Source organism: Mesorhizobium sp. P2_F8, from assembly GCF_056403655.1.
This window is the reverse complement of record NZ_JBFUFB010000012.1, coordinates 1-112,598: the sequence shown is the minus strand read 5'-3', so window position 1 is coordinate 112,598 and position 112,598 is coordinate 1. Positions and strand designations below refer to the sequence as shown.

Sequence of the window (112,598 nt, the reverse complement as noted above, 5' to 3'; positions counted from 1 at the left end):
TGCCGATGTGACGCCTTATGTCACCGTCGGTGATGATGCCGGCCAGCGCGCCGTCGGCGTCGGTGATCGCCACGCAGCCAAATCCCTTGCGCGACAGTTCCAGGATCGCGTCCTGCATGCCGGTGCCCGTGACCACCAGCGGCAGCCTGTCGCCGACATGCATGATCTCGCGGATCTGCGTCAGGTTGGCGCCGAGCTGGCCACCAGGATGGAAAGTACGGAAATGGTCCGGCGTGAAGCCGCGTGCTTCGAGCAGGGCGATCGCCAGCGCATCGCCCATCACCAGTTGCAGCAGCGTCGACGTCGTCGGCGCCAGGCCGTGTGGACAGGCCTCAGGCGCGCGGGGCAGCAGCAGCACGACGTCGGCGGCCCGCGCGAGCGCCGATGTCTCTCCGGCGGTGATGGCGATAAGCGGAATGGAGAAGCGTCTGGAATAGGCGACAATGCCCATCAGTTCCCTGCTCTCACCCGACCACGACATGGCGATGATGGCATCGTCCCTGGCAATCATACCGAGATCGCCGTGATTGGCTTCGGCGGGATGGACGAAAAAGGCCGGTGTGCCGGTCGAGGCCAGCGTCGCCGCGATCTTCGAACCAATATGGCCGCTTTTGCCGACGCCGGTGACGATCAGCCGACCCTCGATCTTCGAGATCATCTCGACGGCCTGGGCGAAAGGCTCAGCCAGTCCGTTCTCGAGTGCCTCGGCAAGGGCCGCGACACCAGCCTGCTCCGTTGCCACCGTTCTCAGTGCCGAAGCGATCGAGGCTTGCCTGTCCAAAGGCTTCTTATTCAGGGATCCCGCATGCATGGCTGATGCGATTAGCGCGTTGCCGCCCGCCTGTCCAACAGAAATGGCCCCACGATGGCTAGGGACAACGACAAGCAGGCAATTAAAAGGCCTAACGCACGCCGCATGAAACCCTTTGGAAATCGGCACTTGAGGCCGCTGACGACCTCCAGCCTCAACCCTCCGTTAACCATCCCCATTTACGGTTCGGTAAGTATGGCGCGCGTGCGCCGCGCAAGCAGTGGTGACGATGTCCGGGGGCCAGCCAGAAAAATCAGGAGGACGAAAGGGCAAGGCTGCCTGCGCCTTGCTACTGGCGACCAGCATGCTTGCCTTGCTGCGCCCGACGGCGCTCCATGCCCAGGAAACGGAGCTGCGCGGCGAGGTTTCCGAAACGGCAATCCTGTCCGACCAGCAGCGCAAGGCGAGACAGCTGGCTCTGGCAGCCCAAGGCCAGCAGGCGCCGGTCAACGCGGCGCACGATAATGCGCCGGCACGAACCTACCTGCCGGCCAGCGCCGGCGCGGTGCCTGATGACACGGACGCCGGCGCCGCGACCGCGATCGGCAGCGTGTTCGATCCGCCTTCGGCCACCGACGATGCCTCCGCCGATACCGCGGCACCGCCAAAACCTCGTCGCCGGCCATCGACTGCCAGACAAAGTGCGGCGGATCAGGCCAAGGACAAGGCGGCCGGCAAGTCGAGGAAGAAAAAGTCGACGACCGCGGCCACGGACGCCGCGACCACGGGTGCCATCACCTCTACGACGGATGATACCGACACCAATGACACGGATCAGGAGGCGGCCAACCGCCGCGCCCTCACCATCGACAGCGTCGACAGTCAGAAGCTTGACCGCGGCGCCGAACGCACCGCCTCCATCGAAGGCCAGGACAAGAAGGCCGAGGACGATCCGTTTGCCGCCACCGGCGTCAAATGGGGCTCTTTCGTCATTCGGCCGACGATCGAACAGGGCCTGACCGCCACCTCGAACGGCGATGCGAGCAGTGCCGGCACGTCGGCGCTTCTGTCCGAGACGGCGCTGCGCTTTTCCGCCGCCTCCGACTGGCGTGAGAACTCGGCGACGATCGACGGCTATGGCCTTTTCCGCGAAACCGTGTCGGGCTATTCGGTTCACGATGAGCAGGGCCGCATAGAAGGCCAGCTCAACGTCGACCTCGACAACGAGCTGCGCGCCATCGCCAAGCTCGGCTACGAGGCGGTGCCGGAATCAGCCTCCTCGCCGGACGCCATTGCTGGCGTCAACACGCAGCCGCTGCGGCAGACCGTGGACGGCAGCCTCGGCATCGAGAAGGACGTCGGCAAGATGCGCTATGCGTTGACCGGTGCGGTGACGCACGATTTCTTTGGCGACGCCGAGCTTTCGGACGGCACCTCGTTGTCGCAGAAGGACCGCGACTCCACGCTCTATACGGCAACCCTGCGCACCGGCTACGAGATTTCTCCGGCACTCACCCCCTTCACCGAAATCGAGGTCGGTCGCCGGACCTATGATCAACGCATCGACACCGATGGCTTCGAGCGCTCCTCGACGCGCCTCGGAGGCCGCGCCGGCCTTGAGCTCGACATGGGCGAGAAGCTGTCGGGCGAATTCTCGGCCGGCTGGCTGCGGGAGGCGATCGACGACGATCGGCTCGAAGCGATTTCGGGGGCGACCGTCAACGCCGACCTCAAATGGTCGCCGGAACGCGGCACCACGATCGGCCTGACCGGCCTGACCACCGTCGAGCCCACGACCATCGCCGGGCAAAGCGGTGATATCCTTTATTCAGGCCGCTTGACGGGCGAGCGGCAGATCCGCGCCAACCTCACCGGAAATGCGGCTCTGGGCCTTGATTGGCGCGATTATGTCGGCGTCGACGGCCATGACAGGACCCTGAGCGCCGAGGCCGGCCTGACATGGTGGCTGAACCGCTATGCCGGCCTCACCACCCGGGTGAGGACCGAAAAGCTGACCAGCAACCTGCCGGGCCGCGACTACACCGCCAACAGCATCTTCCTGGGCGTGAAGGTGCAGCGCTAAGCACTGCGCCAAGAGCGATGGGGCCCGATAACCGGAGCGGAGCGTGCGTTTGGGAACGTGAGCACCGGAAGCGCAGGAACCGTCGCTCGCAGGCCGGCCTCACCTGAATATCGACATAGCCCTAGAAGGCAGCGCCGCGACGCTCTGATGGTTTCAGCTCGTCGAGAAGCGTGCGGATGACACCGGCCATGTTCTCGTTCATGTCGCTGCGCCACAGCGCGAAGGCGACATTGGCCTCGACGAAGCCTTCCGGCGATCCGCAATCAAAGGTACGGCCCTGATAGTGGTAGCCATAGAAGGGCTGCTGCTTTTCCAGCTTCAGCATCGCGTCGGTGAGCTGGATCTCGTTGCCGGCGCCCTTTTCCTGGCCTTCCAGGATCTTGAAGATCTCGGGTTGCAGGATATAGCGGCCGTTGATGTAGAGATTGGACGGCGCCGTGCCGGTCTTCGGCTTTTCCACCATCTCGGTGATGCGGAAGCCGTGATGCGTATCCTCGCCGCGGCCAACGATGCCATATTTATGGGCTTCGGCCGGGTCGCATTCCTGCACCGCGATGATGTTGTTGCCGGTTTCCTGGTAGAGCTCGACCATGTCCTTCATGCAGCTCTGTTCTGACTGCATGATCATGTCGGGCAACAAAAGGGCGAACGGTTCGTCGCCGACCAGCTCGCGCGCGCACCAGACGGCATGGCCAAGGCCCAGCGGCACCTGCTGGCGGGTGAAGCTGGTCTGCCCCGGCGCCGGCTGCAGGCGCTGCAGACGGGCGAGCTGGTCGTCCTTGCCGCGCTGGGCCAGCGTGTCGTAGAGCTCGAACTGGACGTCGAAATGGTCCTCGATGACGGCCTTGTTGCGACCGGTGACGAAGATGAAATGCTCGATACCGGCCTCGCGCGCCTCATCCACCACATATTGAATCACTGGCCGGTCGACGACGGTCAGCATTTCCTTGGGGATGGCCTTGGTGGCCGGGAGAAACCGTGTGCCGAGACCGGCGACCGGGAAGACTGCCTTGCGAACTCTCTTCATGCTGTCAATTATCCATTTGATGGCCTGCTCCGCAATCCCCGTTTCAAGACATTTTCACGCCGGAATTGAGGACTACCGAGCAACTGAGGGGAACATTCCCCGGTAAAGCTTTGAGGCGTCTTTTCGTTCCCGGCAGCACCTATGGTAAACTAATTCCTAACCTGGTTCGGCGATGAATGGTCTTTCCTGAGACAGAGAAAGGGGAAAAGATGTCCGTTCGCAATGCCGCAAAGCGTTTTACCAGCGTCATCGCGGCAGCCAGCCTCTCGCTCGCCCTGCTGATGCCCGGCCCGGCTTTCGCCGATGCCGGTTTCCGGCAGTGGGTCGCCGGCTTCCGCGCCACAGCCGTGCAGAGCGGCGTTTCCGGTGCCCTCTACGACCAGGCCTTCAGGGACATCAGGGATATCGACCCGGTAGTGCTGGAAAAGGCGCGTACGCAGCCTGAATTCACCGCGCCTGCCTGGGACTATTTCGACAACCGCGTCCATGACCAGTCTGTCGCCGTCGGCCAGCAAATGGCCAAGAAGTGGAAGCCATGGCTGGACAGGATCGAGGCCAAATTCGGCGTCGACCGCTACATCCTGCTCGCCATCTGGTCGATGGAATCGAACTATGGCGAAATCCTCAAGCGCGACGACATCATGCGCAACGTCGTGCGCTCGCTGGCGACCCTGGCCTATGCCGATCCGAAGCGGGCAAAATTCGCCCGCACCCAGTTGATCGCCGCGCTGAAGATCCTGCAGACCGGCGATATCGACGAAAGCCATCTGAGCGGATCCTGGGCCGGCGCCATGGGCCACACCCAGTTCATCCCGACCAGCTATCTGCACTATGCCGTCGACATGGACGGCAACGGCAAGCGCGACATCTGGAATTCGATCCCCGATGCGCTGGCGACAGCGGCCAACCTGTTGAAGAAGAATGGCTGGCAGGCCGGCAAGACCTGGGGCTATGAGGTCACCTTGCCGGCCGGCAAGCTTCCTGGCGGCTCGAAGACGCTGTCGCAATGGCAGGCGCTCGGCGTTGCCAGGGCCAACGGCAAGCCGTTCAAGAACGGCTCCGACAAGGCGACGCTGAAAGTGCCGGACGGCCGCGGCGGGCCAGCCTTCCTGATGGTCAAGAATTTCTCGGTCATCAAGGCCTACAACAATGCCGACAAATATGCGCTTGCCGTCGGTCTTCTCGCCGACGAAATCGCCGGCTCCAGCGGTCTCGTGCAGGACTGGAAGCGGCCTTTCACCAAGCTCACTTTCGAGGAAAGGCAGGAGCTGCAGAAGCGACTTTCCCAGCACGGCCTCTACGACGGCAAATTCGATGGCAAGATCGGCGACGGCTCGAAAACCGCCATCATGGCCTTCCAGGCCAAGGCCGGATTGGCCCAGGACGGCTATCCGAGCATGGAAGTGCTGAAGTGGCTCAGGCAGAAATAGGGCCACCTGCGGTGCCGCGCGGCCTTTCGGACGCGCAAAGGACACTGTAGCAATCTGTATGGTGCAATGACCTTCGAAAGTCGACGCGACTCTTCAAGGCAGTGCGCCACGGGATGGAGGAAACGATTGGCTTCGGCTGCGCGCATCGCAGGGCTTGTTCGTCGCATGCCGGTGCTGATTCTGGCCGTCGTCGTTCTCGCCGTCGGCTTGGCTGGCGCCTTCCATGCGCCGGCCATCGCGCAGGAGCAGCAATACCGCGGCTGGTCGTTGCGCGACTCGTTGCGCGACCTTTTGTTCCCACGCCGCAGCGAGCGGATCGAGCCGCCGCTGAACATCCAGAAGGCGAAGCCAAAGCCGCGCAAACCCCGCGTCCCGCGTGCGCCGGCCGAGCCGCAAATGCCGATCGCCGAGAAAGTCCCGGATGCCCGTACCGTCCTGGTGGTCGGCGATTTCATGGCGTCCGGGCTTGCCGAAGGCCTCGACACCGCCTTTGCCGAAAACACCGGCATCAGGATCGTGGCTCGCAGCAATGGCTCGTCCGGCTTCGTGCGCGATGATTTCTACAACTGGCCCGAACAGATCAAGGCGCTGATCGAGACCGAAAAACCGGCCGCCGTCGTCGTCATGCTGGGTTCCAACGACCGTCAGCAGATGAAGGTGGGGGATGTGCGCGAGCAGCCCCGGTCAGAGAACTGGACCAAGGAATACGAGCGCCGCACCGATGCATTCGGCAAGGCCATCGCCGACGCCAAGGTGCCCTTCCTGTGGGTTGGCATGCCGGCTTTCGGGGTGCCGAAGATGACCTCCGACATGCTGGCGTTCAACGACATCTACCATCAGGTCGCCGAAAGCCATGGCGGCGAATTCGTCGACGTCTGGGACGGCTTTGTCGACGAGAACGGCGCCTTCGTCACCAGCGGGCCGGACATGAACGGCCAGCCCGTGCGGCTGCGTGCCGATGACGGCATCAACGTCTCGAAGGCCGGCAAGCGCAAGCTCGCCTTCTATACCGAAAAGCCGCTGATGAAGATCCTCGGCCTCGCCGCCCCCGGAAGCGTAACCCCGGCGACCGCACCGGCGGGCGCGCCCGTCGAGGCGCCTGGGCCGGCCGCCGCGCCAATCGTCATCGACCGCACCGCGCCTATGCTGCTCAGCGATCCAGCACTCGACGGCGGCTCCGAACTTCTGGGCGCGGCGCCGCAGCCAAAGCCCAATCAGGATCTGCCCGGTGAAAAACTGGTGGTCGAGGGCAAGGCGCCGCAAGCCTCGCCCGGCCGCGCCGACGATTTCTCCTGGCCACCCCGGCCGCAGCCTGCGGCGGCTGTGGCCGCACCCGGCACGACGACGGCGATAAACCCTTAGAAGCTCCCTGAGCCCGTTTCGAAATTCGCTCCCGCGAGCACCGGAAGCGCAGAAAACGCCTCCAGATGGCTGCGGGAGTAGAATTTCCAACGGGCTCAGCTGGGCAGTACGGTGGACCCCATCAAGGCCTCGTCGATCGAGCGCGCCGCCTGGCGACCCTCGCGGATCGCCCAGACGACCAGCGACTGGCCGCGACGCACGTCGCCCGCCGCATAGAGCCTGTCGACGCTGGTCCTATAGTCGCGATCATTGGCTTCGACGTTCCTGGAACGGCGGCTGTCGGTGACGATCTTCATCTGGCCGTCCAATTCCGACACCAGGCCGGCGATGGTCGGGCCGGCAAAGCCAATGGCGATGAAGGCGAGATCTGCTCGGATGACGAATTCGGTGCCGGCGATCGGCTTGCGCTTCTCGTCGACCTCGCAGCACTTGACGCCGGTCAGCTGGCCTTCCTCGCCGATGAACTCGAGCGTCGCCACCTGGAATTCGCGCTCCGCCCCTTCGGCCTGCGAGGACGAGGTGCGCATCTTGGTCGCCCAGTAGGGCCAGACCGACAGCTTGTCTTCCTTCTCAGGCGGCTGCGGGCGGATGTCGAGCTGGGTAACGCGCACGGCGCCCTGGCGGAAGGCGGTGCCGACGCAGTCGGACGCGGTATCGCCGCCGCCGACGACGACGACATGCTGGCCGCCGGCGATGATCGGGTGCGACGGCCAGGCCACCGACTGGATCGGCTCGCCGCCGACCCGCCTGTTCTGCTGCACCAGATAGGGCATCGCATCATGCACGCCACCGAGATCGTCGCCCGGGATGCCGGCCGCGCGCGGCGTTTCGGAACCGCCGCAATAGAGCACGGCATCGTGTTCGGCGAGCAGCTCGGCAACCGGCTTGTCGACACCGACATTGACGCCGCAATGGAAGGTCACGCCCTCGCCCTGCATCTGCTCGATGCGCCGGTCGATATAGTGCTTCTCGATCTTGAAGTCGGGAATGCCGTAGCGCATCAGCCCGCCCGGCCGGCTTTCGCGCTCATAGACATGGACGTCGTGGCCGGCGCGGCCAAGCTGCTGGGCAGCCGCCATGCCGGCCGGGCCGGAACCGATGACGGCGACGCGCTTTCCCGTCTTTTTCTCCGGCGGATAGGGCCTGATATGACCGGTCTCATAGGCCTTGTCGGCGATCGCCTGCTCGACCGTCTTGATGGCGACGGGAATGTCCTCGAGGTTCAGCGTGCAGGCTTCCTCGCAGGGCGCGGGGCAGATGCGACCGGTGAACTCCGGGAAGTTGTTGGTCGAATGCAGGTTGCGGATCGCGTTGTCCCAGTCGCCATTGTAGACGAGGTCGTTCCAGTCCGGGATCTGGTTGTGGATCGGGCAGCCCGTCGGTCCATGGCAGAACGGAATGCCGCAATCCATGCAGCGCGCGGCCTGTTTCTCGACCTCCTTGTCCGACATCGGCAGCGTGAATTCGCGGAAATGCCGGATGCGGTCGGAGGCCGGCTGGTACTTGTGCACCTGCCGGTCGATTTCGAGAAAGCCTGTTACCTTGCCCATAGTCCAGTTCCTGCTGTCCAGATGGTACGGTTTTCGCCGCACCCGTTAACCTCTTGAGGCAGCCATGGCAACCTTGCCTTCGAGGTCAAACTTTCGATGAAAGTGGGCCGGGAAACCTGGGCCTCCCGGCAACTGCCAAGTCTATTCCGCCGCCACGCCCATGCGCATGCGTTCCATCTCGATCAGTGCGCGGCGGTATTCGACCGGCATGATCTTGCGGAATTTCGGCCGGAAGGTCGTCCAGTCGTCGAGGATTTCGCGACCGCGCACCGAACCGGTGTAGTGCACATGGTTCGAGATCAGCTGGTAGAGCCGCTCCTCGTCATGGCTGGTCATGTCGCCGGACACGTCGACGCGACCCTTGTGGTCAAGGTCGCCGCCATGGTGCAGCAGCCTTTCCATCAGGTCGTCTTCTTCCGGAACCGGTTCCAGCTCGACCATCGCCATGTTGCAGCGCTCGGCGAAATCGCCCGCCTCGTCAAGAACATAGGCGACGCCGCCCGACATGCCGGCGGCGAAGTTGCGGCCGGTCTTGCCGATGACGACGACAATGCCGCCGGTCATGTACTCGCAGCCATGGTCGCCAACGCCTTCGACAACGGCGGCCACGCCTGAATTGCGCACGGCGAAACGCTCGCCGGCGACGCCGGCGAAATAGGCCTCGCCCTCGGTCGCGCCATAGAGCACCGTGTTGCCGACGATGATGGACTCCGCCGCGACGATCTTGGCCTCTTCCGGTGGCCGGATGACGATACGGCCGCCCGACAGGCCTTTGCCGACATAGTCGTTGCCGGCGCCGATGAGATCGAACGAGATACCGCGCGCCAGGAAGGCGCCGAAGGACTGGCCGGCAGTGCCGGTCAGCTTCACCGAGATCGTATCCTCGCGCAGGCCCTTGTGCTTGAAGCGCTTGGCCACTTCGCCCGACAGCATCGCGCCGGTCGAGCGGTCGACATTGCGGATGTCGACCTCGATCTTGACCGGCTGCTTGCTTTCGAGCGCGGGCTTCGCCAGTTCGATCAGCTTGCGGTCGAGCACATCGTCGATCGGGTGCTTCTGCCGCTCGGTCCAATGCACCGCTTCATGCGGCGCGTCCGGCTTGAAGAACATCTTCGAGAAATCGAGCCCGCGCGCTTTCCAGTGGACGATCAGGTCGCGCTTTTCCAGCAGGTCGGCGTCGCCGATGATCTGGTCGATATGGGTGTAGCCCATCTCGGCGAGCAGCGCCCTCACCTCTTCCGCCACGTAGAAGAAGAAGTTGATGACATGCTCGGGTGTGCCCTTGAAGCGCTTGCGCAGCACCGGGTCCTGCGTCGCCACGCCGACCGGACAGGTGTTGAGGTGGCACTTACGCATCATGATGCAGCCGGCCGCGATCAGCGGCGCGGTCGAGAAGCCGAACTCGTCGGCACCGAGCAGCGCGCCGACGATGACGTCGCGGCCGGTGCGCAAGCCGCCATCGACCTGCAGCGCCACGCGTGAGCGCAAACCGTTCAGCACCAGCGTCTGGTGCGTCTCGGCAAGGCCCATTTCCCACGGGCTGCCGGCATGCTTGAGCGACGTCAGCGGCGAGGCACCGGTGCCGCCATCATAGCCCGAGATGGTAATGTGGTCGGCGCGCGCCTTGGCAACGCCTGCCGCAACCGTGCCGACGCCGACTTCCGAGACCAGCTTGACCGACACGTCGGCCGCCGGGTTGACGTTCTTCAGATCGTAGATCAGCTGCGCCAGATCCTCGATCGAATAGATGTCGTGATGCGGCGGCGGCGAGATCAGGCCGACGCCCGGCGTCGAGTGCCGGACCTTGGCGATGGTCGCGTCGACCTTGTGGCCGGGCAACTGGCCGCCCTCGCCCGGCTTGGCACCCTGCGCCACCTTGATCTGCATCATGTCGGAATTGACAAGATATTCGGCCGTCACGCCGAAACGGCCCGAGGCGATCTGCTTGATCGCCGAGCGTTCCGGGTTCTTGCCGCCGCCGGGCAGCGGCAGATAGCGGTCCGCCTCTTCGCCGCCCTCGCCAGTGTTGGACTTGCCGCCAATGGCGTTCATGGCGCGCGCCAGCGTGGTGTGCGCCTCGCGCGAGATCGAGCCGAAGGACATCGCCCCGGTCGAGAACCGCTTGACGATGTCGGCCGCCGACATGACGTCGTCGAGCGCGACCTTCTTGCGGCCGGTTTCTTCGGCCAGCTTGATCCTGAACAGGCCACGAATGGTCTGGGCCCTGGCCGTCTCGCTGTCGATCTGCGCGGAATAGTCCTTGAACGTCTCCCACGAGCCCTGGCGCACGGCGTGCTGCAAGGTGGCGACCGCGTCGGGCGACCACATATGCGCCTCGCCGCGCATGCGGAACATGTATTCGCCGCCGACTTCGAGGCTGTTGCGCAGCACCGGATCGTTGCCGAAGCCGTCATTGTGGCGGCTGAGCGTCTCGGTCGCGATCTCGTCCAGCCCGACGCCTTCGATCAGCGTCGCGGTGCCGGTGAAATACTGCTGCACGAAATCGGTCTTCAGCCCGATGGCGTCGAAAATCTGCGCGCCGCAATAGGACTGGTAGGTCGAGATGCCCATCTTGGACATCACCTTGAGGATGCCCTTGCCGATCGACTTGATGTAGCGCGTGACGACTTCGTAGGCGTCGACCTCCTTCGGCAGTTCGCCGCGCTTGTGCATATCGAGCAGCGTGTCGAAGGCGAGGTAAGGGTTGATCGCCTCGGCGCCATAGCCGGCAAGGCAGCAGAAATGATGCACTTCGCGCGGCTCACCGGATTCGACGACGAGGCCGACCGAGGTGCGCAGCCCCTTGCGGATCAGGTGGTGATGCACCGCGGCCGTCGCCAGCAGCGCCGGGATGGCTATTCGGTCCGGCCCGACCTGGCGGTCGGACAGGATGATGATGTTGTAGCCGCCGGCGACCGCCGCCTCGGCCCGCTCGCACAGGCGGTCGATGGCGCCCTGCATGCCCGCGGCTCCTTCATTCGAGCCGTAGGTGATGTCGATCGTCTTGGTGTCGAAGCGGTCCTCGGTGTGCCCGATGGAGCGGATCTTCTCCAGATCGCCATTGGTCAGGATCGGCTGGCGCACCTCGAGCCGCTTGCGGCGCGAATTGCCGACGAGGTCGAAGATGTTCGGCCGCGGCCCGATGAAGGACACCAGGCTCATCACCAGCTCCTCGCGGATCGGGTCGATCGGCGGGTTGGTGACCTGGGCGAAGTTCTGCTTGAAATAGGTGTAGAGCAGCTTCGACTTGTCCGACATCGCCGAGATCGGCGTATCGGTGCCCATCGATCCCACGGCTTCCTGGCCCGTCGTCGCCATCGGCGACATCAACAGCTTGGTGTCTTCCTGGGAGTAGCCGAACGCCTGCTGGCGATCGAGCAGGCTGACATCCTTGCGCAGCGCGCGCGGTTCGACCGGCTTCAGGTCTTCGAGGATCAGCTGCGTGTTGGCGAGCCAGGTCTTGTAGGGATGCTTGGTCGCGATCTCCGACTTGAGCTCCTCGTCGGAGACGATGCGCCCCTTCTCCAGGTCGATCAGCAGCATGCGGCCGGGCTGCAGCCGCCACTTCTTGACGATCTTCTCTTCCGGCACCGGCAGCACGCCGGCTTCCGAAGCCATGATGACGCGGTCATCGTCGGTGACGATGTAGCGCGCCGGGCGCAATCCGTTGCGGTCGAGCGTGGCGCCGATCTGGCGGCCATCGGTGAAGACCACCGCCGCCGGTCCGTCCCACGGCTCCATCAGCGCGGCATGGTATTCGTAGAAGGCCTTGCGATCGGCATCCATGAGCTTGTTACCGGCCCAGGCTTCCGGGATCAGCATCATCATGGCGTGGCTGAGGCTGTACCCGCCCTGGAACAGGAACTCGAGCGCATTGTCGAAACAGGCAGTGTCGGACTGGCCCTCATAGGAAATCGGCCACAGCTTCGAGATGTTGTTGCCAAACAGTTCGGAATCGACCGACGCTTGGCGCGCCGCCATCCAGTTGTTGTTGCCGCGCACAGTGTTGATCTCGCCATTGTGGGCGACCATGCGGTAAGGATGCGCCAGCTTCCACGACGGGAACGTGTTGGTCGAGAAGCGCTGGTGGACGAGGATCAGCGCGGTCTCGAAGCGTGGATCGGTCAGGTCCTTGTAATAGGCACCGACCTGATAGGCCAGGAACATGCCCTTGTAGACGATGGTGCGCGCCGACAGCGACACGCAGTAGGAGCCGATGTCCTTGTTGTCGTTCTCGGCGTAGATGCGGCCCGATATGACCTTGCGCAGCAGATAGAGCCTGGCCTCGTACTCCTCGTCATCGGGAATGTCTGATGTGCGGCCGATGAAGACCTGCCGATGGAACGGCTCAGACGCGACGATATCAGGCGCCTTCGACAGCGACGAATTGTCTACGGGCACGTCGCGGAAACCGATGAGCGGAAGCCCCTCGGACTGCGCCGATTCGGCGATGATGTCCTCGATATGGGCGCGAAGTGCCGCGTCCTGCGGCATGAACCAGTGTCCGACGCCGTACTGACCTACCGGCGGCAGTTCGATGCCCTGGGCTGCCATCTCCTCGCGGAAGAAACGGTCGGGAAGCTGCACCAGCACGCCGGCGCCATCGCCGACCAACGGATCGGCGCCGACAGCGCCGCGATGCGTCAGGTTTTCGAGCACGGCAAGGCCGTCCTCGACGATCTGATGCGACTTCACGCCCTTCATGTTGACGATGAAGCCGACACCGCAGGCATCATGCTCGTTGCGCGGATCGTATAGGCCCTGGGCGGAAAAGCCGTTGTCGGTTCGGCTTATGTTGGTTCGGGACGCGGTTTTGACGGTTGCCGCTTTCGTCTGCGCGGCCTGGCCGTTCGTCGCAGAGTGCGTCATGTCCGTCATCTCTTGGTCCTCCATTCCCAGCCCTTCGGGCGCTGGTCTGCCCCGGCAAGCGCCTGGCTCACCCTGATCCTTGCGGCACGTCTTGCGAAATCCTTGCCGAACCAGGCGGCTTTCCGCATGGTTCGTATTCGTACAGGCCAGCGTCTGGCTGTCCAACCTGTCGCCCGCAGCAACAGCCGGAGAGGCCCAAATGATACGCCAATCCAGCTCGTTTTGTGCGACAAAATAAGACAGCACTACTGTCCTAAATTTTTATGACAGAAATCCGGGACGCACACAAGACCGATTCACAAAAAACTTGGGCCGCCGGCGACATAAAATTACGTGAAGCGACCGCAAGACGTAAGCTTCGATCACAGCCGCTTTTCGGCTCTGGCTGGCTTTACCGCTTTTCCGACACGTGGCCCTTGCGCGTGAAACCCCAAAGCAGCCAAGGTCGCGCAGTTTTCAACCGAAGCAGGATTCCTGATGTTTTTTGCATCCGACAACTGGGCGGGCGTCCATCCCGACATCTCGGCCAATTTATCCCGGCATGCCGCGGGCATCGCCACCGCTTATGGCGACGGCGAGCTCGACCGCGCCGTCTACCGGCGCTTCAGCGAGATTTTCGAACGGGATGTCGCGGTGTTCTTCGTCGCGACCGGCACGGCGGCCAACGCGCTGTCCATGGCGGCGTGCAATCGCATCGGCGGCGTCGCCTTCTGCCATTCCGAAGCGCACATGAATGTCGATGAATTCGGCGCCGCGGGCTTCTACACCGGTGGAGCGCGCATGTCGCCGGTTCCGGGGCCACTGGGGCGCATCAATCCGCAGGCCCTCGACCGGGCCATCACGCGCTACTCGCAAGACCTCGCCCCCGCCGGCCAGCCGATGGCGGTGACGATCACCCAGGCGACCGAGGTCGGCACCGTCTACACCGTCGACGATGTCAAGGCGATCGCCGAAGTCAGCCGCCGTCACGGCCTGCCTCTGCACATGGACGGAGCGCGGTTCGCCAACGCGATTGCGGCGACGGACATCAGTCCCGCAGAAATGACCTGGAAGAGCGGCGTCGATATCATCTCCTTCGGAGGCACCAAGAACGGCTGCTGGATGGCCGATGCTGTGGTGGTCCTGAACCCCGACGTGGCGCGCGACCTGCGCCTGCTTCGCCAGCGCGCCGGGCAGACCTTTTCCAAGGCGCGCTTCATCTCGGCTCAGTTCGAAGCCTATTTCACCGACGATCTCTGGCTGAGGATGGCGCACCACGCCAATGCCATGGCCGCGCGGCTGGCCGCGACGATCGAGGATGCACCGGCAGGCCGGCTGGCCTGGCTGCCGCAGGCCAATGAAGTGTTCGCGATCCTCGACCGCGCCAAAGCCGAAAAGCTGCAAGCGGCCGGGGCAAAATTCTACGAATGGGGTCTGCCGCAGGGCTTCGACAGCCACCTCGGCGACAATGAAGTGATCTACCGTTTCGTCGCCAGCTTCGCGACCACGACCGAAGAGATCGACCACCTTGGCCACCTGATCGCTTGAGCTTTTCCTATGACCATGTCACCGCTCGGCTCGACTATGCGGCTGATCCGCCCCGCTCCAAACGTGCTCGGCTTTTATGACGGCCGGATAGAGGGCGTTCGCGGCTGGTCGGATCAGCCCAATTGGCTCGATGACGGCGCCTATGCCCTTGGCATTTGCACCTATGCAATTGTCGATGGCTCGGAAGCGCTTGTCTATGACACGCATATTTCGCTTCAGCACGCCCGGATCATCCGGCAAACGCTAGAGGGTATGGGCGTCACCTCGATGCGGGTGGTCCTCAGTCATTAGCATGATGATCATGTCGCCGGCAACGAGGTGTTCCGGGATTGCGAAATCATCGCCAACAACCTCACAGCCTCTGCTCTCGCAGAGAACCGGACCAAACTGGAAAATGAGAACCCGCCGATCAGACCCCTTATCCTTCCGAATCGGACATTCGACGGCAATCTCGACCTCATGGTCGGGTCGATAGCGGTCGACCTTCGGCACGTCGAAATCCACAGTCACGACGGTACCGTGTTGGTCATGCCCAGCGCCGGTCTGCTCTTTGCGGGCGATACGCTTGAAGATCCGATCACTTATGTCGGCGAACCGGAACGGCTGACTAAACATCTGGACGATCTCGAACGCATGGCCGGCTGGACCTTTGACCGCATCCTACCCAATCACGGTTCGTTGCAGATGATCCAATCCGGTGGGTACGGTCGCGAGTTCATTGCCGCTACCCGATCCTATGTCGAAAAGCTGCTTCGCTGCCGACACGAGCCCGATCTGGTGAGGCAAGATTTGAGAGCCTTCGCTGCCGAAGTGTTCGCCTCCGGTGCCGTCGGTTATTTCGCGCCATACGAGGCCGTTCACCGACAAAACGTTGAGGCCGTGGTGGCTTCGGGGACTACCAGCTAAACATAGAAAGGCGGCGCCCTTCGGCGCCGCCTTTGCCTTGGGAGGCTATCGGTTTAGTTGGCGGTCTTTAGTTGGCGGTCTTGGCCTCGATCTGCTTGGCCTTGGCCGGAGCCGAGGTGATCGCGATCTTGCGCGGCTTCAACTCCTCGGGAATGTTGCGCTTGAGGTCGACGAAGAGCAGGCCGTTCTTCAGCGCGGCGCCGACGACTTCAACATGGTCGGCAAGCTGGAAGCGGCGCTCGAAAGCCCTCGAGGCGATGCCGCGATAGAGCAGTTCGGAACCTTCGCCCGTGCCCTCGTCCTTGCGCTCACCTTTTACCGTCAGCACGTTGCGATGGGCTTCGATCGAGATTTCCTCGTCCGAGAAGCCGGCAACAGCCATCGAGATCCTGTAGGAATCCTCGCCGGTGCGCTCGATGTTGTAAGGCGGATAAGTCTGCGCGCCATCGGGCTGCGCAAGCGAATCGAGCATGGTGAAGAGGCGGTCGAAGCCGACGGTCGAGCGATAAAGCGGGGAAAAGTCAACGTGACGCATGAGGTGTTCTCCTGTTGAGCAACATGGTTTGCGTATGGCCGGTGCGAAACCCTTGAGCGGCGTTTCGGCTGGACCAGCGGCCCCGATATTGGCGACCGCATCCGACATTTGGGGAGCGCTCGAAGGCATTTCAAGATTTCTCCTGCCGGCAAAAACCGTGCGGCTGTTCGTTGATGAACGGCAGATGAACCAAAGCTTCGGCGCGCGTTCAGACAGCCGGCGCTAGAGTAGGCCCAAGATCAAGGATTGGCGGCGCGCCGGACGATGAACCGTTCTTGAGACGCCGCAACGAGGCCGACCGGGGTGTAACGTCCCTTCCTCCCGGATCGACAGAGGCCGGAAGCACGCTTTCAAGCGGCTTCCGGCCTTCCCCATTGTGGGTCTCGCGTCACCGGGAATTCCTTTGCTTTTGGCGCATGGGCGTCTATCACCTTAGCGGAGCCAGCCAGCACGGGCGGGCACGAGCACGAAGCGCCGAATGACGGATCTTGTCCCAGACATCCCCCTTCTTCACGAAATCGAGGGCAATCCACGACCGGAAAACGCCAGCGGCGGCTTCTTCACCACCCGCGACCGCAAGAAAATCCGCTACGGCCTGTTCGGCGCGGTCACTCGCCCGTTGAAGGGCACCGTGGTCGTGCTCACCGGCCGCAACGAGTGCATCGAGAAATATTTCGAAACGATCCGCAATCTTGCCGACCGTGGCTTTGGCGTCGCCACCCTCGACTGGCGCGGCCAGGGTGATTCTTCCCGTCTGATCCGCGATCGCCAGCGCGGCTATGTCCGCAGCTTCCGCGACTACACCGCCGACCTTGAGCAGTTCTTCGAGGAGATCGTGCTGCCCGACTGCCGCGGCCCCTACTACATCCTCGCCCATTCAGCCGGTGCGGTGATCACGCTGCTTGCCACGCCGTCGATGGTGAACCGCGTGCGGCGCATGGTGCTGATCGCACCATTCCTGACCGTGCCCGACCTGCCGGTCTCGATATCGACGGTTCGGCGCGTCTGTTCGTTCTTCTGCGCGCTCGGCCTTGGCAGGCTCTATGCCGCCTGGGGTCCACGGCCGAAGATGCCGGCCCCTTTCGAGACCAACAAGCTGACGTCCGACCCGGTGCGCTACCGGCGCAACACGCGGATCTACGAAGAGCACCCGCAGCTGGCGCTCGGCGGCCCGACGATCCGCTGGCTGCAGGCAGCCGCCAAAGCATCCGAGGCTGTCAGCGACCCCGACTTCATGGCTCGCATTCAGGTCCCCATGCTGATAATCGCTGCCGGCGCCGACCAGGTCGTCTCGACCAAGGCAGTGGAAGCCTATGCCAGGCGTCTGCGGCTCGGTTCACTGCTGATGATCGACGGCTCCCGCCACGAAATCCTGCAGGAGGCCGACATGTACCGCGAGCAACTCCTCGCCGCCTTCGATGCCTTCATTCCCGGCAGCGACGACCCTACGGCCTGACAGACGCCGATCCCCGGCTCACGCCTGGCGGGCGAACTCCATGACCCAGTTGGTCTCCCAGCTCGTGCCGCCATCAAGCGAAAAGGCCTGTTCCCAGCGCGCCGAATTCTCCATCATCCGTGACCAAAGGAACCGAACCTGGATCGGCCGTCCGTCGAAGACATCCTCGCACAGGAACGTACCGACACCGTCGATGAACGCGCCGCGCACCGGCACGTCGATGGTCAGCGGGTTGCGGCCATCGATCCACCAGATCGACCATTGCCGTGTCGCCGGATCGAAGGTCCGCACCGTGGCGGCGCGATAGGCGCCGTTCGGCAGCTCGATAACATTGTCGTCGACATTGCCGAGACCGCCGAGCAGCGGGCGTACCTCGCATGTGCCGCCGAATTCGTCCCAGTTGGTGTCGCTGGCCAGGCGCTTTTGCAGCCTTCGATGGCTGACATTCCAGCAGCCGAAGAAGAAGTCGAAATCGCTGTGGCCGTCCGCCGAAATGTCATTGGCGTGGCTGGCTGTTGATTGTGTCGGCATGTCTGGTCCTCCTCTGGAATAGCCCTTCCATAGTCCGTGCCAACTGACACCCTGTTGTCAGTAGGGATGGGCCGGCGGCGCCCAAGGGACGCAAGGTGCTAAAGATTCTGACAGCCCGCGCCGTCCCGGAGTGCTCATCTGCTCGCGTCGAACTGAACGCCAAGGAGATGAGATCATGACCGAGAAAACCTGCGCCGCCTGCGATTGCCAGCTGGACGCCAACCCGATCCGCGTCAAGGTCGGCGGCAAGACCGTCGAAGTCTGCTGCGAGGAATGCGCGCAAGCGCTGAACGAAGCCGGCGCCTCGGTAGCCGGCACCAGGGAGGACTGAGTGATGCGCCCTGATCATACGGCGACGCAATGCCTGGCCGGCACGGTGCCGACGCAGGCGCCGACAATCCGCACCATGACCATTCGCCAGACTTTGTACGCACAATTCATCGCGACGGCTGGCTGGATCAGCAGTCAGATGGAGAGGCGCCGAAGCCGCCGCGCTTTGCTCGAGATGACCGACGACCAACTCAAGGACATCGGTCTGTCGCGCGGCGAAGCCTACTCAGAATTCACGCGCCGGCTGTGGGATTGATGCATACCGCCGAAAAGTGGTCCCCGTTTTGGGGCGACGACATGCGTGAAACAAAAACTCAAAGCGCGTCGCGTGAATCCATTTTGATGCGACGCGCTTTGAGAAGCAGCCTGCCTGGAAGTCTCCTGACAGGAATGGGCGGGCCGATTGCGTAGAGTGCCGATGCAGGACCCATGGCCCGGCACAGGAAAACAACGCAATGGCCATATCGCAATTCACGGTCCAGCCGCTTCTCGACACCGGCACTGTCAGGGTGCGCGACGTCGCCTGCAGCGGGCAATGCCGGCACAGGAGCGAGGAAGAGTGCACGTCGGCGACGCATCTGGTGTTTCCCTATCGCGGCGTCTTCGTGCGCCATGTCGGCCGCAATGACGCCGTCGCCGAAGCCAATCAGCTGCTGTTCTTCAACGAGGCGGAAGCCTATCGGATCAGCCACCCCGTCGACGGTGGCGACGCCTGCCTCGATCTCGTCGTCGAGGAGGCTCAGCTGCTGGAGCTGGTGCCGAAGGAGCAATTGCGCAGCGGCACGACCCCGGCGTTCCGTCGCCAACGCCGGCGCATCGACCCACGGGCGCAGGCTTTGGCGGCTTTGCTGCGCCACAGCTTGAGCCGCAACATAGCCGAAACGCTCGAGGCCGAAACCCTGGCGCTGACGCTGGTGCGGCGCTCTCTCGGCGAGCGGACCTCGCATGTCGCCGGCGCCAGCCCGGGCCGACAGAAACTGGTCGACCGTGCCAAGCTCGTTTTGTCCTCGGATCTGTCGCGACGCTGGACGCTGGCCGAAATTGCCGCCGAGGTCGGCGTCTCACCAGTCTACCTGACGCAGATGTTCCAGCAGGTCGAGGCCATGCCGCTCTACCGTTATCATTTGCGCCTGCGGCTGGCATGCGCGCTCGACCTGCTTGGCCGCTACGACAATCTGACGACGCTGGGCATGGACCTTGGCTTCTCCAGCCACAGCCATTTCAGCTCCGCGTTCAGGCAGGTTTACGGCCGCACCCCAGCGGAGTTCCAGCGCTCGATCAAGCCGCGCTGAAGCAGTTCAGGAAAAGTCAGCCTCGGAGCGCAGCCATCGCCGCCGCATGCAGCTCCGGCGTCGCCGCTGCCACGACATCGCCGCCCTTCTCCGCCGGCCCGCCATCGAATGTGGTGACCACGCCGCCGGCCTTTTCGATGATCGGGATCAGCGCTACGATGTCGTACGGCTTCAATCCGGGATCGGCGACGATGTCGACGCTTCCCGATGCAATCATGGCGAAGGCATAGCAATCGGTGCCGTAGCGGGCGAGCTGCACCTGCTTTTCGAACTGGTCGTAGCGCTCGCGCGCCTTGCCCTTGAACAGTGCCGGCGTGGTGGTGAACAGCGTCGCGTCGGCGAGCTTCGTCGTCTTGCGGGTTGTCAGCTTGCGCGGGCCACCCGGCCCCTCATAGTGGGAGCCCGAGGCGTTGGCGTAGTAGAGCTCGCCGGTGAAAGGTTGCGACATCATGCCGGCGACCGCATCGCCGTCGACCGTCAGCCCGACCAGCGTCCCCCACACCGGCAGGCCGGAGATGAAGGCACGTGTGCCGTCGATGGGGTCGATCACCCAGACATGCTTGCTCGAAATGTTTTCGCTGCCGTGCTCCTCGCCAAGGATGCCATGGTCGGGATACTCAGCCGATATCAGCGCCCGGATGGCGCGCTCGGCCTCGCGATCGGCTTCGGTAACCGGGTCGAAACTGCCTTTTTCCTTATTGGCGACGGCGCCCTGGCTGCGGAAGCGCGGCAAGGTTTCCGCCGCGGCCGCCCGCGCGATGCGGCGCATGAAATCGATGCTGATATCCAACTGATTCTCCCGCATTGCAGCATGCCCGAGCCGTGCTCTGCCGCCAATTTCCTGCTTAAACAAGGGTGTTCGACGATTTTCCCGCTGCGGCACCTGTTGCCCGGATGTCACACAAGCGTCACCGAAAAGCAATTTCCACTTCAGAGTGAATTAAAAAAGCCTGAAGGTCGCTTGACATTTGTGCAGCGCACAATACCCTCAGCCTCGGACAGGTTTTCCTGTCCATGCCCTCCTTGGGCGTTTCCTCCCTAGACTTCGACCGTATCGTGCAAACGATGCGGTCTTTTTTTACGCCGGAGCACCCCGGACCAAGGTTTCACTCCGCCGCCAGCGGCAGGTCGATGAAATGATGGTCCGGCATTGCCATCAGATCCGCCGAAAATCGCGACAGATCGTCGGCGAGCGCGTCGAAGCCGGCGGCCTTCTCGAATGTCCGCTCGTTCATGTAGAGCCCGCGATTGACCTCGATCTGCAGGGCGTGGAGATGGCGCGCCGGGCGGCCATAGTGCTCGGTGATGAAGCCGCCGGCATAGGGCTTGTTGTGGGCGACGGCGTATCCCATGGCGGTGAGCAGGCCGATCGCGGTCTCGGTCAACGCCGCGGTGGCGGAGATGCCGAAACGGTCACCGATGATGAAGTCAGGCCGCAAGCCGTTGTCGCCGACGCGGATGCTCGCCGGCATCGAATGACAGTCTATCAACACGGCAAAGCCGAAACGCGCATGGGTCCTGGTCAAAAGCCGTTTCAGCGTCTCGTGATAGGGCTTGTAGACGGCCTCGATGCGGGCGACCGCTTCGGACAGCGGCAAGCGGCCGGAATAGATATCGAGCCCCTCGCCGACCAGCTTGGGCACCGTGCCAAGCCCGCCGGCCACCCGCGCCGAGCGGATGTTGCAGAACGATGGCACCGGCTCGGCGAACATGCGCGGATCGAGTTCCCACGGCTCGCGGTTGACGTCGAGATAGGCGCGCGGGAAATTCGCCGCCAGCATCGGCGCCCCCAGCGCCACGGCGCCGCCGAACAGTTCGTCGACATAGCAGTCTTCCGAACGGCGGATGGCGTTGCGGTCCAGCCTTGCCATGGCAAGGAAGCGCTCCGGATAGTAGCGGCCGCTGTGCGGTGAGTTGAAAAGGAAGGGGACGCGCTGCTCGGCGCCCGAACGGATTTCGAAGGGTGGAAAGACCGAAAAATCCTCGGCTGCCGTCTTCAATTTGTGCGAACCCGCAAACACCAGTGCATCATCATGTGAAGGTGCCACCTTGCTGGCCGCGTGTCCAGCATTTCAGCGGCAGCACAGGCCGGGCAAATATGGTCCATCCCGGTTCTCGTTCACTTGATGTTTACCCTCACCTCCTCATATACAGGATGGTTAACGGGCTTGCCCAACGGCAATCTCGAGCGGGTGATTCGGACGGGATATCATGGCACGCATTCTTCTGGCGGAAGACGACGACGATATGCGTCGATTCCTCGTCAAGGCGCTGGAGCGCGCCGGCTACCAGGTCAGCGATTTCGACAATGGCGCGAGCGCCTATGAGCGGCTGCGCGAGGAACCGTTCTCGCTGCTTCTGACCGACATCGTCATGCCGGAGATGGACGGCATCGAACTGGCGCGCCGCGCCACCGAGATCGATCCCGACCTCAAGGTCATGTTCATCACCGGTTTTGCCGCCGTTGCGCTGAACCCGGATTCGAAGGCGCCTAAGGACGCCAAGGTGCTGTCGAAGCCGTTCCACCTGCGCGACCTCGTCAACGAGGTCGAAAAGATGCTGCAGGCGGCCTGAGCCGCTTTCCGAGCCAATGCATGTCGCCCAAAAGTGGCCCCGGTTTTGGGAGAACGACATGCATGAAAACAAAGACCTGAAGCGCGGCGCTTGATTCCGTTCAAACGCGACGCGCTTTAGGCGTAAGCACCCTTGTCGCCACTGCGGCGAGACGACGCCTTCTTTCCTTTTTCCTGCTATTGACGCGCTGGATCAAAAATGGTGTATGCGCGGCTTCGGATGGGCGTGTAGCTCAGCGGGAGAGCACTGCATTGACATTGCAGGGGTCACAGGTTCAATCCCTGTCACGCCCACCATCCTCTTGAAAATCAATGGGTTACGCTGAGGTTTTGCTGGTGAGACATCCAGGGGATGCACCAGAATGCGGAATCCGACCTACCTCGAACTTTCTCGAAACCGGATTTTCTATTTTCGCTGGCCGCTGACAAAGCGTTGTGCTGGCAGCAATGGAAAGCCCGCGAGCCTCAAAATCTCGCTTCGTACGCGGGTCGACTCGGAAGCCTTGTGCCTAGCTCGGCACCTAAGCTATGTCGGCCAAGTCCTTATGAAACGGTGGTCTGCATCCAGCATGCGCTACGATGAAATACGTGCCGCGCTTAGAACGCACTTTCAAGACGCGCTGGAACGCCGCAAAAACGAGATAGCTGCGCAAGGCCGACTGACACCTGAGACCTTGGCGGCCCTACAAAACGGGGTAGCGTTTGCCGACGATGCGATATTGACTGGCGGCGATATCTTTCCGCATGAGACCGACGAAGCATTAGCTATCCGCTTTGCCGAGTCGTACGAGCTTCCGCTAGCTCCAGGTTCTAACGCCTTCGCGACATTCAAGAGCGAGATGAAGAGGGCATACAAGGCGTACTGCGCTGCGGTGCTAGCTCACGATCAGTCCTTTGACAGTTTCGATTTCGACGAAGCCGCCCTCCCCTCAGGGACGACATTCGCAAAACCAGTGTCCAGTTCGAAAGGTACCCTCAGCGAAATAGCCATCAAATTCATGGCTGAGGAGAAGAAGGCGGGGCGCTGGGTCAAGCGGTCAGAGGATCAGAAACGGCAGCATATCGAAATTTTGAAAGAGATTCTGGGGCATGAGATCGAGATTACCCAAATCGCATCTTCAGACGCGCAACGCGTGAAAGAGATCCTTCTAAATTATCCTCGAAACAGGAACAAAATCGAAGCCACTCGCAACCTGTCTATCGATGAAATATCGAATCTGCGGGGTCACAAGACGCTCACCGTACGCACCATCAACACCTATCTCCAGACCTACGCCGGTCTTTTCTCTTGGGCAAAGAGAAACAGATACGTCGCAGAAAATTTGTTCGACGGAGCCTCAGTCAGAGAAAACAAGAAGAATGACGAAGAGTCTCACAGAGGGGCGTTTTCTCAAACTCAGATCGGTCTGATGCTGGGCGAACTACTCAACAACGAACGAGGTTTGCTGAACAAGGAATATCAAAAGTGGGGACCATTGATCGGCCTTTATACGGGCGCCAGATTGAATGAGATCTGCCAATTGGAAGTCGCGGACGTCAAATTAACCAACGATATCTGGTGTTTCGACTTTAACGACGAAGGAGAGGGAAAGAGCCTAAAGAACTCAGCCTCTCGAAGAGTGGTACCGATTCACGACAGACTTTTGGAATTAGGCATTCTCGAATATCATCAGAAGCTCAAGTCGCGAGGTCAGGTACGCTTTTTCTCTGAATTTTCGTTCACATCGAAGGAGGGCTACGGGAGAGCGCTTGGACGCTGGTTCAATAATCGATTTCTCGTTCAGCTTGGCATCAAGTCGAAAGACTTAGTGTTTCACAGCTTTAGGCACGGCATGGTTACGACACTGATGAGAGCAGGTGTCGAGGAAAACCTCGTTAAAGCTATCGTGGGCCACAAACGGCAAGGCGTGACGCAAGAGCATTATTTCAAGCAGGGATACACGATCGCACAGATGCAAGCTGCACTACGCAGTTTCTAGCTGTCGACTATCTTTCTTACGAGAGCTGGAACGTCCAGATCGATGATCGCGGCTATGTCGAGAAGCTCAACTAGGTCGACTCGACGTTGTCCGCTTTCGATGTTCGCAATGAAGGGCTGATGCCGACCCATCGCTTTCGCAACTTGGGTTTGGGACAAGCCTTTTAGACGCCTCTGATCCGCCAACGCTTTGGCGATCATCACATGACGTTCTGAGTGCAGGGACTTTGGCATTGGCCCGTTGACGAAAGGTCTGACGGGCGGGTAATCCGAAATTCAGATTATCCAAAAATTGGATATATAGGCACACGCTCTGGGACTTAGCAGAGCACACAGGGGGCTAACATGGAAACTTTGCTAGTGCTGATCGTGCTTGGAGCGGCGGTATTCTATTTCCTCAAAGGCATTGTTCAGCGAGGCGCAGAGACTGTAAGAGCATCGATATTCCTGACCGGCTTAGAGTCTGGCGGTACGGTAGCTGATGCCAACATGGTGGCAAGCATGGATGCAGAGCACATGCCAGCCTCCATGATCCATGACGCGATGGACCACGTACGGCTCATGTACGGAGGCAAGCAGTTGCCCATGATTGAAGAGGCATATCGCAAGGGTATGAAGCCTAAGCTCGCCCTCTGGAATCAAGTCCTGATAAACATCTTTCATTCCTCTGTCCCGGAACGCAGCAGCGGGAAGCAAAAGGCTGACAGCACGGACACTCCAGGACACCGCAATGATCTTTACCAAGAGGTTGTGGAAGCTAACAAAACGCGAAACCAGCGGATGGGTTTCGACAAATATCTCAGCGCCGTTGTAGCAGAGGCCAAGCGCTTAGACGGCAAAGCTGCCACCGACTTGCATTGGATCGAATTGACTGACGACGAAGGTACAAAGCGCGCTTATGCTGATGGAATAGACCCTGAGAGGCTCGCAACGGAAATTTTGAAGTTTGGGCCACCGCCACCTTGGCGTGTTGGCTAGTTTCCGCCAGAGAGGTCCGCAGGATTCGTTCGGTGCTCTGGCGCAGGATTGACAGGCGGAAGTTCCCTGTCGCCTCTCAGCCGCCTTCCCTGACCGATTTGAGACCCATTGCTAATGCCCCCACGCCAGCAGCGCCGCTTCGGCTTGATCGGGCGCTGACTTGATGCGCAAGACCGTCTGCCGTGTTAGGTCTGATGCCTTGGCAATGGCAGATGCTCCAGCGCCACCAGCGAGCATATCCAGCACCAGTTGATACTGGCTTCGGTCATAGGTTGGCTTGCGGCCACGGTACTTCGTATCCTTCGCCCTGGCGTGAGCTATACCCGCGCGCTGCGCTTCTTTCGTTGCCTCCGCTTGTGCCTGAGCAGTTGCCGCCATGAACGCAATGAGCGCATCCCGTACTGCTTGCTGAATGGGGTCCGTAGTAGCGCCATCGAATGTCATGTTGTTAATCACGGTTCGAATGGTAACGCCCTTGCGCATGAACTCCCTGATCGCATCGCAGACATCTTGGTAGTTTCGGCCGAGCCGATCCACCCATCGCACCACAAGCGTGTCACCCTTGCGTAGCATATCGTAGAGGCGCCGACCTTCCGCGCGCTCTCTAAGTAGGGTGTTCAAGCCGGAACTACCGTGGTCGGCAATCACAGTGTCAATCTCGAAGCCAGCGTTCCTGGCCTGCGTCTCTTGATGCCCAATGGTTTGATCAGCTGTGGAAACTCTGGCGTAGAGGATAACGGACATCATAGGCTCCCATATGTACGTTAGGGTTATGTCCGTATATATTACTGTCCGTTGATCGATGTCAACCCTTACGTACACCTCGATGTAAGCCGGATCGTATGCCCGCTAGGGTATAGCCTAACGGACGCAATCCCTATAGAAACCTTACAAGATCGGCTGAGTTGCCGGCCACTAGGGTTACCAAGGCCGCCATTTAATATAGCATTATAGCCGATGCTATATTCCTTGTATATTATAAGTGAGTGCCTGATAGGCAGAGCCAGATGCATACCATGGCGGAACGTTAGCGATCCATAGATTATAGTAATAGATTACATTGTCTTATAGTATGTCATACATATTAGTGTATCTATTATCTAACATAGAGGCCTATCTAGTTCTCTATCATAGCAGCGTATCTTATGGTTTATGGTGTACATATATCTATATATATATTAGATACAATCCGCAGCACACATATTCAGTATATAGTATCAGTATCTGGATATATATCCATATTGTCATTGTATTAGTATCTTGGTATTCAACTAGTATCTATCTGGTTCTTGATATATGTATTATATTCCCATCTTCGATGGATAAGGCTCAAACTGATACCATTTAATCTGTACATAGCTTCATGCCACGTACATCATAGTCCAATCATCATAGCTATTCATCATAGCCGTATTTAGAATATGCGGCTATATATTCCACATAGGGAGCAATTAGCTTGCCGTTCATAACCCCCATCATACCCGTAAGATCGCAGCTGAGTTAGGACTTAAGCCATCAGTGGAGGGCTACCCAAGGCCCATACCCGTACTAACCCAATCCGTAGCTGGGAAAGCGAATGAGATTTCCAAGCAAAGCGCAACTGGGTAAACAAATCCGGGCAACCCGATGGGGGAAATTGTCTCTATGACTGTGATGAATACCCCCGCGAAAAATTTCGTTGTTCTGGGCATTTGTGTGACTCACTCCACCTCGGCTAGCGTCTCCCAGACACTGCATCTTTGTCGATCCCGTGTCTTTCCGAACCTTGTCCGCAAAGCGTGTCGAGCATATCGCTTCTGAAGAATACGATCCTGGATGCAGGATTGAGTGCGGCATGAAGGCCCCATGCATGTAGTAATCCGGAAAGCGGTTAGATATCATCACGGAAAATTCCGTCGCTAGCTATCTTATGATTATGCTATTTACCGTCGAGTCGTATCGATGAGGCAAACTGTGGATATTAGGGAACTCAATGATGAGGATGCTGATGTTATTCTCGCCTATGACGAGACGCATTTTAGAGATTTGAAGAGTAGAGACATAGCGCCTGCTAAGCTAAGTCAATCCATATCAGCGTTTGCAAATACAGCCGGTGGCGAGATATTCGTAGGCATAGCTGAAAGCGAAGATGATAGCGGAGTTAAGCAGCGAAATTGGGTCGGGTTCGATGATTCCGAGGCGGCCAACGGACTAATCCAAGCTATAGAAAGCCTCTCCCCGTTAGGCAATTTCTACAACGCTCAGTTCTTGAAGTGTCCTGGCCGTCCAGGTCTGGTGCTTCATCTGATATTTCATAAGACCAAAGACGTTCTGAACGCTACAAACGGCACGGCATATGTGCGTAGAGGAGCGCAGAAGCTCCCAATCGTCGGGGAGTTAGCGCTCCAGCGCCTCAAGCTTGACAAAGGAATAACGACTTTCGAGGACGAGACTCTTCCAATAAGCAAGGATGTCATCACAAATTCGGTAACGACGATCGAGTTCATGATTAACACCGTGCCGACAGGAGAACCCGATGTTTGGTTGAAATCGCAGTTTCTGCTGAACGATAATAAGCCGACAGTAGCTGGGATTTTGCTTTTCGCCGATGAACCACAAGCGGCGCTTCCTAAACGAGCTGCTGTTAAGGTCTTCAGATATACCACCGCCGAGGAAGGAGTTGACCGCGAAACACTCGCCTTCGACCCTTTGACGATTGAGGGTCCGATCTACGACCTGATTACCAAGGCCGTCTCCACGACCAAAGACATAGTGGAGGGCATAAAGAGGCTTGGCGAGGATGGGCTGGAGGACATCATCTACCCCGATGAGACGCTGCATGAGATAATCACCAATGCCGTTCTGCACCGTGACTACAGTCACCCTACGGATACGCAGATACGTATTTACGATGATCGCATTGAAGTGGAGAGTCCGGGGAGGCTTCCAGGACACATAACATCAGAAAACATACTTGATGAGCAATTTGCTCGAAACCCAAAGCTCGTACGACTTATAAATAAGTTCCCCAATCCCCCGAACAAAGACGTTGGGGAGGGCCTCAACACCGCCTTTGCAGCCATGCGACGGATAAGGCTGAAGGACCCAGAAATTACGGAAGCTAGCAACTCGGTGATTGTGTTTATCCGACACCAACGGCTTTCGTCACCAGCTCAGATCGTAATGGAGTACCTCGAAGCTAACGAGACGATAACTAACCAAGTCGGTCGCAGCATCACGGGTATCAGGCGCGACGTTCAGATGAAGGATATTTTCGTCGCGTTGAGAAGGAGAAACCTGATCGAGCAGGTACCGGGAAAGCGTGGAAAGGCGAGCGCGTGGCGGAAGGTTGCGGCACCTGATAAGGATTGGACGCACGGCGCCCGGGACTAAGTCTAAGTTAGGCTGAAGGTGGGCGCTGTGTCCCGCTCCAGCTAGAGACAAAACTAAAGCGGGCCAATACAAGGTCGCGCGGAGGGAAAACAGGTGCCAAATTTCTCGCGCATAAAAGTAAGTGGGTGGCGACAGTTCGACGCCGTCGATATTGACCTGTCAAAACAGGTTACTATTCTTACGGGGCAGAATGGGTGTGGTAAGACGACTATACTTAATTTGCTTAGCCGCCACTTCGGATGGAATATAAACTTTGTCTCTACACCATACGTTAGTAAACGAACCGCGAAGCGTATATGGTCAGATCTATACAACAGCAATAACTCCGATGTGGACCAATTCGATAATAACACTGTATCGATTGGATCCATCGAATACGATAACGATGTTGTTAGTGATCTCCGGACAAAGTCCATTACCGGGGCTCAATACAATCCAGAATATGCAAATATGTGTGCGGTAGACGGGATACATATCCCGTCTCACAGACCTATAGCAACGTACACTAATGTGGAAAGCATACCAACAGAACCAGTAACTTCAGCGCAACACTACCAGCAATACCAAGCGCTTATTGCACAATATCACAACGCAGGGAAGAGTTCAAATCCTGGGTTAGTTCAGAAAAGATCGCTTATCTCTTTGGCCTTGTTCGGCGAAGGCAATAGTAACGTTACTCCCAATCCGGACATGAAGAAGCTATACATCGATTTTCAGCGCGTATTGCGATCAATGCTCCCGGAGAGTATCGGATTCGAGCGTATAGAAATCCGCATGCCCGAGGTGGTACTCGTAACTAAATCGGGTACGTTCTCGTTAGACGCCATGTCGGGCGGTGTGAATGCTATATTTAGTATAGCATGGCAGATTTATATGTTTGGTTACGACAAAGACTCCTTCGTTCTAACGATAGACGAACCAGAGAACCACCTACATCCCAATATGCAGCGCACGTTCATACCGAAGCTCGCTACTGCCTTTCCAAACTGCCGCATTATAGCTGCGACCCATAGCCCTCTCATAGTCTCCAGTTACGCGGCGGCCAATGTAGTCGCCCTCATGAGGAACGGGACACAGAGGATAATTTCGGAACAGCTTGACCTTAAGGATATATCGGGCACCCCGAACGAAGTGCTTCGCGAGATACTTGATGTCCGTTCAAACTTACCAGTTTGGGTGGAATCTGAGATTGAGAGGCTTATTCGTCGATCAGACTCCAAACCCCAAGAGAAGCGCGCGAAGTACATAATGGATCGTCTTAAGAAACTTGGAATTGCCGATGCTATCGTGGAATACAAAAGGAGGTCAAGAGGTGCGGGCGGTAACTAAGCTAGCCGAACCAAAGGTACTTCAAGACAATAGGGAAGCATGGACGGCAGCCTACATCGCAGAGCCAGAAAACAACTATAGAAAGTACCGATACCGTGACCAGGAAATAAAAACATGTCTTGTCGCGGAGACATCAAACAAATGTGTTTATTGCGAAAGCAAGATCGGGCATAATACGCCGGGTGACGTAGAGCACAAAACTCCAAGCTCTCTAGACATTACTATGCATTTCGTGTGGATCAATCTTACAATAGCCTGCACAGAGTGCAATCGTAGAAAGAATGACTATTTCTCTGAGTTGAAGCCTTTTCTCGATCCGTATATTCCCAATGTCGAGCAACGGCTTGTCCATCATGGTCCAACTGTAAGCTGGGTGCCGGGCGATGCTGTTGCAGAAATGACCGTCAAGATACTACAAATCAATGATGCTAAGAGAGGTCAGCTCGTAGCGCGGAAAGCGGAGCACATCGACGCCATCAACAATGCTGTGGCAAGGCTCCACGATGGTGATCCCCTCGTTGTAGAACTGATGAAGATGCGCATAGCGGATTATAAGTCACCAAGCTCGGAGTTCTCAGGTATGGCCATAGCAATTTGTCAAACGTACGGTCTGTAGCCGACCCCCGTGGAACTTTGCCTCCTGGCAGCTCACTGGGAACTAGGTGACATGTTCCTCGCCATAGTGAGGGGTAGCCATTGAACGAACGAATCTTGGTGGACGCCCTCCTCAGCTCCACCAATGAGTGAAGCATTTGCTTCAAAACAGCATCGCTGGTACGTAGTGGAACATTATGGGGAGGCATTCTGTCTCCCTGCCTTGCCGGTTTGCCCAGCTGCATTGGGCTTCGAGACGATGGTGGGTAGCCCTGTCACGCCCACCATCCAATCCCAGACGATCAATACATTGCGCTGAGTTTCCGCTGGCCTGGCATCCAACGGCCGGCTAGCCCTGCTTTTCCTTGTAGAGCAGCAATTCAGGCCGATATTCGAAATGCATGGTGTCGTAGTGATACCAACGCCCACCCCAGATAAAACCCTGCTTTTCAAACAACGTGACGATTGACAAGGGAATGCGGTTCTTGAACGGGATACGGCCCTTGCTGTCGGGCTTATTCCAGAACCAATAGTCGGAATAACCGACATTGATGTCGAATGCGGCCCCGAAGGAATGAACGCTGAGTTGGTCCGTGCCGGCGATGACCCGCCAATTGAAACCGCCGCCCGGCTTGAGGCCGTAGCGGCTCATGTCGACGGGCAAATCCTGCAAGGCATTCGAGATTTTGGAGAGGCGCGCGTCGACACCGAAGAGCGACGTTATCCGAACCGGATACTTGCCCAGTTTGGGCAGCCATTTGACGGTCGTCAAATGATGGCCGACCGCCGCGGCACTGGCCCCATAAAGTTTTTTGAAAAAAACCTCGTTGCGAATCCGACCGGGATCGAAATCCACGTCGGGGATAAGGTCTCCGGCACTGGCTGTCGGATAAATGTAGTGGAACATGTCCTCGATATCGGGGGACTTGATCAACTCCTCGGCTGTGCGTGCCTTGCCGTCATCCCACACCATCGTGGCACCATCCGACCACGTCACCGTATTGCCCGAGATGGTAAAAAGGCCGGGGTAGGCTTCGAGCAGCGCAGCCTTGGCGTCAGCCTGATCGACGCCATCACCGCCTTGCGCGGCTGACAAGGGGATCGCCGCCAGCAAGATCACGAAACGATGGAAATCTTTAGCTTCATCGCCAGCACGGCCCCCGAAATCGCACGCCTACCCCTTTCGATCATAAACGAAAAGGGAATGTGATCAGGGCACGAGCCCACGTTTATCCTGAGATGCCCGCGACGGCACACAAACTTCCCATCCTGGCCACCGCCAGCTCCGGATCGGCCAGCAACCCGGCCTGGTCGGCAAGGCGGAAGACATCGGCATAGTGGCGGATACCGCGCGCCGACTGCATGCCCCCGACCATGGCGAAATGGTCCTGATGGCCGTTCAGCCAGGCCATGAAGACGATGCCGGCCTTGTAGTATTCGGTCGGCGCCTCGAAAATTTTTCGCGACAGCGGCACGGTCGGCGCCATCAGAGCGTCATAGCCGGCGCGGTCGCCATCCGCCAGCTTCGCCAGCGCCGCGTTGGCGACCGGCGCAATCGCATCGAAAATGCCGAGCAGCGCGTGCGAATGTCGTCCGCCGTCGCCGGCAATCAGTTCGGGATAGTTGAAGTCGTCGCCGGTGAACATGACGACACCGTCCGGCAGCCGGTTCCTGAGCGCGACCTCCTTGCTGGCATCGAGCAGCGAGATTTTTATCCCCTCCACCTTGCCGGCGTGGCGTTCGATGATGGCGACGACAGTGTCTAGCGCGGCCTCGAAATCGCCGCTGCCCCAGTAACCTTTCAGCGCCGGATCGAACATGTCGCCCAGCCAGTGCAGGATGACCTTGCCGGCCGCCTGGCTCAGGATGCGGTCATAGACGCGCACATAGTCGTCCGGGCCCTTGGCGACCGCCGCCAGGGCGCGGCTGGCCATCATGATCGCCTTGCCGCCCTGCCCCTCGATGAAAGCGAACTGCTCTTCATAGGCGGCGATGACATCGTCGAGCGTCCGGGCGGCGCTTGGGGCCAGGTGGTCGGTGCCGGCACCCGAGGCGAGATCGGCGCCTTCGACGGTGCGCGCTTCCGCGATCGAACGGCGGATCAACTCCTGCGCGTTTGTCCAGTCGAACCCCATGCCGCGCTGCGAGGTATCCATCGCCTCGGCGATGCGGAAGCCGAGCCGCCACAGATGATGACGGAATGCCATCGTCCTGTCCCAGTCGACCGCCGGCTGCGACCACGGATCGGTCATCGCCAGCGGATCGGCAACGACATGGGCCGCGGCATAGGCGATGCGCGAAAACCGCGCGCCGACCACCGGCTGCACCGGCTGGCCGACCAGAGCGTAGCGGCTGCTGCGGCCACCCTCACCAGGCAAGACAATGTCCATCGCTCTCTCCCTATCGCCGTGCCTATAAATGGAACGTTCCAATAAATCAAGAACCTTTACGATTCAGAGATCATTCGCGGACAAATGCTGCGCCGCAACACGGAAAGCCTTACGGAATGGGCCAACTGGCCTCACCAGATCAATTTTTCGAATCCGGAAAGAACCTCGATTGACTCCAGATGAGGTTAGTGATTAGAACGTTCCAATAGATCGGCTTGAAAATCGGGGAGGATGCATCTGGATGGCCAGCCGGGCCAAGGCAACGATATTCGACATCGCCCGCGAAGCAGGCGTGTCCAAATCGACGGTGTCGCTCGTGCTCCAGGGCAGCGGGCTGATCCGGCCTGAGACCGCGGTCAAGGTTCGCAAGGCGATCGAGGATGTCGGTTACGTCTACAACCGTGGCGCCGCCAATCTGCGCAAGGCTCACTCCAACGTCATCGGCATGGTCATCAACGATCTCACCAATCCCTTCTTCGCCGAACTGGCGGTCGGCATGGAGCGCGTCTTCCAGTCGGCCGGCATCGTGCCTTTCATAGCCAACACGGCGGAAAATCCGGTGCGCCAGGAAGAGGTGCTCAAATCGCTGATGGAGCAAGGCGTCGCCGGCCTCATCGTGTCGCCGGCGCGCGGCACCACGCCAGGCGCGTTCCGCCGCCTGGAGATGGCGGGCGTTCCGGTCGTCTTCGCCATGCGCCGGCTGCCCGAAAGCCGCATTCCGGTGATCACGCCCGACAATCATCGCGGCGCCTACCTGGCCGCCGCCCATCTCATCGGAAAGGGGCATCGCCGGCTGGCCTTCTTCGGCGGCTCGGCCGACCTCGTGGTCTATCAAGAGCGGCTGGGCGGCTTTCGTGAAGCCTGCGAGACGCTTGGCATCGCCGCCCGCGACATCACCGTGATCGAAGGCGAGACCAGCCGCAGGGGCGGCATCGCCTGTCTGGATACCGCTCTCGCAACATCCGAACCGCCGACCGCGGCACTCTGCTTCAACGATGCGGTCGCTTTTGGCGTCATGCTGGCGCTGCGCAAGCGTGAGCTTGAGCCCGGACCGGATTTCGCCGTCGTCGGCTTCGACGACGTGGTCGAGGCCGAGCACTACATGCCGGCCTTGACCAGCGTCTCGGTGGACACGGCCGGCCTCGGCGAACGCGCCGCCCATGTCATGCTCAAGATGATCCAGTCGCGCACGACGCGGGCCGAAGATCATATCGGTGCGGTCAATCTGGTAGTCAGGGAAAGCTGCGGCCCGGATCGCCGCGCCCGAAACAGGCCCGCAGGAATGGGGGATGCGGCATGAGCGTCAGATGGGGCTTGATCGGCGCCAGCACGATCGCCAGACAGTTCATGATCAACGCCATCCGTTCGCAGGGCGATGGCGAGATCGCGGCGGTCATGAGTTCCAATCCCGAGCGCGCCACGGCCTATGCCGCGGAAAACAACATCCCGCTGGCTGTTTCGACGCTAGACGCTCTGCTGGGCGCCGACATCGACGCGGTCTACATCTCGACCACCAACGAACTGCATCTGGAGCAGGCTTTGGCCGCAGCAAAGGCGGCAAAGCATGTGCTGTGCGAAAAGCCGCTGGCGCTGACCAGCGACGACGCGCGCACAATGGTCGCCGCCGCGAAGGCAGCCGGCGTCGTGCTCGGCACCAATCACCATCTGCGCAATGCCGGCGCGCACCGCGCTATGCGCGAGGCCATCGCCGCCGGCCGCATCGGCAAGCCGATCGCCGCGCGCGTCTTCCATGCCGTCTACCTGCCCGAAAACCTGCAGGGCTGGCGCATCACGAAGCCTGAGGCAGGCGGGGGCGTGGTGCTCGACATCACCGTGCATGATGCCGACACGCTGCGCTTTGTGCTCGGCGACGATCCGGTCGAAGTGTCGGCCTTCACGCAGTCGGCCGGCATGGCCGGTAGTGGGCTGGAAGACGGCGCCATGTGCATCTGGCGCTTCAAATCGGGCGTCATCGCCCAGTCGCATGAAGGCTTCACCACCAAATTCGCCGACACCGGTTTCGAGGTGCATGGCTCTGAGGGCTCGCTGATCGCCAGGAACGTGATGACGCAGAAACCGGTCGGCTCGGTGTTGCTGCGCACGGCCAACGGCGAGGAGAAACTGAGCTTCGACCGCGAGGACCTCTATTCCCGGTCACTGCGCCAGTTCCACGCCGCGATCCGTGGCGAAGGCCAACCTTCGGCCACCGGCGAGGACGGCATCTGGTCGCTCACAGCTGCCGAAGCAGCCCTTCAATCGGCCGGTTCCGGCAAGGCCGTCAAGATCGACCCGAAACTCGGGAGCAGGAATTGAGCAAGGTCGTTTCCGCCGCTGAAGCCGCAGGCCTGATCAAGGATGGCATGGTGGTGTCCGTCTCGTCGTCGAGCGGTCTCGGCTGCCCGGACGCGGTGCTGGCCGCGATCGGCGAGCGCTTCGACAGCGAAGGCCATCCGAAAGACATCACCACGCTGCACCCGATCGCCGCCGGCGACATGTATGGCATCAAGGGCATCGACCATCTGGCCAAGCCTGGCCTGTTGAAGCGCACATTGTGCGGCTCCTATCCGTCGGGGCCCTCCTCGTCCGAGCCGCCGCAGATCTGGAAGATGATCGGCGACAATTCGGTCGCAGCCTACAATGTGCCGTCCGGCATCCTGTTCGACATGCACCGCGAAGCCGCCGCCAAGCGTCCGGGTGTGCTGACCAAGGTCGGCCTCGATACGTTCGCCGACCCCCGCCACCAGGGCTGCGCCATGAACGCGGCCGCCAGTGAGCCGATCGTTTCGGTGCAGCAGTTCGACGGCGAGGAATGGCTCTATTTCCGCTCGATCGTGCCGCAGGTCTCGATCATCCGCGCCACCACGTCAGACGAGCGCGGCAACCTCACCTACGAGCATGAGGGCGCCTATCTTGGCGGCCTGGAACAGGCGCTCGCCGCCCGCAACAATGGCGGCGTCGTCATTGCCCAGGTCAAGCGCGTCGTCGAGAACGGCACGCTGAAGCCGCACGACGTGCGCGTGCCTGGCGTGCTGGTCGACCACATCGTCGTCGCGCCCGACCAGTTGCAGACGACGCTGACGCCCTATGATCCGGCAATCTCGGGCGAGGTCTTCCGGCCGCTGTCGAGCTTCCGCAATGCCGAAATGAACGTGCAGAAGGTGATCGCGCGCCGCGTCGCCTTGGAACTCCGCGACGGCATGGCCGTCAACATCGGCTTCGGCATCTCGGCCAATGTGCCGCGCATCCTGCTCGAGGAAGGTCAGCACGGCWAGGTCACCTGGGTGATCGAACAAGGCGCCGTCGGTGGCGTGCCGCTGCTCGACTTCAAGTTCGGCTGCGCTTCGAACGCCGAGGCGATCATGCCCTCGCCGCACCAGTTCATCTATTTCCAGGCCGGCGGCTTCGACGCGTCGCTGCTGTCCTTCCTACAGATCGACCGCCACGGCTCGGTCAACGTCTCGAAACTGTCCGCACGGCCGCATGTCACCGCCGGTGCCGGCGGCTTCGTCGACATCACCGCCCGGGCAAGGAAGATCGTCTTCTCGGGCTTCTTCAACGCCGGGGCGAAACTCTCCTTGGCCGATGGCGGCATCCGCATCGACCAGGAGGGCAAGGTCAAGAAGGTGGTCAACGAGGTCGAGCACATCTCCTTCTCGGGCAAGCGCGCGGTCGCGCAGGGACAGGACATCACCTATGTCACCGAGCGTTGCGTGATGAAGCTGACGCCGGAGGGCCTGGTCGTCACCGAACTCGCACCCGGTATCGACCTGCAGCGCGACGTGTTGGCCCAGGCCGAGATCCCGCTCGGCGTCGCCAAGGATCTCAAGACGACACCGGCAGCGCTCTACCTGGACCAACCGATCGGGCTGTCGCTGAATGGCGGCGCCTCGCTTGGAGGCGCGCATGGCTGAGCGTCTCGTCACATTCGAGCAGGATGGTGCCATCGGCGTCGTCACGCTGCGCCGGCCGGAGAAATTCAACGCGCTGGATATTCCGATGCTGCGCGCGCTGGAGGCAGCGCTGGACGAAGCGGAAATGGCGGAAGGCGTGCGTGTCGTGCTGCTGCGCGGCGAAGGCAAGGGCTTTTGCGCCGGCGGCGATGTCGAGGCGTGGGCGCAGATGAGTGCCGCCGACTTCCAGGTGCAATGGGTCCGCTACGGCCATCGCGTCTTTGACCGGCTGGCGCGGTTGCGGCAACCGACCATCGCCGTGCTGTCCGGCCATGCGCTGGGCGGTGGGCTGGAGCTGGCGGTCGCCTGCGACTTCCGCGTGGCCGAGACACAGGTGAAATTAGGCTTCCCCGAAACCTCGATCGGTGTTGTCCCCGGCTGGTCCGGCACACAACGCGCGGTGCGCCGCTTCGGCGCGCAGACGGTGCGGCGTATGGCGCTGGGCGGCGAGATTCTGCTCGCTCCCGAAGCGCTGGCGCTCGGCGTGGTCGACCGGGTGGTCGAAACCGGCAGCGGCCTGTCCGAAGCCAGGGCCTGGGCCGAAAAGATCGCCGAGCGCGGCCCGCTGGCGACGGAAGCCGCCAAGCTGATGGTCGCGGTCGCCGAAGGCGAGGAAAGTGCCGCGGCGACAGAAGCGCTGGCCAGCGGCTTCATCGCCCTGACCGGCGATCTCAAAGCCGGCGTCGGCTCTTTCAAGACCAAGCAAAAACCAGCATTTTCAAGATCCTGAGGATTACACAGTTAGATGAACGCCCCTCTCAACATCATCATGCCCGCCGAGGCATCCGCAGCGCCAAGAACCTATCGGCTGCTGATCAACGGCAAGCATGTCGATGCCCGCGATGGCCGCACGCTGGAGCGCAAGAGCCCCGGCCACGGCTTTACCGTCTCGCACTATGCACAGGCCGGCGAAGCCGAAGTCGATGCCGCGGTGCAGGCCGCGCACAAGGCGTTCGAGACCGGCCCCTGGCCGCGCATGAAGGCGGCCGAGCGCGCCGCGATCCTGCTCAAGACGGCCGACCTGATCGAGGCACGGCTGGAGGAGATCGCCCGGCTCGACGCACTGGAATCCGGCAAGCCGATCGCCCAGGCGCGCGGCGAAATTGGTGGTGCTGTCGACATCTGGCGTTATGCTGCCTCGCTCGCCCGCACCTTGCACGGCGAATCCTACGCCAATCTCGGCGACGCCATGCTTGGCGTGGTGCTGCGCGAGCCGATCGGCGTCGTCTCGATCATCACGCCATGGAATTTCCCTTTCCTCATCGTCAGCCAGAAACTGCCCTTCGCGCTCGCCGCCGGCTGCACGGCGGTGGTCAAGCCGAGCGAAATGACTTCGGCCTCGACCTTCGTCCTCGGTGATATCCTGATGCAGGCCGGCCTGCCCGCTGGCGTCGTCAACACCCTCGCCGGTCTTGGCGCCGATGTCGGCGCGCCGATGGTCAGCCATCCCCTGGTCGAAATGGTCTCGTTCACCGGCTCCACCCGCGTCGGTAAGATGACGATGGCCTCCGCCGCGCAATCCTTGAAGAAAGTCTCGATGGAGCTCGGCGGCAAGAACGGCCAGATCGTCTTTCCCGACGCGGACCTCGAAGCGGCGGCCGACGCGGCCGTATTCGGCGGCTTCTTCAACGCCGGCGAATGCTGCAATGCCGGCAGCCGGCTGATCGTGCACGAGGCGATCGCCGACGATTTTCTCGGCGCGGTCAAGGCGCTTACAGCCAGGGTGACGGTCGGCGATCCGCTCGACGACAACACCAAGGTCGGCGCGATGATCTCGTCCGACCATCTGGCCAAGGTAGCCGGCTACGTCACGGCAGCGGCAAGCGACGGCAGCAGCGTCTATAGCGGCGGCAAGCGTTTGGCCTCGAATGCCGGCCAGTACCTCGATCCCACCATCATCCGCGGCGTCACCGAGGACATGGCCATCGCGCGCGAGGAAGTGTTCGGGCCGGTGCTCTCGGTGCTGACTTTTGAAACGATTGAAAAGGCGTTGCACATCGCCAACAACACGCCTTATGGTTTGTCTGCGGGCGTGTGGAGCGCCAGCATCGACACCTGCATGTCGGTGGCGCGGAATGTGCGTTCGGGAACCGTCTGGGTAAACACGTTCATGGAAGGTTACCCCGAGCTGCCATTCGGAGGCTACAAGCAGTCCGGTCTCGGACGCGAACTCGGCAAACGCGCCGTAGAGGACTATACCGAAGAAAAGACAATCCAGTTTCATCGCGGCCAACGCACCGGATGGTGGGTCGGCTGAGTTGAGAAGAACCCGGCGGACATTCGCCGGTCGTGTAGATGCAACAAGGGAGGAAGTACATGTTGCGCAAACTTCTTATCGGAACGGCTCTCGCATCGGGCCTTGCGTTCGCGGCCCATGCCGCGGACGTCAAGGAAGTCCAGATGCTRCATTGGTGGACGTCGGGCGGCGAAGCGGCTGCTCTCAACGTTCTCAAGGGCGATCTGGCCAAGGAAGGCTATGCCTGGAAGGACGTGCCGGTGGCCGGCGGCGGCGGCGACGCAGCCATGACCGCGCTGAAGGCGATGGTCGCGGCCGGCAACTACCCGACCGCCTCGCAGATGCTCGGCTACACCGTGCTCGACTATGCGGCGGCCGGCGTCATGGGCGACCTGACCGAGACGGCGAAGAAGGAAGGCTGGGACAAGTCGGTTCCGGCCGCCCTGCAGAAGTTCTCGGTCTATGACGGCAAGTGGGTCGCAGCTCCGGTCAACGTCCACTCGGTGAACTGGCTGTGGATCAACAAGGCCGTCATGGACAAGATCGGCGGCACCGAGCCGAAGACCTTCGACGACTTCGTTGCCCTGCTCGACAAAGCAAAGGCGGCAGGCGTGATCCCGCTCGCTCTCGGCGGCCAGAACTGGCAGGAAGCCACCATGTTCGACTCGGTCGTGCTGTCGACCGGTGGACCTGAGTTCTACAAGAAGGCCTTCAACGACCTCGACGACGCTTCGCTCAAGTCCGACACGATGAAGAAGTCGTTCGACAATCTCGCCAAGCTCGTCACCTATGTCGACCCGAACTTCTCCGGTCGCGACTGGAACCTTGCCACCGCCATGGTCATCAAGGGCGACGCCCTGGTGCAGGTCATGGGCGACTGGGCCAAGGGTGAATTCCACGCCGCCAAGAAGACTCCGGGCACGGACTTCCTGTGCTATCGCTTCCCGGGCACCGACGGCTCGGTGATCTACAACTCCGACATGTTCGGCATGTTCAACGTTCCGGATGACCGCAAGGCCGCCCAGGTCGCATTGGCCACCGCCACCCTGTCGAAGAGCTTCCAGTCGGCCTTCAACGTCGTCAAGGGTTCGGTTCCGGCCCGTACCGACGTTCCGGACACCGACTTCGACGCTTGCGGCAAGAAGGGCATCGCCGACCTGAAGGCAGCCAATGACGGCGGCACGCTGTTCGGCTCGCTCGCCCAGGGTTATGGCGCGCCTCCGGCGGTCGCCAATGCCTACAAGGATGTCGTCTCCAAGTTCGTCCATGGTCAGATCAAGACCTCGGACGAGGCCGTGACCGAACTGGTCAAGGCGATCGACGACGCCAAGTAAGCGCCACACACCAAAAGCGCCTTCCCCGCTCCAGCGGGGAAGGCTCCGATCCGCGAACCTGGTTGGCCTCGCGTCGACGGGAGGAGCCCTATGAGCACGGTAGCGACAAGCCAGATCAAGCTGACGCCAGAGCACGCCCGACCGCGCGCCTCGGTGCGCTCGCGCCTGCAGGACGCGCTGCCGAAGATCGTGCTGGCGCCGAGCTTCGCCATCACCATTGTCTTCGTCTACGGCTTCATCCTGTGGACGATCTATCTGTCCTTCACCAATTCCAAGACCTTCCCGTCCTATGTCATCACCGGTTCACGCGCCTACCAGCGGCTTTGGGGCTGGACCTTCGACACCGACCCGCCATCGAGCTGGTACACGTCGATCACCAACATGGGCATTTTCGGCTTTCTCTACATCTTCATCTGCCTGGCGCTCGGCCTGTTCCTGGCCATCCTGCTCGACCAGAAGATCCGCGGCGAAGGTGTGCTGAGGCCGATCTACCTCTACCCGATGGCGCTGTCCTTCATCGTCACCGGCGTCGCCTGGAAATGGTTCCTCGATCCCGGTCTCGGCCTCGAGCAGACCTTGCATCAATGGGGCTGGACGAGCTTCCATTTCGACTGGATCAAGAACAAGGACTTCGTCATCTACACCGTGGTCATTGCCGGCGTCTGGCAGGCCTCCGGCTTCATCATGGCGATGTTTTTGGCCGGCCTGCGCGGCATCGACGGCGAGATCATGAAGGCGGCGCAGATCGATGGCGCCACCACCTTCCAGCTCTATCGCCGTATCGTCATCCCGCTGCTGCGGCCGATCTTCCTGTCGGCCTTCATCGTGCTCGCCCACCTCGCCATCAAATCGTATGACTTGGTCGTGGCGTTGACCAGCGGCGGCCCCGGCGGCTCGGCCTGGCTGCCGTCGAACTTCATGTATGAGTACACCTTCAAGCGCAACGAAATGGCCGTCGGCTCGGCCAGTGCGGTGATCATGCTGATGACCATCATCGCCATCATCGTGCCCTACCTCTATTCGGAACTGCGGGAGAAGCCGCGATGAGCGCCGTCACCACGCCCGCCCGCCAGGCCTCAGGCGGCGTCAACGCTAGGATCGTCAACCGCATCGTCATCTACGGGCTGCTGGCGCTGTTTGCGCTGTTCTACCTGATGCCGCTGTTCGTCATGCTGGTCACCTCGTTCAAGACCATGGATGAGATCCAGAACGGCAACATGCTGGCGCTGCCCCAGGCACCGACCTTCGATCCCTGGGTGAAGGCCTGGGGCGAGACCTGCGTCGGCCTCACCTGCGCCGGCATCAAGGGCTATTTCTGGAACTCCATCAAGATGGTGGTTCCGGCCGTGCTGATCTCGACGATGCTCGGCGCCCTCAACGGCTACGTGCTGACCAAATGGCGCTTCCGCGGCGCAACGCTGGTGTTCGGGCTGATGCTGTTCGCCTGCTTCATCCCGTTCCAGTCGGTGCTGTTGCCGATGGCGACGATCCTCGGCAGCCTTGGCCGTTTCGGCGTGTCGCTGCAGAACTCGGTCGGAACGAGCTTCGGCCTGGGCAACGCGACGGTCAATCTCGTCTTCGTCCACGTCGTCTACGGCATCGGTTTCACCACTTTGTTCTTCCGCAACTATTACGAGGCGTTTCCGACCGAACTGGTCAAGGCGGCGCAGGTCGACGGTGCCTCCTTCTTCCAGATCTTCCGCCGCATCATGCTGCCGAACTCGATGCCGATCTTCGTCGTCACCGTCATCTACCAGTTCACCAACATCTGGAACGACTTCCTGTTCGCCTCTGCCTATGCCGGCACCGGCGACGCGATGCCGATGACGGTGGCGCTCAACAACGTCGTCAACACCTCGACCGGCGTCGTCGAATACAACGTCAACATGGCGGCCGCGATGATCGCCGCACTGCCAACCCTTCTCGTCTATGTGCTCGCCGGCCGCTATTTCGTGCGCGGTCTGATGGCGGGCGCCGTCAAAGGATAATCTGATGGCTTTTCTGGAAATTGATGGCCTGAGAAAGCGCTTCGGCCAGGTCGAGATCCTCAAGGGGATCGATGTCGAACTGGACAAGGGCGGCTTCCTGGTGCTGGTCGGCCCGTCCGGCTGCGGCAAGTCCACCTTGCTCAACACCATCGCCGGCCTGGAGACGATCACCTCGGGCGAAATCCGTGTCGAAGGCCGCGCAATCAACGATCTGCATCCGTCCAAGCGCGACATCGCCATGGTGTTCCAGAGCTATGCGCTCTATCCGAACATGACGGTGGCCGGGAACATCTCCTTCGGCATGGAGATGCGCGGCGTGCCGGCGGCCGAACGGCAGAAGGCGATCGACAAGGTGGCCAAGGTGCTGCAGATCGGCCACCTGCTGCAGCGCAAGCCAAGCCAGCTTTCCGGCGGCCAGCGCCAGCGCGTCGCCATGGGCCGGGCGCTGGTGCGCGACCCAAAACTGTTCTTGTTCGACGAGCCGTTGTCCAACCTCGACGCCAAGCTGCGTGTCGACATGCGCATCGAGATCAAGCGCCTGCATGCCACCACCGGCACCACCATCGTCTATGTCACCCACGACCAGATCGAGGCGATGACGCTGGCGACCAAGATCGCCGTCATGCGCGACGGCGAAGTACAGCAGTTCGGCACCCCGGCCGAGATTTACAACAACCCGACCAATCTCTTTGTCGCCGATTTCATGGGCTCGCCGGCGATGAACCTGATCCCGGCGACGATCGGCACCAACGGCAATGCGCTGTCCGTCGTGCTGCAGCGCGAGGCGCGCGAGCCGATCTCGCTGCCGATGGCCAATGCGCCGGCGGGCCTGTCGGCATTCCAGGGCAAGCCGATCATCTTCGGCGTCCGCCCCGAAGCCCTGACCGATCCGGAAGGCGCCGAGCGCAATGCCTCGAACATCGCCACTGCCGACTGCTTTATCGAGGTCGTCGAACCGGCAGGCTCCGACACCTTCGCCGTCACCAATCTCGGCGGCAAGGGCGTGGTGGCGCGGCTACGCGCCGACGCCAACATCCAGCCCGGCACCAACACGCCGCTCGCCTTCAACCTGACCAAGGCGGTGTTCTTCGATCCGGCGACCGAAAACCGCATTCTCTGACCGAGATGACAAATCCCGACATCGTCATAATCGGCTCCGGCATCGGCGGCGCCACGATCGCCTCCGGTCTGGCCGGCAGCGGCGCCTCGATCCTGATGCTGGAGCGCGGCGAACCGTTGGCGGCAACGCCGCATGCGCGCGACACCCGTTCCATCTTCGTCGACGGCCACTATCGGCCGAAGGAGATGTGGCGCGAGGCCGGCGGTGCGGCCTTCAACCCCGGCAACTATTACTATGTCGGCGGCAATTCGAAATTCTACGGCGCCGTGCTGATCCGCTACCGCAGGGAAGATTTTGCGGCCATGGAGCATTTCGGCGGCGTCTCGCCGGCGTGGCCGTTTTCCTATGAAGAATTCGAGCCCTGGTATTCGAAGGCCGAGCAATTGTTTCGCGTGCGCGGCTCACTCGGCGAGGATCCGACCGAGCCGTTCCACTCGATCCCCTATGCCTTCAAGCCTGTGCCCGACGAGGCACCGATCGCGCGCGCCCGCGCCGAGCTCAAGGGCCTCGGCCTGCATCCGGCCTCGCTGCCGCTTGGCGTCGACATCGACACCTGGCTGAACGAGGGCAAGACCGGCTGGGACGCGTTTCCCAACACCGGCCAGGGCAAAGTCGACGCGCAAACGGGACCGCTGACGGCGGCGCTGACCGACCAGAACATCAAGCTCGAGACCGGCGCTTACGTCGAATATCTGGAAGCCTCGGCCGACGGCAAAACCATCGTCGCTGTTCACTATCGCCAGAATGGTGCGTTGAAAAAGCTGACGCCGAAGCTGGTCATCCTCTCCGCCGGTGCGGTCAATTCGGCCGTCATCCTGCTGCGTTCGCCGTCACCCGCCACCGGCAAGGGCGGTGGCAAGGGTGTCGCCAACCGCTCCGACCAGGTCGGCCGCAATTTCATGAACCACAATTCCAGCGCCATGCTGGCCATCGATCCGCGCCGCCGCAACGATGCCGTCTACCAGAAGACGCTGATGCTGAACGATTATTATCTCTCCGACGGCAAGGGCGGCAAGCCGCTCGGCAACGTCCAGTTGCTCGGCAAGATCGACGGCAACATCCTCAGCGCCAACGTGAAATTCGCGCCGAAGTTCGCGCTCGATTTCATGGCCGGCCATGCCGTCGATTGGTACTTGATGTGCGAGGACCTGCCCGATCCCGAAAGCCGCATCATGGTCGACGGCAAGGACATCGTCATGCAATGGCGGCGCTCCAACATGCAGTCGCTCGACGGCTTGACCAAGGTGATGCGCGAAAACTTCCGCGCCTGCGGTTATCCGATCGTGCTGTCGCGCCCCTTCGACAAGCGCACGCCGTCGCACCAGTGCGGCACGGTGAAGATGGGCGACGATCCGGCCAGCGCGCCGCTCGACCCGTTCTGCCGGTCCTTCGATCATCAGAATCTGTTCGTTGTCGATGGCGGCTTCCTGCCGAATTCGGCCGCCGTCAATCCGGCGCTGTCGATCGCCGCGCAAGCTCTGCGTGTCGCCGACCACATCCGCAAGAGCGAGCTTTCCGCATGAGCCGCCCGGCGGCCATCGTCACTGGCGGCGCGCGCGGCATCGGCCTTGCCTGCGCCGAAGCGCTTGCCGGTGCCGGCTTCAACATCCTCGTCGCCGACCTTGCCGAAAAACCCGCTGACGGGTTAGCAAAGGACATCACCACGCGCGGCGCGAAGTTCGCCTATGTCAGCTGCGACATCTCCGATCTCAGCGGCCATGCGGCACTGGTCGACGCCGCGATGCGCGCCTTCGGCCGCATCGACTGCCTGGTCAACAATGCCGGCGTCGGCGCCGTCGTGCGCGGCGACCTCCTGGAACTCAAGCCAGAGAATTTCGACAAGGCACTCAACATCAATCTGCGCGGCACCGTATTCCTCAGCCAGGCCGTCGCCAAGGCGATGCTGGCTGTCCCAGGCGATCACCCGAGATCGATCATCACCATCACTTCGGTCAGCGCCGAAATGGCGTCGCCGGAACGACCGGACTACTGCATCTCGAAAGCCGGCCTGTCGATGTGGGTGAAGACCCTGGCGCTCAGGCTTGCCGCCGAGGGCATCGCTGTATTCGAGGTGCGGCCGGGCATCATCCGAACCGACATGACATCAGGCGTCACCGCCAAATACGGCGCCTTGATCGACGGCGGGCTGGTGCCGGCAAAGCGCTGGGGCGAAGCATCGGACATCGGTGCCGTGGTGGCGACGCTTGCCGGTGGCAAGCTCGGCTTTTCGACCGGCTCGATCATCAATGTCGACGGCGCGCTCTCCGTGCCGCGGCTTTAAGGTGGATAGTGTCATGACCGACTACATCATCGTGGGCGCCGGCCCAGCCGGCTGTGTTCTGGCCAACCGGTTGAGCGAGGATCCGACGCATCAGGTGCTGCTGCTGGAAGCCGGCGGCAAGGACTGGCATCCCTATATCCACATGCCGGCGGGCTTCGCCAAGATGACCAAGGGCATTGCCTCCTGGGGCTGGTCGACCGTGCCGCAGAAGCACATGAAGGACCGCGTCTTCTGGTACACCCAGGCCAAGGTGGTCGGCGGCGGTTCTTCCATCAACGCCCAGATCTACACGCGCGGCAATGCCCGCGACTATGACGCATGGGAGAAGGAAGAAGGTCTCGCCGGCTGGGGCTATCGCGATGTGCTGCCCTATTTCAAGCGAGCCGAAAACAACCAGCGCTACGCCAACGACTTTCATGGCGACCAGGGCCCGCTCGGCGTGTCGAACCCGATTTCGCCACTGCCGATCTGCGAGGCCTATTTCCGCGCCGGCCAGGAGATGGGCATTCCCTTCAACCCGGATTTCAACGGCGCCAGCCAGGAGGGCGTCGGCTACTACCAATTGACCCAGAGGGATGCGAGGCGTTCCTCGGCTTCGGTCGCCTATTTGAAGCCGATCCGCGCTCGCAGGAACCTCACCGTCAGGACCGACGTGCTGGTAACCCGCATCGTCGTCGAGAAAGGCCGCGCCATCGGTGTCGAGATCGTCGACAGGCCGGGCGGCGAGAAGAAAATCCTGCGCGCCGACCGAGAGGTGATCGTCTCGTCTGGCGCCATCGGTTCGCCGAAGCTGTTGATGCAGTCGGGTATCGGCCCGGCCGACCATCTGAAATCGGTCGGTGTTACGCCGGTGCATGATCTGCCCGGCGTCGGCTCCAATATGCAGGATCATCTCGACCTGTTCGTCATCGCCGAATGCACCGGCGACCACACCTATGACAATTACGCCAAGCTGCACCGCACGGCCTGGGCCGGCCTGCAATACCTGCTGCTGAAGAAGGGACCGGTGGCTTCCAGCCTGTTCGAGACCGGCGGCTTCTGGTACGCCGACCCGACCGCAGCCTCGCCCGACATCCAGTTCCATCTCGGCCTTGGCTCCGGCATCGAAGCCGGCGTCGAGAAGCTGAACAACCCCGGTGTCACCCTGAATTCCGCCTTCCTGCGCCCGCGCTCGCGCGGCACGGTGCGGCTGAAGAGCGCCGACCCGTCTGACCATCCGCTGATCGATCCGAACTACTGGTCCGACCCCTACGACCGCGCCATGTCGATCAAGGGACTGCGGCTGGCGCGCGAGATCATGCGGCAGAAGGCACTTCAGCCCTACGTGCTGCGCGAGGTGCTGCCCGGCCCGTCGCTCGCCAGCGACGACGAGCTGTTCGACTATGCCTGCCGCAGTTCCAAGACCGACCATCACCCGGTCGGCACCTGCCGCATGGGCCATGACGACATGGCCGTGGTGACGCCGGATCTGCGGCTGCGCGGCATCGACGGCCTGCGGGTCTGCGACGCCTCGGTGATGCCGCGCGTGCCCTCCTCCAACACCAATGCGCCGACCATCATGGTCGGCGAAAAGGGTGCCGACCTGATCCTCGATCGCGAGCCGCTGCCGCCGGCCGTGTTTTCCGGAAACCGGGCGGCTTAGGAGCAAAAGATGATCAGGCACTGTGTCTTCGCCAGGTTTCGCAACGATGTTCCCGCCGCCGAGCGCATGGCGATCCATGCCGATCTTGAGGCGCTGCGACAGGTGATCGACGGCATGGACACGGTCCAATTCAGCGCCAATGTCAGCCCCGAGCCGTTCGCGCGCGGCTTCACCCATGGCTTCACCATCGATTTCCGCGATGCCGCCGCCCGCGACGCCTATCTGGTGCATGAGGCGCATCAGCGCGCCGGCGCCCGGCTGGTCGCCGCTCTCGAAGGCAGCACCGACGGATTGATGGTCTTCGATCTCGACCTTACGAAAAAGTGACCGCCGGATTTTCGAAAGCCGGCTGACGGCTGTTCTCTTTTGCCGACCGGGCGACATATCGTTGCCCGGGGACGGCAAAGGAGGAAGGTCTTGAACCTCAATTCCCAACAGAAAAAAACCGTCCTGGCTTCATTTCTGGGCTGGACGCTCGACGCTTTCGATTTCTTCCTCCTGACATTCCTGCTTACGGATATTGCGACTGAATTCCAGACCGACGTCCCGGCCGTCTCCAAGGCGTTGTTCCTGACTTTGGCAACACGCTTCATCGGCGCGTTTTTCTTCGGCATGCTTGCCGACAAATACGGGCGCAAGCCCATCCTCATGCTCAACATCGTCAGCTATTCGGTGATTGGCGCGCTGGCCGCCTTCTCGCCCAATCTCGGCATCTTCCTGGCACTGCGCGCCCTGTTCGGCATTGCCATGGGCGGCGAATGGGGACTTGGCAGTTCGCTCGCCATGGAGTCTATCCCGCCCAGCGCGCGCGGCATGGTCTCGGGCATCCTGCAATGCGGCTATCCGACGGGCTACCTCTTGGCGGCAGTGGTCTATGGCCTGCTCTATCAGCAGACGATCGGCGGCTACACGATCGGCTGGCGCGCCATGTTCCTGCTCAGCTTCGTGCCGGCATTGATCGTGCTGTTCATCCGCTCGCATGTGCCGGAATCGCCGGCCTTCGTGGACGCGCGGAAGACCGCCAGGCCGGGACTATTGGAAACCCTGCAAAAGCACTGGGGCGTCGCGCTCTATGCGGTCGTGCTGATGATGTTCTTCAATTTCTTCAGCCATGGCACGCAGGACCTCTACCCGACCTTCCTGAAGAAGCAGCACGGCTTCGATCCGCATACGGTGAGCTGGATCACCATCGTCGCCAACATCGGCGCCATCGTCGGCGGCCTGGCATTCGGCGCGCTGTCCGAGAAGATCGGCCGCGTCAACGCCATCACCCTGGCGTGCCTGATTGCTTTGCCGTCGATTCCACTGTGGGCCTACAGCACCACGCCCTTCATGCTCGCCGTTGGCGCCTTCGTCATGCAGGTCGCGGTCCAGGGCGCCTGGGGCGTCATCCCGGTGCATCTCAACGAGCTTTCGCCGGGGTCCGTGCGTGCGACCTTGCCCGGCTTCATCTATCAGGCCGGCAATCTCGCGGCGTCCTATGGCGGCCCTTACCAGGCAGGCATCGCGGAAGCCCCTGGAGGCAGCTACGGATATGCGCTTGCGCTTTTTGCCGGCGTGGTTGCCGTCTGCATCATCGTCGTCATCCGCTTCAGTCCGGAGCGACGCGGCCAGGTGATGACCGTGCTGGGCTAACGGCGGCAGCTAGCCTAGTCGGAGCGCAACAACGCCGGCGACGATGCTGAGCGCGGCGGCAGCGCGCCAGTTGGTCATCTTCTCGCCGAGGGCAAAGACCGAGATCATCATGGCGAACAGGATCGAGGTCTCGCGCAGCGACGCCACCGATGCGATCGGCGCCTTGGTCATCGCCCACATCACGATCCAGTAGGCCGCACCGCTGAGTACGCCGGTGAACAGGCCCACCTTCCAGTCGCGCGCCAGCACCGGCAGCGCTTTCGGCCCACGGAAGATAAGGCACAGCACCAGGGCTCCGAGGGCATCGCAGATGAACAGCCAGGCGGCGTAGCTTTGCGCTGTGGCCGCCAGCCGCGCGCCGCTGCCGTCGGACAGCGTGTAGCTGGCGATGAAGATCGAGGTGCCCAGCGCAAAGCCGACCGCGCGCAGGTTCAGCTTTTCCAGATGCGCACCGCCGCGAAACGACATCACCAGCGTGCCGGTCGACAGCAGAAAAATACCCAGAATGGCAAGCGGCGCCGGCACCTCGGCGACCACGAACATACCGCCAAGGGCTGCCAGCAAAGGTGCTGTGCCACGCGCCAGCGGATAGGTCTGGGCGAAATCGCCGGCCTGGTAGGCGCCGATCAGGAAGGTCCGGTAGCCCATGTGGAAGATCACCGAGGCGATGATGTAGGGCCACACCTGCGCCTTCGGCACTTCGACGAAAGGCAGCACGACAAGGGCGGCAGCCCCCATGCCGAGCGTCATCAGCGTGATCGACAGGAAACGGTCGAGATGGACCTTGACCAGCGCGTTCCAGATCGCGTGCATGGCGGCGGCGGCAAGCACCGCGAAGAAGACGAAGGGCGTCATTGCCGGCTCATCCGCCGCGCAGCACGGCGAGCGGCGTCTCGAGGTCGATGTCGACCCGTAGCGGGAAATGGTCCGATGCGACCTCGCCGACATCGGCGCCGACCGAGCGGACGCGCCCGGCAAACATGCCGCCGACAAAGCAATGGTCAAGCCGGCGTTTGGCCAATTTGCCGTCGATGGTCTTCACATGGGTGTGGAAATCCGCGGTCGGCTGGCTGGCAACCGTGGCGGCGTCGACGAAGCCATCGAGGTAGGCGGCGCCGCGATGATAGGGCGTGTTGCCGACGATACGGCCATACTCGGCGCTGCCCGGCTCCATGTTGAAATCGCCCATCCAGATCGCTTCCCACGGATTCTCCGGCTCCGGCTCGCCATTGCTCCAGTTGCGCGACGGCTCGTCATCGACGCCGCTCCACGGTCCGCCCTCTCGGGTCGCACGGCGATGTTCGCCCAAGAGGTAATCGATCTGCTCCAGCCGCTCCTCCGCTGCGATATGGGCGAGATGCAACGAAAACACCCGAACCGGGCCGGCCGGCGCTCGGATCATGCATTCAAGCGCCGCGTTGCGCGTGTTGAGCGGCCGCAGTGTGCGGCGCATCGGCAGCGCGTGCAGGCGCGACCAGACAATCGGCAGCTTCGACAGCACCATGGTGCCGAACTGCCGGCGCCGGTTGATCAGACGGCCGTCGCGCTGCTCGCTGGCGTCCATGTCGAAGGCCGGACCATAGACCCAGTGATAGTCCGGCAGCAGGCGGGACAGCAGCTCCGACTGGTCATCATCATTGCTGCGCTGCCAGTGCCGCTCGACTTCCTGCAGCGCAATGATGTCGGCACCGGCGACGATGCGTGCGGCGCGCGAAAGATCGTAGTGGCCGTCGCTGCCGAACCCGTACTGGATGTTGTAGCTGACCAGCTTCATTGCTTATCCGGCTCATTTTCGATGATGGCAGTAGCGGTTCGGCAGATTGGTTGCAATGTGCAGGGAAATGGCAGCGGCTTGGGCCAGATATCTCACGTCGTCAGTGGCTGGAAACTTCCAGCTGGCGATGCCGCCAGTTCCGACCAGTCGATTTCCTCTTCAAGCCGGTGATAGGCCTCGTCACCGATTGTGCCGTTGCGGCGCAGTTCCTCGAGCGTGTCGCGCTGGCGGTTGATGGCATAGAGGCGCAGCCGGTCATATTCGGTGGCCGCCTGTGCGTCCTCCGGGTTTTGAGCGATCAGGCGCTGAGCCTCATACTGCTCGCGCACAACAGCAGCAGCGGCTGATGTCTTGCGGCTCAACACGTCAAGGGCGGCCTGCATGATGGCCACCCGCGCCTGCGCCACCTCGTTGTCGACCGTTCTGTCCGGGTCGAAGTTGAGTATCCGCAGCAGCGGCTTCAGGGTCATGCCTTGCAGCACCAGCGTGCCGAGAACGACCGCGAAGGCGGCAAGCACGATCGGATCGCGGCCGGGAAAGCCCGCCGGCAGAGCAATGGCCACCACCAGCGTCACCAGGCCCCGCATGCCACACCAACCGACGAGCACCGCGCCGCCAAACGTTGGCACATCTCGCCTTTGGTCTTCGCTTCCGAAGCGGGCCAACCATCGGATGATCGCAACGTAACTCCCCACCCAGACGAGGCGTGCCACGATGACGACGGCCAGCACCGTTGCAGCGAAGAGAAAGGCTTCGCCTTGCCCTTCGCCGGAGAGGCGGCCAACGATCGATCGTGCCTGCAGGCCCATCAGCACGAAGGCCAGCACATTGAGCACGAAGACCGCCGATTCCCACACCGAATAGGTGCTGACGCGCCGCCTGGCCGACATGCGGCGCGGCGCCGTCCGCGCAATGGTCATGGCGTAGACGACGATGGTGATGATGGCGGACAGGCCCAGCCTGTCGGCCAGGATCCAGACTCCGAATGTCCCGGCGAATTGAACCACCGTGCTGCTTGCCGCATCCTCGATCCGGCTGAGCGTCAGCAGCGAAAAGCGGCCGAGCAGATAACCCGCGACGAGGCTGCCGATCGTCGACAGCAGAATCGTCGGAATGGCGTTGCTCAGCATGATCGAGCCGAGCGCTGCAGAAACCGCCAGGCGGTAGATCAGGAGTGCGGTGGCATCGTTGAGCAGGCTCTCGCCCTGCAGGATGGCGGTGATGCGGTGCGGCACCTTGAACTGCCCGAGTACGGCGCTCGCCGCGACCGCATCGGGCGGCGCGACGATGGCGCCGAGCGCGATTGCCGCCGCGACCGGCAGCCCGGCCATCTTCCAGCCGACGAAAGCGACGACCGCCGCGGTGAAGACGACGGCGCCGAGCGCCAGCAGCGCGAGCGGCAGCCGGTAGCGGTTGAGATCCCGCAACGATGTGTCGTAGGCGGCATCTAGAAGCACCGGCGCAATGAACAGGGCAAGAGCCAGTTCCGGATCGATCTCGATCATTGGCGCACCGGGCACGAAGGCAATCCCGACCCCGGCCAAGGCCAGCAGGGACGGATAGGGAATCTCCAGCCGCCGCGACAGCGCCGTCAGCGCAACGGCAGTCAAAAGCAGGACAAGCGTCAGTTCGAAAAGAGCCATGGCCTGTTACCCCCGTGATGCTGCACTGTCGGCAGTGGCAAGCCAGCAAGATGCTGTTGATTGACCATTGCGCACAAGCCCCGTGGCAGTATGTCCAGCAGTCACTTGCAGCGTAAGAGTCCAACGATGATCCTGATTGGCCAATTTGACTCCCCCTTCGTTCGCCGCGTCGGCATTGCGATGACCTTGTACGGCATCGCCTACGAGCACCGTCCGTGGTCGGCCTTCGGCGATGCCGACAAGATCCGGCCCTACAACCCGCTGACCCGGGTGCCGACCCTGGTGCTGGACAATGGCGAGGTGCTGATCGAAAGCCATTTGATGCTCGACTATCTCGACAGCCTCGTTCCAGCCGAGCGGGGGATGTTTCCGGCAGCCGAACCGGCGCGTCACCAGGCGCTGCGGATATCAGCCCTGGCAACCGGCCTCGCCAACAAGGCGGTCAGCCTGTTCTATGAGACGCGGCTGCATAAGAAAGTTTCCGACCTTTGGGCCGGGCGCTGCCGCACACAGATCGAGGCTGTCCTTGCAGTCCTGGAAGCCGATCGTCGGGGAAGGTCGACACCTTACTGGTTCGGCGACCGCATCGGCCATGCCGACATCGCGGTCACCGCCGTGCTCCGCTTCATCCGCGAGGCGCATCCCGGGCTTGTGTTGCTGGCCGACTTCCCGGCGCTGGACGCACATGCCGCAAAAATGGAAGCGCTGCCGGTCTTTCAGACAGTCATGCAGCCATTCATAGCACCGGCCTGAGGGGGCTTGGTTCTTCCCCTGCCCCGTCTGCTCTACCGCCTAGTGCAGCACCAGCATATCGCTCGACGAGAACGAAATCTCGGCCTTTTCGCCGACAGCGGGCGGTGGTGTGGCCGGGCTGTTGAACGTATCGAGCGACACGGTGTTGCCGCCGATGCCGACGCGAACCCGGATCACAGAGCCGAGAAAATGCACTTCGGAGATCTCGCCGGAAAGGCTGGAGTCCCGACCGGGCTGAAGGCCCAGCGAAATCGCTTCCGGACGCAGGGCAAGCGACAGGGTGTCGCCGGACTTCGAGCCGTTGAGCTTACCCTTGAGCGAGACTTCCTGCGTGTCGACCTGAACCTTGCCGGATGCAGCGTCGGTGACTGTGCCTTCGAGCACGTTCAGCGTACCGACGAAATTGGCGACGAACTTGGTTGCCGGACGGTTGTAGATCTCGAACGGCGTGCCGACCTGTTCAGCCTTGCCGCCATACATGACGGCGATGCGGTCCGAGATCGACAGCGCCTCTTCCTGGTCATGCGTGACGAAAATCGTGGTGATGCCGAGCTTCTTCTGGATCGAGCGGATTTCCTCGCGCAGCGACACGCGCACCTTGGCGTCGAGCGCCGAAAGGGGTTCGTCGAGCAGGAGCAGCTTCGGCTTCGGCGCGATAGCGCGGGCCAGCGCTATGCGCTGCTGCTGGCCGCCCGAGAGCTGGTAGGGATAGCGATCCGCCATCTGCGGCAGTTTGATGATGCCGAGCATCTCGGCGACTCGGGCATCGATGTCCGCCCTAGGCATGCCGGCAACCTTCAGGCCGAAGCCTATGTTCTGTGCCACCGTCAGGTTCGGGAACAGCGCGTAGGCCTGGAACACCATGCCGACATTGCGCTGGTTGGGCTTCAGCCTCGTGATGTCCTTGCCACCAACCACGATCTTGCCGGCAGTCGGCTCCTCAAAGCCGGCGACCATGCGCAGCACGGTGGTCTTGCCGCAGCCGGACGGACCGAGGAACGAGACGAATTCGCCACGCTCAACGTCGAGATTGAAATCCTCCACCACCGTGGTGGCACCGAAGGATTTTCGCACGTGCTGGATGGAGAGGAACGGGTCGGCCATGGTGTTGCTCTTTCGATCAGTACTTTTCGATCAATTGGGGCGGTTCGCCGATCTCGGCGCGAAGCGGGACAGGATCTGGATCAGCGACATGCAGCCCCAGGTGATGGCAAAGGCGATGATGGCAAGGGCTGCCGGCTCATAGGCGCGGTTGGCGCCGATGTTCTGTAGATACGGGCCGAAAGCGGGCCGGTTGAGCAGGCTGGCCATGGTGAACTCGCCAATGACGATCGCGAAGGTCAGGAACGCACCCGACAACACCGCGATCAGCACATTGGGCAGGATAACGCGCGTAATGATCGTCGACCAGCCGGCGCCAAGGATCTGCGCCGCCTCCGTCAGCGTTCGCACATCGATGGTTCTGAGCCCGGTGTCGACCGCACGGTACATATAGGGCAGCGACAGCGTCGCATAACCGATAACCAGCAGGGCGTTCGTACCGGTATCGCTGGCCAGGAATGGCAGCGGCGAGTTCGATCCGTACATCCTGATATAGCCGAACACGATGACTATGGCCGGAATGACCAGCGGCAACAGCGTGATGAACTCGACGAGCGGCCGCAGCTGCGGCAGGCGCAGCCGGATCCAGTAGGCGGCCGGCACCACGATCAGCACGCCGAGGATGATGGTGAAGACCGCGGCAAGCACCGAATACCCGAAGGTCGCCTGGAAGCGAGGATCGCCCAACACCACCTTGTAGGCGTCAAAGGAGTACGCGCCACGCCGCATGCGCATGGAAAACTCCACCGTCGCGATCAGCGGGATGAAGAAATAGGCCGCGCCCAGCGCGAAGACGACCCAGGCCCAGAACTTTCCCGACTTCATTTGAGCCACCTCTCGGAACGGGTCCGGAACCAGATATAGAAGACATTGGCTAGGCCGGTGATGAAGATCATGCCGAAGGCGATCGCGTACCCAAGATGGGCATTATGCAGCACGTCGCCGCGAATCTGCGCATAGAGCAGGATCGGCACGATGTTGAGCGATGAGCCTGTCAGCGCATAGGCGGTGGCGATGGCGCCGAAGGCGTTGGCGAACAGCAGGATGACGGTGCCAAGGAAACTTGGCCAGATCACCGGAATGACCACCATGCGCCAGTACTGCGCCATGGTTGCACCGAGGGTCGCGGCGGCCTCGCCCCATTCCTTCTTCAAGCCGTCGATGGCCGGCACGATGATCACCACCATCAGCGGGATCTGGAAGTAGACATAGGTTAGCGTCAGCCCCCAGAACGACAGGATGTTGAAGCCGTGAGCGTAAATATTGAGGCCAAACAAGGTGTTCAGGATCACCGTGGCAAGGCCCAGCCGGCCGAGTGTGGCGATAAAGGCGAAGGCCAGCGGCACACCGGCGAAATTGGAAGCGACCCCGGAGAAGGTCAACGTCGCGGAGCGTATCCATTCCGGCAGACCGCCGCGCACGATGGCGATGGCGATGGCGAGACCGGCGAAGGCACCAATCAACGATGAGGCAAGGCTGACCTTGATCGAGATCCAGTAGGCGGCAACGATCGACGGCTGCGCCAGTGCTGCGATATTTTCGAAGGTGAACTCACCCGCATCGTTCTGGAAAGCGCCCAGCATCAGATAGAGCGTGGGCAGGATCAGGAACATGATGGCGAAGATGAAGAAGGGGGCAACGCCGAGCCATTGCGTCGGCAGCCTCATGCTGCGTGCCTCGGCGGGAGGCGCGGTCTTCCCGGCAACAGCGTGGTCTGACATTGGGATATCGGTCATGCGCCGGCTACCGTCTTTGAGAAAAGGGCCGGGCGGCCTCGAGGCCGCCCGGCATTGTACGAGTTACTTGACGTTGGCGCCGACGACGGCATCCCAGTTCTTGGTGATGGCTTCCTTGGACTTGGCCTGCTCGTCCAGCGTCGGGAACACCGCCGCGGCATAGGATTCAGCCGGCGGCAGCTTGGCCAGCACGTCCGCGGGGATCTTGCCGTTCTTGGCAAGGTCGTTGAAGCGGATCGGGTGGCAATAGCCCTTCAGCCAGCCGATCTGGCCTTCGTCGGAGTAGAGGTATTCCAGCCACAGCTTGGCAGCGTTCGGATGCGGCGCGTAAGCGCTGATCGCCTGCACGTAGACACCGGCGACGACACCGGTCTTCGGCACAACGACGTCGACGGGCGGGTTGCCCTTCAGCGTGTCACGGCCGGCGAGCGCGTTGTAGTCCCAGGTGATCAGGATCGGAGTCTGGCCCTGGGCCAGCGTCGCGGCTTTACCGATGACCGGGACGAAATTGCCGGCGGCGTTGAGCTTCTTGAAGAAGTCGAGGCCAGCGGTGCCGGCGGCTTCACCAGCAGCGGCGCCCGACGACAGGCCAGCAGCATAGACGCCCTGGATAGCCTGGTTCGACGCGCGCGGATCGCCGGCGAGTGCGACCGTGTTGGCGAATTCCGGCTTCAGCAGATCGGCCCAGTCAGCCGGAGCTTCCTTGACGATGTCCTTGTTCACCTGGAAGGACAGCACGCCGTAATAGTCGCCGGTCCAGTAGCCTTCAGCATCCTTGGCGCTATCGGGGATCGAGTCCCAGGTCGACACCTTGTACGGCTGGATCAGACCATCCTTCTTGGCGGACGGGCCGAAGGACAGGCCGACGTCGATGACGTCAGGCGCCTGCGGACCCTTGTTGTCCTTGTTCGCCTTGATTGCCTCGACCTCGTCGCCGGAGCCGGCATCGGGGTTGAGCTCGTTGACAGTGATTTCGGGATACTTCGCCTTGAAGCCGGCGATGACGTCACCGTAGCCGCACCAGTCATGTGGCAAGGCGATGGTGGTGAGCTGGCCTTCAGCCTTAGCGGCCTTGACGAGATCGTCCAGCGAAGCCGCGGACGAAATCACCGACGACGCCATAAGGGTCGCGGCCGTAAGGGAAAGCACTTTCCCCGTGAATTTGAACATGTGTTCTCTCCGTTGAACTGACGCCGTTGGACGCCTGCGATCCGGTATCGTTTTCATGTGACAGCCAGATGAAAGCTTTGTGAAACCGGCTGCTCGCAGCGCGAAAATCTAACTCTTTTTAACCGGCTGTAGCAATTAGCCATCACTTATTTTTCCGGCTAATTACTTTCCGCCATGTATTTCATCCTTTCCCCCTTGGCTTGCCCTGATTTTCCAGATCAATTTCAACAAGAAAGCCGTCTCAGACGGTGCCGGCGATGGCGTTTTCCAGCAAGGTCAGGGCCGCCTTCTTGGTCAGCTTGACCGGGTTGCCGCCGGCGGTCGGATCGACCACCGCCATATCGGCGATGAGCCCCTTGCGCTTCTTGTCCATGTCGAGCCCCTTGATCAGGCCCGGCAGTGCATGCGGCACCTTGAGTTCCTTGCGCAGTTTGATGATCGCCTTGGCGAAGCCGTCGAAGCCGCCCTTGATGCCGCAATAGGCGGCAAGCCGGCCGATGCGCTCCTCGATGGAGTTCCGGTTGAAGGCCAGCACATAAGGCATGAACACCGCATTGGTCATGCCGTGATGGGTGTCGTACAGCGCGCCGACCGGATGCGACAATGAGTGGATGGCGCCCAGCCCCTTCTGGAAGGCGGTGGCACCCATCGCGGCGGCGCTCATCATATGGGCGCGCGCGACGAGATCCTTGCCGTTGGCATAGGCCTTCGGCAGGTTCTCGAAGACCAGCCGGACGCCTTCGACGGCGATGCCGTCGGCCATCGGATGGTAACCCGGTGCGCAATAGGCCTCGAGGCAGTGGGCAAGCGCATCCATGCCGGTGCCGGCGGTGATGAAGCCGGGCATCCCGACCGACAGTTCCGGATCGGCAATGACGATGGCCGGCAGCAATTTGGGGTGGAAGATGACCTTCTTGGTGTGCGTCGCTTCATTGGTGATGACGCCGGCGCGGCCAACTTCCGATCCGGTGCCGGCCGTGGTCGGCACCGCGATGATCGGCGCGATTGCGTCGGAATTGGCACGCGTCCACCAGTCGTCGACATCCTCGAAGTCCCACACCGGCCGCGTCTGGCCGGCCTGGAAGGCGATCAGCTTGCCGAGATCGAGCGCCGAGCCGCCGCCGAAGGCGATGACACCGTCATGCTTGCCTTTCTTGAGCACCGCGATGCCGGCGGTCAGATTGGACTCGACCGGGTTCGGCCTCACTTCGGAGAAGACGCCGTAGGGGACCTTGGCATCGTCGAGGATCTTCAGGGTCGAGGCAACGACCGGCAGTTTCGCCAGGCCGGGATCGGTGACGAACAGCGGCCGCTTGATGCCGGTAGCCGCCAACACCTCAGGCAGTTCCTTGATGCGTCCGGCGCCGAAGCGAACGGTGGTGGGGTAGTTCCATTTGGAGATGAGCTTGGACATTTTTTGTCTTTCGAAAATCAGATGGCTTCGCGCAGGTGGAACGACTTCGGCCTGGTCAGGTTGTCGTAGCCGATGGCCGACAGGGCAGCACCCTTGCCGGTGTCCTTGACGCCGGTCCAGACCAGGGCCGGATCGAGGTAGTCGCAGCGGTTCATGAACACCGTGCCGGTCTCGACGCGGTTGCCGATCGCCACGGCATGCTCTGTATCGCGGGTCCAGATCGAAGCGGTCAGCCCGTAAGGGCTGTCGTTCATCAGCGCGATCGCCTCTTCATCGTTGCGCACCTTCATGATGCCGACGATCGGCCCAAAACTCTCCTCGCGCATGACGCTCATCTGATGGTCGACTTGCGTCAGCACTTCCGGCGCCAGATAGGGCGAGCCGGGCTTGTCGTTGGCCACCTTCATGTTGATGTGCGCCACCGCGCCCTTGCGCAGCGCCTCGGCCTTCTGCTCGCGGATCAGGTCGGCGAAACGCGCCTGCGCCATCGGGCCCATCGTCGTTGCCTGGTCGAGCGGATTGCCGACGACGTAATTCTTGGTCTCGGCGATGACGCCCTCGACGAACTCGTCATAGACCTTTTCGTGCACATAGACGCGCTCGATGCCGCAGCAGCACTGGCCGGAATTGTAGAAGGCGCCGTCGACCAGATTGGCGACCGCATGATCCATCTTGGCATCAGGCAACACATAGGCCGGATCCTTGCCGCCAAGCTCGAGGCCGAGCGTCATGAAGGTACCTGCCGCCGCCTTTTCGATGGCGCGGCCGCCGCCGACCGACCCTGTGAAATTGACGTGGTCGATCTTGCCCGAACCGAGCAGCTTCTCGGTCTGCGCATGGTTGAGCACGACATTCTGGAACACGCCCTTGGGCAGGCCGACCTTGTCGAAAGCCTGTTGAAAGCGCTCACCGACCAGCAGCGTCTGCGCCGCATGCTTGAGGATGACGGCGTTGCCGGCCATCAGCGCCGGCACGATGGTGTTGACCGCGGTGAGATAGGGATAGTTCCACGGCGCGATCACCATGACCACGCCGAGCGGGTCCTTTTTCACATAGCGCCTGAAGCCGTCCTTCGGGTTGGAAGCCGGCACCGCCTTGAGCGCCGCCTCGGCGATCTCGACCATGTAGTTGGTGCGTTCCTTGACGCCACCGAACTCGCCGCCATAGCGCACCGGGCGCCCCATCTGCCAGGCGATCTCCGGCACGATCTCGTCGGTCATCGCGACCAGCGCTTCCAGCATCGCCAGCATGTACTTGCCGCGCTCGACGATCGGCGTCTCGGCCCATTTCTCTTGCGCCGCCTTGGCGCGCTCGACCGCGGCATTGATCGCCTGGTCCGTTGCCACGGGCCGCTCGGCATAGATCGAGCCATCGATGGGGGATTTGAGTTTGACCGTCTCGGTCATTTTGTAAGTCCTCGCATTCTACAACAAAATCTTGTGGCGTGGCGCTGCCCTCATCCGCCTGCCCGGCAGTCTCCCGCGTATAGTGACCGGGAGAAGGGAAGTGCTCTCCGGTCGCCCTGCCCGCGATTCACGGGAGGGGTAGGGCGAGAGGCGCGCCAACGTTCGCCGGCCAGTTTAATACCGCTCGAACCCTCTGTGCAGTTCCCAATCAGTTATGCGGCGGTCGTATTCAAACTGCTCCCACTTTGCGGTGTGGACATAGTGTTCGAGCACATCCTCGCCGAGCGCCTGCTTGAGCATCTTCGACTTCGCCAGCGTCTCGGTGGCGTCGCGCAGCGTCTTCGGGATCTCCGGCAAACGCGACGCTTGATAGGCATCGCCGACGAATGGCTTCTGCAGTTCCAGCTTCTCGTCGATGCCGGCAAGGCCGGCGGCGATCAGCGCCGCAAAGGCGAGATAGGGGTTGAGGTCGGCGCCGCCGATGCGGCATTCCATGCGGATGCCCTTGGTGCCCTCGCCGCACAGGCGGAAGCCGGCGGTGCGGTTGTCCTCGCTCCACATGATCTTGGTCGGCGCGAAGGTGCCGGCCTGGAAGCGCTTGTAGGAGTTGATGTAGGGCGCCAGGAACCAGGTGAATTCCTTGGCGTATTTCAGCTGTCCCGCCGCCCATTGTTGGCCAAGCGTCGACAGCGTCCAGTCGGCCTTCTTGTCGAAGAACAGCGGCGTCTTGCCGTCGGTGCTCCACAGCGAATTGTGGATATGGCTGGAATTGCCGGCCAGCCCGTAATTGTACTTGGACATGAAGGAAATCGCCTTGCCTTCGGACTCGGCAATCTCCTTGGCACCGTTCTTCAGGATGACGTGGCGGTCCGCCATGTCGAGCGCTTCGGCATAGCGCACATTGATCTCTTCCTGGCCTGGGCCCCACTCGCCCTTGGAATTCTCGATCGGGATGCCGGCCGCTTCCATCTCGTTGCGAAGCCGGCGCATGACGCCTTCTTCCTTGGTGGTGATGCCGATCTGGTAGTCGCCGATGTAAGGCGAAGCGGTATCGAGACCCTGCCAGTGTTTCTTGCGGGCGGAATCGTAGGTCTCGTTGAACAGATAGAATTCGAGCTCGGAAGCGAAATAGCCGATATAGCCGCGCTCCGTCAGCCGCTTGACCTGTTTCTTCAGGATGGCGCGTGGCGAATGTGGCAGGTCGTCATGCGTGTGGTGGTCGAGCACGTCGCAGATCACCAGCGCCGTCTTTTCCAGCCACGGAATGCGCCGCAGCGTCGCCAGATCCGGCTTCATGACGAAATCGCCATAGCCCTTCGACCAGCTCGCCGCCTTGTAGCCGGGCACCGGCTCCATATCGATGTCGGCGGCCAGGAGATAGTTGCAGCCGTGCGTCTCGTCATGCGCGGAATCGACGAAATACTGCGCCAGGAACCGCTTTCCCGCCAGCCGCCCCTGCATGTCGACGATGCAGGCGAGCACCGTGTCGATCTCGCCGCTGGAGACCGCTTTCTTCAACTGATCGAACGAGAAATTTCCGGCCATTCCTTTGGCACTCCAGCGCTTTTTGATTGTGGGGGCAAACGAAACCATGGCCGGCAAAACGCCGGCCATGGCCAGGATGGTTGAAATCAGTGGCCGGTTTCGCCGACCGCCAGCTCAGCGGCCGCGATGGCAGCCTTGCGCTGGGCGATCTGATCGCCGATCGGCGGGCCCTGGAAGCGGCGGTTTTCGAAACCGAACCAGAGCACGGCGGTCAGCACGATGAAGCCAATGGTGATGTAAAGCACCTTGTCGTTCGGCGGCTGGATGGCGATGTAGAAGATGATCGCCATGCCGACAATCGACAGCGCGCAAAACAGTTTGAACACACCGGCGCCGAGATTCCACGGACCAGCCGTTGGCCATTTGGCGGTGCCGAACGTGATCATGCCGAGGGCGATCGGGATCGTGAAGGACAAGAACAGGAACACCAGCGTCGAATTGACGACGATGGTGTAGATGTTGGTGCCGCCAATCGAGATGAACTGGGCAAGAAAGACGTAGATGATCTCGAGGATCGCAGCCGTCCAGATCGCGTTGACCGGTGTGCGCCAGGTCGGGCTGACCTTGGCGAGCGAGGCCGAACCGACCGGCATGCCACCATCGCGAGAGAAGGCAAACAGCATGCGCGATGCCGAGGTCACCGTGGCGAGGCCGCAGAGGAACTGCGAGATCAGGATCGCAAAATAGAGCAGCTCCTTGAGCCATACGGGCAGGATTGTGTCCATCGTCGAGAAGAACACGGTCCAGCCCTGCTTGGCGCCGGCAGCCAGATCCGGGATGGCTAGGGTGATCGCGCAGACCATCGCCCAGCCGATCAGCGACGACCACAAAACAGACGAAACGATCGCCCTCGGAACGGAGTGGGCTGCCTTCAGGGTTTCTTCCGACGTATGCGCCGACGCGTCATAGCCGGTGATGGTGTAGACCGGCAGCAGCAGGCAGAGCAGGAACAGGTAGCTCATGGAATCGGACTGCGGAAAAACGCCGCCGCCCGCGTCACCCGAATAATTGGTGAACGTCCACAGCCGCGTAACGTCGATCGCCGGCGCAAATACCAGGCAGGCCACGATCAGGACGGCTGTTGCTCCGAGGATCAGGAAGCCGGATGCGTCCGTCAGCATTGCGGTCAGTTTAATGCCGAAATGATTGAACAGCGCCTGCAGCACGGTGATGAAGGCGACGAACCCGACGATTTCGCCCGGCGTCCCGGTAATGCCGAAAGCCCCGCCGAAAGTACCGACGAAGAAGAAAGCCGTACCGATGTTGATGGCGCCGAGCACGGTGATCAAGCCAAGCAGGTTGAGCCAGGCCGTCAGCCAGCCGGTGAAGCGGTTGCCGAGGATCGAAGACCAATGATAGAGGCCGCCGGCAGTTGGGAATGCCGAGGCGATCTGGGCCATGGCAAGGGCGAAGAAGCCCGAAACGCAGCAGCCGACGATCCAGCCGATGCCGGCGCCCGCGCCGCCGATCGACGATGTCGCCTGCGCGAAGGAGTTGATGCCGCCCGAAAGGATGCAGATGATCGAAAATGAAATCGCGAAATTCGAGAAGCGGCTCATGCTTCGCGACAGTTCCTGGGCATAGCCCATGCCGTGGAGAACCTTCAGATCCTCCTTCTTGTCAACGTCTGTATAACCCGGTGCTGCCATTTTGGTTTCCCCTGTTGGTTCTTAGCTGGCCGATTGAACTGACTTTCCGACTGAACGCGATCTGGTGTGTCCGGCCTCCTCTGGCTCCAGATCCGAAAAAATGCCCGTGAGCAGATCCGCCCATTTCCGCTGCCCGGTCTCGCCGGCGATTTCATCGTTGCGGATTTCGATCATCGCGCACGGCAGGCCGCGCGAACGTGCGTGGCGCTCCAGCGTGAAATAGACTCGGTCGGCCGGCGAATAGGGCTCGTTGACGCCGACGGTGACGCCGGCAAGCCGCTTCAGCGCCCCAATCAAAGGCGACGCCAGCCGGCGGTCCTCGTCGTGAATGATGCCGATATGCCAGGGCCGGTTGTGGCCTTTGTAGACCGGCGTGAAGGAATGCACGGAAACCAGACGGGTTTCCTGCCCGCGCGCCAGCCTGCCGTCGACAATCTCCTCGATGGCGGCATGAAACGGCTGCCACGACAGCGCTACACGGGCCGCGCGCTGCTTGTCCGACAGGCCGGCATTGCCGGGTATCGCCGTGGTCTCGCTGACCGGCGGCACCAGATCGGGCGCATCGAGCGGACGGTTGCAGTCGATGACGAGGCGCGAAATGCGGGTTTCGACCAGCGTCGCGTCAAGCGCCTCGGCCATGCGGCGGGCAACCGGCAGCGCACCGGGATCCCAGGCGATGTGACGGGACAGGTCCTCGGCGGCGAGGCCGAGCGTGCCGAATTCGGCCGGTAGGAAATTCGAGGCGTGATCGCAGGTCAGCACGAAAGGGCTCGATCCGCCGGGGTTGGTCACCCTCACGGTATCAGACGATGCAAGGCTGGCGGGCCGTGCTTGCTCCATAGTCTGCCGTCCCCGGGGAGCGCTGTATCGTATGTTACGTATTTTGTCTCATTGCGTCCCTATGGATGATTTCATACAGTTTACCCGGTTTTGTCAAATGCGATTTCGGAAAAGACAGTGGACAGGGCCGAAGCATTTTGCAGCCAGGTGGAATCACCTGACGTCGCAAGAATGCGGCCAAGACAAACAGACGGAGCCGGATGGGTTTAGCCATTTCGCTCCGGGGTGGGGAAAGATGATTTCCAGCATTGCCGAACTGATCGCCGACCGCGTCGGCACGATGCCGGCCAGTGAACGGCGCGCGGCCCAGACCCTGATCGCCAGCTATCCGATGATCGGCCTCAAGACGGTTGCCGAATTCTCGGCCGCGGCTGGCGTTTCTTCGCCGACGATCCTGCGCTTCGTTGCCCGGCTCGGCTTCCAGAATTACCCCGAATTCCAGTCGAGCCTGCAGGACGAACTGGCGGCGCAACTGCAATCGCCGGCCATAAGGACGCTCAACCCGCCCTCGCCCGGCGGCGGCACCGCGTCGCCGATGCTGGAAGCGACGCTCGACAATATGCGCGAGACGTTCAGGCATCTGTCCGACAAGCAGCTTGCCGACATCGCCGCCCGCCTTGCCGACCGACGCGGCAAGACCTTCCTGATCGGCGGCCGCTTCACCGATCCGCTGGCGCGTTACATGGCCGCCCACCTCGCCATCATCCAGCCCGAGGTCTTTCACCTCGCCGGCCAGGAAAGCATGTGGCGCGACCGGCTGATCGACATGGGCAAGCGCGACGTACTGGTGATCTTCGACATCAGACGCTACCAGGACAGCCTCCTCCGTTTCGCCGAGAAGGCACATCAGCGCGGCGTACAGATCGTGCTGTTCACCGACCAGTGGCTGTCGCCGATCGCCCGCTTTGCCCGCCACGTCATTGCCGGACGAACCGCGGTGCCGTCGGCATGGGACTCTTCGGCAGCCCTCTTCGTCGTCGCCGAAACACTGATCGGAGCCGTCACAAGGCAACTGGAAGCAGAAGGCGCCAAGCGCATCCGCGAGATGGAAGGTCTGCGTTAGACCGTCAACGTTACACAGATTTAATGTGCGCTGACACTGGCGAGTTGTCATAAAGGCGCGATATCGGGGCGTCTTCTTGCCTTAGAATAGCCTCGCTGCGTCTGCTTCCTTTCGGGAAACCGCCAATGCATGTCGCTCAAAAGTGGCCCCGGTTTTGAGATAACGACATGCATAAACAAAAGACCTAAAGCGCGTCACATGAATCCGTTTCGACGCGACGCGCTGATCGTTTTGCCCAACCGGAGTGCCGATGGCCGCCTGGAAACAGATACTTTTCGTGCTTGTGGTGCTGGTCGTGGCGGCAGCCGCCTGGCTGCGCTTTTTTCCGGGCGCACCCGAGGTGCTGGCACGCTGGGGGATAGACTGGGTTTACGCGGCAACGCCCCCGGCTGAAACCGGGGCCGCCAACGCCAAGCAGGCAAACGGCGGCAATGGCGGCAACCGGCGGGTGAACGTGGTCGCCCTGGCCGCCACTACGGCGACCATCAACGACCGCCTGCAGGCGATCGGCACCGGTCGTGCCAATGCCTCGGTGACCGTCAATCCCTACAGCTCCGGCCGCCTTGCCGAACTGCTGGTCGAATCCGGCAGCCATGTCGACAAGGGACAGATCATCGCCACCCTCGATTCCGAGACCGAGGTGATCGCGCAGGATCGTGCCAAGCTCGTTTTACAGGACTCGCAGAACAAGCTCGACCGGGTGAAATCGCTGCGGGCTTCCAACGCAGCGACACCGGTCGCCGTCGCCGATGCCGAAGTGGTGCTGGCGGTCGCCAAACTGGTACTTCGCGATGCCGAACTTGCCCTGCAGCGCCGCTCCATCATCGCACCGATCGCCGGAACCGTCGGCATCCTTCCGATCGCCGCTGGCAATTATGTGACCAACCAGTCGGCGATCGCCACGCTCGACGACCGCTCCAGTATCCTTGTCGATTTCCTCGTGCCCGAACGCTTCGCCGCCGCCGTCAAGGTCGGCGCGCAATTGACGGCGACGCCGATTGCCAATCCCAGCAAAGCCTACACCGGCACCGTTTCGGCCATCGACAACCACATCGATGAAAAGAGCCGCACTTTGCTGGTCAAGGCCAAGATCGCCAACCCAGCCGATTCGCTGCGTGCCGGCATGTCGTTCGGCATCACCATGAAGTTCGCCGGCGAGACCTATCCGGCCGTCAGCCCACTGGCGATCCTCTGGGGATCGGACGGCGCCTATGTCTGGCAGGTCGAGGACGGCAAGGCCAGGCGGGTCCCGGTGCGCATCATCCAGCGCAACACCGAGACCGTGCTGATCGACGCTGAGATCGACAGCGGCGACATGGTGGTGACCGAAGGCACCCAGAGCGTCAGTGAGGGCGGTGCTGTGCACATCGCCGGCGAAGAGCAGCGCGCCGCGGACGCTGCTCAAGGCTCATGACCAGCCCCGTCAACGCCGCAAGCGACACCGGCTTTACCGCCCTGTTCATCCGCAGGCCGGTGATGGCCTTCGTGCTGAACACACTGATCGCAGTCGCCGGCCTGGCTGCCTTCTATGGCGTCGAGATCCGCGAACTGCCTGACGTCGACCGCGCGGTCGTCACGGTCTCGACCGCCTTCGAAGGCGCCGCGGCCGAAACCGTCGACCGTGAACTGACCGACACCATCGAGGGCGCTGTCGCCCGCGTCTCCGGCGTCAAGTCGATCTCGTCGTCTTCCTCCTTCGGTTCGAGCCGCGTCACCATCGAGTTCAACGACGGCGTCGACCTCAACGTCGCCGCCTCGGACGTGCGCGATGCCGTCGGCCGTGTCGCCAACCTGATGCCGGACACGGCCGATCCACCGCGCATCGTCAAGGCCGACGCCAATTCCGACCCGGTGATGCGACTGGCGGTGACGTCGGACAATATGTCGATCCAGGACATGACGGTGGTGGTGCAGGACCAGATCGAGGACGAACTGGCCGCCGTGCCCGGCGTTGCCGACGTCCAGATCTATGGCTATCGCGACAAGATTTTCCGGATCGACGTCGACCAGAACAAGCTCGCCAGCCTCGGCTTCACCGTCGCCGACCTCAGGGCAGCACTTGCCTCTGTCGCTTTCGATTCACCGGCCGGTTCGATCACCACGACAGACCAGGACCTGATCGTCCGCACGACGGCTGACGTGACCACGCCCGAGGAGTTCGAAAATATCATCATCGGCGGCACGACGCGCATCCGCGACGTCGCCACCGTCACGCTGGGCCCCGATGTCGGCCAGACCACCCTGCGTTCGGACGGCAAGACCGGCATCGGCATCGGCATCATCCGCCAGGCGGAATCGAACACGCTGGACATCTCGACCGGCGTTCAGGCCGCCGTCGCCAAGCTGCAGGAGAACCTGCCCAAGGGCATGTCGATCAAGATCACCAGCGACGATGCGGTTTTCGTCAACGGCGCGGTGCACGAGGTCGAGATCGCACTCGGCCTGTCCGTGACCATGGTGCTGATCGTCATCTATGTGTTTCTGCTTGATTGGCGCGCAACGCTGATCCCGGGACTGTCGATGCCGGTGGCCATGATCGGCACCATCGCCGCCATCTATCTGGCCGGCTTCTCGGTCAACATCCTGACCCTGCTCGCTTTGGTGCTTGCGACGGGACTGGTCGTCGACGACGCCATCGTCGTGCTCGAAAACATCGTGCGACGACGCAATGAAGGCATGGGCCCGCGCGCCGCCGCCGTGCTCGGCGCTCAGGAAGTGTTCTTCGCCGTCATTGCCACGACGCTGACGCTGGTCGCCGTCTTCGTGCCGATCTCGTTCTTGCCCGGCCAGACCGGTGGCCTTTTCCGCGAATTCGGCTTCGTGCTCGCCATGTCGGTGCTTTTGTCCTGCGTGGTGGCGCTGACGCTGTGCCCGATGCTCGCCTCGCGCATGCTGTCGAGCGCCTCGCTCCACCATGAAGGCGGCCACGGCATCGGCGCCCGCATCGGCGGCGCGCTGAATACAGCCTACAAGCGCGCCCTGCACGCTTGCCTCGACGCACCATGGATCGTGCTTCTGGTCGCGGTGCTGTTTGCCGGCACCGCCTTCGCGCTGTTCGGCACCATCCGCCAGGAACTGACGCCGACCGAGGACCGCGCCGCCGTGCTGTTGCGCATCAGCGCCCCGCAAGGTGTCAGCCTCGACTACACGACGCAGCAGATGCAGAAGATCGAGAAGCTGATCCAGCCGATGCGCGAGTCTGGCGAGATCCGCAGCACGTTCGAGAACGCCGGCCAGAACGGCTCCTACAACTCAGGCTTCATGGTGATGACGCTGGCGCCGTGGAACGAGCGCAGCCGCAGCCAGCAAGAGATCATGGCCGAGATCAGCCAGCTGACCAAACAAGTGCCGAGCGTGCGCATCTTCCCGGTGCAGCCCAACAGCCTCGGCATTCGCGGTGCCGGCAACGGGCTGCAGTTCGCCCTGGTCGGTAATAACCGCAAGGCGCTCGGCGACGCGGCGGTCAAGATCATCGCCGGGATGCAGAAGGACCCGCGTTTCCAGACACCGCGCCTGTCGATCGATCCGACGCAGCCGCAACTGGCCGTGGCCATCGACCGCGAGCGCGCCTCCGACCTCGGCATCGACATTACCGGGATGGCCAACACCTTGCAGGCCATGCTCGACGGCAACGACGTCGTCGACGTCTATATCGCCGACCGTAGCTACGGCGTGAAGCTGGTCTCGACCACCAACCCGATCAACGACCCGACCGACCTGGAGAACATCTTCCTGAAGACATCAGACGGCCGCTTCGTACCGATGTCGACCATTGCCACGCTGACCGAGCGTGCGGTGCCGCCGTCACTATCGCGCGAGCAGCAGCAGCCGTCGGTGGCGATCACCTCCAACCTCAACGGCGATTTCGCGCTCGGCGATGCGCTGAACCGCGCCGAGGAAATCGCCACGCCGCTGCTACCGGCGGGCAGCCGCATCCTGCCGCTGGCCGAGGCGGCAACGCTGGGCGAGACCAACGGCGGCATGGTGACCATCTTCGGCTTCGCGCTCGTCATCATCCTGCTGGTGCTGGCCGCCCAGTTCGAAAGCTTCGTCAGCGCCGTCATCATCATGGCCACGGTGCCGCTGGGTCTTGCTTGCGCCATCTTCGCGCTGCTGCTCTCGGGCACCAGCCTCAACGCCTACAGCCAGATCGGCCTGGTGCTGCTGGTCGGCGTCATGGCCAAGAACGGCATCCTGATCGTCGAATTCGCCAACCAGCTGCGCGATCGCGGGCTTGGCGTGCGCGAAGCGATCGAGCAGGCCTCGGTCATCCGCGTGCGGCCGGTGATGATGACGATGATCTGCACCGTGCTCGGCGGCTTGCCGCTGGTGCTGGCGAGCGGCGCCGGTGCCGAGGCGCGCGTGGCGCTCGGCTGGGTCATCGTCGGCGGACTGGGCCTTGCCACCGTCTCGACGCTGTTCCTGACGCCGGTCGCCTATCTCTTGCTGGGCCGCTTCGTCACGCCGAAGACCCATGAGGAAGCGCGGCTGAAGCGCGAGCTCGAGGAAGCCGCCTACACCAATGTTGAGCCGGCCGAATAGAGAGATCCCAAGAAGGTGTGTCGCGGTTTTCCGCCAGTGAATAGGCAGTGCCTATCTCAAGAACCGGCCTTCGATCGACCAGCGCGCGGCGAGGAAATTCAGCACCGCCGCCACCACGACACCGCCGATCTTTGCCGGCCATACTCCAACGGTGGCGGCAAACAGTGCGATCGAAAGGCTGGAGACACCGAGCGAAATCAGCGCCCCGAGCGAGGCAAAACGAAGGAACGCATCGCGCAGCCGGATGGCTTGATTGCGCTCGAGCGCCCAGAAGCCGTTCGCCACGAACGAAAAGCTGACGGCGATGAACCAGGCAACGATGTTGGCGGGCACCGGCGGCATCTGCAGCTTGAGCAGCAGGTAGAAGCTGGCAAGGTCGATGGCCGTGTTGGCAAGTCCGACAATGGCAAAGCGGACGATCTTGTTGCCGGTCGAACGCCGGGGCTGGTCGGCGCCGCTCATCCCTTGCGATCCATGATTGCGACACCGGCGCGGGCCAGGCTGGTGCCGAAATCGTCCGATGCCAGGACCGCGAATTCGACCTCGCGCACGCTTTGCATCGGGTCACGCGCGCGCAACGTCTCGTCGACATGGCCGGGGTGGCACATGAACAGCCCCCGTTCCGGCAGTGCCTCGACGGCGGCCTGCAGCACGGATGCGAACTTTTCGGGTCGTCGCCAGTCGTAGATGCCGGCGAGCGGTTCGAAGACGGTGAAGCCGGCATGCTGCATGGACCGGTTGAACCCGGCGGCGAGCGCTGCGATCGCGGCGACTTTCGGCGCCGTGCCGGCCAGTGCCGGCGCGCCGCGCAGTGCCGGCCTGTCGGCTTCTTCATGCAGACGCGCGCGCAGCCATGTGCGCACGACCGGAAGGAAATGCACATGCTGATGCCCGTCGACGAAATCGGGGCGGCGCCCGAGTGCTTCGACGAAGCGGCTGTATTGGGCGTCGAGTTCGGCATGGACGTCGCGGTCGTCGATGCGGCCACGCACAACAGGCAACGCCAGCGAGCGGAGTGGCGGCAGCCGGCCTTCCGGCGCCAGGCTCGACCGGCCGGTGACGGCTGGCTGATCGGTCAAGGTAAGATGCAGCCCGACCGAGACGCGGCCGCACAGGGGCTTAATGCGCTCCGCCTCCTGCGCCCATTGCGCAAAGCCAGTCATGCAACTGGTCCCGGTCAGCCGCCCACGATCGAGCAGGTCGAGGATCGCAGCGGAGACGCCTGGCGCCAGGCCGTAGTCGTCGGCGATCAGGCGGATGCGCCGCGTCATGCCTCGCGAGCGCCCGGTGCCAAGCTGTCGGGAGCAACGTCGCTGCGTACGACATCGCGCACGATATAGACCGGCCGATCCTTGCTTTCGCTGAGCGTGACCCAGACATATTCGCCAATCAGGCCGAGAAGCGTCAGGTTGAGGCCGCCGAGTAGGACGACGGCGACCAGCAGGCTGGGATAGCCGGGAACGGCAATGCCATAGAAGATCACCTCGAAGAACACCTTGGCGCCGTAGACCGCGCCGGCAAATGCGGCAAGCAGCCCGCTGAGGCTGATCAAGCGCAGCGGAATGACGGAAAAGGAGGTGAACCCTTCCAGCGAGAAGGCGATCAGGTTGAGCCGGCTCCATTTCGACGTGCCGCTGGCGCGGTTCTCCGGCGAATAGGGCAACGCCTTCTGGCGGAAGCCGGCCCAGGCAAACAGGCCCTTGTTGAAGCGTCGTTTGTCACGCAGGCTGGTCAGCGCACGCGCCACGGCACCGCGCATGACGCGAAAGTCGCCGGCATTTTCGGGAATGTCGAAACGCTGGCTGCTGTTGATCAGGCTGTAGAAAAGCCGTGCCAGCTGACTGCGTCGCCAACTGGCCTCACGCCTGTCGTTCTGCGCGTAGACGACATCGATGTCGGGATGTTCCACCAGCTCGGCGATCATCTTCAGGCTGATGTCCATCGAATGCTGGAGGTCGGCGTCCATGATCAGCACCATGTCCCCGCGCGACTGGTCGAGGCCGGCGAGCACGGCGACTTCCTTGCCGAAATTGCGRCTGAGACGGACGATCTCCCATGACCTCGTCAGCACCTGCGAAAACCGTTTGGCGCCATCGTCGCGGCTGCCGTCGTCGACCAGGATCTTGTGCACGTCCATGCCGAAGCGCTCTGCCACCGCTGCCTCCAGCGCGGCAAGCAACTCGGCGAAGGCCAATGCCGACGGCGCCTCGTTGAGGAACGGCGCGACGATATCGAGTACCGGCCGCGACTCAGCCATTTGCGACCCCCGCATTGACCACCTTTTCTCCCGCCTTGGCCCAGAACCACCAGATCAGGGAACAGGCGATGAAAGCAATCGCGATCGGCCGGAACCAGGGGTAAAGGAAAGCATGCACATGTTGCTCGACGCCGCTCAGCCCGGTCGCGAACAGCGCCGTTGACAGCACCGAGGCGAAGACGCCGCCTCGTTCCTCGCGCCACAACAGGGCGACGGCGAGCCCGGCGGGCACGGCGATCATCGCATAGGTGTTGGGCTCGACGCGCGGATTGAAGACGCACATGTAGAAAGTGGCTGTCAGGAAGATCGCCAGCCCGGCCGTCCCCCGCTCGAGCTTGCGATCGAACCAGAGCACGGTCGAGAGCGTCAACAGGCCGGCCACGAAGCGCACCGCCGTGGCGCCGGATTCCACGATGGGCATCCCCGCCGCCGCAAAAGGCGCGGTGAAATCGGAGGCAACAAAGCGGCTGGTCTTGTCGACCGCCATCGAGGTCAGCATGCGGGCGAAATCGAGATACTGGCCGTTCAGATAACTGGCTGGCGCGAAAGCATAAGGTATGGCGAGCACGAACAGCACCGCCAGCACCAGCACCGGGATCAGCCGGGGGCGCAGCCCTCCTGCCAACAGCAGCATGATGATCGCGGTCGGCTTGGCGATGACGGCCAGCGAAGCCCAGAAGAAGGTCTCGGCGCGCCGACCTTCAAGCGCCGAAAGCGTAAGGAGCCAGCAGGCGCCGGTCAGCAGTACTGTCGATTGTCCGTTGCGGATCGCGCCGAGCGCCAGCGGCAGAGCGAGGAAGAGACCGAATGAAAGCAGCCAGGTCAGTTGCTGACCGCCGAGCTTGCGAACCTGCCGCATTGCGGCAAAGGTCAGCACCGCGAAGCCGAGGGCATGCCACACCAGGCCGCCCAGATGCGGGCCCAGCTTCAGCAGCGGAACATAGAGCGCGGCAAAAGCCGGCGCGTAGAGATACCCCATCTGGGAGCCAAGATTGTAGAGCGGCCGGCCGGCCAGAAATTCCTCGCTGCCAAATTTGTAGGCCCCCAGCACCGAATGCGTATCCGGTGACCACAGGACCATGACAAGAACGATCAGGAACGCTCCGATCCACATGCTAAGTCCCAAACGGTCGAAAACCGGGTTGGCAATCGTCATCAAGTCACTCCACACCACCCCGAAACAGGCCCTTGCCCGCGCCGTCAGGCATTCGATGGCGGCGGCATATCACGGACAAAGCGGCGCGGCATAGAGGGCTGAAAGAGTGGATGGTGCCCCGACGGCACCGGCGGCAGCCGGACATCGCCATTTTTGGCGTCGAGAGCGTCTGGAGGCTTCGTGTTCGAGCTTCGGGCACCTTCATGCTAAGGCCGGATGAACACCTTGCCGTTGGGCTTGGCCAGTTCCGCCGGCACCCGCGCCATTGCCTCGGCGAGCGGCACCACCGCCGTTACATCGGTCGACCAGCGCCCATCGGAGAACCGTTTCTGCGCTTCCATGATCGCCGGGCCGCGGCGGTCGCGAAACTGGCGCATCCACTCGCTCAGCCAGAAACCCTCGATGTGCTTGTGCTGGAAGATCAGTTGGCCGGGTTCACGGATGATCGTGGCTTCGGGATCGAGCCTCCCGTAGATGATCCAGCGCGAGCGCTTCGGCATGACGTCGAAAATGGCGGAGGCCAGCGGCCCGGTCACCGCGTCGAGGAAGATGCGCGGCTGTTCGGCCTTCATCACCTCGCGTAGCGCCGTCTTGAAATCCGGCGCCTTTTCGTTGAGGACGTACGCCGCGCCAAGCTCCTTCAGCGCCGCGATCTGATCGTCGCGGCGCACCGTGACGATCGGCCGGAAACCCGCTTCCCTGGCCAGGCCGATGATCAGCTTGCAGAGTTGGCTGGCGCCGGCGGTCATGACGAAGGCCTTTTCGCCCTCTTCCGTGACGATGTCGAACATGGCGAGCGCGGTGAGCGGGTTGACGATCATCGCCGCGCCATCCTCGTCGCGAACGGTGTCGATCAGCGGGATGCAGACCACCGCTTCCGCGACGGCATATTCGGCCCATGAGCCCCAGTTGCTGACGCCTGTGGCGAAAGCGACGCGCTTGCCGACGAGGCTCTTGGGATAGGACTCATCGCCACCGGCGACGACGGTGCCGACACCCTCGAAGCCGGCCGGCTGGCCCTTGGCGCGCGGCTGGCCATACTGACCCTTGATGAAGGCGACATCGGACGGATTGATCGAGGCGAGGCTGACCTTGATCAGCACCTGCGTTGGCCCTGGCGTCGGCACCGCGATGCTGCCCGGCTCGAGATAGGGCTCCATCGCTTCCAGCACGCTGCCGGAAGGCGTCCTTGTGTAGCCGTCGCCGACAAGCAGCAGCGCCTTCATTTCGGAGGGGACGGTCATCGGAACACTCCTTGCTTGGACCTGCCGGCGGCGCCGGGTGACGAATGCCGGCGCTCAGACCTTTTCCTGCGTGTATTTCTTCAGTTCGGTCCGCGCCACCTGGCGGCGATGCACGGCATCAGGCCCATCGGCAAGGCGCAATGTCCGCAGATGCGTCCATGAGCGCGCCAGCGGCGTGTCCTGGCTGATGCCTTGTGCGCCGAACATCTGCACCGCCTCGTCGGTGACCTTGAGCGCCACGCGCGGCGCGATCACCTTGATCTGGCTGATCCAGGGTGCTGCGGCGCGCGCATCGCCCTGGTCGATCATCCATGCCGCCTTCAGGCAGAGCAGCCGCGCCATCTCGATCTCCATGCGGCATTCGGCGATGATGTCGAAATTGGCGCCGAGTTTTGCCAAGGGCTGGCCGAAGGCCTCGCGGCGCACGGAACGCTGGCACAGCATCTCCAGCGCCATCTCGGCCTGGCCGATGGCGCGCATGCAGTGATGGATGCGGCCGGGGCCGAGCCGGCCCTGCGCGATCTCGAACCCCCTGCCCTCGCCGAGGATCAGGTTCGATGCGGGCACACGCACATTGTCGAAGCGAAGATGCATGTGGCCGTGCGGCGCATCGTCGTCGCCATAGACCTGCATGGCCCGGACCTTGGTCACGCCTTTTGCGTCGGATGGCACCAGGACCATCGAATGCCGCCTGTGTTTCGGCTCTTCGTCGGCACCGGTCCTAACCATGACGATGTAGATGGCGCAGCGCGGATCGCCGGCGCCGGAGGCCCACCATTTCTCGCCGTTGAGCACATAATCGCCGCCCTGGCGCTCACAGCGCATTGCAATGTTGGTGGCGTCGGACGAGGCGACATCCGGCTCGGTCATCAGGTAGCCCGAGCGGATCTTGCCGTCTAGCAGCGGCTCGAGCCACGCCTTCTTGTGGTCGGCCGATCCATACCGTTCCAGCACCTCCATATTGCCGGTGTCGGGCGCCGAGCAGTTGAAGGTCTCGGCGCCGAGATGCGCCTTGCCCATCTCCTCGGCAAGATAGGCGTATTCGACCGTGGACAGGCCGTAGCCGCGCTCCGAGCCGGTCAGCCAGAAGTTCCACAGGCCGCGCTCCCGTGCGGTCTTCTTCAGCCCTTCGAGGATTTCGCTCTGGCGCGCGCTGTAGGCCCAGCGGTCGCCTTGCTTGCCCACTTCGCCGAGGAATTCCTTGTCGAGCGGCATGATCTCGTCGCGCACCATGGCCGCGACGCGCGCGTGGATCGGCTTCAGCCGCTCGGTCATCCCGAGATTCATCTCCGTCATCGCTAACCCTTCATGCAGGCCAGGCATTTTACCCGTGGCAAGGATGACCGTACTTCGGATAGCCTTGTCAACGCGAACTGTTTTGCCTGCACACCGAGGCCCGCACACCAAGGCAGGGCGCGGAGGATTTGTAATGAGCTATCTGGACGAGCTGTTTTCGGTGGCCGGCAAGACCGCGCTGGTGACGGGAGCGGCGACCGGCATCGGCCGCATGGCGGCAACCGCGCTGGTGAAGGCCGGCGCGAGCGTCATGATCGCCTCGCGTAAGGGCGAGGATTGCATCAAGGTCGCCGGTGAACTGAACGGGCTTGGCACACCTGGCCGGGCCGAAGGCTTCGCCGGCGATGTCTCCAGCGAAGCCGGCATTGCCGCGCTCGTCGCCGAGGTCAAGGCGCGGACCGACCACCTGAACATCCTGGTCAACAATGCCGGTGTATCCTGGGGCGCGCCGCTGGAGAGCTTTCCCTATTCCGCCTGGGCGAAGGTGCTCGGTGTCAATGTCACCGCGGTCTTCCATCTGACGCGCGAATTGCTGCCGCTACTCGATGCCGCCGCCAGCGATGCCGATCCGGCCCGGGTGATCAATCTTGGTTCGGTGATGGGCACGCAGCCGCTGGCCGACGATGCCTATTCCTACACGGCGTCGAAGGCCGCGGTTCATCATCTGACGCGCACCCTCGCGCTCGAATTCGCCGCCCGCCGCATCACCGTCAACGCCTTCGCCCCCGGCCCCTTCCAGAGCCGCATGACGGCTTTTGCCACCGGCACGGAAGAGCAAGCCAAGCATGTCGGCAACCATGTTCCGATCGGGCGTATCGGCGCACCGGATGACATTGCCGGCGCAACACTCTATTTGTGCAGCCGTGCAGGCAGCTATGTTACCGGCGCCATCCTGCCGATCGACGGCGGACAGTCGGTGCAGCATGGGCTGACCTTGTTCAAGGAATAACATTTTCCGGCCGGAGCCGGGGGTGAACTGGAGGACATCCGCGTGGAACCGATCAGTCTCGATGTACTTCTGGCCAGTGTCGGCAAGGAAGTTGGCGTGTCGCCGTGGCGGGTAGTCACGCAACGCATGATCGACCAGTTCGCCGACGCCACCGACGACCACCAGTTCATCCACTGCGATCCGGAGCGCGCCATGCGCGAGACGCCGTTCGGCGGCACAATCGCGCATGGCTTCCTGTCGCTGTCGCTGTTGTCGGCGATGACCTTCGAGACCATGCCGCCGTTGGAAAACGGCAAGATGGGCGTCAACCACGGCTTCGACTCGCTGCGCTTCCTGGCGCCGGTGAAGACCGGCGCGCGCATCCGCACCCGTTTCGTGCTGGCCGACGTCAAGGTCAGGCCGTCGGGCTGGGTACAGACCGCGCATGACGTGACGATCGAGATCGAAGGCTCCAAGAAACCGGCACTGACCGCTCGCTGGCTCACGCTGACCCTGATCGAACGCCAGCCCGAGACGGCATGAACGATCCGAACGTTCTCGACCAGGCAGCACTGGCGCCTTATCTCGAGGCCAGCATCCCCGGCTTCACCGGGCTCCTTTCCATCGAAAAATTCAAATCCGGCCAATCGAACCCGACTTACCTTTTGACTGCGCAAAGCGGCCGCTACGTGTTGCGCGCCAAGCCGCCCGGGCAACTGCTGAAATCGGCCCATCAGGTCGACCGCGAATTCACCGTGATGAGCGCCCTTGCCGGCACCGCCGTGCCGGTGCCCAGGATGCTGCATCTGTCGGCGGAGGACTCGCCGATCAGTCGTATGTTCTACGTCATGGATTTCGTCGACGGCCGCATCCTCTGGGATCCGGCGCTGCCGGAGGCCCGCGACAACGACGAACGCGCCGCCATCTACGATGCCATGAACGCTACGCTTGCGGCGCTGCACGATGTCGATGTCGGGGCTGCGGGTCTCGTCGATTTCGGTCGGCCGGGCAATTATTTCGAGCGCCAGCTGGCCCGCTGAACCGCCCAGTATCGCGCCTCGGAAACCGGTACCATCGCCGATATGGACCGGCTGATTGCCTGGCTTGAGACGCATAGGCCCGCCGACGACGGCCGCGTCTCTCTGGTGCATGGCGACTACCGGCTGGACAATCTGATTTTTGCCGCCGACCAGCCGACGGTTCTGGCGGTGCTCGACTGGGAATTGTCGACGCTCGGGCACCCCTTCGCCGACATCGCCTATCAGTGCATGCAATGGCGCCTGTCCCACGCCTCGGGCTTTCGCGGCCTGGGCGGTATCGACCGTCGCGCGCTCGGCCTGCCTTCCGAAGAGGACTATGTCGTCGCCTACTGCCGGCGACGCGGGCTAGCCGCATCGGCGACTGGACCTTCTTCCTGGCCTTCTCCTTCTTCCGTCTGGCGGCGATCTGCCAGGGCGTCTTCAAGCGGGCATTGGACGGCAACGCCTCCAATCCCGAAAAGGCCAGAACCTATGGCGAGGCGGTAAAACTGCTTTCGCATCTCGCCGCGAAACTGATCGACCAGGAGGCGTGATGGGCCGTTTTGCGGGAGCAACCGTGCTGATCACCGGTGCGACCGGCGGGCTTGGCCGGGGTGCGGCGAAAGGCTTTGCCGCTGAAGGCGCGCGGCTGGTGCTGTCGGATATCGACGAAAGGGCGCTGGCCGACCTTGCAGCCACGCTGCAGGCCGAAACGGCGACCCTTGCCGGCAACATCGCCGACGAAAAACTGTCCGAGGATCTGGTCAGGCTGGCGGTTGAAAAATTCGGCCGGCTGGATGTCGCCATCAACAATGCCGGCATCGTCCAGAGCTTCGTGCGCTTGCCGCAGATCCCCTCGGACGAGGCTCGCCGGGTGCTGGAGGTCGATCTGCTCGGCGTCTTCTATGCCATGAAGCACCAGATTCCGCAGATGGAGCGGCAGTTCAAGGCGACCGGCAAGGGCGGCGCCATCGTCAACATCGCTTCGGCCGCCGGCCTGTCCGGCGCGCCGAAACTCTCGGTCTATGCCGCCGCCAAGCACGGCGTCATTGGCTTGACCCGCTCGGCCGCGGTCGAATACGCCACCAAGGGCCTGCGCATCAACGCCATCTGCCCCGCCCACACGAGGACGGCGATGGTCGACAGGTTCGTGCGCGTCTCCGGCGCGCCGGAAGCGGAGGCGTTGGCGGAGCTGACGCGTGGCGTGCCGATGAAGCGGGTGGCGGAAGTCGACGAAATCACCACCGCCATCCTGTTTGCCGCCGATCCGGCAAACTCCTTCATGACCGGCCATGCGCTGGCCGTCGACGGCGGCATCGGTGCGATCTGAAGCATGCCGTTTGGGAACCTGTCGCGCCCTTGTCCGTTTTCGTACAGCGTATATAATTTAGCCAGGTACCAACCAACCAAAGGCACGAGATCTTGCCGCCGAGCGTCCAGACACGCCGCGAGAAACAAAGGGCCGAACTGCGCTCCGAGTTGGTCGAGGCCGCGCACAAGCTCGTCCAGGAAGAGGGTTATGAAGGCCTGACCATCCGCAAACTGGCCAAGCGGGTCGGCTACGCGCCGATGTCGGTCTATTCCTACTTCGCCGACAAGCAGGACATCCTGTTCGCCCTGGCCGAGGATGCATTCGAGACGCTTGCCGGCCGCATCGAGGAGCATTCGTCCGACGATCCGATCGAGGCATTGCAGGCGGTCATGACCGAGTATGCCGCTTTCGGACTCGGCAATCCCAACGAATACCGCACCGTGTTCATGACCGAAAAGACCAAGCTGCCGGAAGGCAGGAGCTACGAGGACATGGAAGAGAGCAACCCGGCGATGAACGCGCTGATCAGCAGGGTCGAGGCCTGTGTCGCCGCCGGCAAGCTGCAGGGCGACCCGCGCGCCATCGCCACCATGCTGTGGGCGGTCGGCCACGGCACGATCTCGCTGCTGATCACCTTTCCGTTCTATCCGTTCGGCGACCCGCAGGCTTTCGTGAAGCGGATGTGCGATTTCACGCTTGCCACGCTGAGCACGCAGACCGTGCCGCCGCTGACCGAAACGCCGGTCAAGTGCTGAGCGGCTTCCCTTACAGGCTCTGACAACCACGACCAACGTCCGGTTGGAGTGCTCGGCTGCGCCAGAACGCCGCGATTTTCGGCGTTCAATAAAAGTTCAATAAAATTCATTCGTACATGTACGTTTCTGACTTGAACGACGGCATCGCCAGACGTATATGTACGCCGTATCGTACATGTACGGAAAAAATTCAACGGTCGAAAACGGAGACTGACGATGAAAACGACACTCCTCACCCTCGCCGCCGTGCTGGCACTTTCGGGCTCGGCCTTCGCCGCCGGCGCCACCCATCCGGTCAAGCAGGCACCGGCTGCGACCTGCGTCGACACCAGGACCCATGTGAAGCTCGATTGCGCTCCCACCGGCTCGGTCGAGAAGCAGGGTTCCACGGAAAACACCGCTGACGGCAAGGGCCCGCGGCTCGGCATCAGCATCAATCCGTGGATCGTGCCCAGCACATTCTGAGACAAAATCAAACGCCGAGGCCGGCGCAAATTGAAAGCCGGCCTGGCGAGCAGTTTGGTCTAAGCGACGCCACCTCGGTTGGCGGCACCGGACTGGCCCAGTCGAACGCTGACGCGTAGCCAGGCCTGGCCCATCAACTTAGGCCCTTGTCACCGTCGGCATGCAGGCGCAGCCCTTTCTGGACGATCTTCTCCTTGGCGGCATCCGTCGGCACGTTCGGCGCATTGGTGATGCCGGACCAGGCCGGCGCCGGGTTGTGAGCCCAATGCACGGCGTTGCGCAGCACCTGTTGCACGCCCTCATTGTGGTAGATCGGGTAGGTTTCGTGGCCGGGCGAAAAGTAGAAGATCCTGCCGGCGCCGCGCTGGTAGGTCAGTCCGGACCGGAACACCTCGCCGCCCTCGTACCAGGAGACAAACACCGTCTCGAGCGGCTCCGGCACCGCGAACGGCTCGCCATACATTTCCGTCTCGCCAATCTCCAGGCACTCGTCGATGCCCTGCGCGATCGGATGGCTGCGGTTGATCGCCCAGACGCGCTCGCGCTCGCCCGCCTCGCGCCATTTCAGCGAACAGGGCGTGCCCATCAGCCGCTTGAATATCTTCGAGTAGTGGCCGGAATGGAGCACGATCAGCCCCATGCCTTCCCATACCCGCTTCTGCACGCGCTCGACGATCTCGTCCTTGACCTCGCCATGCGACCTGTGGCCCCACCACAGTAGGACATCGGTGGTGGCCAGGCGCTGTTCGTTCAAGCCGTGCTCGGGTTCCTGCAAGGTGGCGGTGGTCGCCTCGATACCCTTGTCCTGGTTGAGCGCCGCGGCGATCGTGCCATGCATGCCCAAGGGATAAAGGTCGCGCACGGCGGCATTGGTCTGCTCGTGGACGTTCTCGCCCCAAACGATGGCTTTTGTCGGCATTTTTCTCTCCCAAAGCGCTTTAAATAGCATGTCCGATGGGATTGAGAAGGCCAGATCCGGCCTGGTCCGATGGAAACTACCTCGTGCGCTTCTTGCGGCCGGCCACGGTCTTGGCCTTGCCCGGCTTCGCGGGACCGCCGGGGATGGCCGTCCCGGTTATCGACACCGGATCGCTGGCAGGAAATGTGTCCTCGAGGCCTTCCTCGAGTTCTTCTTCGGCGCTCGAGCCTTCGTGCTTCTCATGTTCGAGCGAACGAACGGCAGGGCTTTTCTTGACCGGCGACTTCGGCGGGGAATTCGACGGCATCGGCATTCTCCCTCGGCGTGCGGATGCAGAACGAGCGTGCCCTGCAAAACGTTCCGAGTTCAGACCGCTGCGTCTCGCGATCCCTCGGACAGGAAAGTAAAGACATAGTCCGAGAAGGAACGCCAGCACTCGACCCGGAAGGCCTCGGCCGCCGTGCGCAGCAGCACGATCTCGGCCTTGCCCAGGATCGTGCGCGAAGCCGCTCCGACCAGGAAGGCATCAAGAGACAGATCCTGCGGGCAGCCAGAATTGATCGCCGCGGCCGCGCCGGCGCCCGTCACGGCGATCGCAATGTTGCGATGCGATATACCGACGGCCGAATGGAGGGCGGAAACCGCGGCGCAGTCGGCGAGCGGATCGTTGCCGGCCTCATCGATAACCAGCCATTCGTCGGGACCAAGCCACAGAGCGGTGCGGCCGGCCTTCGTGGCCGAGGTCTTCGGCTTTTTCGGCAAGGTCACACCAAGCGCCTTGGAAAGGGCGGCAGTCGAAGCCTCCGGCGCGCGCAGCGCGATGCGCTCGGCCGGCGGCAGCACCTCGACCTTGGCGCCGGTCGCGGCGGTGCTGCGTCCGGCCAGCGCCGGACGGCGCTCGACCGAAGGCGATGCAGCCGGAGCTGTCTTCCTTGCAGCGGCCTTAGCCATTGAGGCGCCCTCCCGTCTCGTCGAAGAACACCATGCCGGAAACCTCCACTTCGATCACCCCGTTCGGCATTGGCACGTAGAGCGTGTCGCCCATGCGGTCGCGGCCGCCGGCGACCAGCGCAAGGGCAATAGAGCGGCCGCAATTTTCCGACCAGTAGCTCGAGGTGACGTGGCCGATCATCTTCATCGGGATCGCCTGCTTTGGATCCTCGACGATCTGCGCGCCTTCTTCCAGCACCACTTTCGGGTCCTTGGTCTTGAGACCGACCAGCTGCTTGCGGCCCTTGGCGACAAGATCCGGCCGTGCCATGCCGCGGATACCGACGAAATCGGCCTTCTTCTTGCCGACGGCCCAGTCGAGCCCGGCATCGTTCGGCGTCACCGTGCCGTCGGTATCCTGGCCGACGATGATGTAGCCTTTTTCGGCGCGCAGCACGTGCATGGCCTCGGTGCCGTAGGCCGCCGCACCATGCTTCTGGCCTTCGGCCCACAGCGCTTCCCATACGGCCTGGCCATAGTCCGCCGGCACGTTGACCTCGAAGCCGCGCTCGCCGGTGAACGACATGCGGAACAGCCGGGTCGGTACGCCGCAGATCTTGCCTTCGCGCACCGACATGTGCGGCAGCGCCTCGTCGGACATGTCGATGCCTTCGACCAGCGGCGCGATGATGTCACGCGACTTCGGTCCCTGTACGGCGATGACTGCCCATTGCTCGGTGATCGAGGTCAGCCAGACATTGAGTTGCGGGAACTCGGTCTGGAGATAATCCTCCATGTGGTTCATGACGCGCGGCGCGCCGCCGGTCGTCGTCGTCACATGGAAGCGGTCTGGCGCCAGCCTGCCGACGACGCCGTCATCATAGATGAAGCCGTCCTCGCGCAGCATGATGCCATAGCGGCAGCGGCCTGGCTCCAGCTTCTCCCACGGATTGGTGTACAGCAGTTCCATGAACTTGGCCGCATCCGGCCCGACCACTTCGATCTTGCCGAGCGTCGAGGCATCGAACAGGCCGGCCGTCTTTCGCACCGCGACGCATTCGCGGTCGACCGCGGCGTGCATGTCTTCACCCCCATTGGGGAAATACCAGGCGCGCTTCCACTGTCCGACATCCTCGAACACGGCGCCTTGCGCCTCGGCCCACGGATGGATCGCCGTCTTGCGCGTCGGGTCGAACAGCGGCCCGCGGGCGTGGCTGACGATCGCGCCGAAGGTGACAGGCGTATAGGGCGCCCGGAACGTGGTCAGGCCGACTTCCGGGATTGGCTTGCCAAGTACCTCGGCGGCAATCGCCAGGCCGTGCATGTTGGAGGTCTTGCCCTGGTCGGTCGCCATGCCGTTGGTGGTGAAGCGCTTGACGTGCTCGATCGAGCGCATGCCCTCATGCACCGCCTGGCGGATATCCTTGGCGGTGACGTCGTTCTGGAAATCGACAAAGGCCTTGACCGTGGTGTCCGGTCCGGCGCCGGGGGCAGCCCCCAGCATGCCGCGCGACCAGCTCTCTGAGGCGTCGACCTTCGGCTTGTTGCTCTTGGCGGTTTTAGCAGCGGCATCTTTCGCTGCCTTCTCGCCGGCCGCATAAGCCTCGTCGATCGTCGCCGACAGCCCGTCGGTGCCGTTGCAGGCGCCGACCGAGACGCAATCCTGCGCATAGGTGCCCGGCACGAAGCGCTTGGTCTCGTCGTTGAAAGCGACCTTGCCGCGCGACTGCGAGAACAGATGCACCGACGGCGTCCAGCCGGCCGACATCAGGATCGCATCGACCGGGATGGTGCGTTCGCCACCGCCATTCTTCGGCTGCACGGTCATCGACGACACCCGCAATTTGCCACCGGCGCGGATCACCGCGCGGCCGAAATTGACCTCGATGCCGAGCGCCCTCGCCTCGTCGATCACCGGTCCGGTCGGATGGTCGCGCAGGTCGACGATCGCCGCCACGTTGACGCCGGCCTTCTTAAGGTCGATCGCCGCCGCATAGGCGGAATCATTGGCGGTGTAGACGCCGACATTCTTGCCGACAGCGACGCCATAATGGTTGAGATAGGTGCGCGCCGCACCGGCCAGCATGATGCCCGGCCGGTCGTTGTCGGCGAAGACCATGTGCCGTTCGATAGCGCCGGAGGCCAGCACCACGCGCTTGGCCCGCACCTGCCACAGCCGCTCGCGCGGCAGGTCGTGGCCGGGGGCGGAGAGATGATCGCTGACGCGCTCGACCAAGCCGACGAAATTCTGCGCGTAGTAGCCGAAGGCCGTGGTGCGCGGAAGCACGCGGACATTGCCCATGCCTTGAAGCCTGGCAATCGCCGCCTGCGCCCAGGCAAAACCGTCCTGGCCATCGATCCCGGCGCCGGTCTCGAAACGCAGGCTGCCGCCGAACTCTGCCTGCTCGTCGGCGAGGATGACGCGCACGCCGGTCTCGGCCGCGGCGAGTGCTGCCGCGATGCCGGCTGCACCGCCGCCCAGCACCAGCACGTCGCAATGCGCATAGCGCGACGAATAATGGTCGGGATCAGGTTTATCCGGGGAAATGCCAAGGCCGGCCGCGGCGCGGATCTTCGGCTCGTAAAGGCTCTTCCAGGCCGCTTTCGGCCACATGAAGGTCTTGTAGTAGAAACCGGCAGAAAACAGCGGCGACGCGATGTCGTTGACCGCGCCGACGTCGAAGGACAGCGACGGCCAGCGGTTCTGCGACTGTGCTTCAAGCCCGTCATAGAGCTCCTGCACGGTGGCCCGCACGTTCGGCGTCTTGCGCGCCGCGTCACGCTTGATCTCGACCAGCGCGTTGGGCTCTTCCGCGCCCGCCGACAGGATGCCGCGCGGGCGGTGATATTTGAACGAGCGGCCGACGAGATGGACGCCATTGGCAAGCAGCGCCGAGGCCAGCGTATCGCCCTCGATACCGGTGTAGGACTGGCCATCGAAGTTGAACCGCGCGGTCTTCGCCTGCTTGAGGCGACCGGCACCGGGAATGCGGAACGCGCCGCTCATTTGGCAACCACTTCGTTAGAGATTATGGGCAGCTTCGACGGCTGCGGTTCGCCGGCCTTGTAGGTCATGATGAACTTGTCGGTGACGGTGTCGCGCACCGCATTGAAGAAGCGCGCGCAGCCATGCATGTGCCGCCAGCGCTCATAGATGATGCCCTTGGGATTCGAGCGGATGAAGAAGAACTTTTCGAAATCGTCGTCGCTCTCGCCAGCCATGTTGGCCGAGCGCGCGATATGCGCCTCGCCGGCGTTGCGGAACTCGAGTTCCGGGCGCTCTTCCTCGCAATAGGGGCAGCGGATGAGAAGCATTTGGTTCGTTCCTACAATTCGCCGTTGCCGACATGAGCGCCGGCGGGTTGGTCGCAAAGCCTCTGGCCCATGGCGGCAAAAGGCGCGACGAGCCGGATGCGCTCCTCCACGCTTGCGGCCGGACGAAACAGGTCGCGGTACGCCATGTTGCCGATGGTGAGTTGCATCGGATCGGTCGTGACGATGACGCGGCGCGGCTCGAATGTGTCGTCCTCATCCTGGTCGGAAGGCATGTTCTCCAGGAACATGACCACCTTCTGGCCGCCGCTCCACACGCAGGCCAGGATGCCGTCATCGACGGAAAACGGCCAGTTGGCCTCGTTCCCGGCGCGGCTGATCGGCTGCGTGCGCACTTCGTCCGCCGAGGGAAAATGGAACATGCCCTGTTCCCCCGCCAGCATCAGCGGCATGGCGACAGCCATCTGCGCCATCATCAGTGCGCCACCGCCGCCGCCGCCGCCTCGTCGATGAGTCGGCCGGTGCGGAAGCGCTCGATGGTGAAGGGCGCGTTGATCGGATGCGGATCATCCTTGGCGATGGTGTGGGCAAAGACATGGCCGGAGCCCGGCGTCGCCTTGAAGCCGCCCGTGCCCCAGCCGCAATTGACATAGAGGCCGGGCACCGGCGTCTTGGCCAGGATCGGCGAGCGGTCGGGTGTGACGTCGACGATGCCGCCCCATGAGCGCAGCATCTTCATGCGCGTGAAGATCGGGAACATCTCGCAGATGGCGTCGAGCGTGTGCTGCAATATGTGCAGGCCGCCGGTCTGCGAATAGGAGACGTACTGGTCGGTGCCGGCGCCGATGACCAGCTCGCCCTTGTCGGACTGCGAGATATAGGCATGCACCGTGTTCGACATCACCACGCAAGGCACCACCGGCTTGACCGGCTCCGACACCAGCGCCTGCAGCGGATAGCTTTCCAACGGCATGCGCACGCCGGCCATGTTCATGATGACGGACGAGTGGCCGGCGGCAACGACGCCGACCTTCTTGGCGCCGATGAAGCCGCGCGTCGTGTCGACGCCCATGACCGCGCCATTAGCCGCCCGCTTGACGCCGGTGACCTCGCAATTCTGGATGATGTGGACGCCGCGCGCCGAGGCGCCACGGGCATAGCCCCAGGCCACGGCATCGTGGCGCGCCGTGCCGCCGCGGCGCTGCAAGGCCGCACCGACGACGGGATAGCGCGCATCCTTGGAGGTGTTTAGCGGCGGGCAGAATTCCTTCGCCTGCTCCGGCGTCAGCCATTCATTGTCGATGCCGTTCAGCCGGTTGGCGTGGACATGACGCTTCAGCACCTGGATGTCGTGCACGTTGTGGGCCAGCATCATGACGCCACGCGCCGAATACATGACGTTGTAGTTGAGCTCCTGGCTGAGCCCGTCCCACAGCTTCAGCGCATGGTCGTAGATGCCGGCGCTCTCGTCATAGAGATAGTTCGAGCGGATGATGGTGGTGTTGCGGCCGGTGTTGCCGCCGCCGAGCCAGCCTTTTTCCAGCACCGCGACATTGGTGATGCCGTGCACCGTGGCGAGGTAATAGGCGGTGGCCAGGCCATGACCGCCGGCGCCGACGATGATGACGTCATACTCCTTCTTCGGCTCAGGCGAGGACCACTGCTCCTCCCAGCCCTTGTGGCCGCGCATGGCCTCGCGGGCGATGGCGAATACCGAATATTTCTTCAACGTTCCAGCCTCGCAAATGGCGGCAGGGCATTCTATCGACCCCGGCGCGCGAGGTGTATCACTAGCGAAACGCAGCTTCCACCCTTGCGCTGTTTGCGACGGCGCTTGCCGTTTTGCGCCGCGCCGAAAATGACGCATGCGATCTGGTAGCCATGGCTGCCTTCAGTCACATTGCCTGTCGCGGGACTCGGGAGGCAATTATGGGCAACGCCTGGTGGAATTTGACGTTGCGCTTCCTGCTGGAGCTTGCCGCCTTGCTTGGCCTCGGCTTGTCGGGCTGGGGTCTCTCCGATGGATTGTGGCGGTGGCTCCTGGCCCTGGCCTTGCCGCTCATTGCGGCTGCCTTGTGGGGGACCTTCGCCGTGCTCGACGATCCCAGCCGGTCGGGCCGCGCCCCGGTGCCCGTACCGGGTGCGGTGCGTCTGGCTCTGGAGCTCGTCATCCTGTTCGGCGGCGCGGCTGGGTTCTATCTGACAGGCCGCATGACCACAGGCATCGTCATGGCTCTGCTTATCGTCATCAGCTACGCATTCTCGCTCGATCGCCTCAGCTGGTTGTTGAAGCAATAGTTCGCCCTACCGGCGTCGCCTTTCGCGAGTCGCTCCCTCCAACGACCAGCCGCAAGAAACGAACTGCGCAGGTATCGGGTGTCGCGGGTAGGTGTGGCCTGCGATCAAGGGACCTCGTTGCCGGCACCAGTCGGCCAGACAGGACCGACAGAAGGACGACAGCCATGCTCGCACTCGCCAACAAGATCGCCATCGTCACCGGCGCCAGTTCCGGCATCGGCCGCGCCACCGCGAAACTCTTCGCCGAGGAAGGCGCCAAGGTCATCGTCGCCGCCCGCCGCCAGGCCGAGCTCGATGCGCTGGTGGCCGAGATAGCCGACGCCGACGGCACGGCCGTCGCCCTTGCCGGCGATGTCCGTGACGAAGCCCATGCGAAAGCCCTTGTCGATCTGGCGGTCGAAAAATTCGGCGGGCTCGACATCGCCTTCAACAACGCCGGCGCCGTCGGCCTCATGGGTCCGATTTCGGAACTGCCGCTGGAAGAATGGCGCGAGACGCTCGACACCAACCTCACCAGCGCGTTTCTCGGCGAAATATCAGGTTCCGGCGATGATCGAGCGCGGCGGTGGTTCGCTGATCTTCACTTCCACCTTCGTCGGCAACACCGTCGGCATGCCCGGCATGACCAGCTATGCCGCGAGCAAGGCCGGGCTGATCGGGCTGACGCAGGTGCTTGCCGCTGAATATGGCCCAAAGGGCGTGCGGGTCAACGCGCTGCTGCCCGGCGGCACCGACACGCCGGCAGCGACCTTCAAGACTCCTGAGTCGCGGGCTTTCGTCGAAAACCTGCATGCGTTGAAGCGTGTCGCGACACCGGAAGAGATCGCCCGTTCGGCCCTTTACCTTGCCTCCGACGCATCGAGCTTCACCACGGGAGCTGCGCTGTTTGCCGATGGCGGCGTGTCGATCAACCGGACGTGAAGGCTTTTCCCCGCCAGGATGCATGTTGATTGTCGCAAGGTGGACGGCCGGCCTTGCTTTTTCCGTGCGATTTGGCGATGCCGTTTCCTGTCGAAACGGGTCTTTTGCCAATACAGGTCCTGGAACCATGATGCTGATCAGAACCTACGTGGCTGCGAGTGCAATCGAAGGCGTCGGCGTGTTCGCCGCCGAGCCGATCAAGAAAGGCGCCTCGATCTGGCGGCTCGATCCGGATTTCGACCGATTGATTCCGATGGAAAAATACGAGGCAGCCCCCTCGCATCTGAGGGAATTGCTCGACCGCTATGCCTATCCAAGCCCGGACCGTCCCGGTTTCATGGTCTATGAGGTCGACAATGGGCGTTTCATGAATCACGCCGAACGGCCGAATACGGATTTTTCGCAGTATGGCGGCGCCATCGCCACCCGCGACATCGCGGCCGGCGAGGAGATCACCTGCGACTATGGCGAGTTCTTCGAAGATTTCGAGCGGCTTCACCTCGCCACGGCGTAGTCGGCTCCCGATCCAGCGGCAAACCAGCTGCGGTTTGCCGCTGATGTTCATTTCGGCTGTGGACAGCGCGGCCTGATTCTGCTATCAGCCGCCACAATTCGTGGTGTAGATCGCCGCGGAGGCTTGTGGCTATGGCCGCTTGCCTGTTGATAACAAACCCGAAAGACAGGATTGCCCGTGCAGGTACTCGTCCGCGACAATAACGTTGATCAGGCGCTTCGCGCGCTCAAGAAGAAGATGCAGCGCGAAGGCATTTTCCGCGAAATGAAGATGCGCGGCCATTACGAGAAGCCTTCCGAGAAGCGCGCCCGTGAAAAGGCCGAAGCCGTGCGCCGCGCCCGCAAGCTGGCCCGCAAGCGCGCACAGCGCGAAGGCCTGCTGCCGATGACGCCGCGTCCGGTCGCTGCTGGCGCCGCCGGCGGTGCAGGTGGTGCTCCGCGCCCGCCGCGGTTCTAACGCCAATTTTTCGTCCTTTTCGAAGGATACCAGAGGTGGCGCGATGCGGAATCGCCGCCACCTTTTTGTTTAGGGCGACAGGCGTCCACTTGGACGCGCAAAGGACGCTCTAACGCTTTACGACAATTTTGACCCGGCCCGGAGGGGGGACCCGGACCCGAGTGACGCGACTGAAGTGAGGACAGGGCAGACATGAACGCAATCAGCGTGGAGCGCAGAACCCCATTGCGCGGCTTTGCCCTGACGGCAGCCCTGCTTTCCGGGCTGGCGCTGGCCGGCTGCCAGACCGCGGGCCCTACAGGCGAATTCAACAACATCGACAAGGCGCAAGGCTCGAGCGAGAACATCTCCTCGCTGTCGGCGGTGATCCAGCGCAATCCCAAGGATCCCGAAGGCTACAATGTGCGCGGCTCAGCTTATGGCCGTGGCGGCCAGTACCAGGCGGCGCTCCAGGATTTCAACACCGCGATCCAGCTCAACCCGAATTTCTACCAGGCCTATTCGAACCGTGCGCTCATTCAGCGCTTCCTCGGCAATCAGAAGGCCGCGCTCGACGACTACAACCGCTCGATCCAGATCAATGGCAATTATGACGCCGCCTATATCGGCCGCGGCAATCTCTACCGCAAGGCGGGTCGCACCCAGGATGCCTTCAACGACTTCCAGAAGGCAATCCAGCTCGACACCACCGATGCGCGCGCTTACCACAATCGCGGCCTGATCTATCAGAGCCAGGGCCAGCACAAATTCGCCATCGAGGATTTCTCGACCGCCATCTCGCTAGCGCCGGACGCCGCCGAGCCCTACAACGGCCGCGGCCTTTCCTATCTGGCCACCAACGACGAAGACAACGCCTTTGCCGACTTCAACATGGCGATCAAGCTCGACGGCAAGAACGCCGAGGCCTGGGCCAATCAGGCGCTGATCTACGAGCGGCGCGGCGACAAGGTCAAGGCGGGGAAATCCTACCGCGAAGCCGTGCATCTTGATTCGACTTACCAGCCGGCCAAGGATGGCCTCGCCCGCGTCAGCGGTGCGACTTAGGCGCCAATCAAAACGCTGCCCGTTGTGCGCCCGAACGAGCGCGCGGCTCTCGAAAACCCATCAATCCGGCAACCGCGCATTAACCCCGGCGGGAAGGTGTTGGCGCGTGCCTTGTTCGCGCCAAGTTTTCAGGGGAACGGTCTGGCCACCCAAGCCGTTATTCCAAGCAATTTGCGAAAGGACCCTCCCATGATCAAGAAACTCGCCTGCGCCGCGGCCCTCGCCACGACGGTGTTCGCCGCCGCCCCTGCCAGCGCCGGCAAGCTGCAGCTCGGAACGCTCGACTGCACCATTGATGGCGGCACCTCTTACATCGTCGCTTCCAACAAGGGCGTGTCCTGTGTCTTCCGCCCCTACCACCACGGACCGTCGGAGATTTACACCGGCGTCATCTCCAAGATCGGCGTCGATGTCGGCCAGACGCATCAGGGCCAGCTCGTCTGGGCCGTGCTGGCGGCAACGCGCGAACGTGATGCGGGCGATCTCGCCGGCAGCTATTATGGTGTCAATGCCGAGGCCAGTGTGGTGACAGGCGGTGGCGCCAACCTGCTGGTCGGTGGCTTCAACAGCGCCTTCATGCTGGAGCCGCTCAGCGTGCAAGCACAGACCGGCGTCAACCTCGCCGTGGCCGTGACCTCGCTGGAGCTGATCCACTCGCTCAAGTGATTGCATGGAGCCATGCGCTCCACGACCCCTCTATTTACGGCGCGGAACCAGATAGGATGGTTCCGCGCCGTTTGATTCTTAGGCAATACCGGGAAAAAGGTGAAACGGCTTTGCCAGGAAAAGCGCGTGACGCGTTCCCGTAGGGAATTGCGTCAAAACAAAGAGAAAGAGCGGTTCCGAACCGCTGGGGGGACTGCATGCCAAAGACAGCCATCGTAGCTGCCATATTCGCCACCACGCTTGCCGGAGCGGCGCATACACAGGACAAGGGCATCGAACTCGGCGTGCTGGATTGCGCCATCGGCGGCGGCACCGGCTTCATCTTCGGCTCAAGCAAGGATTTGAGCTGCACCTTCAACCCCGCCGACAAGACCTTTGCGCCGGAAGCCTATTTCGGCGCCGTCAACAAATACGGCCTCGACATCGGCACCACGAAGCAGACGGTGATGCAGTGGATCGTGCTGACACCGCTGAAGAACATCTACGCGCCGGGCGCGCTGGCCGGCGACTATGTCGGCGCCAGCGCCGAGGTAACGGCCGCCGTCGGCGCCGGTGCCAATCTGCTGGTCGGCGGCTCCTCGCAGGCCTTCACCTTGCAGCCACTCAGCCTGCAGACGCAGACCGGCATCAACCTCGCCATCGGCGTCAGCCAGTTCCAGTTGCGCAGCACCGAGAATTGATCGCTCGGTCGCCTGCCGAGAAAAATCTCGAAAATTTCGCTTGAGCTCAACCCCGGTTGAGGTTTTACAAGCCTGCCCCGACTGGAGCGGCGCCCTCGACGCGGCGCGCGATACAAGCTCCCGCCTGCGCATGGTCCTGCCGGAAACCCAGACTGGCTTCTGGCGCCATGCGCTGGCATCGAGATATGGAAGGCAGGGGTGGAAATGACCGGAATCAGCACAAACAGGGTCGACTGGCGCGCTTTGTGGGCAAGCGGCGACCTGGCGCGTTTCTGCTTCATCAGCCTCGGCATCCTGCTGCACGCCACCAACGAGACGATGGTGGCGACGGTGATGCCGGCCATGGTCGGCGAACTGGCCGGCGTCCAGCTCGTCGGCTGGTCTCTGGCCATCTATGAGCTCGGCGCCATCGTTGCCGGCGCCGCGGCCGGACGGCTGGTGAGCTATGTGGCGCTGCGCACCAACATGGTGGTCGCCGCCCTCCTTTATGCCACCGGGGCGCTGATCTGCGCCATCTCGCCTTCCATGCAATTGTTCCTTGCCGGCCGCCTGATCGAGGGGCTTGGCGGCGGCGCGTTGGTGTCGTTGGCCTTCGTCTCGGTCGAACGGCTGTTCTCGCGCGCCATCTGGCCGCAGCTTTTCGGCATCATGTCGGCGATCTGGGGCGTCGCCGCCTTCAGCGGCCCGCTTCTCGGCGCGATCATGACCGAGCTTTTGTCATGGCGCTGGGCCTTTGGCATGTTCACCTTCGGCGGCACTGCGATGGCGCTGGCGAGCCTGATTGTCCTCAACACGCCCGAGGCCACCAGGCCGCAGGCGACCGCGGGCAAGGCGCCGCCCTTCCCATTCGCCGCGCTTGGCTGCCTTGCCGTCGCCGTGGTGCTGATCGCCTCGGCAGGCGTTGACATCGCCCTGCTGCGCTCGTCGGTGCTGATGGCCCTCGGCCTCATCGGCCTGGTGCTGTTCTTCTACATCGACGCGCTGAAGCCGCGCTCCCGGCTTTTTCCGGCGCGGCTGTTCTCTTGGCGTACACCGGTCGGCGCAGGCATGACCATGGTCGCCGCCTTTTCGGTGGCGACCTGTTCCTTCGGCGTCTACGGGCCGCTGATCCTGACCAGCCTGCACAACATCCCGCTGCTCACCACCGGCTACATCATCGCCGCCGAATCGATCGCCTGGTCGATCCTGTCGATCCTCGTCGCCAATGCGCCACCGCACCGCGAGCGGTTGATCATCGTTGGCGGCGCGCTGATGATCGCGACAGGCATCGCCGGCTTTGCCTATACGATACCGCTGGGCTCCATTCCGCTGATCCTGTTTTGCGCCCTGCTGCAGGGTGGCGGCTTCGGCATCGCCTGGCCGTTCCTGACGCGCGTCATCGTTGCCTCCGCCCCGGAGGACGAGCAGACCATCGCCTCGGCTGCGGTGCCGACCATGCAGCGCATCGGCTATGCCGTGGGCGCAGCACTTGCCGGGATCGTTGCCAATGCCAGCGGCTTTTCAGAAGGACTGAATCACGACGCGGCCGCGAATGTCGCGTCCTGGCTGTTTCTTGCCTTCGTGCCGCTCGGCGTTGTGGGCTGCCTCGCGGCCTTGCGGACATCGTCGACGGCAAACCACCTGCAGGAGGCCGTTGGTTAAAGCAATTCGAGGAAAGTGTGAAACCCGGGAAAAGCGATTGGCGCTTTCCCTAAGGGAATTGCTTTAAAACAAAGAGACAGAGCGTCACGTCGAACGGCCTCTATTCGACCTCTCGCAGTCGATAGCCGACACCGGTCTCGGTGGTGATATAGCGCGGCTGGTCGGGGGTCTTCTCGATCTTCTGCCTGAGCTGCCGCACATAGACCCTGAGATACTGCACGTCGGTCGAATCGCCCCAGACCTGCTTCAAAAGGAAATGATGGGTCAGCACCTTGCCGGCGTGCTGCACGAGGATGCGCAGGATCTCGTATTCCTTCGGCGACAGCTTGACGTCCTTGCCTTCGACCTTGACGATGCGTTTGACCAGATCGACCGACAGGTCGCCGGTCTGGAACACCGGCTTTTCACCTTGCTGCTGGAACTTGTGGCGCAGCGCCACGCGGATGCGGGCAACCAGCTCATTCATCCCGAACGGCTTGGTGACGTAGTCGTCGGCGCCAAGTTCCAGAGCCTGGACGATGCCGGCCTCGTCGGTCCGGCTGGACAGGATGACCACCGGAATGTCGAGGCCGTCGTCGCGCCATTTGCGCAACAGCTCGTGGCCACCCATGCCGGGCAGGCCGAGATCGAGCAGGACGAGATCCGGCTTCTCCGCATCCATCAGTTCGATTGCTGCCTTGGCGTTCGGCGCCTCGCTGATCGCGTAGCCCTGGCTGCCGAGCCCGACACGAAGCAGCTTGCGGATCGGCGGCTCGTCGTCGACAACCAATATCCTGACGTTCGAGTTTGTCATGCCAAGTCACCCACTTCGTTGTCGTCCGTATTGGCGGCATCGAGATCGGGCTGGTTCGCCGGCTTCGGCATCTTGATGGTGAAGACAGCGCCCGAACGGTCGGTTCGGTTTGCCGCCGTGATCGTGCCCCCCATCGCCTCGATGAAGCCGCGGCAGATCGACAGGCCGAGCCCGGTGCCGGCGCGGACCTGGTCGCGCTTGCGCACCCGGTAGAACGTATCGAAAATCCGTTCCAGGTCGCCGGGAGGGATGCCCGGCCCTTCATCCATGATCTGCAGGATAACGGAACCATTGTCGGTCCAGCCCTGTATCCGGATCGTCGAGCCGGGCGGCGCGTATTTCGCTGCATTGTCGAGGAGATTGAACAGCGCCTGCTCGAACAGCACGGGGTCGACTTTCAACATCGGCAAATCGCTGGGGATGTCGATCTCGGTCTTGTGCTCAGCGATGATTTTCCTGGCTCTCTGCAGAGCGGACCCGACGATGTCTCCGACATAGTGGAAAGCATAGTTCGGCTCCATCGCGCCAGACTCGATCTTGGTCATGTCGAGCAGATTGGCGATGAAGCGGTTCAATCGCTCGGATTCGTCGAGCACGGTCGTCAAGAGCTCCACCCGGTCCTGTTCGGGAAGTGCCGGCGCAAATTCCCTCAGTGTGCCGGCCGCGCCCATGATGGCGGCGAGCGGCGTCTTCAAATCATGCGAGATGGACGTGAGAAGTGCCGAGCGCAGCCTGTCCGCCTCGGCCGCGAGCTTGGCGCGGTCGACGTCGGCGACGAGCTGGATGCGCTCGATGGCGACCGCCGCTTGATCGGCCAGCGCATCGAGCAGGCGCTGCTGCTCGGGCGTCAGCAACGGACCCTGCTTGTCGTTGTCGAGGCCGACGACGCCGATGGCCGTGCGCCCAGTGCGCAAGGGAAGATAGAGGCGCTTGGCGCCCGGAAGCGTATCGGCGCCGCGTCCCGCGGCACGGTTGTGCTCCCAGGCCCAGCGGGCGGCCGCGATGTCGGCCTCGGCCAGCGTGTCGTCGGGCGGATAGCCGGCCTTGACGGTGATCGTTCCGTCTTCGGGCAGCAACAACACCACCCGCAGCTTCAGCATCGAGGCGATCTGGAAGGCGGTGGCCCAGAGAACGTCGTCGAGCGTGCCGGCGCCGGCGAGCTTCTTTGAAAAGAGGTAGATGTCCTCGGTGGCTCGCGCTCGCGAGCGGGCGGCGATCGCCTGGCGCTGCACGCGCACCGTCAGATTGCTGGCAATGACGGCGACAACCAGGAAGACGCCGAGCGCAACGATGCTCTCCGGATCCCGGATCGTCAGTGTGTAGCGCGGCTCCAGGAAAAAATAGTTGAACGCAAGCGCGCTGGCGAGACAGGCATACAGAGCCGGCCACAATCCGCCGGTCACCGCCGATGCCAGCACCCCGACGAGAAAGATGATGGCGAGGTTGCGAACGTCCAGGAACTGGTCGAGAAGAACGGCGAAGGCGAGCGAGCCAGCGACATAGGCCGTAGCCTTGAGATAGGGCCAGATCTGGAACTGCCTCTGCTCGTCCGCCGCCCTGACGTTCCTCGACGTCGCCTCGGTGTTGCGTTCGTTTCCCGAAATGACATGGACGCTGATGTCACCGGCATTGCGGATGAGATCGTAGGTGAGCGAGCCTTCGATCAATTCGCGCCAGCGCGACCGGGTCGGCCTGCCGACCACGATATGGGTGAAATTGTTCGCCGTCGCATAACGCACGATGTCCTGCGCCAAATTCTGACCCGGAATGGTCGTCACCTCGGCACCAAGCTGTTGGGCGAGGCGCAGATTCGTGGCGAGACGGTCCTTGTCCTCCTCGGGCATGCTGGCCGAGCGAGGGCTGTCGACATGCAGCGCCGTCCACGGCGCGCGAAGCCGGTCGGCCAGCCTGCGTGCATAGCGGACGCGGGCCGACCCTCCCTGGCGCGCGTCGAGACAGACGAGGACCCTTTCGCCTGCAGCCCACGGCCCGGGAATGGCATGAGCCTGCATATGGATCAGCAACTGGTCGTCGACGCGCTGGGCGGTGCGGCGCAGCGCCAATTCCCTCAGCGCCGTCAGATTGCCGGGCGAGAAATAGTTCTCGATGGCGCGCTGGGCGGTGTTGGGGAAATAGACCTTGCCTTCCTCGAGCCGCTTGATCAGGTCGTCGGGGGTGAGATCGATGATCTCGACATCGTCGGCCTGGTCGATGATGGAATCGGGAACCGTCTCGCGGACCCTGACCTTGGTGATCTGGGCGACGACATCGTTCAGACTTTCGACATGCTGGATGTTGAGCGTCGTGTAGACGTCGATGCCTCGCGTCAGGATTTCCTGGACGTCGAGGTAGCGCTTGGGGTGGCGGCTGCCAGGCGCGTTGGTGTGGGCGAGTTCGTCGACGAGAACCAGCGCCGGACGCCGGGCGAGGATGGCGTCGATATCCATCTCGTCAAGGACGCGCCCCTTGTAGTCGACCTTGCGCCGCGGAATGACCTCATAGCCCTCGACCAGGGCCAGTGTTTCCTTGCGGCCATGCGTCTCGACGACGCCGATCACCACGTCGACGCCGTCGGCCAGCCTGGCGCGGCCCGACATCAGCATCTCGTAGGTCTTGCCGACGCCGGGTGCCGCACCCAGGAATATTCTCAGGCGGCCGCGTTCCTCCCGCTCGGCATGATCGAGCAGCGCGTCGGGAGAAGGTCTGGTTTCGTTGCGGCTGTCGTCCGGCATCAGCATCGATCATGGATGGCGCCGGGGGTACTGTCGATCCCCGGCACCCACCATTCACTATTTCGCGGCGTCCAGTGCAAGGTTGAGACCAAGCACGTTGACCACCGGTTCTCCCATGAAGCCGAGCTCCCTGCCCTCGACCTGGCTGTCGACAAGCGCCTTGACCTTGGCTTCATCTATCCCCCTGGCCTTGGCCACACGGGCGACCTGGAAGTAGGCCGCTTCGGGGCTGATATGCGGATCGAGGCCGCTGCCGGACGTCGTCACCAGATCCATCGGCACGGGCTGATTCGGATTCTCCGCTTTCAGCTTTTCGGCATCGCCCTTGATGCGGTCGATCAGCTTGGGGTTGGTCGGGCCGAGGTTGCTGCCGCTGGAGGCAGCGGCGTTGTAGCCATCGCCGGCTGCCGAGGGGCGGCCATGGAAATACTTGTCGCTGGCAAAGGCCTGGCCGATCAGTTCGGAGCCGACAACCTTGCCGTCCTTTTCGATCAGGCTGCCATTGGCCTGGCGCGGGAACAGCGCCTGGGCGATGCCGGTCATGCCGATCGGATAGATCAGGCCGGTCAGCACCGTGAAGAAGACGATCATGATGATCGCGGGTCTTATCTGGGTGAGCATGGACGTATTCCTTAAGCGAGGCCGAGGGCGGTGACGATCATGTCGATCGCCTTGATGCCGACGAAGGGGACGATGATGCCGCCGAGGCCGTAGACAAGCAGGTTGCGGCTGAGCAGCGCGCCGGCGCCGATGGCACGATATTTGACGCCTTTCAGCGACAGCGGGATCAGCGCGATGATGATCAGCGCGTTGAAGATAATGGCCGACAGGATAGCGCTTTGCGGCGTCGCCAGATGCATGATGTTGAGCGCCTGCAGCGGGCCGGTCGTTTGCCCCGGCGCGACGTAGAACACGGCGAACATCGCCGGGATGATGGCGAAGTACTTGGCGACGTCGTTAGCGATCGAGAACGTGGTCAGCGAACCGCGCGTCATCAGCAGCGCCTTGCCGATCTCGACGATCTCGATCAGCTTGGTCGGATCGCTGTCGAGGTCGACCATGTTGCCGGCCTCGCGAGCGGCGACCGTGCCGGTGTTCATGGCGACGCCGACATCGGCCTGGGCAAGGGCCGGCGCGTCGTTGGTGCCGTCGCCGCACATGGCGACAAGCTTCCCCTTGGCCTGCTCGTCGCGGATCAGCTTCAGCTTGTCCTCGGGCGTCGCCTGGGCGAGGAAGTCGTCGACGCCGGCTTCCGCGGCGATGGCCGCCGCCGTCATCGGGTTGTCACCGGTGATCATCACCGTACGGATGCCCATCTTGCGCAGTTCGGCGAAGCGCTCCCGGATACCGCCCTTGACGATATCCTTGAGATGCACGACGCCCAGCAGGCGCCCGTCACGCTCGACGGCCAGCGGCGTGCCGCCCGACTTGGCGATCTCGTCGGCGATCGCCTGGAGGTCCCTGACGGTATCGCTGCCGGGCCGTGTAGCGTGGGCTGCGACCGTCGACTGGCTGACATGGGCGAGCACGGAATCGACCGCGCCCTTGCGCACCGAGGAGCCGTCGATATCGACGCCGCTCATCCGGGTCTGCGCGGTGAAGGGCACGAAGGTCGCATGCAGCGTTGCCATGTCGCGGGCGCGGATGGCGTATTTCTCCTTGGCCAGCACGACGATCGAACGGCCTTCCGGCGTTTCATCGGCAAGCGACGCGAGTTGGGCGGCGTCGGCCAGTTCCTGCTCGGTGACGCCCTTGACCGGGCGAAACTCGGTCGCCTGGCGGTTGCCGAGCGTGATGGTGCCCGTCTTGTCGAGGAGCAGCGTGTCGACGTCGCCGGCCGCCTCGACCGCGCGGCCGGACATCGCCAGCACGTTGAAGCGCACCAGGCGGTCCATGCCGGCGATGCCGATGGCCGACAGCAGGGCGCCGATCGTCGTCGGGATCAGGGTCACGAACAGCGCGACCAGCACGGTTACCGAGATGTAGCCGCCCGAATAGGAAGCGAAGCTCGGGATCGTCGCCGTAGCCAGCACGAAGATCACCGTCATGCCGACGAGAAGGATGTTGAGCGCGATCTCGTTCGGCGTCTTCTGGCGTTCCGCGCCTTCGACCAGCGAGATCATGCGGTCGAGGAAGGTATGGCCCGATGCCGCGGTGATGCGCACGCGGATCCAGTCGGACAGCACCTGGGTGCCGCCGGTGACCGCCGAACGGTCGCCGCCGGATTCGCGGATGACTGGCGCGGATTCGCCTGTTATCGCCGCTTCGTTGACGGAAGCGACGCCTTCGATCACTTCGCCGTCCGACGGGATGATGTCACCGGCCTCGACCAGCACGGCATCGCCGACCTTGAGGCTGGTACCGGGCACGAGTTTGTATTTCGTGCGGTCTTCGCCGGTCAAAAGCTTGGCCTGGGTTTCGGTGCGCGCCTTGCGCAGCGAATCCGCCTGAGCCTTGCCGCGGCCTTCGGCGACAGCTTCGGCGAAATTGGCGAACAGCACGGTGAACCACAGCCAGATGATGATCTGCAGCGTGAAGCTGAAATCGCCACCGCCGGTGATCAGATCCCTGACAAACAGCACGGTCGTAAGCGCCGAAACGACGGCGACGACGAACATCACGGGGTTCTTGATCAGGGTGCGCGGGTTCAATTTCTTGAAGGCCCCGCCGATGGCGGGCAAGAGGATGCTAGCATCCATGATGCTCGCGGATTTTGAGTGGCTCATTTTGGAGCTCCGGCTTCGCTGTTGTTGGATGGCACCGATCGATCGGATGCCGAAAAGGGCGGCCCATAGACCAGCAGCCAGATCACGATCATGACCGCCGCAATGCCCAGGAACGTGGATACGCTCGGGAAGGGAGGGGGAGTTGCCTCCCCCTCATTATCGGCCTTGGGCCGAGCCTTGCGACGCGTGGTGTTGAACCAGGACATGATTTCTATCCAAGACGGGGCGGCATCAGAATGTTTGCCCATGGATCATTGCCAGGTGTTCGACGATCGGCCCGATCGCCAGTGCCGGGAAGAAGGTCAGGCCGACGACGATCAGGATGACGCCGACCAGCAGGCCGACGAACAGCGGTCCATCGGTCGGGAACGTGCCCGCCGAGGCCGGGACCGTCTTCTTGGCCACCAGCGAGCCGGCAATGGCCAGCGCCGGAATGATGACCAGGAAACGTCCCATCAGCATGGTGATGCCGAGCGTGATGTTGTACCAGGGCGTGTTGCCGCTGAGGCCGCCAAAGGCCGAGCCGTTGTTCGCCGCCGCCGAGGTATAGGCGTAGAGTATCTCGGAGAAGCCATGCGGCCCGCCATTGGCGATGGATGCCACAGCGCTCGGCAGGACTACGGCGATGGCCGTGAAGACCAGCATCGCCAGCGGCAGGCAGAGGATGGCCAGCATCGCCATCTTGACTTCCTTGGCTTCGATCTTCTTGCCGAGATATTCGGGCGTGCGGCCAACCATCAGTCCGGCAACGAAGACGGCGACGACGATGAACATCAGGATGCCGTAGAAGCCGGCGCCGACGCCGCCGACGATGACTTCGCCGAGCTGCATGTTGATCATCGGGATGAAGCCGCCGAGTGCCGTGAAGCTGTCGTGCATGGCGTTGACCGCGCCGCAGGATGCGGCGGTGGTGACGACCGCAAACAGGGCCGACATGGCGATGCCGAAGCGCGTCTCCTTGCCTTCCATGTTGCCGCCGTCGATGCCAAGGGCGTGCACCAGCGGATTGCCGCCAGCTTCCGCCCAGTAGCAGACGGCGACACCGGCGATGAACAGGACGCCCATCGTGGCCAGGATCGCCCAGCCCTGGCGCTGGTTGCCGACCATGCGGCCGAAGACGTTGGTCAGGGCAGCACCGAGTGCGAAGATCGTCACCATCTGGATCAGGTTGGAGATCGCATCGGGATTTTCGAACGGATGCGCGGCATTGGCATTGAAAAAGCCGCCGCCATTGGTGCCGAGCATCTTGATGGCCACCTGCGAGGCGACCGGACCGACCGCGATCGTCTGCTGGGCGCCTTCAAGCGTGGTGGCGTTGACATACGGGCCGAGCGTCTGCGGCATGCCGAGATAGACGTAGACAAGGGTCAGGACGATGCAGAGCGGCAACAGCACATAGAGGGTGCAGCGGGTCATATCGACCCAGAAATTGCCGATGGACTTGGCCGAGGCACGGGCGAAACCACGGATCAGCGCGACCGCGATGGCGATGCCGACCGCCGCCGACAGGAAGTTCTGCACGGTGAGGCCGGCCATCTGCACGAGGTAGGACATCGTGCTCTCGCCACCATAGTTCTGCCAGTTGGTGTTGCTCACGAAGCTGACGGCGGTGTTGAAGGCGAGGTTGGGTTCGACAGCGGTCATGCCGGCGGGATTGTAAGGCAGGACGCCTTGCAGCCGCTGCAGGACGTAAAGCACCAGGAAGCTGGCAACGCTGAAGAGCATGATGCCTGCCGCATAGGCGGTCCAGTGTTGCTCCTCGCGTTCACTGGTGCCGGCGACGCGATAGAGCCCGCGTTCAATCGGGCCTAGAACCGGCGAAAGAAATGTCCGGTCGCCGTTGAAGACGCGGTACATGTAGCCGCCGAGCGGCTTCACCAGCAAAACGACGATCCCGCAATAGACGAGGATCTGTAGCCATCCGTTGAGTGTCATGGTTGTAGCTTTCCGGACCTTGCGTCAATTGCCGTCAGAAGCGTTCTGGACGAACGAGGGCGTATGTCAGGTAGACGAGCAGGAACAGCGTCACGCTGCCACCGAGAATATAGTCGACGAGCATTTTGCGATCCTCGCGTTAGAGAATGTCACAGGCTTTGATGTAGGCGAAGGACAGGGCAAAAAACAAAATCCCGATCCCGAGAACGACGATGTCCATTGTGCTTGTTCCTTGCTTCCGATCTTCTACTTTCGACCGTAGCGCCTGCCACAGGCAGGTCGGCGATTGCGTAAACAGGTCGGCGATTGCGTAAAAAGCGGCCCGCCATACTTCAGGTGTGACGGCGCCAACTTTTGCTCAAGGCGGAATATGGACCCGATCGCCATAAAGGTTCGAGACGGGGCGGGAAGGAAAGAAATAGGAATTTTATAAAGGTTTTTCGCCCGGCTCATGGCCGGCCCCGGGCCAACAAATTTKGGTCGCTGGGGACGTCATTGCCGCAACGAGCGGAACAAAACTTCCAATGCGAGATTGTCGACCTGAGGGCTCACCACAGGAGATGACCATGGCAAAGCAGAAAATGCTCGACGATCTGTTTCACGACACCCTGAAGGACATCTATTTCGCCGAGAAGAAGATCCTGGCGACGCTGCCGAAAATGGCCAAGGCCGCGCAGAGCGCCGACCTGAAAGCGGCCTTCGAAAAGCACCGCACCGAGACGGAGGGCCATGTCGCAAGGCTGGAGAAGGTCTTCGGCGTCATCGGCAAGAAGGCGGTCGGCAAGACGTGTGCGGCCATCATGGGCATCACCGAGGAAGGCGCCGAGATCATGGAGGAATACAAGGAATCTCCGGCGCTCGACGCCGGCCTCCTCGCCGCAGCGCAAGCGGTCGAACACTATGAGATTTCGCGCTATGGCACGCTGAGGACCTGGGCCGGCGAACTCGGCCTGAACGATGCGGTGACGCTTCTCGAAGCCACGCTGAAGGAGGAGAAGGCCACAGACGAAGCCCTGACGCAGATCGCGGAGACGGCTGTGAACGTTGCAGCCGAAGCGGCGTAACCCAAAACTCATGATCGGTGAGCCGCGCCAGGAACGAGCTAGCGCGGTTCCCGCATCATGCTGAGATAGGTCGGGTCGAACTCGGCTATTTCCTGCAGCCGGTGCCAGTCGAGAATGGTCACCGTGTGGTTCGCCCAGTTGACGACGCCGACCTTGCGCAAGGCGCCGATAACGCGGTTCATATGCACAACCGAGAGGCCAAGCACGTCGGCCAGTTCGGCCTGTGAAAGCGGCAGATGAAAGCTCATGCCGTTGGTGCGTTGCACCACCTGCAAGCGCACGAAAAGTTCACAGACGAGATGGGCCAGATGCGAGGTCTTGGAGCGGCGTCCCATCGCCACGATCCACTCGCGGTGAATGGCGCCATCAACCAGCGTGTCCAGCCACAACAGCCGGGTCAGATGCGGTGCCTCCTCGGTGATGGCACGCAGCCGGCTGTGATCGGCGAACATGACATGACAAGGCGACAGGGCGACGATGCCGTGATCCATAGTCTTCAGCAGGAAAGCGTGGAGATCGACGAAGTCGCCAGGCACCTGCAATGAGGTGAACTGTCGGCCGCCATTCTCCAGCACCTTGTAGCGTGCCGCCAGGCCGTCGAGGATCAACGTCGAATAAGTCGGCCGCGATCCCGAGGCGACAATGTCCTGTCCGGTGGCAAAATGCCTTTCGAAGGTCATGGCACCGGCCAGCAACGCTTTCTCGCCGTCGGAGAGCGCGTCGTGTTGGCCAAGGTTCAGATAAAGCGATTCAAGCACCGCTATCTCCAGCGAAGGGGCTCAGAGCTGATCGCCAATTCGTTTGGCGCAAGCATGGGGCGGCTGCGGAAGCACTAGGTCTTCGGACGGGGCCAGGCATTAACATTTGTTAGAGTGCACTTATTCGCCGGCAAACGCCACCTCAGGTGGAACAACAGTTCGGTCCGTGAATTGTCGGTTGAATCTCTCGCGCACGTCATCACCTGGAGGTCCAGCGCATCATGCCCAGATACTACCTCGACCTCTACAATGGTGATGGTTTGACGGTCGACGATGACGGGCAGGTGTTCGAAACGCGCGAACGCCTGCGGCGAGAGGCGATTCGCATATTGCCCGACATCGTCCGCGACGAGATGATCGAGAACGATCGCACGGTCATTACCGTCAAAGTGCGGGACGAGAGCGGGCGCCATGTCTTCGAAGCATCGCTGGTCGTCTCTTCCGGGTGGTGTGACTGAGAGCCTCGGCCCAGGGCTCGGACCGAAAGATTCCACTGGCCATCATTTGTAATCGTCACCGCCGCCGCACCGCTGCACCATACGGAGACTGATTGAGGTGACAACGGTTCCGAAACCGACGTCCCAGCAGCGGAAGGACCGGCATATGAATCGCGCGAAAGTCGATACGGAGCGCGACGAACGCGCCAAGCGTGAGTCGCTGATCGTGACCGCCGGCGAGCGAGCGGCGCGAGAGGAAAAGACGGCCAGGCTGAGAGCTCTGCGCCTTGCCGCGCAGTCGGCGGACCAGCCGGCATCGGCAGGCCCCAAGCCGCCACGGCGGCGCGCACGTTCGACGCAATGATTGTCGCGCAAGGTACACAGCCCGCATCTGTGATTTCCTGCGGTTCCTGAAAAAGCGAAAACCCGGCTGGGTCGAGCCGGGCTTCTGCGATGGCTGGTATAGATTAGCCACCACGATGGGAGGTGGCGTCAGGCGGCGTAGCCGCCATAACCGCGGGCAACTGCGTGTACACCCGCCGTTGGCTCGAGATCCGGCCACAGGATGCCGGAAGCCTGGGCAAATTCGACCAGCGCACGGCGCGCCTGCTCGATGGTCACATAACCCGGAACCGCGAGATCACATGCCTTCATCGCGTTGCGATAAAGCGGGCCGCGGCGGGAAGTCGTCCAATCGGTCAGGAAATCGTGCATTTCGGCCAGCGAGGCAATCTCGCGCTTGAAGCCAAGGCCGACGGTCAGTGCCACCGGTGAATGAAACAGCTTGTCGTGCATGAAACGGGCTCCTGATTATCGCAGCGCCAGGAGAGATATCCGGGCTGGTCCACGAACGGGACGCGGTGAAACGCGCCGCGCGGCAGGAGGTTCCAGGCCGAGCGCTTTTACATGAAGGCGGCGGTCATCCTTTGCTCGCGATGCCCACATGAGGGCTATGAGCGATCGGCGGATTGTCGCGTGAGGCTGGTCGGCATCCGCCAGGACCTTGCACCACTTGCGACTGGAGCCTCGCGTGTCTCACGCTGCTTCGACAGGCGAAGAACTGCCGCAAGCCTGTTTCCCAGCGAGACGCCGGGCTTTTCAACAAAAAGGTGCGCGACCAGCGCCATGAGGAGCAGAAGCACCATCGCCATAACGATCACAAGCCAATACTGGGTGGCGTTGTCCAAGGCGAAGGTCCGCACGGGCGCGATGGAAAATATCGCTACGAAGGCAAGGCCCTGCAAGAGAAAGATGCCATAGCTGATCTCGCCCAGTCGCACTGAACGGTTGGAAGTCAGAAGGCCAAAGAAATCGGCGCCCGAGACGATCAGGAAGAAGGCACCGGTGCACAGCAGCATCGGTCCCGGCGCGTAAGCAACCCTATAGGTGGCAAAAACATACACCAGCAGCGCCAGGGCGATGGCGGACAGCACGTGCCGGTGCACCTTCACCAGCAGGGCGTTTGCTTCAAGCGTCGCGCACAACATGCCGCCGGCGAAAAGTCCCAGGTAGCTGTAGCCGCCGCTGCCTCCACTCATCGACATGACAATGGAAAAAGCCAGCAGAACGGCCGGCAATCCTATGCGGGTAACCGGGTGCCGGCTGAATATGGCTGCGATCGGCAGGCTGAAATAGAACAGCCATTCATAGGGCAAGGTCCAGGTTACGCAGGCCAACACGCAGACGCGGGCACTCGAAAGCGGGATATAGCCAAAGACACCAAACAGCAGATTGAAAAATGCCCGCTCGTAGGTCGCGAAGGTCGAATAATCGATCCGGCCGTCAACGACCTCCAAGGCCATCGCCACGCCGACGGCCAAAATGTAGAGCGGCCCGATCCTGAAAGCCCGCTTGAGCAACAGGGTCGGAAAATCCACGGAGGCCTTTGCCGATAGCAGTTTCCCCCAAAACAGATAGGCGGAGATGATGAAGAAGAAGGACACCCCCATTTGTCCCAACAGGCCGTAGAAAGCGGAGGGCGGATACCTCCATGCGCCGGTCGTCAGGAATTCATGGTAGATGACGGCGTGGTGGAGTGCGACGGCGAGCGCCAGATAGCCTCGCATTCCGTCGATCGCCCGGACCCTGGCCGCGGTCGCTTCGAAGCCGACCCGCTGAAACAGCGGCAAGCCTGCTAGCGGCCAAACCAGCGCGACGACCACGAAGGCGGGCCAGAGATCATAAAGTCCAATCACGATTGCTCCGAGCCGATGCGCACAGCCTGCTGAGTCCCTGTAGGACTATGCAACCTTGCCCAGCGCCGGCACAAGCGTTCGCCACGATCCGCGTGATGCTTCCCGCTGCGGCTAGCCGAACAATCGCTGACCTGCCTGACCGAAGCCATCGAGCGCAACGACAACCGGAATCGGGAATTCTGGAGACGTTGGCCGATTGCGCTTGACGTGTGGTCCCTATCGCCGCCCGAGCGCGTTTGCTTCAGCCAATGTGGCCAGCACTTGCTCGACTTTCTGCGCCGAGGCGTCCGTGCGCTCGATGTGCCGCATCACCTGCTGCGTCAGCATCGCAAGCCTTGCCGCGCGATATACGTCACCGTTTCTCGCGGTTTCAAGGTTGAAGGTCGCGATCATCATGGCAACAATCCCAAAATCATGGAGCACTACGATGCCGGTGGATCGATCTTCGTCAGGCGCTCTCTGGCCTCGATCACACGCCGCTGAGCGGCCCGTATCCTGCCGCAGAGCGCGAGATTGATCCCGACTCCGCAGTCTTCATCCAGCATTTCCTTGGCGCGCCTGAGGGCGGACTCCGCCCGCTTGACGCGCTGTCTGGCCTTGGCCAGTTCCAAGATCATGAGATCGGCCATTGCGCCGCGTCCACTGTGCTCCGGGGTGTACATCATGAAGTGCTAACTCATGAAGGAGCGGATCGTTCCCCCGTTGAGGCCTGGCACCGAGATCACGAATAGAGTCTGGTTGCCACGAACCCTTCAACGGAGATCTCTTCCCATGACAGCGAGACCACGATGGCGGGCTTTTCTATTGCCCTGCGGTCAGGACGAGCGTACGCACTCTTGCCTTGGTTCGCTTTAGGCAATGCTCTGGAATATTTGGCCAAGTCGCCTCAGCGCATTCTTCGCCAGGCTGCACGTTCGCGGCTTGGGTAGCGGTGGTTGAGGTGAAGAGCACTGTCTGCGTGATGAGCGCCGCAACGGCGGCGACCTGGATCAGGACGGTAGCTAGGGCGATTTTCTTGAGCACGCGAGGAAACGCTCCACCCCGCTCCTGGTTCCTCCGGCTTGTGATTTTCGTTCAGATTGGCCCACTCCCTTACGGTGTGGACTTTTCTGCTTGAGCAGGCCAGCCAAGCAGGGAAAGAAGCAGGAGACCTAAGCTAGTCAGAAATCACCAGCGATTTCAACGCGTCGTCGAACGATGGTGGCGGGCCACGAACGATGAAAATGGGCACTATGTCTACGCTAGAGCGCTCTAGAATGACCGGAAATCGTTTCTCATCGAACACCTTATAGCGAATCCTAGGGTCGGCCTCTTTCATAACTCCGATCAAGCCGATTCCCACCCGACCTGCCTTTCGCATGGCGTCCTTCGAAAAGCCCGCGTTGCTGCATATCAAGGTGACATCCGCGGCAAGATCGCGACGCTTTGAATCGGCAGCATCGATGACGGCAATCCCTATTCGCCGTTTGTGCGAGTCGTAGTCCTTGCATTCGATCAGGATCTGCCTCGTCACGCCGTCCACGGTGCCTGTGATCAGTACGTCGACCTCTCTAAGGCCATCCGGCCCGTTTACCCACTCGCCGACCTTCACCTCGGCGGAAGGATCGAACTGCTTCGCCACGTCGGCAACGACTTGTTCATAGGCCCTTCCGAGCTTGGCCATACGGAGGTTTCCTCGGTTGTCCGTGCCCGAAAATGGCTCACCAATGCATGGCGCTTGCCTCGTCAGGGCGCTACTGCAGTTTCAGATTTGCAAGGCGGTTGGCCTTTGAAGTCACGAGCAAGGCACCCATACTTGTCGAACGTCTGCCCGGTTTCCCTCGCGGCTTTGGCCATACCGCAGGCCGAAATGGCCAGGCAGGAGAGCAGAGCAATCGCGGTTCTCATAACGAGCATCGATTCATGTCTGCGCCTCATTTTCCGTCCTTTTACGATGCCCGAATTGCCAGAGGTTGACCGTGATCGGCGCCGGGGTCAACCGTCCCGAAGACGCACGCGATTGAGCATCGTTGCACATTTCGGCGCTTGCCATCCCTTCGTTACGGCGACCCTTCAAACGGATCTCGCCAATGGCTAGATCGAAACCGTCCAAGCAATTATCGCAGGCTGAAATCGAGCGCTTTCTCGTGGCAGCGGAAGCGCTGCATTGGAGCATCGTGAAGCCGTTCATATCGCCACACTGCGAGCACTACCGCGCTACGCGTGTCTTGCATGAGGGGCTGTTGAAGGCCGTTCGGGAAGTGACGGGAAGGAAGTCGAGTTTATCCCATGGAATGTGACGGGTCCGGTGCGATGCCCCCGGCTGAGTAGCGCGCGGGCTGGGACTTCAGTCTTAGTCCCGCCAATAGGCTTAATTGCGAAGTTTCTAATATGCCCATAGTTTTGGCAGCGCGGGGAACGCAACCCCTTCCCGCAGTGACCGGTGCGGCTTTCGCATCCCCAAGATAGCCCCAAGGCCGCACCGGCCATCGTATCAAGAACGGGTCGCACGGACGGTCGGGCTTGTTTGCCGAATCGTGGAAGGCAGTCCCAAGTGCTCTCAACTGTTTTACGGGAAAAGCTGGTGTGCGAATGCGGTCGCACCGGTTATCTGAAACTACGAGAAGACGATCAGCCCCTCAGCGGGACCTGGGAATCCTACAGCCTGGAGGGGTTCAATGGCGGCAGCCTGACGATCACCAGTTGCGGAAATATTCCGGGCGACAAGTTGGCCTATTTCCGTCCTTTGTGTCCTCAATGCAGCCAGTGGGGCAAGGTAAAGTATGCCAGCCGGACCTGAGCCCGTACGGACCACTTACATCGCGAGCGTGTTTGAGAAGCCGCATTGGCGGACCGTGCTGACCACCAAGGACAAGGCCGAAGCAGAGGCGCTAGAACAGGCGATGGCCCAGGACGACGTTAAGGCGCGGATCGAGGAAATCACGCCGAAGCCGAAGCGGGCGGTAGGCTTTGAGTGATGGTAAGAAGTCTAGCCAGCACCGCCACCGTGATTGCAACGATAGCTGCCGCTATCGTGCTGACATTTATGGCAGCTAAGAGATTTGAGCTACGGCGCCCAAATCCGATCGAGGCTCATATCGAGAGGAATATCTGAGGGATGCGGGATGACCTGCTACAATCCCGTATGGCCGTCCGAATAGTGGTTATCCTGGCGCTTCTGTCCGCCTTCGCCTACGGATTCGCAAAACTTGTGGAACGCTATGGTGGCGTTGGCGATAGGCCCTCTCCGTGTGAGCAATCGTCTGATTGCCCCGACCTGAACGCGCCGCCTCCTGAACTTGAGCCTAAGCCTTCTTAGGCCGCACCCGGCGCCGCCGCCGGACAACCCTAGCGAAACAGCCAATAGACGCCATATGCAAGAGCTCTGAATGAAATGCGCGATCGCTTGATTGAATATGGCGTCTCCCGCAAGACACGGGTTTACCAAGCTTCGCCCCGCAAGGGCGCGCTTGACGATTTCAGCCTCGGCAGCGACACAGCGCCGAGCCTATGGCTCGCTACAGGGCCAATCTTCAGGCCTCGTCAAGCCAGAAGGCAACTCGGTCCGGGCGTCTCCGCAAGCCATGTTGAGCTGCCACTGGGACAGACCCGCCGAATTGGAAAGATCGAGGCCCTCGATACGGGTCTGAAAGAAAAAAGCGCGGTCAAAGTCTATCGGCGCGGTGAACGTCGCTCCTCGGAAGTCCGCCCGCGCGAGATTGGCAAACGAAAAGCGGCTGCCGCTGATATTGGCGTCATGGAACTGCGCTCGCCCCAATTCCGCCTTTGTGAAATCAACATTGGTCAGATTGGCGTCCTGGAAATTCGAGCGCTGCACTTCCGCGCTCGTAAACACAGCGCCCTGCGCGTCCATACGGCTGAAGTCGGTCCTGTAGGCCTCGATTTTGTCGAACCGGGCGCCTTTGGCGGTCGAGTCGGCCAGGGAAGCACGCACAAGCGTTGCCTTCTCAAAATTCGCCGCAAGGAGATTGCTGTTCCTGAGGTCGGTCGAAGTGAAATCAACACCGAACAGGTTCGCCCCGCTCAGGTCCTCTCCTGTTAGGATGAGAAGCTTTTTGTCACAGTCCTGCCAATTGACGCCAGCCGCCGCCGCTGCGTCGCAATTTTGAGCGGCAGTGGCGTTCTGCCATGCAAATACAATGCAAACCGCTAGAACCAAGCCGGATGCGCCGTAAGCTCTGGTTCGTCTCAAAGTCATTGTTGCTGGACCTCTGCTACTCGCCGACAATCAACCTTACCATATCTGCTGACACTCGAAAGCGACGGCATTTTGCCCGCTAATCCCGCTAGTCCCCACCGCCAAATGAAAAGCCCGCCACCGTTGAGGCAGCGGGCTAAAATGGTGGGCGTCGGACCTATTCAATGCAAGAGCCCGGCAGGTAGCGCTCAGGCCTGAGATTCCAGATCGTCGGGTCACATGACGGTTTCGCCGTAGTCTCCCGGACAGTACCCTTCCAAGTCGCCGCCGTCCTCGTCGTCGCGGTGGTCGAGCTCCAGATCATCGAGGCAGCCGAGCGACGGCTCGTCGTCTGCTGTCTCCTCCAGGTCGCAATCGACTTCCATGAGATCGGGCGCGGTGATCAGCGACATGGCGCGAAAGTCGTTGAGGCGCTTCTCGACCGACTGGCGCCATTGGCGGGGATCCATACCCTTCGGCATGCCGAGAGGCTGCAGGATGGGCGTGTGTGCGTTCATGACAAGCCCCTATCGTGGTTTTCATAGTATGCCGAGGCCAGTTGAGGCCGGCCAGACATGCGCCTTCCACAAGGCACGTAGATGGTCAGAGTGGCTGATGTCGGCCATCCAAAATCAGCCTGTTATGCGAGAAATCTGGAGGAGAGAGCGGGACACTCTCCTCCACAGCCCTGGAGCCCTTGTATCCCTTGACTTCTGGGCTTTGAAGACTCACCTGTGGGGCACCAACGTGGGGCACCGGGGTGCAAATGGCAAACCAGAGGCAATATCTCGAATGGCACGGGCAGCAATGGCGGGTCCGCGTTAAAGTCCCTGCAAAGGTGCGGGATTTGATTGGACGAGGCAAGCTAACTCACCCTCTCCATACCGCCGACCTCAAGGATGCGGATGCCCGTAAGTGGCCAATCGTATCTCGGCTAAAGGGGGCCATTGCGGCTGCGGAAAAGGCACTCGCGACGAATGATCCCTTGGAAGCTGAAGCTCTCCGGCATCGACTTTCCAGCGACGAGGAAAACACTCAGTTTGCCGTAAGGCTTCGCGCCGAGCAGGTTGAAGAAACTGAGGGGCTCGCCCGCGCAAAGGCGTTCTACGCCCTCGCTAGCGGCCAGGTAACGCCCCTTGACCACCATGCTATCGAGTTCCTGAAGCACCAAGGCTATCGCCTCAAGTCGGAAGGGGATTTCCAGAGGGCGCTAGGTTGGCTTGGTGATTGGCTTCGTGACAGTCGGCTTCCTGTCGCCCTTGAGGCTGTGAGACGGGTAGACGCGGGAAAGTTCCTCTCTGAGTCGCTGTTGGTTGGGAGGAGCCGCCAGAAGGCGACGGCCTATCTCGGATTCATTAGGCAATACTGGACGTGGCTGCTCGACAAGGGGCACCTGCCAGCCGGCGAGAATCCTTGGGCGGGCCAGAGGCTTCCAGCAGAGCGACGGCAGGCCCGTGACGCAGAGATAGACAGAGGCAAGCGCCCGTTCACGGATGAGGAAATGACCAAACTGCTCAACGAAGACGGCGGCCCACTACTCAATGACCTGATGCCAATCGGAGCGCTGAGCGGAATGCGGATCGAGGAGATTTGCCAGATCCAAGTTTCGGATTGCCGAGATGGGACGTTCAACGTGTGGGCAGGGAAGACGGACAACGCCCGGCGTAAGGTACCGATCCACAGCGGGCTTGCAGGGATTATCAAGCGGCGTATGGAGGGCAAGAAGGACAACGACTATCTCTTTGACGAGTTGCCGCAGATCCCAAAGTCACGCGAGACGCGCTCCGACCCAGCCGCGAAGCAGTTCACGCGGTATCGCCGTAAGGTGGGTGTCGATGAGCGCCCGAACGACAAGGCGAAGAGCAATGTGGATTTCCACTCGTTCCGCCGATGGTTTATCTGCAAGGCCCGTGATGCCATGCTTGCAGGAGCAGAGGGCTTTGACGAGTGGACCATCACGTGGGTTGTGGGCCACACCGATAGCGAGCGTGYCAAAAGCCTTGACCTCAGTCAGCACGGCTACGCGGGGCAGGACCCGGAGAAGGCTAAGAGAGCGCTTGTGGAGGCCGTGAATGTTGATTGCCACTGAGAAGTGACCCGGCATTGAAGGATATTTCCATCGAGAATTGACCCATGTTTGAACCTTGCCCTGCGTGTTGCAGCGGGGGCTACGGAGTGATCGACATGGCATTATTGAGCGTGATCCGACGCTGGCATTTTCGAGAGCATTTATCGATCCGTGAGATCAGCCGCAGGACCGGCCTGTCGCGGAATACTATTCGCAGATATCTGCGTTCTGACGGTGTTGAGCCAAAGTTCAAG

104 protein-coding genes, 1 tRNA gene and 4 pseudogenes (1 of these 109 running past the window's edge) are annotated in these 112,598 nt (G+C 62.1%); 57 read left to right on the top strand and 52 right to left on the bottom strand.

Annotated features, from left to right (window positions below):
* A protein-coding gene (locus tag AC1DZP_RS26835) for a KpsF/GutQ family sugar-phosphate isomerase (protein ID WP_477306577.1) crosses the window boundary here: on the bottom strand, positions 1-811 show its 5' portion. The gene continues 191 nt to the left of window position 1, outside the view; only the first 811 of its 1,002 coding nucleotides appear in the window; its start codon is at positions 809-811; its stop codon lies off the left edge, out of view.
* Between the two features lie 229 nt (positions 812-1,040).
* Here AC1DZP_RS26835 and AC1DZP_RS26830 point away from each other — a divergent pair, with 229 nt between their 5' ends.
* Positions 1,041-2,834 carry an outer membrane beta-barrel protein gene (locus tag AC1DZP_RS26830; protein ID WP_477306575.1) on the top strand — a complete coding sequence of 598 codons (1,794 nt, stop codon included), beginning with the start codon at positions 1,041-1,043 and terminating at the stop codon, positions 2,832-2,834.
* 121 nt (positions 2,835-2,955) lie between these two features.
* Here the strand turns inward: AC1DZP_RS26830 and galU are convergent, their stop codons facing one another.
* The gene (galU, locus tag AC1DZP_RS26825; protein ID WP_457150800.1) at positions 2,956-3,861 is read right to left on the bottom strand and encodes a UTP--glucose-1-phosphate uridylyltransferase GalU; all 906 of its coding nucleotides are present in this window, start codon (positions 3,859-3,861) and stop codon (positions 2,956-2,958) included.
* 209 nt (positions 3,862-4,070) lie between these two features.
* Here galU and AC1DZP_RS26820 point away from each other — a divergent pair, with 209 nt between their 5' ends.
* Both AC1DZP_RS26820 and AC1DZP_RS26815 read left to right on the top strand, forming a co-directional pair.
* Positions 4,071-5,291 carry a lytic murein transglycosylase gene (locus tag AC1DZP_RS26820; RefSeq protein ID WP_477306573.1) on the top strand — a complete coding sequence of 407 codons (1,221 nt, stop codon included), beginning with the start codon at positions 4,071-4,073 and terminating at the stop codon, positions 5,289-5,291.
* A gap of 126 nt (positions 5,292-5,417) precedes the next feature.
* On the top strand, positions 5,418-6,653 hold the full coding sequence (locus AC1DZP_RS26815) for an SGNH/GDSL hydrolase family protein (protein ID WP_477306571.1): 1,236 nt from the start codon (positions 5,418-5,420) through the stop codon (positions 6,651-6,653).
* 95 nt (positions 6,654-6,748) lie between these two features.
* Here AC1DZP_RS26815 and AC1DZP_RS26810 read toward each other — a convergent pair whose 3' ends face one another.
* Together AC1DZP_RS26810 and gltB are read right to left on the bottom strand one after the other, a co-directional pair.
* Positions 6,749-8,203, bottom strand: coding sequence for a glutamate synthase subunit beta (locus AC1DZP_RS26810; RefSeq protein ID WP_457150803.1), 1,455 nt, complete (start codon positions 8,201-8,203; stop codon positions 6,749-6,751).
* Between the two features lie 141 nt (positions 8,204-8,344).
* On the bottom strand, positions 8,345-13,081 hold the full coding sequence (gene gltB, locus AC1DZP_RS26805) for a glutamate synthase large subunit (protein ID WP_477306569.1): 4,737 nt from the start codon (positions 13,079-13,081) through the stop codon (positions 8,345-8,347).
* 468 nt (positions 13,082-13,549) lie between these two features.
* Between gltB and AC1DZP_RS26800 the strand changes: the two genes are divergently transcribed.
* From AC1DZP_RS26800 to AC1DZP_RS26790, 3 genes are read left to right on the top strand one after another with little or no spacing between them, the layout of a single operon-like run.
* On the top strand, positions 13,550-14,599 hold the full coding sequence (locus AC1DZP_RS26800; RefSeq protein ID WP_095084577.1) for a threonine aldolase family protein: 1,050 nt from the start codon (positions 13,550-13,552) through the stop codon (positions 14,597-14,599).
* 9 nt (positions 14,600-14,608) lie between these two features.
* A complete protein-coding gene (locus AC1DZP_RS26795; RefSeq protein ID WP_477306567.1) occupies positions 14,609-14,890 on the top strand; it encodes a hypothetical protein in 282 nt (93 codons plus the stop codon).
* A 27-nt stretch (positions 14,891-14,917) separates the two neighbouring features.
* The gene (locus AC1DZP_RS26790) at positions 14,918-15,505 is read left to right on the top strand and encodes an MBL fold metallo-hydrolase (protein WP_477306565.1); all 588 of its coding nucleotides are present in this window, start codon (positions 14,918-14,920) and stop codon (positions 15,503-15,505) included.
* A gap of 67 nt (positions 15,506-15,572) precedes the next feature.
* Here AC1DZP_RS26790 and AC1DZP_RS26785 read toward each other — a convergent pair whose 3' ends face one another.
* Positions 15,573-16,040 (bottom strand): Hsp20 family protein, encoded by a 468-nt coding sequence (locus AC1DZP_RS26785; protein WP_023759726.1) that lies wholly within the window; start codon positions 16,038-16,040, stop codon positions 15,573-15,575.
* A 478-nt stretch (positions 16,041-16,518) separates the two neighbouring features.
* On the opposite strand from AC1DZP_RS26785, the gene AC1DZP_RS26780 reads away from it, so the two are divergent.
* Positions 16,519-17,496 carry an alpha/beta fold hydrolase gene (locus AC1DZP_RS26780; RefSeq protein ID WP_477306563.1) on the top strand — a complete coding sequence of 326 codons (978 nt, stop codon included), beginning with the start codon at positions 16,519-16,521 and terminating at the stop codon, positions 17,494-17,496.
* An 18-nt stretch (positions 17,497-17,514) separates the two neighbouring features.
* On the opposite strand, the gene AC1DZP_RS26775 is transcribed toward AC1DZP_RS26780, so the two are convergent.
* On the bottom strand, positions 17,515-18,027 hold the full coding sequence (locus AC1DZP_RS26775) for a DUF1579 domain-containing protein (RefSeq protein ID WP_477306561.1): 513 nt from the start codon (positions 18,025-18,027) through the stop codon (positions 17,515-17,517).
* 175 nt (positions 18,028-18,202) lie between these two features.
* Here AC1DZP_RS26775 and AC1DZP_RS26770 point away from each other — a divergent pair, with 175 nt between their 5' ends.
* From AC1DZP_RS26770 to AC1DZP_RS26760, 3 genes are all read left to right on the top strand, one after another.
* Entirely contained in the window at positions 18,203-18,358 is a 156-nt protein-coding gene (locus tag AC1DZP_RS26770; RefSeq protein WP_477306559.1) for a hypothetical protein, read from the top strand.
* Between the two features lie 3 nt (positions 18,359-18,361).
* Complete coding sequence (locus tag AC1DZP_RS26765; protein WP_457154181.1) at positions 18,362-18,613, top strand: DUF1127 domain-containing protein; 252 nt, start codon at positions 18,362-18,364, stop codon at positions 18,611-18,613.
* A gap of 205 nt (positions 18,614-18,818) precedes the next feature.
* Positions 18,819-19,649, top strand: a complete 831-nt coding sequence (locus AC1DZP_RS26760; RefSeq protein ID WP_477306742.1) for a helix-turn-helix transcriptional regulator — start codon at positions 18,819-18,821, stop codon at positions 19,647-19,649.
* A gap of 16 nt (positions 19,650-19,665) precedes the next feature.
* On the opposite strand, the gene hisN is transcribed toward AC1DZP_RS26760, so the two are convergent.
* Both hisN and AC1DZP_RS26750 read right to left on the bottom strand, forming a co-directional pair.
* Positions 19,666-20,439, bottom strand: coding sequence for a histidinol-phosphatase (gene hisN / locus AC1DZP_RS26755; protein ID WP_477306556.1), 774 nt, complete (start codon positions 20,437-20,439; stop codon positions 19,666-19,668).
* A 316-nt stretch (positions 20,440-20,755) separates the two neighbouring features.
* Complete coding sequence (locus AC1DZP_RS26750) at positions 20,756-21,697, bottom strand: N-formylglutamate amidohydrolase (RefSeq protein ID WP_477306554.1); 942 nt, start codon at positions 21,695-21,697, stop codon at positions 20,756-20,758.
* A gap of 163 nt (positions 21,698-21,860) precedes the next feature.
* Here AC1DZP_RS26750 and cpdR point away from each other — a divergent pair, with 163 nt between their 5' ends.
* The 3 genes from cpdR (at position 21,861) to AC1DZP_RS26735 (ending at position 24,201) form a co-directional block, all read left to right on the top strand.
* Positions 21,861-22,223, top strand: a complete 363-nt coding sequence (cpdR, locus tag AC1DZP_RS26745; RefSeq protein ID WP_006199474.1) for a cell cycle two-component system response regulator CpdR — start codon at positions 21,861-21,863, stop codon at positions 22,221-22,223.
* A gap of 221 nt (positions 22,224-22,444) precedes the next feature.
* Positions 22,445-22,519: transfer RNA gene (locus AC1DZP_RS26740), tRNA-Val, on the top strand.
* 65 nt (positions 22,520-22,584) lie between these two features.
* Entirely contained in the window at positions 22,585-24,201 is a 1,617-nt protein-coding gene (locus tag AC1DZP_RS26735; protein ID WP_477306553.1) for a tyrosine-type recombinase/integrase, read from the top strand.
* Here the strand turns inward: AC1DZP_RS26735 and AC1DZP_RS26730 are convergent.
* Positions 24,198-24,401: a helix-turn-helix domain-containing protein gene (locus AC1DZP_RS26730; protein WP_477306551.1), complete on the bottom strand. Its 204-nt coding sequence runs from the start codon at positions 24,399-24,401 to the stop codon at positions 24,198-24,200. The genes AC1DZP_RS26735 and AC1DZP_RS26730 overlap by 4 nt on opposite strands.
* A gap of 144 nt (positions 24,402-24,545) precedes the next feature.
* Between AC1DZP_RS26730 and AC1DZP_RS26725 the strand changes: the two genes are divergently transcribed.
* Positions 24,546-25,178, top strand: coding sequence for a hypothetical protein (locus AC1DZP_RS26725; RefSeq protein ID WP_477306549.1), 633 nt, complete (start codon positions 24,546-24,548; stop codon positions 25,176-25,178).
* 111 nt (positions 25,179-25,289) lie between these two features.
* Here the strand turns inward: AC1DZP_RS26725 and AC1DZP_RS26720 are convergent, their stop codons facing one another.
* On the bottom strand, positions 25,290-25,922 hold the full coding sequence (locus AC1DZP_RS26720; protein ID WP_477306547.1) for a recombinase family protein: 633 nt from the start codon (positions 25,920-25,922) through the stop codon (positions 25,290-25,292).
* Between the two features lie 1,197 nt (positions 25,923-27,119).
* On the opposite strand from AC1DZP_RS26720, the gene AC1DZP_RS26715 reads away from it, so the two are divergent.
* The 3 genes from AC1DZP_RS26715 to AC1DZP_RS26705 all read left to right on the top strand — a co-directional run bounded on the left by AC1DZP_RS26715 (position 27,120) and on the right by AC1DZP_RS26705 (position 30,495).
* A complete protein-coding gene (locus AC1DZP_RS26715) occupies positions 27,120-28,550 on the top strand; it encodes an ATP-binding protein (RefSeq protein WP_477306545.1) in 1,431 nt (476 codons plus the stop codon).
* A gap of 93 nt (positions 28,551-28,643) precedes the next feature.
* Positions 28,644-29,879: an AAA family ATPase gene (locus AC1DZP_RS26710; RefSeq protein WP_477306543.1), complete on the top strand. Its 1,236-nt coding sequence runs from the start codon at positions 28,644-28,646 to the stop codon at positions 29,877-29,879.
* Complete coding sequence (locus AC1DZP_RS26705) at positions 29,863-30,495, top strand: HNH endonuclease signature motif containing protein (protein ID WP_477306541.1); 633 nt, start codon at positions 29,863-29,865, stop codon at positions 30,493-30,495. Before AC1DZP_RS26710 ends, AC1DZP_RS26705 begins: the two co-directional genes overlap by 17 nt.
* Before the next feature lie 327 nt (positions 30,496-30,822).
* On the opposite strand, the gene AC1DZP_RS26700 is transcribed toward AC1DZP_RS26705, so the two are convergent.
* Both AC1DZP_RS26700 and AC1DZP_RS26695 read right to left on the bottom strand, forming a co-directional pair.
* A complete protein-coding gene (locus AC1DZP_RS26700) occupies positions 30,823-31,587 on the bottom strand; it encodes a M15 family metallopeptidase (RefSeq protein ID WP_477306539.1) in 765 nt (254 codons plus the stop codon).
* A gap of 115 nt (positions 31,588-31,702) precedes the next feature.
* Entirely contained in the window at positions 31,703-32,863 is a 1,161-nt protein-coding gene (locus tag AC1DZP_RS26695; RefSeq protein ID WP_477306537.1) for a dihydrodipicolinate synthase family protein, read from the bottom strand.
* Between the two features lie 241 nt (positions 32,864-33,104).
* Here AC1DZP_RS26695 and AC1DZP_RS26690 point away from each other — a divergent pair, with 241 nt between their 5' ends.
* From AC1DZP_RS26690 to AC1DZP_RS26625, 14 genes are all read left to right on the top strand, one after another.
* Positions 33,105-34,163 (top strand): LacI family DNA-binding transcriptional regulator, encoded by a 1,059-nt coding sequence (locus AC1DZP_RS26690; RefSeq protein ID WP_477306535.1) that lies wholly within the window; start codon positions 33,105-33,107, stop codon positions 34,161-34,163.
* Positions 34,160-35,176, top strand: a complete 1,017-nt coding sequence (locus tag AC1DZP_RS26685; RefSeq protein ID WP_477306533.1) for a Gfo/Idh/MocA family protein — start codon at positions 34,160-34,162, stop codon at positions 35,174-35,176. Before AC1DZP_RS26690 ends, AC1DZP_RS26685 begins: the two co-directional genes overlap by 4 nt.
* Complete coding sequence (locus tag AC1DZP_RS26680; protein ID WP_477306531.1) at positions 35,173-36,774, top strand: acyl CoA:acetate/3-ketoacid CoA transferase; 1,602 nt, start codon at positions 35,173-35,175, stop codon at positions 36,772-36,774. Before AC1DZP_RS26685 ends, AC1DZP_RS26680 begins: the two co-directional genes overlap by 4 nt.
* Positions 36,767-37,543: an enoyl-CoA hydratase/isomerase family protein gene (locus AC1DZP_RS26675; protein ID WP_477306529.1), complete on the top strand. Its 777-nt coding sequence runs from the start codon at positions 36,767-36,769 to the stop codon at positions 37,541-37,543. The genes AC1DZP_RS26680 and AC1DZP_RS26675 overlap by 8 nt, the downstream gene beginning before the upstream one ends.
* 15 nt (positions 37,544-37,558) lie before the next feature.
* Positions 37,559-39,070, top strand: coding sequence for an aldehyde dehydrogenase family protein (locus AC1DZP_RS26670; protein ID WP_477306527.1), 1,512 nt, complete (start codon positions 37,559-37,561; stop codon positions 39,068-39,070).
* Between the two features lie 59 nt (positions 39,071-39,129).
* Positions 39,130-40,383, top strand: a complete 1,254-nt coding sequence (locus AC1DZP_RS26665) for an ABC transporter substrate-binding protein (protein WP_477306525.1) — start codon at positions 39,130-39,132, stop codon at positions 40,381-40,383.
* A gap of 90 nt (positions 40,384-40,473) precedes the next feature.
* Positions 40,474-41,430 carry a carbohydrate ABC transporter permease gene (locus tag AC1DZP_RS26660; protein WP_477306523.1) on the top strand — a complete coding sequence of 319 codons (957 nt, stop codon included), beginning with the start codon at positions 40,474-40,476 and terminating at the stop codon, positions 41,428-41,430.
* Positions 41,427-42,371 carry a carbohydrate ABC transporter permease gene (locus AC1DZP_RS26655; RefSeq protein ID WP_095084591.1) on the top strand — a complete coding sequence of 315 codons (945 nt, stop codon included), beginning with the start codon at positions 41,427-41,429 and terminating at the stop codon, positions 42,369-42,371. Before AC1DZP_RS26660 ends, AC1DZP_RS26655 begins: the two co-directional genes overlap by 4 nt.
* 4 nt (positions 42,372-42,375) lie before the next feature.
* The gene (locus AC1DZP_RS26650; protein WP_457154399.1) at positions 42,376-43,491 is read left to right on the top strand and encodes an ABC transporter ATP-binding protein; all 1,116 of its coding nucleotides are present in this window, start codon (positions 42,376-42,378) and stop codon (positions 43,489-43,491) included.
* Between the two features lie 5 nt (positions 43,492-43,496).
* Positions 43,497-45,014, top strand: coding sequence for a GMC oxidoreductase (locus AC1DZP_RS26645; RefSeq protein WP_477306521.1), 1,518 nt, complete (start codon positions 43,497-43,499; stop codon positions 45,012-45,014).
* Entirely contained in the window at positions 45,011-45,772 is a 762-nt protein-coding gene (locus tag AC1DZP_RS26640) for a 3-ketoacyl-ACP reductase (protein WP_477306519.1), read from the top strand. Before AC1DZP_RS26645 ends, AC1DZP_RS26640 begins: the two co-directional genes overlap by 4 nt.
* Before the next feature lie 13 nt (positions 45,773-45,785).
* Entirely contained in the window at positions 45,786-47,414 is a 1,629-nt protein-coding gene (locus tag AC1DZP_RS26635) for a GMC family oxidoreductase (protein ID WP_477306517.1), read from the top strand.
* Between the two features lie 9 nt (positions 47,415-47,423).
* Positions 47,424-47,741 carry a Dabb family protein gene (locus AC1DZP_RS26630; protein ID WP_477306515.1) on the top strand — a complete coding sequence of 106 codons (318 nt, stop codon included), beginning with the start codon at positions 47,424-47,426 and terminating at the stop codon, positions 47,739-47,741.
* A 90-nt stretch (positions 47,742-47,831) separates the two neighbouring features.
* Positions 47,832-49,049, top strand: a complete 1,218-nt coding sequence (locus AC1DZP_RS26625; protein ID WP_477306513.1) for an MFS transporter — start codon at positions 47,832-47,834, stop codon at positions 49,047-49,049.
* A gap of 9 nt (positions 49,050-49,058) precedes the next feature.
* Here AC1DZP_RS26625 and AC1DZP_RS26620 read toward each other — a convergent pair whose 3' ends face one another.
* The 3 genes from AC1DZP_RS26620 to AC1DZP_RS26610 form a co-directional block, all read right to left on the bottom strand.
* Positions 49,059-49,904, bottom strand: a complete 846-nt coding sequence (locus AC1DZP_RS26620; protein WP_477306511.1) for an EamA family transporter — start codon at positions 49,902-49,904, stop codon at positions 49,059-49,061.
* Positions 49,905-49,911: 7 nt separating this feature from the next.
* The gene (locus tag AC1DZP_RS26615; protein ID WP_477306509.1) at positions 49,912-50,823 is read right to left on the bottom strand and encodes an endonuclease/exonuclease/phosphatase family protein; all 912 of its coding nucleotides are present in this window, start codon (positions 50,821-50,823) and stop codon (positions 49,912-49,914) included.
* A 92-nt stretch (positions 50,824-50,915) separates the two neighbouring features.
* On the bottom strand, positions 50,916-52,466 hold the full coding sequence (locus tag AC1DZP_RS26610) for a cation:proton antiporter (protein WP_477306507.1): 1,551 nt from the start codon (positions 52,464-52,466) through the stop codon (positions 50,916-50,918).
* A 126-nt stretch (positions 52,467-52,592) separates the two neighbouring features.
* On the opposite strand from AC1DZP_RS26610, the gene AC1DZP_RS26605 reads away from it, so the two are divergent.
* Positions 52,593-53,219: a glutathione S-transferase family protein gene (locus tag AC1DZP_RS26605; RefSeq protein WP_477306505.1), complete on the top strand. Its 627-nt coding sequence runs from the start codon at positions 52,593-52,595 to the stop codon at positions 53,217-53,219.
* A 39-nt stretch (positions 53,220-53,258) separates the two neighbouring features.
* Here the strand turns inward: AC1DZP_RS26605 and AC1DZP_RS26600 are convergent, their stop codons facing one another.
* The 9 genes from AC1DZP_RS26600 to AC1DZP_RS26560 form a co-directional block, all read right to left on the bottom strand.
* The gene (locus AC1DZP_RS26600; RefSeq protein ID WP_477306503.1) at positions 53,259-54,323 is read right to left on the bottom strand and encodes an ABC transporter ATP-binding protein; all 1,065 of its coding nucleotides are present in this window, start codon (positions 54,321-54,323) and stop codon (positions 53,259-53,261) included.
* 30 nt (positions 54,324-54,353) lie between these two features.
* Complete coding sequence (locus tag AC1DZP_RS26595; protein WP_184876711.1) at positions 54,354-55,145, bottom strand: ABC transporter permease; 792 nt, start codon at positions 55,143-55,145, stop codon at positions 54,354-54,356.
* Positions 55,142-56,056, bottom strand: a complete 915-nt coding sequence (locus AC1DZP_RS26590; protein WP_457152572.1) for an ABC transporter permease — start codon at positions 56,054-56,056, stop codon at positions 55,142-55,144. The genes AC1DZP_RS26595 and AC1DZP_RS26590 overlap by 4 nt, the downstream gene beginning before the upstream one ends.
* Before the next feature lie 63 nt (positions 56,057-56,119).
* Complete coding sequence (locus tag AC1DZP_RS26585; protein ID WP_477227980.1) at positions 56,120-57,226, bottom strand: ABC transporter substrate-binding protein; 1,107 nt, start codon at positions 57,224-57,226, stop codon at positions 56,120-56,122.
* A 241-nt stretch (positions 57,227-57,467) separates the two neighbouring features.
* Entirely contained in the window at positions 57,468-58,640 is a 1,173-nt protein-coding gene (locus AC1DZP_RS26580) for an iron-containing alcohol dehydrogenase (RefSeq protein WP_477306501.1), read from the bottom strand.
* A gap of 17 nt (positions 58,641-58,657) precedes the next feature.
* Positions 58,658-60,046: an aldehyde dehydrogenase family protein gene (locus tag AC1DZP_RS26575; RefSeq protein WP_477306499.1), complete on the bottom strand. Its 1,389-nt coding sequence runs from the start codon at positions 60,044-60,046 to the stop codon at positions 58,658-58,660.
* Positions 60,047-60,220: 174 nt separating this feature from the next.
* Complete coding sequence (locus AC1DZP_RS26570; RefSeq protein ID WP_477306497.1) at positions 60,221-61,591, bottom strand: glutamine synthetase family protein; 1,371 nt, start codon at positions 61,589-61,591, stop codon at positions 60,221-60,223.
* A gap of 86 nt (positions 61,592-61,677) precedes the next feature.
* Entirely contained in the window at positions 61,678-63,240 is a 1,563-nt protein-coding gene (locus AC1DZP_RS26565; protein WP_477306495.1) for an amino acid permease, read from the bottom strand.
* 21 nt (positions 63,241-63,261) lie between these two features.
* Complete coding sequence (locus AC1DZP_RS26560; protein WP_477306493.1) at positions 63,262-64,080, bottom strand: N-formylglutamate amidohydrolase; 819 nt, start codon at positions 64,078-64,080, stop codon at positions 63,262-63,264.
* Positions 64,081-64,315: 235 nt separating this feature from the next.
* On the opposite strand from AC1DZP_RS26560, the gene AC1DZP_RS26555 reads away from it, so the two are divergent.
* From AC1DZP_RS26555 to AC1DZP_RS26545, 3 genes are all read left to right on the top strand, one after another.
* Positions 64,316-65,143, top strand: coding sequence for a MurR/RpiR family transcriptional regulator (locus tag AC1DZP_RS26555; RefSeq protein ID WP_457150364.1), 828 nt, complete (start codon positions 64,316-64,318; stop codon positions 65,141-65,143).
* A gap of 250 nt (positions 65,144-65,393) precedes the next feature.
* Positions 65,394-66,557 (top strand): efflux RND transporter periplasmic adaptor subunit, encoded by a 1,164-nt coding sequence (locus tag AC1DZP_RS26550; protein ID WP_477306491.1) that lies wholly within the window; start codon positions 65,394-65,396, stop codon positions 66,555-66,557.
* On the top strand, positions 66,554-69,685 hold the full coding sequence (locus AC1DZP_RS26545) for an efflux RND transporter permease subunit (RefSeq protein WP_477306489.1): 3,132 nt from the start codon (positions 66,554-66,556) through the stop codon (positions 69,683-69,685). Before AC1DZP_RS26550 ends, AC1DZP_RS26545 begins: the two co-directional genes overlap by 4 nt.
* Before the next feature lie 51 nt (positions 69,686-69,736).
* On the opposite strand, the gene AC1DZP_RS26540 is transcribed toward AC1DZP_RS26545, so the two are convergent.
* The 6 genes from AC1DZP_RS26540 to AC1DZP_RS26515 all read right to left on the bottom strand — a co-directional run bounded on the left by AC1DZP_RS26540 (position 69,737) and on the right by AC1DZP_RS26515 (position 75,638).
* Positions 69,737-70,147: a GtrA family protein gene (locus AC1DZP_RS26540; protein ID WP_477306487.1), complete on the bottom strand. Its 411-nt coding sequence runs from the start codon at positions 70,145-70,147 to the stop codon at positions 69,737-69,739.
* Positions 70,144-70,956: a ChbG/HpnK family deacetylase gene (locus AC1DZP_RS26535; protein ID WP_477306485.1), complete on the bottom strand. Its 813-nt coding sequence runs from the start codon at positions 70,954-70,956 to the stop codon at positions 70,144-70,146. Before AC1DZP_RS26535 ends, AC1DZP_RS26540 begins: the two co-directional genes overlap by 4 nt.
* Positions 70,953-71,942, bottom strand: a complete 990-nt coding sequence (locus tag AC1DZP_RS26530; RefSeq protein ID WP_477306483.1) for a glycosyltransferase family 2 protein — start codon at positions 71,940-71,942, stop codon at positions 70,953-70,955. Before AC1DZP_RS26530 ends, AC1DZP_RS26535 begins: the two co-directional genes overlap by 4 nt.
* Positions 71,935-73,098: a glycosyltransferase 87 family protein gene (locus AC1DZP_RS26525; RefSeq protein ID WP_477306481.1), complete on the bottom strand. Its 1,164-nt coding sequence runs from the start codon at positions 73,096-73,098 to the stop codon at positions 71,935-71,937. The genes AC1DZP_RS26530 and AC1DZP_RS26525 overlap by 8 nt, the downstream gene beginning before the upstream one ends.
* Before the next feature lie 206 nt (positions 73,099-73,304).
* Entirely contained in the window at positions 73,305-74,342 is a 1,038-nt protein-coding gene (locus AC1DZP_RS26520) for a zinc-binding dehydrogenase (RefSeq protein ID WP_477306479.1), read from the bottom strand.
* Between the two features lie 54 nt (positions 74,343-74,396).
* Complete coding sequence (locus AC1DZP_RS26515) at positions 74,397-75,638, bottom strand: acyl-CoA dehydrogenase family protein (protein ID WP_477306477.1); 1,242 nt, start codon at positions 75,636-75,638, stop codon at positions 74,397-74,399.
* Between the two features lie 133 nt (positions 75,639-75,771).
* Between AC1DZP_RS26515 and AC1DZP_RS26510 the strand changes: the two genes are divergently transcribed.
* The 6 genes and pseudogenes from AC1DZP_RS26510 to AC1DZP_RS26485 all read left to right on the top strand — a co-directional run bounded on the left by AC1DZP_RS26510 (position 75,772) and on the right by AC1DZP_RS26485 (position 80,117).
* On the top strand, positions 75,772-76,587 hold the full coding sequence (locus AC1DZP_RS26510) for an SDR family oxidoreductase (protein WP_477306475.1): 816 nt from the start codon (positions 75,772-75,774) through the stop codon (positions 76,585-76,587).
* A gap of 36 nt (positions 76,588-76,623) precedes the next feature.
* A complete protein-coding gene (locus tag AC1DZP_RS26505; protein WP_378922604.1) occupies positions 76,624-77,109 on the top strand; it encodes a MaoC family dehydratase in 486 nt (161 codons plus the stop codon).
* Positions 77,106-78,139, top strand: a pseudogene (locus AC1DZP_RS26500) (phosphotransferase family protein). The gene AC1DZP_RS26505 and the pseudogene AC1DZP_RS26500 overlap by 4 nt, the downstream one beginning before the upstream one ends.
* Complete coding sequence (locus AC1DZP_RS26495) at positions 78,139-78,915, top strand: SDR family NAD(P)-dependent oxidoreductase (protein ID WP_477306473.1); 777 nt, start codon at positions 78,139-78,141, stop codon at positions 78,913-78,915. The pseudogene AC1DZP_RS26500 and the gene AC1DZP_RS26495 overlap by 1 nt, the downstream one beginning before the upstream one ends.
* 92 nt (positions 78,916-79,007) lie before the next feature.
* Positions 79,008-79,652 (top strand): TetR/AcrR family transcriptional regulator, encoded by a 645-nt coding sequence (locus AC1DZP_RS26490; RefSeq protein ID WP_477306471.1) that lies wholly within the window; start codon positions 79,008-79,010, stop codon positions 79,650-79,652.
* Positions 79,653-79,868: 216 nt separating this feature from the next.
* The gene (locus AC1DZP_RS26485) at positions 79,869-80,117 is read left to right on the top strand and encodes a DUF680 domain-containing protein (RefSeq protein ID WP_457150376.1); all 249 of its coding nucleotides are present in this window, start codon (positions 79,869-79,871) and stop codon (positions 80,115-80,117) included.
* 133 nt (positions 80,118-80,250) lie between these two features.
* Here the strand turns inward: AC1DZP_RS26485 and AC1DZP_RS26480 are convergent, their stop codons facing one another.
* The 7 genes from AC1DZP_RS26480 to AC1DZP_RS26450 all read right to left on the bottom strand — a co-directional run bounded on the left by AC1DZP_RS26480 (position 80,251) and on the right by AC1DZP_RS26450 (position 86,968).
* Entirely contained in the window at positions 80,251-81,036 is a 786-nt protein-coding gene (locus AC1DZP_RS26480) for a ThuA domain-containing protein (RefSeq protein ID WP_477306469.1), read from the bottom strand.
* Between the two features lie 76 nt (positions 81,037-81,112).
* Complete coding sequence (locus AC1DZP_RS26475) at positions 81,113-81,343, bottom strand: hypothetical protein (protein WP_477306467.1); 231 nt, start codon at positions 81,341-81,343, stop codon at positions 81,113-81,115.
* Positions 81,344-81,402: 59 nt separating this feature from the next.
* A complete protein-coding gene (locus AC1DZP_RS26470) occupies positions 81,403-81,987 on the bottom strand; it encodes a sarcosine oxidase subunit gamma (RefSeq protein WP_477306465.1) in 585 nt (194 codons plus the stop codon).
* Positions 81,980-84,973, bottom strand: coding sequence for a sarcosine oxidase subunit alpha (locus tag AC1DZP_RS26465; RefSeq protein WP_477306463.1), 2,994 nt, complete (start codon positions 84,971-84,973; stop codon positions 81,980-81,982). Before AC1DZP_RS26465 ends, AC1DZP_RS26470 begins: the two co-directional genes overlap by 8 nt.
* Positions 84,970-85,281 (bottom strand): sarcosine oxidase subunit delta, encoded by a 312-nt coding sequence (locus AC1DZP_RS26460; protein WP_477306461.1) that lies wholly within the window; start codon positions 85,279-85,281, stop codon positions 84,970-84,972. Before AC1DZP_RS26460 ends, AC1DZP_RS26465 begins: the two co-directional genes overlap by 4 nt.
* Before the next feature lie 11 nt (positions 85,282-85,292).
* On the bottom strand, positions 85,293-85,715 hold the full coding sequence (locus AC1DZP_RS26455) for a hypothetical protein (RefSeq protein WP_095084629.1): 423 nt from the start codon (positions 85,713-85,715) through the stop codon (positions 85,293-85,295).
* Positions 85,715-86,968 (bottom strand): sarcosine oxidase subunit beta, encoded by a 1,254-nt coding sequence (locus AC1DZP_RS26450; protein ID WP_095084630.1) that lies wholly within the window; start codon positions 86,966-86,968, stop codon positions 85,715-85,717. Before AC1DZP_RS26450 ends, AC1DZP_RS26455 begins: the two co-directional genes overlap by 1 nt.
* A gap of 200 nt (positions 86,969-87,168) precedes the next feature.
* Between AC1DZP_RS26450 and AC1DZP_RS26445 the strand changes: the two genes are divergently transcribed.
* The 8 genes and pseudogenes from AC1DZP_RS26445 (at position 87,169) to AC1DZP_RS26410 (ending at position 93,459) form a co-directional block, all read left to right on the top strand.
* Complete coding sequence (locus tag AC1DZP_RS26445) at positions 87,169-87,537, top strand: DUF2568 domain-containing protein (RefSeq protein WP_095084631.1); 369 nt, start codon at positions 87,169-87,171, stop codon at positions 87,535-87,537.
* A 164-nt stretch (positions 87,538-87,701) separates the two neighbouring features.
* Positions 87,702-88,458, top strand: a pseudogene (locus tag AC1DZP_RS26440) (SDR family oxidoreductase).
* 127 nt (positions 88,459-88,585) lie between these two features.
* Positions 88,586-88,972, top strand: a complete 387-nt coding sequence (locus AC1DZP_RS26435; protein ID WP_095084633.1) for an SET domain-containing protein — start codon at positions 88,586-88,588, stop codon at positions 88,970-88,972.
* 177 nt (positions 88,973-89,149) lie between these two features.
* Positions 89,150-89,428: a 30S ribosomal protein S21 gene (gene rpsU / locus AC1DZP_RS26430; protein WP_023810129.1), complete on the top strand. Its 279-nt coding sequence runs from the start codon at positions 89,150-89,152 to the stop codon at positions 89,426-89,428.
* Between the two features lie 192 nt (positions 89,429-89,620).
* Positions 89,621-90,472 carry a tetratricopeptide repeat protein gene (locus tag AC1DZP_RS26425; RefSeq protein WP_477306458.1) on the top strand — a complete coding sequence of 284 codons (852 nt, stop codon included), beginning with the start codon at positions 89,621-89,623 and terminating at the stop codon, positions 90,470-90,472.
* A gap of 189 nt (positions 90,473-90,661) precedes the next feature.
* Complete coding sequence (locus AC1DZP_RS26420) at positions 90,662-91,138, top strand: DUF992 domain-containing protein (protein WP_095084635.1); 477 nt, start codon at positions 90,662-90,664, stop codon at positions 91,136-91,138.
* Between the two features lie 197 nt (positions 91,139-91,335).
* Positions 91,336-91,818: a DUF992 domain-containing protein gene (locus AC1DZP_RS26415; protein WP_477306456.1), complete on the top strand. Its 483-nt coding sequence runs from the start codon at positions 91,336-91,338 to the stop codon at positions 91,816-91,818.
* Positions 91,819-92,022: 204 nt separating this feature from the next.
* On the top strand, positions 92,023-93,459 hold the full coding sequence (locus tag AC1DZP_RS26410) for an MFS transporter (RefSeq protein ID WP_477306455.1): 1,437 nt from the start codon (positions 92,023-92,025) through the stop codon (positions 93,457-93,459).
* A 100-nt stretch (positions 93,460-93,559) separates the two neighbouring features.
* Here the strand turns inward: AC1DZP_RS26410 and AC1DZP_RS26405 are convergent, their stop codons facing one another.
* Genes AC1DZP_RS26405 through AC1DZP_RS26375 form a run of 7 tightly spaced genes read right to left on the bottom strand, consistent with a single transcriptional unit; the run spans position 93,560 to position 101,769 of the window.
* A complete protein-coding gene (locus AC1DZP_RS26405) occupies positions 93,560-94,252 on the bottom strand; it encodes a response regulator transcription factor (RefSeq protein WP_457153126.1) in 693 nt (230 codons plus the stop codon).
* Positions 94,249-96,984, bottom strand: a complete 2,736-nt coding sequence (locus tag AC1DZP_RS26400) for a DUF4118 domain-containing protein (RefSeq protein WP_477306453.1) — start codon at positions 96,982-96,984, stop codon at positions 94,249-94,251. The genes AC1DZP_RS26405 and AC1DZP_RS26400 overlap by 4 nt, the downstream gene beginning before the upstream one ends.
* A gap of 57 nt (positions 96,985-97,041) precedes the next feature.
* The gene (gene kdpC, locus AC1DZP_RS26395) at positions 97,042-97,605 is read right to left on the bottom strand and encodes a potassium-transporting ATPase subunit KdpC (protein ID WP_477306451.1); all 564 of its coding nucleotides are present in this window, start codon (positions 97,603-97,605) and stop codon (positions 97,042-97,044) included.
* A gap of 11 nt (positions 97,606-97,616) precedes the next feature.
* A complete protein-coding gene (gene kdpB / locus AC1DZP_RS26390) occupies positions 97,617-99,710 on the bottom strand; it encodes a potassium-transporting ATPase subunit KdpB (protein ID WP_477306449.1) in 2,094 nt (697 codons plus the stop codon).
* Positions 99,707-99,916: a hypothetical protein gene (locus AC1DZP_RS26385; RefSeq protein ID WP_095084640.1), complete on the bottom strand. Its 210-nt coding sequence runs from the start codon at positions 99,914-99,916 to the stop codon at positions 99,707-99,709. The genes kdpB and AC1DZP_RS26385 overlap by 4 nt, the downstream gene beginning before the upstream one ends.
* A gap of 25 nt (positions 99,917-99,941) precedes the next feature.
* Positions 99,942-101,645 carry a potassium-transporting ATPase subunit KdpA gene (kdpA, locus tag AC1DZP_RS26380; protein ID WP_477306447.1) on the bottom strand — a complete coding sequence of 568 codons (1,704 nt, stop codon included), beginning with the start codon at positions 101,643-101,645 and terminating at the stop codon, positions 99,942-99,944.
* Between the two features lie 34 nt (positions 101,646-101,679).
* Positions 101,680-101,769, bottom strand: a complete 90-nt coding sequence (locus AC1DZP_RS26375) for a K(+)-transporting ATPase subunit F (protein ID WP_095084642.1) — start codon at positions 101,767-101,769, stop codon at positions 101,680-101,682.
* A gap of 442 nt (positions 101,770-102,211) precedes the next feature.
* On the opposite strand from AC1DZP_RS26375, the gene AC1DZP_RS26370 reads away from it, so the two are divergent.
* Positions 102,212-102,709, top strand: a complete 498-nt coding sequence (locus AC1DZP_RS26370) for a YciE/YciF ferroxidase family protein (protein WP_477306445.1) — start codon at positions 102,212-102,214, stop codon at positions 102,707-102,709.
* Positions 102,710-102,747: 38 nt separating this feature from the next.
* On the opposite strand, the gene AC1DZP_RS26365 is transcribed toward AC1DZP_RS26370, so the two are convergent.
* Complete coding sequence (locus tag AC1DZP_RS26365) at positions 102,748-103,467, bottom strand: Crp/Fnr family transcriptional regulator (protein WP_477227958.1); 720 nt, start codon at positions 103,465-103,467, stop codon at positions 102,748-102,750.
* Between the two features lie 221 nt (positions 103,468-103,688).
* On the opposite strand from AC1DZP_RS26365, the gene AC1DZP_RS26360 reads away from it, so the two are divergent.
* Together AC1DZP_RS26360 and AC1DZP_RS26355 are read left to right on the top strand one after the other, a co-directional pair.
* The gene (locus tag AC1DZP_RS26360) at positions 103,689-103,925 is read left to right on the top strand and encodes a DUF6894 family protein (RefSeq protein WP_095084645.1); all 237 of its coding nucleotides are present in this window, start codon (positions 103,689-103,691) and stop codon (positions 103,923-103,925) included.
* A 145-nt stretch (positions 103,926-104,070) separates the two neighbouring features.
* Positions 104,071-104,268 carry a hypothetical protein gene (locus tag AC1DZP_RS26355; RefSeq protein ID WP_477306443.1) on the top strand — a complete coding sequence of 66 codons (198 nt, stop codon included), beginning with the start codon at positions 104,071-104,073 and terminating at the stop codon, positions 104,266-104,268.
* Between the two features lie 128 nt (positions 104,269-104,396).
* Here AC1DZP_RS26355 and AC1DZP_RS26350 read toward each other — a convergent pair whose 3' ends face one another.
* From AC1DZP_RS26350 to AC1DZP_RS26330, 5 genes are all read right to left on the bottom strand, one after another.
* Positions 104,397-104,699: a DUF982 domain-containing protein gene (locus AC1DZP_RS26350; protein ID WP_095084647.1), complete on the bottom strand. Its 303-nt coding sequence runs from the start codon at positions 104,697-104,699 to the stop codon at positions 104,397-104,399.
* Positions 104,700-104,854: 155 nt separating this feature from the next.
* On the bottom strand, positions 104,855-106,066 hold the full coding sequence (locus tag AC1DZP_RS26345) for an acyltransferase family protein (protein ID WP_477306441.1): 1,212 nt from the start codon (positions 106,064-106,066) through the stop codon (positions 104,855-104,857).
* Between the two features lie 249 nt (positions 106,067-106,315).
* Complete coding sequence (locus tag AC1DZP_RS26340) at positions 106,316-106,495, bottom strand: hypothetical protein (RefSeq protein WP_477306439.1); 180 nt, start codon at positions 106,493-106,495, stop codon at positions 106,316-106,318.
* A gap of 26 nt (positions 106,496-106,521) precedes the next feature.
* Entirely contained in the window at positions 106,522-106,728 is a 207-nt protein-coding gene (locus AC1DZP_RS26335) for a hypothetical protein (protein WP_457155682.1), read from the bottom strand.
* A gap of 527 nt (positions 106,729-107,255) precedes the next feature.
* Positions 107,256-107,762, bottom strand: a complete 507-nt coding sequence (locus tag AC1DZP_RS26330) for a restriction endonuclease (protein WP_477306437.1) — start codon at positions 107,760-107,762, stop codon at positions 107,256-107,258.
* A 406-nt stretch (positions 107,763-108,168) separates the two neighbouring features.
* On the opposite strand from AC1DZP_RS26330, the pseudogene AC1DZP_RS26325 reads away from it, so the two are divergent.
* Positions 108,169-108,398 (top strand): annotated as a pseudogene (locus AC1DZP_RS26325) (hypothetical protein); the annotation flags it as partial.
* 463 nt (positions 108,399-108,861) lie between these two features.
* Positions 108,862-109,056 carry a hypothetical protein gene (locus AC1DZP_RS26320; protein ID WP_477306435.1) on the top strand — a complete coding sequence of 65 codons (195 nt, stop codon included), beginning with the start codon at positions 108,862-108,864 and terminating at the stop codon, positions 109,054-109,056.
* 530 nt (positions 109,057-109,586) lie between these two features.
* Here AC1DZP_RS26320 and AC1DZP_RS26315 read toward each other — a convergent pair.
* Positions 109,587-110,297, bottom strand: coding sequence for a pentapeptide repeat-containing protein (locus AC1DZP_RS26315; protein WP_477306433.1), 711 nt, complete (start codon positions 110,295-110,297; stop codon positions 109,587-109,589).
* Positions 110,298-110,512: 215 nt separating this feature from the next.
* Positions 110,513-110,794 carry a hypothetical protein gene (locus tag AC1DZP_RS26310; protein WP_477306431.1) on the bottom strand — a complete coding sequence of 94 codons (282 nt, stop codon included), beginning with the start codon at positions 110,792-110,794 and terminating at the stop codon, positions 110,513-110,515.
* A gap of 248 nt (positions 110,795-111,042) precedes the next feature.
* On the opposite strand from AC1DZP_RS26310, the pseudogene AC1DZP_RS26305 reads away from it, so the two are divergent.
* The 3 genes and pseudogenes from AC1DZP_RS26305 to AC1DZP_RS26295 all read left to right on the top strand — a co-directional run.
* Positions 111,043-111,222, top strand: a pseudogene (locus AC1DZP_RS26305) (DUF6538 domain-containing protein); the annotation flags it as partial.
* A 39-nt stretch (positions 111,223-111,261) separates the two neighbouring features.
* Positions 111,262-112,365, top strand: coding sequence for a tyrosine-type recombinase/integrase (locus AC1DZP_RS26300; protein ID WP_477306740.1), 1,104 nt, complete (start codon positions 111,262-111,264; stop codon positions 112,363-112,365).
* Positions 112,366-112,460: 95 nt separating this feature from the next.
* Positions 112,461-112,598, top strand: a 138-nt coding sequence (locus AC1DZP_RS26295; RefSeq protein WP_477306738.1) for a helix-turn-helix domain-containing protein, incomplete at its 3' end; no start/stop codon positions are given.

Excerpts from the sequence above, each read along its gene's own strand:
- AC1DZP_RS26830 (WP_477306575.1), top strand. The coding sequence starts at position 1,041 with ATGTCCGGGGGCCAGCCAGAAAAATCAGGAGGACGAAAGGGCAAGGCT.
- galU (WP_457150800.1), bottom strand. The coding sequence starts at position 3,861 with ATGAAGAGAGTTCGCAAGGCAGTCTTCCCGGTCGCCGGTCTCGGCACA.
- AC1DZP_RS26820 (WP_477306573.1), top strand. The coding sequence starts at position 4,071 with ATGTCCGTTCGCAATGCCGCAAAGCGTTTTACCAGCGTCATCGCGGCA.
- AC1DZP_RS26810 (WP_457150803.1), bottom strand. The coding sequence starts at position 8,203 with ATGGGCAAGGTAACAGGCTTTCTCGAAATCGACCGGCAGGTGCACAAG.
- gltB (WP_477306569.1), bottom strand. The coding sequence starts at position 13,081 with ATGACGGACATGACGCACTCTGCGACGAACGGCCAGGCCGCGCAGACG.
- AC1DZP_RS26800 (WP_095084577.1), top strand. The coding sequence starts at position 13,550 with ATGTTTTTTGCATCCGACAACTGGGCGGGCGTCCATCCCGACATCTCG.
- AC1DZP_RS26795 (WP_477306567.1), top strand. The coding sequence starts at position 14,609 with ATGACCATGTCACCGCTCGGCTCGACTATGCGGCTGATCCGCCCCGCT.
- AC1DZP_RS26785 (WP_023759726.1), bottom strand. The coding sequence starts at position 16,040 with ATGCGTCACGTTGACTTTTCCCCGCTTTATCGCTCGACCGTCGGCTTC.
- AC1DZP_RS26780 (WP_477306563.1), top strand. The coding sequence starts at position 16,519 with ATGACGGATCTTGTCCCAGACATCCCCCTTCTTCACGAAATCGAGGGC.
- AC1DZP_RS26775 (WP_477306561.1), bottom strand. The coding sequence starts at position 18,027 with ATGCCGACACAATCAACAGCCAGCCACGCCAATGACATTTCGGCGGAC.
- AC1DZP_RS26770 (WP_477306559.1), top strand. The coding sequence starts at position 18,203 with ATGACCGAGAAAACCTGCGCCGCCTGCGATTGCCAGCTGGACGCCAAC.
- AC1DZP_RS26765 (WP_457154181.1), top strand. The coding sequence starts at position 18,362 with ATGCGCCCTGATCATACGGCGACGCAATGCCTGGCCGGCACGGTGCCG.
- cpdR (WP_006199474.1), top strand. The coding sequence starts at position 21,861 with ATGGCACGCATTCTTCTGGCGGAAGACGACGACGATATGCGTCGATTC.
- AC1DZP_RS26735 (WP_477306553.1), top strand. The coding sequence starts at position 22,585 with ATGCGGAATCCGACCTACCTCGAACTTTCTCGAAACCGGATTTTCTAT.
- AC1DZP_RS26730 (WP_477306551.1), bottom strand. The coding sequence starts at position 24,401 with ATGATCGCCAAAGCGTTGGCGGATCAGAGGCGTCTAAAAGGCTTGTCC.
- AC1DZP_RS26725 (WP_477306549.1), top strand. The coding sequence starts at position 24,546 with ATGGAAACTTTGCTAGTGCTGATCGTGCTTGGAGCGGCGGTATTCTAT.
- AC1DZP_RS26720 (WP_477306547.1), bottom strand. The coding sequence starts at position 25,922 with ATGTCCGTTATCCTCTACGCCAGAGTTTCCACAGCTGATCAAACCATT.
- AC1DZP_RS26715 (WP_477306545.1), top strand. The coding sequence starts at position 27,120 with ATGAGGCAAACTGTGGATATTAGGGAACTCAATGATGAGGATGCTGAT.
- AC1DZP_RS26695 (WP_477306537.1), bottom strand. The coding sequence starts at position 32,863 with ATGGACATTGTCTTGCCTGGTGAGGGTGGCCGCAGCAGCCGCTACGCT.
- AC1DZP_RS26690 (WP_477306535.1), top strand. The coding sequence starts at position 33,105 with ATGGCCAGCCGGGCCAAGGCAACGATATTCGACATCGCCCGCGAAGCA.
- AC1DZP_RS26685 (WP_477306533.1), top strand. The coding sequence starts at position 34,160 with ATGAGCGTCAGATGGGGCTTGATCGGCGCCAGCACGATCGCCAGACAG.
- AC1DZP_RS26675 (WP_477306529.1), top strand. The coding sequence starts at position 36,767 with ATGGCTGAGCGTCTCGTCACATTCGAGCAGGATGGTGCCATCGGCGTC.
- AC1DZP_RS26670 (WP_477306527.1), top strand. The coding sequence starts at position 37,559 with ATGAACGCCCCTCTCAACATCATCATGCCCGCCGAGGCATCCGCAGCG.
- AC1DZP_RS26660 (WP_477306523.1), top strand. The coding sequence starts at position 40,474 with ATGAGCACGGTAGCGACAAGCCAGATCAAGCTGACGCCAGAGCACGCC.
- AC1DZP_RS26655 (WP_095084591.1), top strand. The coding sequence starts at position 41,427 with ATGAGCGCCGTCACCACGCCCGCCCGCCAGGCCTCAGGCGGCGTCAAC.
- AC1DZP_RS26650 (WP_457154399.1), top strand. The coding sequence starts at position 42,376 with ATGGCTTTTCTGGAAATTGATGGCCTGAGAAAGCGCTTCGGCCAGGTC.
- AC1DZP_RS26645 (WP_477306521.1), top strand. The coding sequence starts at position 43,497 with ATGACAAATCCCGACATCGTCATAATCGGCTCCGGCATCGGCGGCGCC.
- AC1DZP_RS26640 (WP_477306519.1), top strand. The coding sequence starts at position 45,011 with ATGAGCCGCCCGGCGGCCATCGTCACTGGCGGCGCGCGCGGCATCGGC.
- AC1DZP_RS26635 (WP_477306517.1), top strand. The coding sequence starts at position 45,786 with ATGACCGACTACATCATCGTGGGCGCCGGCCCAGCCGGCTGTGTTCTG.
- AC1DZP_RS26630 (WP_477306515.1), top strand. The coding sequence starts at position 47,424 with ATGATCAGGCACTGTGTCTTCGCCAGGTTTCGCAACGATGTTCCCGCC.
- AC1DZP_RS26620 (WP_477306511.1), bottom strand. The coding sequence starts at position 49,904 with ATGACGCCCTTCGTCTTCTTCGCGGTGCTTGCCGCCGCCGCCATGCAC.
- AC1DZP_RS26615 (WP_477306509.1), bottom strand. The coding sequence starts at position 50,823 with ATGAAGCTGGTCAGCTACAACATCCAGTACGGGTTCGGCAGCGACGGC.
- AC1DZP_RS26610 (WP_477306507.1), bottom strand. The coding sequence starts at position 52,466 with ATGGCTCTTTTCGAACTGACGCTTGTCCTGCTTTTGACTGCCGTTGCG.
- AC1DZP_RS26605 (WP_477306505.1), top strand. The coding sequence starts at position 52,593 with ATGATCCTGATTGGCCAATTTGACTCCCCCTTCGTTCGCCGCGTCGGC.
- AC1DZP_RS26600 (WP_477306503.1), bottom strand. The coding sequence starts at position 54,323 with ATGGCCGACCCGTTCCTCTCCATCCAGCACGTGCGAAAATCCTTCGGT.
- AC1DZP_RS26595 (WP_184876711.1), bottom strand. The coding sequence starts at position 55,145 with ATGAAGTCGGGAAAGTTCTGGGCCTGGGTCGTCTTCGCGCTGGGCGCG.
- AC1DZP_RS26590 (WP_457152572.1), bottom strand. The coding sequence starts at position 56,056 with ATGACCGATATCCCAATGTCAGACCACGCTGTTGCCGGGAAGACCGCG.
- AC1DZP_RS26585 (WP_477227980.1), bottom strand. The coding sequence starts at position 57,226 with ATGTTCAAATTCACGGGGAAAGTGCTTTCCCTTACGGCCGCGACCCTT.
- AC1DZP_RS26580 (WP_477306501.1), bottom strand. The coding sequence starts at position 58,640 with ATGTCCAAGCTCATCTCCAAATGGAACTACCCCACCACCGTTCGCTTC.
- AC1DZP_RS26575 (WP_477306499.1), bottom strand. The coding sequence starts at position 60,046 with ATGACCGAGACGGTCAAACTCAAATCCCCCATCGATGGCTCGATCTAT.
- AC1DZP_RS26570 (WP_477306497.1), bottom strand. The coding sequence starts at position 61,591 with ATGGCCGGAAATTTCTCGTTCGATCAGTTGAAGAAAGCGGTCTCCAGC.
- AC1DZP_RS26565 (WP_477306495.1), bottom strand. The coding sequence starts at position 63,240 with ATGGCAGCACCGGGTTATACAGACGTTGACAAGAAGGAGGATCTGAAG.
- AC1DZP_RS26560 (WP_477306493.1), bottom strand. The coding sequence starts at position 64,080 with ATGGAGCAAGCACGGCCCGCCAGCCTTGCATCGTCTGATACCGTGAGG.
- AC1DZP_RS26555 (WP_457150364.1), top strand. The coding sequence starts at position 64,316 with ATGATTTCCAGCATTGCCGAACTGATCGCCGACCGCGTCGGCACGATG.
- AC1DZP_RS26550 (WP_477306491.1), top strand. The coding sequence starts at position 65,394 with ATGGCCGCCTGGAAACAGATACTTTTCGTGCTTGTGGTGCTGGTCGTG.
- AC1DZP_RS26545 (WP_477306489.1), top strand. The coding sequence starts at position 66,554 with ATGACCAGCCCCGTCAACGCCGCAAGCGACACCGGCTTTACCGCCCTG.
- AC1DZP_RS26540 (WP_477306487.1), bottom strand. The coding sequence starts at position 70,147 with ATGAGCGGCGCCGACCAGCCCCGGCGTTCGACCGGCAACAAGATCGTC.
- AC1DZP_RS26535 (WP_477306485.1), bottom strand. The coding sequence starts at position 70,956 with ATGACGCGGCGCATCCGCCTGATCGCCGACGACTACGGCCTGGCGCCA.
- AC1DZP_RS26525 (WP_477306481.1), bottom strand. The coding sequence starts at position 73,098 with ATGACGATTGCCAACCCGGTTTTCGACCGTTTGGGACTTAGCATGTGG.
- AC1DZP_RS26520 (WP_477306479.1), bottom strand. The coding sequence starts at position 74,342 with ATGACCGTCCCCTCCGAAATGAAGGCGCTGCTGCTTGTCGGCGACGGC.
- AC1DZP_RS26515 (WP_477306477.1), bottom strand. The coding sequence starts at position 75,638 with ATGACGGAGATGAATCTCGGGATGACCGAGCGGCTGAAGCCGATCCAC.
- AC1DZP_RS26510 (WP_477306475.1), top strand. The coding sequence starts at position 75,772 with ATGAGCTATCTGGACGAGCTGTTTTCGGTGGCCGGCAAGACCGCGCTG.
- AC1DZP_RS26495 (WP_477306473.1), top strand. The coding sequence starts at position 78,139 with ATGGGCCGTTTTGCGGGAGCAACCGTGCTGATCACCGGTGCGACCGGC.
- AC1DZP_RS26485 (WP_457150376.1), top strand. The coding sequence starts at position 79,869 with ATGAAAACGACACTCCTCACCCTCGCCGCCGTGCTGGCACTTTCGGGC.
- AC1DZP_RS26480 (WP_477306469.1), bottom strand. The coding sequence starts at position 81,036 with ATGCCGACAAAAGCCATCGTTTGGGGCGAGAACGTCCACGAGCAGACC.
- AC1DZP_RS26475 (WP_477306467.1), bottom strand. The coding sequence starts at position 81,343 with ATGCCGTCGAATTCCCCGCCGAAGTCGCCGGTCAAGAAAAGCCCTGCC.
- AC1DZP_RS26470 (WP_477306465.1), bottom strand. The coding sequence starts at position 81,987 with ATGGCTAAGGCCGCTGCAAGGAAGACAGCTCCGGCTGCATCGCCTTCG.
- AC1DZP_RS26465 (WP_477306463.1), bottom strand. The coding sequence starts at position 84,973 with ATGAGCGGCGCGTTCCGCATTCCCGGTGCCGGTCGCCTCAAGCAGGCG.
- AC1DZP_RS26460 (WP_477306461.1), bottom strand. The coding sequence starts at position 85,281 with ATGCTTCTCATCCGCTGCCCCTATTGCGAGGAAGAGCGCCCGGAACTC.
- AC1DZP_RS26455 (WP_095084629.1), bottom strand. The coding sequence starts at position 85,715 with ATGATGGCGCAGATGGCTGTCGCCATGCCGCTGATGCTGGCGGGGGAA.
- AC1DZP_RS26445 (WP_095084631.1), top strand. The coding sequence starts at position 87,169 with ATGGGCAACGCCTGGTGGAATTTGACGTTGCGCTTCCTGCTGGAGCTT.
- AC1DZP_RS26435 (WP_095084633.1), top strand. The coding sequence starts at position 88,586 with ATGATGCTGATCAGAACCTACGTGGCTGCGAGTGCAATCGAAGGCGTC.
- AC1DZP_RS26425 (WP_477306458.1), top strand. The coding sequence starts at position 89,621 with ATGAACGCAATCAGCGTGGAGCGCAGAACCCCATTGCGCGGCTTTGCC.
- AC1DZP_RS26420 (WP_095084635.1), top strand. The coding sequence starts at position 90,662 with ATGATCAAGAAACTCGCCTGCGCCGCGGCCCTCGCCACGACGGTGTTC.
- AC1DZP_RS26415 (WP_477306456.1), top strand. The coding sequence starts at position 91,336 with ATGCCAAAGACAGCCATCGTAGCTGCCATATTCGCCACCACGCTTGCC.
- AC1DZP_RS26410 (WP_477306455.1), top strand. The coding sequence starts at position 92,023 with ATGACCGGAATCAGCACAAACAGGGTCGACTGGCGCGCTTTGTGGGCA.
- AC1DZP_RS26405 (WP_457153126.1), bottom strand. The coding sequence starts at position 94,252 with ATGACAAACTCGAACGTCAGGATATTGGTTGTCGACGACGAGCCGCCG.
- AC1DZP_RS26400 (WP_477306453.1), bottom strand. The coding sequence starts at position 96,984 with ATGCCGGACGACAGCCGCAACGAAACCAGACCTTCTCCCGACGCGCTG.
- kdpC (WP_477306451.1), bottom strand. The coding sequence starts at position 97,605 with ATGCTCACCCAGATAAGACCCGCGATCATCATGATCGTCTTCTTCACG.
- kdpB (WP_477306449.1), bottom strand. The coding sequence starts at position 99,710 with ATGAGCCACTCAAAATCCGCGAGCATCATGGATGCTAGCATCCTCTTG.
- AC1DZP_RS26385 (WP_095084640.1), bottom strand. The coding sequence starts at position 99,916 with ATGTCCTGGTTCAACACCACGCGTCGCAAGGCTCGGCCCAAGGCCGAT.
- kdpA (WP_477306447.1), bottom strand. The coding sequence starts at position 101,645 with ATGACACTCAACGGATGGCTACAGATCCTCGTCTATTGCGGGATCGTC.
- AC1DZP_RS26375 (WP_095084642.1), bottom strand. The coding sequence starts at position 101,769 with ATGCTCGTCGACTATATTCTCGGTGGCAGCGTGACGCTGTTCCTGCTC.
- AC1DZP_RS26370 (WP_477306445.1), top strand. The coding sequence starts at position 102,212 with ATGGCAAAGCAGAAAATGCTCGACGATCTGTTTCACGACACCCTGAAG.
- AC1DZP_RS26360 (WP_095084645.1), top strand. The coding sequence starts at position 103,689 with ATGCCCAGATACTACCTCGACCTCTACAATGGTGATGGTTTGACGGTC.
- AC1DZP_RS26355 (WP_477306443.1), top strand. The coding sequence starts at position 104,071 with ATGAATCGCGCGAAAGTCGATACGGAGCGCGACGAACGCGCCAAGCGT.
- AC1DZP_RS26350 (WP_095084647.1), bottom strand. The coding sequence starts at position 104,699 with ATGCACGACAAGCTGTTTCATTCACCGGTGGCACTGACCGTCGGCCTT.
- AC1DZP_RS26340 (WP_477306439.1), bottom strand. The coding sequence starts at position 106,495 with ATGATGATCGCGACCTTCAACCTTGAAACCGCGAGAAACGGTGACGTA.
- AC1DZP_RS26335 (WP_457155682.1), bottom strand. The coding sequence starts at position 106,728 with ATGGCCGATCTCATGATCTTGGAACTGGCCAAGGCCAGACAGCGCGTC.
- AC1DZP_RS26330 (WP_477306437.1), bottom strand. The coding sequence starts at position 107,762 with ATGGCCAAGCTCGGAAGGGCCTATGAACAAGTCGTTGCCGACGTGGCG.
- AC1DZP_RS26320 (WP_477306435.1), top strand. The coding sequence starts at position 108,862 with ATGCCAGCCGGACCTGAGCCCGTACGGACCACTTACATCGCGAGCGTG.
- AC1DZP_RS26315 (WP_477306433.1), bottom strand. The coding sequence starts at position 110,297 with ATGACTTTGAGACGAACCAGAGCTTACGGCGCATCCGGCTTGGTTCTA.
- AC1DZP_RS26310 (WP_477306431.1), bottom strand. The coding sequence starts at position 110,794 with ATGAACGCACACACGCCCATCCTGCAGCCTCTCGGCATGCCGAAGGGT.